Genomic DNA, 115,343 nt, shown 5'->3' with positions numbered 1-115,343 from the left:
AGCGTTTCACACGACCCTGTGGGGCGGGCGGGGGACCTGCGGCCCCAGTGGGCACGAGCTTTCGGCTTTGCTGGGGGAGGGACAGGGAGCTCACGCTCCCCACTTGCCTTTCGCACAAGCGAAACCAGCCACCAGGCCAGCGCATGCTCGCCTCCCAGGCGAGCGGGGAGCGTGAGCTCCCTGTCTTCCTGAAGCGAGGAAGCCTGGCCGACACGGCCGCCCCGCAGAGGCGTGCGGGACGTTCTCGGTGACCTGGGGCGAGCCGACGACTCGGGTGAACTACAAACCACCGCGCAGCAGCGAACACCGCGGACTTGGGAGTCGAGCCGCGGGCACTACGTCTCTTCAGATTTTAATTTACTAATATGGTCCAAGAGTTCCTCAAGGCTCGCCCAGCCTGCGAAGTACAGACAGATCATCTCGTAAGACCGGAGCGTCGGCTTGCGGCCCGTCCACAGGCTGATCAGCAGACACGCGATGATCGCGCAGTACGCCTGGATCTCGATCCCCTTGGGATGCGTACTCAGCAGGTGGCGACAGCCGAGCACGTGCTTGAAAAATCTAAAGAAGAGTTCAATTGTCCACCTGTGTCGGTAGATGTCAGCGATCACCTCGGCGGGAACATCCAGGAGGTTCGTGGCGATCCGCAGCACGCCGTCGCTGGGAGGACCGGCCGTGCCCCCTTTGCGGCCCCACGCTTGGTGTGGGGCGTCGTTTTCACCAGAATCACCCGCACCCGATGGGCCGGCCGCTCGTCGGGCTTCTTGGCGGCGCCGAGGTCCACGATGAAGTCGCGGAGGACGTCGGCAGCCGCGGCTGTCGCCGAGACCGGGCGCTCTTCGATGACCGCATTGAGGTTGCTGTTGTCGCGGATGCGGCAAACATAGCTGCTCCCCGCGGCCACGATGTCGTTCCAGAGGGTGAACTGGGCATACCAACGGTCCAGGACGTAGCAGTGGTCGGACTGCAAGGCGGCGCGGAGTCGGTTCTTCTCGTCGTTATGGCCACTGTTGGCAGCGGCGCTGACCTCGATCCGGGTGGGGACGTGGCGGTCGATGGCGAAGTGGGTGTGGAGTCGCCAGCCGCTGTGAGAGCCGCCGTTCTTGTCGTTCATGAAGGCGGCCTCGGCGATGGTCTTGAGCGTCTTGACCACGCTGCCATCGACGGCCGTCAGGGCATGGGCGAGGTGGCCGCCGCGCACGTCGCGGACGGGCTTCACTTCGGCGGCGAGGGACTCGATGATGCCGCGCAGCCGCTCGGGTTCGAAGACCTCGACGGCCTCGGAGAGCGACCCCAACGAGGCCCGGGCGCAGCCGAGCTTGCGCTGCACGTTGTTGAGTGTGCTCGCCTGTTGCAAGGAGCGCAAGGAACGGAGGACTGGGTTGAAGAGGAAGAGTAAGACGAGCATGCAATACTGATCGTAATGCAGGCTGCGATTACCGGACCTGTCGCGTTGGCAGCCGACATCGTGGAGTTGGTCGAGCAGCGGCAGTAACCGCTCGACGTACTTCAACCCCTGGATATCTCGGGGTTTCAGAGGTTTTGCTGAGCGTTTTGCCATTCCCAAGGCCCTGCCAAAATGACGGCAAGATGCACTTGAGTGGAGAAGGCGCAAATTCTGTGCCGAAAGTCCTTGCGAAATCCCCGTTTTCGGCCCTTGAGGGCAAGATTGGCCTGGGTGGAGATGGCGCAAATTTCGTGCCGAACACTATTGGGGACATTCGTCAAAATCGACGTTATCTGGGCAAAATCAGGCTATCCCTAAAGCTCCTGCTTCGAGGACGCCGTTGCGACGCGGAGGAGAGAAGAGGGTCACATAAGTAGTCTTATCCAGATTGCACAGACTTCCTCAAGATATAGGAATAACCCCATTGATTTCTCGTCGAGCTTGGGACCTCTGGATCGTGGGGCGGCCGATCCACCTCGAAGTCGTCAGCTCGCCGCACTCGGTCGGGTTGTCCGCCGCGTGCAACGACGCCCAGGACGACACGGTGCTTCGGCGACTCGCAGAGAGGCTGGCGGCGGTAAGCGGCGGGCTGGCCTCGGAACCAATCAAGCGATCCAGCCTCAGTCCTTCGCGGCCAGCGTGACTCCACAAGATCCCGGAAGGCCGTGTTGAGAAGTTCAATCATCCAAGGGCGATTCAAAATGTCAGACCGACTCGAACGAGGGCCCAGGTCGCGGTGGCCCCGCATCCGCTTGAGCGTGCGCGGGATGATGCTCGCCGTCCTGATCCTCGGCGGTGGGCTGGGCTGGACGGTCCACCGCGCCCATGTCCAGCGCGATGCCGTCGCGGCGATTCAACGCGGTGGAGGTCACGTCGAATTTGACTGGCAATATCTCAACGGGAAGTATCTCCGTAACGCGACGCCGCCCGGGCCACGCTGGCTCACCGCCGCGATCGGGCCCGACTTCTTGGGGCATCCCTATCGCGTCGTGATCGGGCCAGGCGATGCGAACCGCGTCATGGCCCAGATCGGACAATTCCGACGAATTCGCACCTTGACCCTTGGCCGCGACCCCTCGTTATCCGACGCCGACCTGGTTCATCTCAAGGGCATGGCCGACCTGGAAGCTCTCTTCTTTGAGAAGGGTAAGATCACCGGGGCTGGACTGGAGAATTTTACGGGTCTCCCAAAACTTGACACCCTGAGCCTTCAAGGAATCCCTCTCACGGATGGTGATCTGAGGCCTTTGGAGGCCCTGACGAACCCCGACGCGTTGACCCTCGATAGTCCGCGGATCACGGATGCGGGATTAGTTCACTTGAAGCGCCTGGCCTCCTTAAGATTCATCTCACTCAACGAAACGGGTGTGACCGGAGCCGGCCTGGGAAACCTGGCTGACATGTCCAATTTAGAAATTCTCTACCTCGTCAAAACCAACGTGTCCAGTCTGCAATCGCTCCAACACCTTCCTAAGCTTCGATGGCTGGACCTTACCGACACGCCCCTCGACGATGCCGGAGTCGCCACACTGGCAGATCCCGGCTCGTTCCCGATTCTTGCAATCTTCCAGGCGAGCAACACGCGGTTGACCGACACGGGGTTGAGATCCCTCCGAGGTCGGTCGAACCTGGAAAGAATCTTCCTGGACGGCACACGGATTACGGATTCCGGCTTGATCGCCCTTGGAGAGATGCCCTCGACCAGTATCCTCGGCGTCGGTCGAACCGCGCTCACCGACGCGGGCCTGGCTCACTTGAGCCAATTCGCCCCCAAGCTTGCCCGTCTCGATGTCTCCCAGACGGCAGTCACCGACGCCGGTCTCGCTCACCTGGCTCGGTCTCATGGGCTCGTCTCCCTCAACTTGTCTCAGACGGCAGTCACCGATGCCGGCTTGAAGTCTCTGGAAGGGCTGAAGCGCCTCAAGTTTTTGAAGGTCAGCAAGACGGGAGTGACCGCTGCTGGTGTCAACGCGCTGCGAGACGCCATTCCCAAGTTGAAGGTGACCCGATGAGGTCGCTCATCATGCCGGAGCGGCATTGAAGGTGCACCCCTAACATCAAAAGCATTTATTGAATTCAAGCAAGTCAAGCGAGAACGCTCGTACAACACCGAGCGAACCCCTTCTTGCAGTCCATGCCACGATCGCCGAATGGCCGAAAAGGGGGGGGGAAAACGCTTCCTCAGTTCACACCGGGGGTCGTCGGCTGCGGGCCGGCGCCTGGACCTGGGCCTGGTCCCGGCCCGTTCATCGCGGCGAGCAACGACGGAGCGCCCAGGGCCGTCAGAAGGTCGGCCTGGGACTGGGTGGCCTGCCAGAGGGCGTCGAGTTGGGCGTTCTCGAGCTGGATCAAGCGCTGGCGGGCCTGGAGCAGTTTGGTCAGGTCGGCCTGATTCGCGTCGAAAAGCTGTTCCAGGCGGTCGACCTGGACCTTGAGCGTGCTGGCCAGGCCGGACGTCTGGCTCACCAGTCGATTGGCGCCGTTCCACTTGGCGACGGCCGCCTTGACCTGGGTGGTCGTCCGCTGCTCGGCTTGCTGAAGGGCGACCAGGGCGCGACGGTAGTCGGCCTCGCGCTGGACGACCAAGGGCTTGCCGTTGTTGAGGATGGGCAGGGGGGTGATGTAGGTGAATCCAAAGAACTGGGTCCCGTCTTCGTTGCGCTGGTAGAGCGGACCGACCACGGGGGTCGGAATCCGGTCCCCCTTGGCCAGCTTGACCGCGGCGCAGGCGCCGGTGGCCGCCGCCCGAGCGGCGTGGATTTCAGGGCGGCTCTGGAGCGCGAGCCGGATCAGGCTCTGGTCGTCGATCGCGGGAATGTTGTTGGGCAAAATGAACTGCCCCAAGGGCTGGGCGGTCCCGGCCGTTTCGGGGGTCCCGATCTGGTTGTGGAGATCGGTCAGGGCGTTGGCATAATCCTGGCGGGCGACCTCGACCTGCTGGCGGGTCGCCTTGTTCTCGACCTCGGCCAGGACGACGTCGGCCGCCTGCACCTGGTTGGCCTCGAGCCGGCGGTTGAGCGACTGGAGCAGGCGATCGTTGAAGTCGGCCAGTTGTTCGGCAACCCGGAGCTTCTCGCGGCGATAGGCCGCCGTCTGGAAGAACCGGTAGGTCTGCACCATCGCCAGCATCTCGGCCTGAACCACGGTCCACTGCTGCTGGTTATACGCCGCCTTGGCGATATGATAGCGATGCGTCGTCTGATGCCCGAGCTCGAGCGGTTGGCGATAGGAAAAATACATGAACGCATCTTTTTGGTCCATGCCATGGCCCGGGTTCCGCGCGTAGACGAAGGGGCGGACGTCGATCCAGAGCGTGGGGTTGAGCGTGGTCGGGAATCGGCGGGCGACCTCGACCGACTCGGGGGTCGCGATGTTGCTGTTGCGCAACGTGACGACGTCGGGGTTGCCCGTGATCGTGCCGTAGAGGGCCGCCTCGAGGCTGATCGACCGGCCGGCATCGGCGATCGGAGGGGCCGGGGCGGGCATGATGGGCGCCGTCATGTCGAACTGCGCGGGGCGGACCGGAGTATCGCCGGGCGCGGTGGTCGGCCTCGGAAGGATCCGGGCGTGGGGACCGTTCGAAGCCGCGTTTCCGGCAGGCGCCTGATCGGCCTGGGCGGCGGCTCCGAGGACCAGGAGGGTAAGGGTGGTCAACGCGTGCATCGGTCTCGCATCCTGCGGGCAGACCCAGGGAATTGAAGCCCCGAGATCACCGTTCGCTTCCAGTCGCCTTCCTCGGCGACCGCTCGGACTTTTGGCTTTCGGACAGACAGTTAATCGGCGGCTCGCCTCTCTCGTGCGTGGTCATGAAGAAAAATTTAGGGAAGTCCACACCCTCATGACACGGCCGATTGAGTATCTTATCGAGATTGCAAGGCCGCGAACTTCGCTTCGATTGCGCCCACCAGGAAAATATTCCATGTACCCACGATGGTGGATGCCGCGGAACGCACGGCCAGTCTGGCTCGTGGCGGCGGCCATGATCCTGACCGTCCCCGGCTGCCAGCCCGCGGCGAGCAGCCCGACGGCCTCGGCGCCAAAGCCAGCTCCCCCGGTGTCGTTCAAGCCCCCGACCGAGGCTGAGCTAACGACCATCGTGCTGACCCCCGACGCCGAGACCCGGCTCGGAATCCGCCTGGCCGCCATCGAGCGGAAGTCAGTGCCGCGCACCACCGTCTACGGCGGCGAAGTCATTATCCCTCCAGGCCGATTGGTCAGCGTGACCTCCCCATTCACCGGGACCCTCAACGCTCCCCCTGGTTCCGGCTTCCCCACGCCGGGGAGCCGGGTCACGGAGGGGCAGCCGATCTTCGTCCTCGTGCCGATCCTCTCGCCCGAGGCCCGCGCCACGATGGCCCCGATGTTGATCGAGGCGGAAGGGCAGATCAAGCAGGGGAAGGAGTCGCTCAACATCGCCAAGGTGAACCTCAACCGGGCGGAGAACCTGGTGCGTGACAAGCTCGGCGGCACCGCGGCCCTGGTCGACGCCAAGGCCCAGTTCGACCTCGCCCAGGCCACGCTCAAGGCCGCCGAGGACCGCCGGGAAATCCTCGCCAAGGTGGCGGCCGACGCCGAGACCGGCACCATGAACACCCAGAAGATCAACGCGCCCGCCAGCGGCACGCTCCAGAACCTGCACGCCAGGCCCGGGCAGAAAGTGGCGGCCGGCGCGATTCTGTTCGACATCGCCAGCCTCGACCCGGTCTGGATCAAGGTCCCCGTCTACGTCGGCGACCTCGAACGGATCGCAACCGACAAGGCCGCGGAGGTCGGCGGACTCGCCGGCACCCCGGGCGGGGCCACCCGGCCCGCGACCCCGGTCACGGCCCCCCCTCGGGCGATCCCCTGGCGGCCACGGTCAACCTCTTCTACGAGGCTGTGAACCAGGAGGGCGCTCTGCGACCCGGCCAGCGGGTGGGCGTCACGCTTCCGCTCCGAGGCGAGGACGAAAGCTTGGTGATCCCCCTCGCGGCCCTGCTCCGCGACATCCACGGCAATACCTGGGTCTACGAGAACAGCGCCCCCCACGCGTACGCCCGTCGCCGCGTCTCGGTCGACCGCGTCGTCAACTCCATGGTCGCCCTGACCAGCGGGCCCAAGCCAGGCGCCCAGGTCGTCACCGACGGCGCGGCGGAACTCTTCGGCACCGAGTTTGGTGTGGGCAAGTAGACGTCGGACGGGTTCTAGACACACCTCCAGTGAATGCCTGAGTCAATGATCTCATGATGAACTGGCTTGTTTCGACTTCACTCCGGCTCCGCGTGCTCGTGCTGGCGCTGTCGGTCGTGCTGATGATCGTGGGGGTCCGCACCGCGCGGAAGGCCCCCCTGGACGTCTTTCCCGAGTTCGCCCCCCCTTTGGTCGAGGTCCAGACCGAGGCCCCCGGGCTCTCGACCGAAGAGGTGGAAAGCCTGGTCAGCGTCCCGTTGGAGAATGCGCTCAACGGCACGATCGGCCTGAAGACGATCCGCTCGAAATCGGTGCTCGGGCTCTCGTCGGTGGTCCTGATCCTCAAACAGGGGACCGACCTGATGGCCGCGCGGCAGGTGGTCCAGGAACGGCTCTCGGTCGAAGCGCCACGGCTGCCCGCCGCCGCGCGGCCACCGGTCATCCTGCCCCCGCTCTCGTCGACGAGCCGGTTGCTCAAGGTCGGGCTCTCGTCCAAGACGCTCTCGCAAATGGATATGACGATCCTGGCCAAGTGGACCATTCGGCCTCGCCTGATGTCGATCCCGGGGGTCGCCAACGTCGCCATCTGGGGTCAGCGCGACCTGCAATACCAGGTGCTCGTCGACCCTGACCGGCTCCGCGCCAACGCGGTGACGCTCGACACGGTCGTCAAGGCCGTGACCGACGCCTCGGCCGTCGGCGCCGGCGGGTTCGTCGACATGCCCAACCAGCGGATCGCCGTCCGCCACCGCTCGCCAATCGAAGCGCCCGGCGACCTCGCCCGCACCACGGTCGCCTTCCGCAACGGCGTTTCGCTCAAGCTCGGCGACGTCGCCGACGTCGGGATCGGCTATCCGCCGCCGATCGGCGACGCGGTCATCAACGACGGCCCCGGACTCCTGCTCATCGTCGAGAAGCAGCCGACGGGCAACACCCTCGAAGTCACCCACGAGGTGGAAAAAGCCCTCGACGCCCTCCGGCCGGCCCTGAAGGGGGTCGACATCGACCCCACCATCTTCCGCCCCGCAACCTTCATCGAGCAGTCGCTCGACAACCTCAAGGAAGCGATGGCCGTCGGCTGCGTCCTGGTCGTCCTGATCCTCGTCACCTTCCTGTTCGACTGGCGGACGGCCCTGATCAGCCTGACGGCGATCCCGCTCTCACTCATGGCGGCAACGATTGTTTTGGTCTGGATGGGGGCAACCATCAATACGATGGTCCTGGCCGGCCTGGTGATCGCCATGGGCGAGGTGGTCGACGACGCGATCATCGACGTCGAGAATATCGTCCGCCGGCTCCGGCTCAACCGCCTGGCAGGGTCCCCATTCTCCGCGTACCGGGTCGTCCTCGACGCCTCGCTCGAAGTCCGCAGCGCCGTCGTCTTCGCCAGCCTGATCGTGATCCTCGTCTTCGTCCCCGTCTTCTTCCTCGACGGCCTCTCCGGCTCGTTCTTCCGCCCGCTCGCCCTCGCCTACGTCCTCGCGATCGTGGCCTCGCTCTTCGTCGCCCTGACCGTAACGCCCGCGCTCTCGCTGATGCTCCTGACCGGGACGTCGGAGCGAAAGCGCGAGTCGCCCTTGGTCCGTGCCCTCAAGTGGGTCTACCGGGCGATCCTGCCCACGATCGCAAGGCGGCCGGCCTGGGCGGTCATCGTCCTGATCGTCGCCTTTGGCGGATCGCTGGTGGCCGTCGCGGGGCTGGGCGAAGAGTTCCTGCCCGACTTTCAGGAGAACGACTTCCTGATGCACTGGGTCGAGAAGCCCGGGACTTCACTGGAGGCGATGCGACGGATCACCGTGAGGGCGAGCAAGGAGCTCCGCACCGTCCCCGGCGTGCGCAACTTCGGCTCGCACATCGGCCGCGCTGAGGTGGCCGACGAAGTCGTCGGCCCGAACTTCACCGAGCTCTGGATCAGCGTCGATCCCAAGTTCAACCACGCCAAGGCGATGGCCAACGTCCAGACCGTGGTCGACGGCTACCCGGGGCTCACCCGCGACGTCCTCACCTACCTGAAAGAACGGATCAAGGAAGTCCTCACCGGGGTCGGCGCGACCGTCGTCGTTCGGATCTTCGGGCCGGACATCGCGGTGCTCCGCGACAAAGCGCAGGAAGTCTACAAGGCGATCGACGGGGTCAAGGGGGTCACCGCCCTCAAGGTCGAGCCCCAGGTCGTCGTCCCGCAGCTCGACGTCCGGCTCCGTCCCGAGGCCGCCGCGCGGCTCGGCCTGACCCCGGGCGACGTCCGGCGGTCGGCGACCACCTTGGTCAAAGGAGCGAAGGTCGGTGAGGTCTACCGCGACCAGAAGATCTTCGACGTCTTCGTCTGGGGCGTCGAGCGGCTGCGCAACGACGTCTCCGAGCTCCGCAACCTGCCGATCGAGACCCCGCTGGGAACCCACGTCCCCCTGGGCGACGTGGCCGAGGTCGCGATCGTGCCGGCGCCCAACGAGATCAAGCGCGAGGGGGCCTCGCGGCGGATCGACGTCACCTGCAACGTCGAAGGCCGCGACCTCGGCAGCGTCGCCCGCGAGATCGAGGAGCGTGTCAAAAAGCTCTCGTTCGAGCGTGAGTACCATCCCGAGTTCCTCGGCGAATACGCCGCGCGGGAAGAGTCGCGTCAGCGCTTGCTCGCTCTCTCGGCCCTCTCCCTCATCGGAGTCCTCTTGATCATCCACTCCGACTTCCGCACGATCCGGCTCACGGCCCTGGTCTTCCTGACCTTGCCGTTCGCCCTGATCGGCGGCGTCTTCGGCGCGGTGTTGGGCGGAGGCGTCCTCTCGCTCGGCTCACTCGTCGGCTTCGTGACCGTGCTGGGGATCGCCGCCCGCAACGGGATCATGCTCGTCAGCCACTACCGCCACCTCGAGGAAGAAGAGGGCGAACCGTTCGGCCTCGGCCTGGTCGTCCGCGGCTCGGAGGAGCGGCTCGCCCCGATCCTGATGACCGCCCTGGCCACCGGCTTAGCGCTTGTCCCGCTGGCCCTGGCCGGCAACAAGCCGGGGCACGAGATCGAGCACCCGATGGCCGTCGTCATCCTCGGCGGCCTGGTCACCTCGACCGTCCTCAACCTCTTCCTGATGCCGGCCCTCTACCTCGCCTTCGGCCACCAACGTCAGCCCAGTGAAGCCCGAACGAGCGAAGGCCAAGCCGCGGAGGCCGAAGCCAAGCCCGTTCCGGTTTGACTCAAGGTTCGGATTCTTCACGCGATCATCAATGGAATCGTATGCAAAGTCGCGGGAGAAGTGCGACGCCCCTCAAACGAGCGGGAGGTAGGAGTGCCACAGATTCCGCACTCACCTGCCAGTGGGTGAATGTTCTGGCTGACGAGTCATCGGTTCCGGGTACGGAGCCGATGGCAGTCAGTCACATCGTCAAGCCCAGCACAACCGATCACACGCACACAGCAACATTATCGACAAACCAAGTTATTCACAACCGGTGTCATCCCGAACGCCTGATGCAGAGCAACGGTAGGTCACGACGGGTGACGAATCCGAGCTTCTCGTAAGCGGCTCTCGCGCCCTTGTTTTCGCCGTCGACGTGGAGGAACGGCACTCGCCCTTCGCGGAAGATCGCGTCGACGAGCGTGGTGACGAGTCGGCGGGCATGGCCCTGGCCCCGGTGGTCGGGGTGGGTGCAGATGCCGCTGATTTCACAATGGCTGGCGAGACCCATCCGCTGGCCCGCCATCGCGATCAGCCGGCCTTCCCGCCGGACGCCGACATAGGTCCCCAACTCGATCGTCCGCGGCCGGAAGTATCCGGGGAACACCCGCGCCGTCAGGTCGAGCATGTCCGGCACGTCGTCCGGCCCGAGCACGGCGCAATCCTCGCCATCGTCCGCGGCGCCGAGGCGTCGTCCGCAGACCATCTGGGACACCAAGGAACGGCGTTCGACTTCCCAGCCGGATGGCAATGACAGCTCCGCACCGATCATGGAGAGCCGCTCGCCGGGCGTCGCCAGGTCGAGCATCTCCGCTTCCGCCTCCGCGTCGAGGCCGGTCTCAGCGACGGCAATGAACGGCGCGACGTCGGCGGGATACCGTTTGACACGCCCCCCACCCAGGGCAAATCGGGCCTGCCGGGTCACGAGGGCACTCCAGATCGGATTGTCGAGCATGGTTCGTCCAAGGTTCGCGAAATCCCAATTGGGCGGACGCTCAGACCAAGACGGGCCAACCGCCGGACGAGCGCTTTGACCTCCATGGGGTGTGAGGGTACCGATCCGGCGAAGCGATCCGAATCACCATCACCACAGCGGCAACAAACCTCGCGGTTCCAGCTTGATGGCAAAACTCCAGGCCCCCTCGCGACCGATCCAGGGCGACGCCGTCTGCGCCGAGGTCCGAAGATAGGCGTAGCTCGTCTGCCGACTCACCTCCGCGTCATTGTCGGTAATCGCAAGCGCGAAGTGAAGCAGGGAGCCGGCGGCGGCGGGAGCGTAGGCCGCGCCGTCCTTGGTGTCGATCAGCGCCAGCGGGATTTCCATCTCGACGAGATAACCGTCGTCGGTCTTCTTGGCGGTCGCCTTCCAGTCCACGTCGGTGAAATCCGACGCAATCGTTTTCCGGTGCCCGGCCGCGTTGACGAGTAGCTGGAACCCCTCGCTCGACCCTCTCACCGTCCCGTTGCCGGGGTCTGATATAAAGTCATTGGCAACCCGGTCCCCGTCGATGAAGACCTCCACGCCATCATTGTATTCCGGATTCGTCCGGTCGTTCTCATCGGCGTCGACGAATTGATCGCGCACCCGGAAGGCCAGGAACAGCGACTTGTCGGAATAGGCGGCGTAGACGACGAGGCTCAAGTCAGCGGGTGTCTTACTCTTCGTCGGGTCCACCACGATCGGAGCGGTTGACGAGTCCCCGGGAATCAGGCTCTTGGTCGGGTCGATGAGATGCTCCTGAAACGCGGCGAGCATACTATCCTCGGTCCAACTGATCGAAACAGGGGCACCATATTCGTTCTTGCCGATAACACCGTCGGCGATGGGCGATGGCTTCCCGTAAGCGGCCACGATCGTCAATCGGTCGTCCGGCTTCTGGATATACCTCTGGTAGACCACCAGGCCACCCGCAACCAGGGCCACCAAAACCATCATCCCCGGCACGCTCACCCGCAGCAACCAGCCTCGCCGCGCGGATCTGGGCTTGGATTCGGAAGAAGAAGGAGTTACGGCTTCTTCGGCGGACATAAGCACTTCTCCCCTTTGAGATTTCCCCGATCAAGGCCGTTCGGCTCGCTCGCCGGACGGCCCCATCAGTGCTGACATGAAGATCCAGCAGAAACCTAAAGCGGATGCGATGCAAGTCAAAACGAAAAAGATCATCCGACCCGGCCCCTTGACCTGGGGACAAATCGTCCCCGTCGGGTGCGCGGCCAGCCGGGCCTTCATCACGCATGCTCCGGACCACCCTCAACAGGTGGACTTGGCCTTCCTTGATGTTGAATCATGTGCAAGCCGCTGGACGCCAAGGGTTAGATTCAACCCGTGACGCCCAGCGGCCTTCGCATCGCTATGGTCGCCCATCAGTCAGAAAATCAATCAAGGAAAACCGAGACCAACCGCTCAGCGAAGCCCCGGTCTTTGCGAGAACCGAGCCGAGCGCAATCCAGAACGGGAATTGGAACGCCCATTGCGGCTGAACGGCGGGACAATCGACGGCGAATGGTGAAGCCCACTGCGCCGGGATTCGAATGGACCTCGCCGCACAAGGGGTTTTCTTGCGCGGTGAGGGAAGAGGAGGGGGTATAAGGCCGATTGGGGGGGACGGCTTTTTTTCAGACAGGCGCTTTACCGTTCAATAGAGACGGGTGACCTCCGGGGAGGACCGAATGATGTTGCCGTCGCTGTCGGCCGCCAAGAAAAAGCTTTGAATGATCTTGGAGGACGTGTATTCCTTGCCGACGACCACATTCACGCGGTAGCGATCGTCCCAAAGCGGTCGTACGTGGACCGCCAGCAAGTCGGCCGGGGAGCCGAGCGAGCGAACCACTTGTTTTCGGATGAGATCAAGAAGCCTGCCCTGCGTCGCGGAACTCAGTTCTTCGGCAGGCAACGATTGGGGCGTATTTGGCTTGGTCGGCCGCCGCGCGTCCGGAGTCGGGTCTGGGCCGCTCATCGGCGATCCTCACTTCATCGGGGTTCCACCACCGTTCCTCAGCACACTATCGAGCGATTATCGACTAAATTATAAAGTATGGCAACTTTTTATTTATCAGGTTTCTCGGACCTCGCCGAAAGCCGAACCGTAATTCCCGGTCGGCTCCTTCGCTTTTGGCTGGGAGCGAGCGAATGAAGGCGGGTGGACACGGCCCACGATTGAGGAGGAGGCTCGAGCAAAGGGCCTTTCCCTGGACGGCCTCAAAAAACGCGGTAGACCTGGCCGGTTTGCCGCCCCTCGACGCTCCTCGTGAACGCCAGGGCCGCACGGGCGGCCGGCACGGGCTCAAATCCGGGAAAAATCGCCCGGATTGCGGGAGACGCCTCGACGAGCACATTGGGACTGACGGCGTTGATCCGGAGGCCGCGCGGCAGTTCGATGGCCGCGGAGCGAACGAAGCCCTCAAGGGCGCCATTGACCATACTGGCCGACGATCCCCCGGCAATCGGATGCTCAAAAGTGATGCCCGTCGTCAACGTGATCGAGCCGCCGTCGCGCAACTGGTCGCGAGCGGCCAAGGCGAGATTGATCTGGCCAAGAAGTTTGCTCGTCAAGCCGAGCGTGTGCCGGGACTCACCGATCCCGGCCGGCTGAAAGTCGGCCAACGGGGCGAACTCAACATGCCCCGCGGCAGACACGACCGCATCGAGCTTGCCCACTTGCGCCAGCGCGTCGCAGATACTGGCCGCGTCACTCAGATCGAGGCGCAAATCGCCCGACGTTCGCCCCGCGCTGATGATCTCGTGCCGAGCACCCAGTTCGGCCGCCACAGCGCGGCCGAGGGTGCCGGTGGCCCCAACGACCAAGACACGCCAGCGAACCCCTTGCTTGTCGGCCATCGTGCCCTTTCTTCGCTTGAGTTGGAGTCGTCCGTTCAGAACGTTTAAAATCAAGGTCTGGGTCAAATGCTCTCGCCATGCGGCAAGGAACGCCATGAACCGTCCCAAATCCGCGATCGCCGTGCTGGTCGTTCTCTACAGCCTACTGGTCGCCCTGGTGATCGTATCCAATCCCTGGCTGCCCGAACGAGTCGCGACCCATTTCGGGTTCAACGGCGTGCCCAACGGCTGGATGTCACGCCCCACCCACGCGGCGTTCACCCTGGGGACGGCCGCCTTTACCGCCTTGGTCTGTGCCGGCTCAACCTATCTCTCACGGTTCCTCGCCGACTCCCTGATCAACATCCCGGATCGGGCCTACTGGCTGGCGCCCGAACGTCGGCGAGAGACCCAGGACAAGCTCTTCAGCCTCGGCCTCTGGATCGCCTGCCTCACCACGGCACTCTTCATCGCCCTGCACCTGCTGATCGTCCGGGCCAATCGAGCCGATCCCGTCCGCCTTCCGCCCGGAGAAGGGCTCGGCTTACTGGTGGCTTTCCTGATCGGGCTCGGTGGAATCATCGGATTCTCCGCGACCCGGTCATGGCGGATCCCGAGCCAGAATGAGAATTAATTAATAATCTTGTCATGCAGATACGACGACTCTCACGGAATCGAGCCTCACGGGATTCGGCTCCGCTTCAGTTCCGTTCAGAACGCGTTCAGAATTTCCAGGCCATACCTTGGGGCGGCCTCGATCAGCCTGGCGATGTCCTCCGGCGACAGTGGAATCGGCGCATCATCGCGACTCTGAAGCCGCGTGCCCACTTCGGCAAAGAACGCTTCCAAGCCGGCGGGCGTGATCGTGACGATCATCCTGCCGGGGGTTGAGCCGACGTTCGTGAAGTTGTGGGGGATGTCGCGGTGAGCGAAGAGGAATCCACCGGCAGTGACCCGGACCGGCTCGCCGGCCACGATGAACTCGAACTCGCCGTCGATGACGTAAAACGCCTCGTCTTCGCGACGATGGACGTGGGGCGGTGAGCCGCTCCCCGGCGGCACGTAGAAATCGAGGACGGAGTAAGCGCCCCCGGTCTGGGCACCCGTGAGCAGGAACGTGTAGCGGTCGCCGACCACCGAATAGACGACATGGTCGCCTGGAGCGTTCGTCGATTTCATCGTGGATTAACCATATCCGTGAGATGGGATATTGGAGGCGCCTCGAGCGACGGTTGAGGATACGAAGAGCAAACCTCGGGTTCAAGAGTGCCTACTTCTAACGCGGCCCCCACAACACACAAACAACCTTGCATTAATTGACAAAACGAGGGCTCTTCGCGGCGAAGAGCCCTCGTCCCTTTTCGGTCCTGGGACCACCGTCGGGCCCGGGCTCGGCCTCCCGTCAATTTCTGTCGTGACTGCCCAGGATCGAGAAGATGTCGTCCAGGCGGCGGTGAGAGGACCGATGGCCCCCCCGGTCGGCGAGCGAGTCGAACACGAAGTTCACCTCGGCATTGACAAAGTCCCGCAGGGCCGAATCGACCGCCAGCAGGTCTTGCCGGAGCTGCGCCTTCGATGCCCCGCTGCTGAGGTCCATGTTGAGGCTTTGCACGGCCAACTGGAACACGTCCTGGAAGGCCGTCACCCTTTGCTGCTCGGCGGGCCCTTCCGGGGTGCCCGGGGCCACCGGCGCCAGTGAGCCGAACAGGCCATGCGTCTCGTTGAAGAGACCGGCGGTGAAGTACACCGTGTTGGCGTTGCCGCCATTGCCGCCGTTGCCGACCTGCAGCGCCCACAGCCCATCGATCTGGATGGGCTCGCCGTCGGGGTCCTTCAGGTTGCCCATGAACTCGCCGGTCGTGGGGTTGAAGACATCGATGAAGCCGCTCCCAAAGTTGCCCACCAGCAGGTCACCGCTGAGGTCCCCGAAGCTTGAGGGCGCCAGCGCCAGGCCCCACGGCGAGTCGAGCGGGCCGCGCGAAACCAGGCGCTCGTTCCCGCCGGGCAGGCCCGGCGTTCCGTCCAGGTTGAACACGTCGACGAAGCCGTGGCCCTGGCCGCTCACGTCGTCGTGCTTGTTGGCGTCCTGCTTGGCGTAGGTGACATAGACCTTGCTGCCCAGGACCTGCACGTTGAACGGGGCGTAGCCGCCGGGGAGGTTCGTGTCGGCGAACGCGCCCGCCGCCAGCGTGACGGCCTTGAAGTTGGTGTCGTAGACCTCGACCTTGCCGGAGCGGAAGTTGGCGGCGTAGAGCACCGTCGTCGTATTGGAGTCGGACGCAAAGATCGGCGTGCCGGGCGTGGCGCTGCTGGCAATGGTTAGGCCCTTGTAGACCGCCCCAGTTTGCCTGGCGGGATCGGTCACCGTGAAGTTATTCCCGGAGTTGTCCGCGACGATGATGGCGTATTTGCCGGCCTTCGCCGGGTCAAATCCCGTGGGATTGACGGCAGGGTTCCAGCCGACGAGGGTACCGTCCTCGGTGGCGAACAGGAAGATCGCGGAGGCGGTGATCGGGTTTCCGTTCTTGTCGACCCCACTGACCTTGAATCCCCCCGTCGCGCCCCCGTTGATGTTGAACACGGTCCCGGTGGGAGTTCCGCCGGTGCCGAGCGGAGCGCCGGGCGCCGGGATGCTCACAACCAGCGGGTTGAGCGTGACCGGCGCGTTGGGGGCGCCCGGGGCGTTGTAGAGCGTGGACACGCCGGCGTTGTTGTCCGAGAGCCAGAAGGGGCTGCCGCTGCTTTCCGAGATACCCCACGGGTTGACCAGGTTGGGGTCCTGGAGCTGAGCGACGCCCGGTAGATCCGACACCAGGTTGGTCTGCAGGACGTTGCCGGACAACAGGCAACGGTCATCAAGGGCTTCCGGACAGGGGCTGGCCTGGAAACGGCGTGCGCGACGAATTCCGGTAAACAAGGTCGACCTCCGAGCAAGGACCAAGATGAAAATCGGGTTAATGAGGACGCTCCAGAAGAGCGGCTCGGCCGTGTCGTGCAGGCACAATCGGCCATGTCGCTCCCTTCTGGTCTTCGACACCAGTTATGGTGTATCGCCGGCGCAAGAGGGTGGGGCCGCTCAACAGGCCCTCGCCATCGGCGCAATCACGCCGACCCGCTCCGCTCACGGGGCCGGTAAAAGGGGTCGCTCTCCGGTTTCTTGGAGGGACTTGCAGCCTTTCTTATGCGATTCATGCGGGAGACTCGTCTCCGAGGTGAGCCCGCCCTGTCACGGCTCACCGCCACCCTGCCCCAATCGCCAAAGGTGGATCGCGGGGCAGCGCCAACCCGCGGCTCGACTGAACCCGTCCCTTTGGTAGTGCACCGAGGCGATGTCGCGGTTGGATTTTTCTTTCAAGATTTTCTCCGGGCAAGGCCGGCCCTCGGCCTGTTTACAAGCGCGGCGCTCGGCTCGGGGCATTCCCTGACGCGGCTGGCTCCTCATGCCTATCGCGGGTTAGAAATGTAATGTCCGGGGAAGTGGGAGTTCCGAAGTGTGGTCCAAGTTCCTCAAGAACACCTGATCGTCGCGGATCGTCTCCAGTTCAGCGATCACGCGACCATCTTTGAGTCGAGAGGGACCTCGCCCACCTTTGACGAAAGTCTTGAGGCTCGAGGAGGGGTGAAGGATGATCCAGGGAGCGCGGAAACGGATTCTGATCACAGGGGCCACCCGCGGGCTCGGCCGCGCGATGGCGGTGGAGTTCGCCGAGCTCGGTCACACCGTCGTCGGCTGCGGGCGAACGGCCGGCGCGATCGCGCGGCTACGCGAGGAGTTCGGTGCGTCCCATGACTTCACGGCGGTTGACGTCGCCGACGATGGCCAAGTCAGGGCCTGGGCGACTGACGTCCTCGATCGGCTCGGACCGCCTGATCTGCTGCTCAACAACGCGGCCCTGATCAACCGGAATGCGCCCTTGTGGAAGGTCGGGGCCGACGAGTTCGACCGGGTCGTCGACGTCAACCTCAAGGGGGTCGCCAACGTTCTCCGCGCCTTCGTCCCGGCGATGATCGAGCGCGAAACCGGGGTGATCGTCAACTTCAGCTCGGGCTGGGGCCGCTCCACCGCGCCCGAGGTCGCTCCCTACTGCGCGACCAAATGGGCCATTGAGGGTCTGACGCGTGCGCTGGCCCAGGAACTCCCGACGGGCCTGGCCGCCGTCCCGCTGAACCCCGGGATCATCGACACGGAGATGTTGCAGACCACCTTCGGAGGCCGAGCGAAGCATTTTCTCAGCCCCGAGGCCTGGGCCAAGGTCGCCGTACCGTTCCTGCTGACGCTCGGGCCGAAGGACAATGGCAAGCCACTCTCGGTGCCGGGGCAATGAAAGCGGCTTGGGACGATCGATGGATTGGCTTCAGGATCAGGAGCCGCGGCGCTTCGCCAGGCCGTCGTGGACGAACCGGGTGAACATGTCGCCGGTGAAGAACCCGCTGGCCCAGGTCGCGTCGAAATCCTTGGTCGGTTTGGCGGCGACGACCTCGTCGGCGGACTTGCCGGCGTCGAACAAGGGGGCGACTCGGTCGTAGACGGTGACGAGCATCTTGCGAAAAACGACGAGGTCCGCCCGGTTCGCGATCGGACCGTGTCCGGGGATGAACTTCGTGTTCGGTCCGGCAAGTTTCAAAAGGCGCTCGGCCGCAGCAATCATGCCGCCGATCCAGCCCCGGCTCGAGCCATCGATGTAGGGGTAGAGGCCGTTCGAGAACAGGTCGCCGGTGTGGATCAGGTCGCGTTGGGTGAAGTGGGCGATCAGATCGCCGTCGGTGTGCGCGGGGGGAACCGCGACCAGGTGGATCGTCTCGTCGCCGACGTGGAGTTCCCCCTCATCAAACGTCAGGATGGGCCACGCCGCGGGAGGCGAGGCCGGGATGGTCAGCTTCAAGAGTTCGATGGATTGCGCGGTCATGAGCCGCTTGCGCGTCGGGGCGCTTGCGACGATCGTCGCTCCGGCTCGGCCGAACGGTTCGTTGCCTCCCGCATGGTCGGGGTGCCAGTGGGTATTGATCAGCACGGAGACGGACTCGCCGGCTCCAACCCGCCTGGCGGTCTCGAGGATCTCCTGCCCCCGCGCGGAGACCCCCGAGTCGACCACAACCAGCCCGTCCGGCCCGCGCAGCACCACCACGTTGCCGCCGGGGCCTTGGATCAGGTCGAGGCGAGCCCCAAGATTGCGGACTTCGAGCGGGGCCTTGCCGAACTCAGCCCCGCTCTTGCCGACGGCCTCGGCCAGGCCGGAATCGCCGTGCGGGCCATCTCCCCGCGCCGGACCGGCGAGGAGCAGGCTTCCGACCGCCCCGAGACCGGATTGCAACAACGTACGTCGACGCATAGACACGTCCTCATTTTCCAATAAAGTCAAAAAGAGTTCGCCCCGCGTCGGTCACGCGACCAGGCCGCCGTCCACATTGATCCTTTTGCATTTCGATATTCATCGAAATAAACAGCTCGAAGGAACCACCGGGTGTCGGCAACCTCCGGCGGCGGCCTGGCCCGTCAGGAGTCCAGCGCCATCCGCTGCCCTAATTCTTTGCGGTACGCGTGCAACGTGGCACGACGGACGCTCAGGAACGCGCTCTGCGCCTCGCGGCGGACCTCGATCAGGCCCGCCTCGGTCAACTCTCGAAGGTGATGGGACACGGTCGCCTGGGAAACAGGCAACTCCTCCACCAACCGCTTGCAGGGCAACTCACCCGGCTCGGCCGCGATCCGCTCGAGAATCGCCAAACGTTGCGGATCCGCCAGCGCTTTCGCCACCTGAAGAAACTGCTTCGCGGTCATTGGTCATCACGTCAGTTGTGCTTGTTCGACGCTGGTCAATATAGACATCCATCAAACAAAGTCAAGGAGGGTGGCGGCGGGCTCGGGTTCCGTTGTTTCGGACCTGAGGGGCGGGCGGCCGAGGCAGGGGGGCCGTGATCGTTCGCGGGGTCATTCGGTGATCTCACGGATGACGCGGCAGGGGTTGCCGGCGGCGATTACGCCTGCGGGGATGTCCCGCGTGACCACGCTCCCCGCGCCGATGACGGAGCGTGAGCCGATCTTGACGCCTGGGCAAATGATCGCGGCGCCGCCGACCCAGACGTCGGAGCCGATCTCGATTGGCTTGGCGAACTCCTGGTTGCGCCGGAGCTCGTGGTTCAAGGGGTGGGTGGCGGTGTAGATCTGGACCGAGGGGCCGAACAGGGTGAAGTCGCCGATCCGCACCTGGGCGACGTCGAGCACGACGCAGTTGAAGTTGAAGAAGACCCGTTCCCCGAGCACGATGTTCACGCCGTAGTCGCAGAAGAAGGGGGGCTGCATCCAGACGCTCTCGCCCCCCGCGCCAAACAGCTCCCGGAGGATCCGCCGGCGCTCCTCCTGCTGGGCTTCTCGGGTGGCGTTCAGCTCCTGGCAGAGGTCCCGCGCACGGTCGCGTGCCGCGCAAAGCTCGGGGTCGTGAGGATCATACATTTCCCCGCTCAGCATTTTGTCTCGTTCGCTTCGCATCGAATCTCCCAAATATCAAATTTTTCCTGTCGCACCCAACGAGTACGGTTTCTCCCCCCAAGCAGTTTCCCTCATTCCAGCTCGGAATGAAATGAAGGGAATGCTCCCTGGCTTTTGGGATAGCAAACGCTGTTCCGCATCCTGAATCCGCCCACCCAACCCCCGGTCGCTCGTGGTTTCGAGCAAAAGAAAAGATGCAACTTCCGGAGAACCTGTTCCTGATTCGATTGTTTAACGATCTCAGCACGCGCGCCACCTGACGCTAGTGTCTTTCCCTTGTTTCATTCTGGGCCGATCTCGGTATGATAAACTTGAGAAACTCGATTTTGATTGCGGAGTGAATCCGTTTATGCATGCAGCACACCGTGGAGGCCCAGCGCAAGCAATCCAGGGGCGATCCCGGCGTGAATTCCTGCGCGCAGGGGGCCTGGGGCTGCTCGGGCTCGGGCTGCCCACTCTGCTGGCGGCTCAGAGCCTCTCGCCCTCGTTGCCGGCCGCGACGTTCGGCCGGGCCAAAGCATGCATCATTTTATTCATGTGGGGAGGACCGGCCCAGCAAGAGACCTGGGATCTGAAACCGGACGCTCCCGAGCAATTCCGCGGGGAGTTTCGGCCGATCGCCACGAACGTCCCCGGAATTTTCATCTCCGAGCACTTCCCCCACCTGGCCCGCCAGGCGCATCGGCTCGCGATCATCCGCTCGGTGCATCATGGCGATGTGAACCATACCACGGCCACGCACGAACTCCTGACGGGCAAGTCGATCTCGACCCCCGGCGGCGGCCCCACCAGCGACGACTGGCCCCACTACGGCGCCGTGCTGGCGCGACGAGGCCGCGGCCAGGAACGAACCAGCCTCCCGCCGTTCGTGCAGATGCGCCCGACCGTTCCCGACGGCGCCCCTCGTTTCGTCGAGTCGAGCCACGGTCAGGGGGCCGGCTGGCTGGGACCGACGCTCAACCCGTTCACGATCGATGACGACCCCAATCGCCCAGATTACCACGTCGGGGCAATCCGTCTTCCTGATGACGTTGGTTTGGGGCGGTTCGGCGATCGCCAGCGATTGCTCCAGGCCGTCGAGTTCCAAGCAAGGCACTTGGAGCAGTCGGCGCAAGTCCAGGCTCTTGACGCCCACTACAAGCGTGCCTACAACCTTCTTACCGCGAAGCGTGCACTCGAAGCGTTTGACCTGGAGCGTGAAGATCCCCGGATTCGCGCCCGGTACGGTTTCCACCCGCACGGCCAAGCAGTACTCCAGGCCCGTCGACTCGTGGAGGCGGGTGTATCCTTGACGACCGTATTTTGGCAAAATGATGGACTGACGAACGTGAGCGTGTACTGGGACACGCACAACCGTAACTTTATCGACTTGAAGACTCGTCTGATGCCAGCGAGCGACCAAACGTTCTCGGCCTTGCTCGACGACCTCGACACCCGTGGCCTCCTTGACGAAACACTCGTAATCTGGACGGGTGAATTCGGCCGTACACCTCGCGTGGGGCAGGGGGTGGTGGGTGGCGCCGGGGCGGGACGCGATGGCCGAGACCACTGGCCGCACTGTTTCACCACCGTTCTCGCCGGCGCGGGGATCCGCGGCGGTATCGTTTATGGCGCATCCGATCGCTGGGCCGCGCACCCGGCACGAGACCCTGTCACCCCCTCCGATATTGCCGCGACGGTCTACCACCTGCTCGGCGTCGACCCTGCGCTGGAGTTGGCGGACTCACTCGGCCGGCCGCTCCGCCTTTGCTCGGGCACGCCGATTCACGGCGTACTCGGCCGGGCTTAACCCCCCTTGCGGGGGAGCTGCACGCGAGAGATTGAGGAAGAGACTCGTTATATGACCCCATCCCTGGAACGGCTTGCTGAGTTGGTGCGGCAGGCCGAAGCGAAGAGCCGAGCCAAAAAACTCGGCGCAGAGACCCAACAGGCGGCCGAGCAGTTCCGCACGGCCGAGGTTCGCGCCAACCGCGCTGCACAGCGGCTCCGCGAAGTCCGGCCCGTTCGGTTACGTGAACTCGAGCAGGCCGAGATCGACGAGCAGCACCTCAAGGAGCTGGTCCGCAAGCTCGCCCAGTATAAGTCCGCCCTCGATTCCGACGCCGACCCCGAAAACCTGATCGCGGACGCCCAGACCGAGATCGAACGCAAAAAGCGCGAGGCGCAAGCGGAGATCGAGTCGGTCAGCCGCGAGTCGGACGAGGCCCGGCGCGAACTCCGCACGGCCATGGACCACTACCAGCAGCTCCGCCGCGAGCTCGACCGGCTCCAACCCCAGCTCGCCGATAAGTTCTCGAACGAGGACCGGCTGCTCTGGGACGCCGAGATGCACTTCCCCGGCGGCCAGTTCCAGACGCTGGCCCGCGAAGTCGAGGCCAGCCTGAACTACTTCGGGATGCTCGGTAAACTCGAGCAATACGCCCAACTGAAAATCTGGATCGGCCGCTTCCGGATGCACCAGGCCGCCAACGATGGCGAGATGACCGAGGACAACCAGGCCCTCTCGCAACGCACGTTCCACCAGCTCAAAACCCTCTCCAAGCAGTACGAGCCGGGTTACATCGAAGCGTTCCGGCACGACTTCCACACCGACTGGACCGCCTACGTCGCCGAGGCCCAGGAGCAATTGCTCCTGGCGACCGAAACGGCCCGCCGCTCGAAAGACTGGGAGCAGCAACGCCAGGAGAGCCAGGCCCGCGACCTGGAACGGCAGCAGTTGAACCGCGAGTCGGGCCTGGCGGCCCTCGAAGAGCTCAAGGCCCTGATGGCGCGGACCGCCTTGCCCGACGAAGGGGTCGAGGAGTTCCTCACCCAGTTGAAGCAGGTTGTCAGCGGTCTCGGCGCGTCCGACCCCGCGGTTCTGGAACTGGTGATGCCCTACCGCGAGGTGATCTCCGGAGGCAACGGCCTCCGAGCGCTGCGCCGGAATCTCGACCGGATCCGCCAGGAAGAGTCCAAGGACGACGACACCCTCCAGGAACGCTACGAAGACCTCATCTCGGCCACCCAGGGGTTACGCGTCCTGATGATCGGCGGCAGCGTTCGTGAAGACGTGCGCCGGACTTTGCAACGGCTCTTCGAATTCGACAAGCTTGACTGGGAGCCGTACGAGGACGCCAAGCCCGCGATGCTCGACTCGATCGAAAGGCGGGTCCGCAACCATGGGGTCGACCTCGTCTTAATTCTCAAGAGCTTCATCGGTCACCACGTCCCTGAGCGACTTCGTCCTCTCTGCGAACAACAAGGGATCCCTTGCCTCATGGTCGAGCGCGGCTACGGACCGACCCAGGTCGGCGAGACGCTCCGCCGTGGCCTCCTCAAGTCGGCCTGAATCGAACCCGGGTGCAAGTGGGTTCCGGACGGAAGGCCAGCCGGCCCGTTTCGCGGGTCGGCTGGGCATGGCCCACCCTCGCGCTAGCGCCTTCAACCTCGAAGTTCGATTCGGCAGATCGTCCGGTGGCGGGCCTACGATTCCGGGGCGGGCCACTTCAGGGACCGGAGCGAATCCGAAATGAGATTCGCGTGATTCAGCTCGTAGACCCGCCAGGGGTTGCCCTGCTTGTCCTGCCGTCGCCCCCGGTTCTGCGTGTTCGACAGGATCAGGCGGGCCGGCCCTTCCTCGTCGCTGGAGGCGAGTAGGTCCTGCCTCACCCGGGATGAAATAAACACAACATCGTCCGTCTCCCTCCCGATCACGCTCATGACCCGCTGCCCCCCGTTGATCCCTTCGCCGATGTAGTTCCAGTCGTTCCGGTCCAGGTCCCAGAAGCAATAGACGGGACCGACATGCACGCCCATGCGGAAGTGGATCTCCACTGAGAGCAGGCTCTTCGCCCCCAGCAACTCGATGAGCGCAGCGAGGTGGGCGGCGAAGTAGGTCCCGTGCGTGGCATCCTTGAAGACGAAGATATAGCCGTCGCCGATGCAGAGCATGGTTTCGAGGTCGGCCAGGGCGCGCTCCGCGAGCGGATCTCCTTTCCAAAAGTCGGGCCGCCGGGCGAGCCGGGCGAGCCCATTGACGATGAGGACCTGCTGTCCCGGCCGGAATCTCGAGAAGTCGGAGATATCGGTGTAGACGAAGACCCGACGGATGGGCCAATTGGACAGCCTGCGGACGTCGGAGGTCTCGTCGTCGAGTTCCTCAGTCAAAGTCCGATCGAGTTCCTCGGGGACCCAGAGGCTCGATTCCTCGCCGACGATGCCGTCGGACTCGCCCACCTCGCTCGATCCCGGCCGGGGCAAGACTGCGGTGAGCAGGCTGAAGATCCGTCCCGTGCCTCGCGGCGTCGCTCCGGACCGACCATGTCCGAGCGCAGCCCGACCGGACCTATCCTGCCGCACGATGGGTCTCGCAACATGCTCCTTGCAGTGCTGGACAACCTCGTCCCGGGTCTCGAACAGGACGTCGAACGGCGGGAGCCAGGGATTCCGCGTCACGAGGGGATGCTCCTGGGTCCTCCTGACCTCATCGGCAAACGCCATGAAGGATTCGTCTTGGGAATCGACCGGGCGCTCTTCCTGCCCGCGGAAACGCCGGATGGCCTGACCGGGACTCCCCGCATTCTGCTCGACCTTATACATGGCGTCGACTCCTTCTCCTCGGCTCCCGGGCCGGCCTACTCCACACCGATGTGCGTCCCCTTCTCGGTCACCGGGCGCGTCATGAGCGGGACCAGCAAGATGAACCCCAGGGCCAGGACGGCGAACAGCCAGGACACGTCGAAGTCGGCCAGGGAGGCCGCCTGCTGCTGGCGGAGGTCCGTCAGCGACGGCCAGGTCATCGTGCTGGGACGCACCCTTCTTTCCGCAACGTCTGGAGTTCATTATCGCCGAATTTCGCGTCGATCGCCTCCCTCGCGCACTGCGCGCACGCCAAAGAGCTCGGGTCATCCTGGCCCGACGTATGCAGACCGTGTGAGAAACACTCGAGGCGCTACCCGCCGGTCAAGTCGAGCGGGTTCCGCTCGCGGCCGGCGGTGTTCCTTGGGCCAACCCGCCACCCGCTCGATCAGATTCCGGCGATGGCCTGTCGGCTGATTGGATCTCCTCGCGCCGAGTCACCCGGTCGAGGAACTGGGCAAGGTGGGCCTTCGCCTCGTGTCGGCACCGACGGATCAAAGGGGATACCTGCACAACGAACGAGTCCCTATTAGTCAAGCTACTGATGAAGTCAATTTTGGCTGAAATTTCTATCAATTGAACTTACTTTCAAGTTATAACAACTTTTGACAATCGTTAGCGATCAGGATTCCGCTTTTTTTATCAAGTTTGAAACCGTCTTAAATAGGCTTCTATCCAAAAAACAAGTTTCGTTTTCAAAACTGCTTTTATCCAAGACGCTCGTAGCACCAGACGTGCACACTCACCGTTGCTTTGCGATCAAAACGCGACAATTCGATCCAGTCGTCTTCAGTGGCAACGTGACGATGAACGCCCCGAACACGCGTTCTGGCGATCACGGATCTTGCAAGCCATAACATCTTATTATTTTTAAACTTCCGAGCGACGACACTGGGTTTTCACCTCGACCAAGCCGACTCCGACCGGCCTGGCCAGGACGTCCTCTTTGTCTCTCGTGACCTCGCCCGAAGAACACGGTACAACCAATCAAAACAACCCATCTTTCCCTAAAAAAAATGTTTGCTTAATTTACCTGCCCGCCGTATATTGCCTCCACGGACGCTTACGTAGGCTTGACGTCAACGCTTACATAAGCTTGACAACCAGGAGATCGGCCAGGAGATTGGTGTGATGCGACCGCCTCGTTCGCCTAATCAAGCCACCCCCCAGCGTCATCATCGGGCGCTCGTCAGCCGGCGGCGGCGTGCCCTGCTGTTGTGCGAGGCCTTGGAGCCGCGAGAGTTGCTCTCGGGAACCTACTCCGGGTTGGTGTTCGAGGACTTCAACGCCAACGGCGCCTTCGACATCGGGGGCTCGATCCCCAACGCCAGCGGCAACGGCTCGGTTGGCACCGCGGCGGACCGCGGCCTCGCGGGCGTCACCGTGACCGCCTACGGTCCCACCGGCAACGTCGCCGGCACGGCCACGACGATCGCCAACGGCACCTACGCGCTGAACGCCAGCGGGACCGGGCCGTACCGGATCGAGTTCACGAACCTGCCGGCCGGGTTCTCCTCGGGCCCTCAAGGGCCGACCAACCGAGGCTCGGTCCAGTTCGCCGCGGACGGAGGGGCGACGAGCCTTAGCTTCGGAGCGGTCCAGCAGGGGGACTTTTCGGTCGATAACCCGTTCCTGGCGAGCCAGATCTATTCCTACGGGTCGCACACCGGGACGTTCGCGAACAGCCCGACGATCGTCGGCTTCCCGTATTCGGCAGGGTCGTCGTATACCGACCCGTCCCCATCCAACGACCCGACCACCTACGGGAACCCGGCCACCTCGACCCTCGCGACCTACGCCCAGGTGGGGACGACATGGGGGCTCACCTACAACCCGAAGACCAGCACGGTGTACGCGGCGGCCTTCTTCAAGAAGCACACCGACTTCGGCCCCGGAGGGGCGGGGGCGATCTATCAGATCCCGGTGACCTACAACCCGGCCACCGGCGCGTTCACCGCCACCGGCGTGCCGACCGTCCTCACGACCCTGGCCAGTGCCTCGGCCAACGCCCACAACACCGCCGACTTCAACACGGACAACGGCAACGCCGGCTGGGACGCGGTCGGGACGAGCTCGCTGGGTGGGACCGCCGTCTCCGCCGACGGGTCGACGCTGTACGTGATGAACCTGGCCGACAAGAGCCTATACGCCATCCCGCTCGCCAACCCGGGGGCCGCCACGGCATACCCGGTCCCCATCCCCGCCGACGCGACCGGGACCAACGGGGCAGACATCCGACCGTTCGCCGTGACCGTCCACAACGGGCAGGTCTACATCGGCATGGTCAACTCCGCCCAGTCGACGCAGAACGCGGCCGATCTGCACAGCTACGTGTACAGGTTCGACCCGTCCACCCATGCCTACACGCAGGTGCTCGAAATCCGCGACATGACGTATAACCGGGGGGTGGTCATCACCGCCCTGGCGACGTGGCACCCCTGGAGTGCAACGTTCCAGAACACTGGCGCTGCTAACCCCTTGTATACCTTCGGCGAGTACACTCAGCCGATGCTGACCGGGCTGTCGTTCGACGCGGCCGGGAACCTCGCCCTGGGCATCCGCGACCGCGGGGCCGACCAGTTCGGGGTTGGCACGTTCGATAACCCGGCCATGCCGGCCATGGAGTACTCAGGGGTCGGCGGGGGTGACACCCTGCGGGCGACGCCGAACGGGAATGGCACGTTCACGATCGAACAGGACATCTACACCGCGCCGCCGGGCACGGAGACCTCGTTCTACTCCGACCAGAACTATCTGACGTTTCACAGCGCCGTGACCGAAGGGGGCCTGGCCCAGGTGCCCGGGTTCCCGGACACGGTGGTGACGGCCATGGACGGGCCCAATACCGCCCCGTCGGTGACGGGCGGGATTCGGTGGTTCAATAACACTTCCGGCCACGCAGACAAGGCGTATCACACATATGGCCCTTCGCTCGCCTTTCAGGACCCGGCCGCGCCGGGCACTTTCGGCAAATCGAACGGCATGGGGGACGTGATCTACATGCCCGCGCCGGCCCCGATCGAGATCGGGAACCGGGTGTGGCGGGACGATAACAACAACGGCGCCCAGGACGCCAGCGAGCCGAGCCTCGCCGGCGTCGTGGTCCAACTCTTCGATCCCAGCACCAACGCCGTTATCGCCACCGCCACCACCGACGCGAACGGGAATTACTACTTCAGCAGCGACCCCCGCCGGACGTCGACGGCGAGCGCGCAGTACGGGCTGAACCTCCTGCCGAACCACAACTACCAGATCCGCATCGACCCCACTCAGGCCACGCTGAGCGGGATGAAACTGTCCCCGGCCAACAACGACCCGTCGGCCAACGGCGAGGCCCGCGACTCGAACGCCACGCTGAGCGGCGGCTTCGCCGTCATCCCGTACACCACCGGCGAACTCGGCCAGAACGACCACACGCTCGATGTCGGGTTCTTCACACCGCTGACCCTCGGCGACACGGTCTGGAACGACGCCAACAACGACGGCAAGCTGGACAACAACGAGACCGGCGTCCCGGGCGCCACCGTCACCCTGCTCGATGCCAACGGCAATCCAGTCGCGACGACGACCACCGACGCCAACGGTAAGTACCTGTTCACCGACCTGGTCCCCGGAACCTACTCCGTCCAGGTCACACCACCGCCGGGCTACGTCTCCAGCACGGGGACCAACGGCAGCCCGAACGGGCCGGCCGAGCCCGGCTCGACCGACTACACCAACGCCGGGAACAACGTCGACCACGGAACCCAGACCGGCACGACCGTGACGAGCACGCCGGTCACCTTGACGCGGCCGGGGACCAACCCGGACGCCGGCCCGGGCGGCCCCGGGACGGCCAACTCCAACGTCGACATCGGCCTCTTCCCAACGCTCTCGATCGGCAACCTGATCTGGAACGACGCCAACAACGACGGCAAGCTCGACAGCGGCGAGCAGGGCATCGCCGGGGTGGCGGTATCGCTGCTCGACGCCAACGGCAAAGTAGTCGCCACGACCACGACGAACGCGACGGGCAACTACCTGTTCACCAACCTGATCCCCGGCACCTACCAGGTGCGGGTGGACGCGTCCAACTTCGCCAACGGAGGCTCGCTGGCCGGCCGGATCAGCAGCACCGGGACGGTCGGCTCGGGCACCGGGCCCTACGAGCCGACGTCGCTCGGGTCGGGGTCCGACGGCCAGGACCATGGGACGACCTCGGGCACGCTGGGCAGCGGCGGCGTGGTGCTCGGCAGCCGGATCACGCTGGCGCCGGGGTCGGCACCGACCGGCGAGGGACCAACCCCGGGGATCAACGACCCGGCGATTGACGCCAACAGCGACACCACGCAGGACTTCGGATTCTTCACGCCCCTGACCCTCGGCGACACGGTCTGGAACGACGCCAACAACGACGGCAAGCTCGACAACGGCGAGACCGGCGTCCCGGGCGCCACCGTCACCCTGCTCGACGCCAACGGTAACCCGATCGCCACCACGACCACCGACGCCAACGGTAAGTACCAGTTCACCGACCTGGTCCCCGGCACCTACACCGTCCAGGTCACACCACCGCCGGGCTACGTCTCCAGCACGGGGACCAACGGCAGCACGAACGGGCCGGCCGAGCCCGGCTCGACCGACTACACCAACGCCGGGAACAACGTCGACCACGGGACCCAGACCGGCACGACCGTGACGAGCACGCCGGTCACCCTGACGCCGCCGGGAACCAACCCGGACGCCGGCCCGGGCGGCCCCGGGACGGCCAACTCCAACGTCGACATCGGCCTCTTCCCAACGCTCTCGATCGGCAACCTGATCTGGAACGACGCCAACAACGACGGCAAGCTCGACAGCGGCGAGCAGGGCATCGCCGGGGTGGCGGTATCGCTGCTCGACGCCAACGGCAAAGTAGTCGCCACGACCACGACGAACGCGACGGGCAACTACCTGTTCACCAACCTGATCCCCGGCACCTACCAGGTGCGGGTGGACGCGTCCAACTTCGCCAACGGAGGCTCGCTGGCCGGCCGGATCAGCAGCACCGGGACGGTCGGCTCGGGCACCGGGCCCTACGAGCCGACGTCGCTCGGGTCGGGGTCCGACGGCCAGGACCATGGGACAACCTCGGGCACGCTGGGCAGCGGCGGCGTGGTGCTCGGCAGCCGGATCACGCTGGCGCCGGGGTCGGCACCGACCGGCGAGGGACCAACCCCGGGGATCAACGACCCGGCGATTGACGCCAACAGCGACACCACGCAGGACTTCGGGTTCTTCACGCCCCTGACCCTCGGCGACACGGTCTGGAACGACGCCAACAACGACGGCAAGCTCGACAACGGCGAGACCGGCATCCCGGGCGCCACCGTCACCCTGCTCGACGCCAACGGCAATCCAGTCGCGACGACGACCACCGACGCCAACGGTAAGTACCAGTTCACCGACCTGGTCCCCGGCACCTACACCGTCCAGGTCACACCACCGCCGGGCTACGTCTCCAGCACGGGGACCAACGGCAGCACGAACGGGCCGGCCGAGCCCGGCTCGACCGACTACACCAACACAGGGAACAACGTCGACCACGGAACCCAGACCGGCACGACGGTGACGAGCACGCCGGTCACCTTGACGCCGCCGGGGACCAACCCGGACGCCGGCCCAGGCGGCCCCGGGACGGGCAACTCCAACGTCGACATCGGCCTCTTCCAGCCAGCCAGCGTCGGTGACCACGTCTTCATCGACACCAACGGCGACGGGAAGCAGGATCCGGGAGAGCCGGGGGTCCCTGGCGTCGTCGTCCGGCTCTACGACGCCGCCGGCAACGTGGTCGCCACCACGACCACCGACGCCAACGGCAACTATCTGTTCGACAACCTCATCCCCGGGACCTACTCCGTCGGCTTCGACCCGTCCACGCTGCCGTCGAACTACGCGTTCACCCAGCAAGGGCCGGTGGGGGCGGCCGACCCGAACGACAGCGACGCCAACCCGCAGAACGGCCGGACCGATCCGTTCACCCTGGTCTCGGGCCAGCACGATACGACCCGCGATGCCGGCATCCTGCCCCTGTCGAGCTTCAGCGGCCAGGTGTACGTCGACTTGAACAACGACGGTGTCCGCGAACCGGGCGAGCCCCCGATCCCCGGCACGATCGTGCACCTGACCGGTGTTGACGACCTGGGCAACCCGGTCGATCTGACGGCGGTCTCCGGCCCCGACGGTAGCTACAGCTTCACCGGGCTGCGGCCGGGCACCTACACAGTGACCGAGGTGCAGCCTTCCGACTACCTGGACGGCAAAGACCGCACCGGTTCGTCCGGCGGCCTGCCGGGCAACGACAACACCCGGCAGGTCGTCATCGGTCCCGGCACCGCGGCCGTGGCCTATGACTTCGGCGAGCTCCCGGTCAGCACCTGCCTCGAGGGTCGGGTATACTACGACCTGAACCACAACGGGCAGTTCGACAGCGGGGCCGACTTCGGCATCGCCGGCGTGACGGTGACCTTGACGGGAGTCGACGACTTGGGTCAGTCCGTGACGCGGACCACCACGACCGACGCCGAGGGGAATTACGAATTCGAAGGCCTGCGTCCCGGCACCTACACGCTGACCGAGACCCCGCCGGTGCACTTCCACCACTTTAAGGACGCGGTTGGGACTCTGGGCGGCACGGCCGGCAACGCTCGGGTCTCGAACATCGTCGTCGCGCCGGGGCAATGCGGCATGGGCTACGACTTCGGCGAGCTCCAGCCGCACGGGCCGAAGGGCCAGCTCCGGAACACGGCGATCCACATCGGCAATGCGATGGAGCGTCTCACCCGTCGCCGGGCCCTGGACCCGTCGCGGTTCGACAGCAACCATCCGAACTTCGGGCCGATCCTCGGCCAGGGTCAGGTGCCGTGGGGGATGGGGCCGTTCCCGGCGCCGCCTCACGTCCTGAGCCAGGTTCCGACGGTGGGGACCCGGCCGGTCCGGCTGCACCCGGCGATGCGACAGGCGGCGGCGGTGCCGCGCGGGCCGCTCGCCGGCCGGGCGGAACTGGCGCGGCTCCAGCAACACGCGGGCTCGGTGGGTGGTGCGGCCCATCGGGGCGCGGCCAAGGCCTCGGTCCACGCGCCCCGTGTCGCACGGCGGGGTCCGGGCCGCTAAGGCCTCGCCCCCAACCGCGGGCCTCGGCGTTCGGCGAACGCCGGGGCCCGCCCCGTTCGGCGTGCCGGCACCCTGAACGGCAATCACCTCCACGGAGGCCGAAAGGAAGAGGCAAACATGTCCGATCAACAATCATCACCAATGTTAGATCAAGAACTGACCCGCGCCGGCGACCCGTCATCGGCCGGGTCGGGCCTCGAGCGCCGCCTGGTGCATGACCCGGTCGGCGTGCTGCGGGACCGGGGAATCAACCTGCCCGACGAGCTGCCGCCCCGGATCGTCCAGGAGCTCGCCCGTGTCGTGTCCCTGCTCTGGGTCGACGGCCGGGTCGTGCCGCTCGATCGGTTCTACATCGACCCCTCGGACGAGGGGCTCCTCTTCGGCCGAGGGGCGTGGGAATCCACCCGGACGGTCGGTGGCGCCCCTTGGCTTTGGCCGCTGCACCTCGATCGGATCCGGAGCACGGCCGAAGTGCTGGGCATCCAGGTGACGCCGGAGCGACTGCCCGACCGCGAGCAGGTCGCCGCGTACGTCCGCTCCCTGACGTCCCAGGACGTGACCGTGCGGCTCAACGTGAGCGCCGGCCGGTCCGGTGCGCCGGGTCTGGTCTGGATGAGCGCCGCGCCGATGCCGTACCCACCCTCGTCGATCCGGCTGCGAACCCGCCCGAGCCCGGTCAGCAAGGGCCAAGCCTACCTGACCTTGAAGACGTTCCAGTACGCCACACGGCTGCGCATCGGCCAACAGGCGGCGCAGGACGGGTTCGACAGCGCCCTGCTGATCGACGCGGACGGGAACCTGCTGGAAGCTTCTCACGCAAACATTTTCATTCGCACGAGCGATGGCTGGTCGACGCCGACGGCGGACGGTGGAATGCTGCCCGGCACGGTCCGGCATTACCTGCTGACGAACTCGCCCGTGCCGATCCACGAGCAGGTGATCCCACTTGCGAGGCTGGGCGAGGCCCGGGAGGCATTCGTCACCAACAGCAATGTGGGCATCGTGCCGGTCACGCAGATCGACGGATATTCCTTGTCGATCGGCGAGGAGACGCTGGGTCTGATGCGTTGGTTGCAGCCCCCGACTGCGGCCGCGGGCGAATACCGACTCCGAGAGCGGGGGACCGCCCCGCGCTGAGGTACCGGTCCAATTCGGCGTGACCGGTCATCACCACGTCCGGTCGCCACCGTCGGACCTCGCCCACGTTGGCACTCAGGCTTAAGCGGCGGCATTCGGAATCCAGCAACCTCACCTCATGACCGGCGTCGATCAAGGAACCGCCGACCATGAGCAGACCGAGTGGGATCGGGTGACCGCCCCCTTTCCCACCCCTTTGAGGCCGATCCCGCGATCAAGGGCGACTTTCAGTGCCGGACCTTCGATGTTTCGATCGGCGACCCGATCCCTGGACCCGGCGTATCTCCCCCGGAGAGATCTCGACGAGGCGCGCCGGAAGCTCGATCCTCGCAAGGCTGACCCGCATTCGACCGGATGGTGCGGCGTCCCCGGAAGGATCCTGCGACGATTGAGTGAGTGGGGGGGCGTGCCCAGCCGCCAAGAAACTCTCTCCCGCGTTTCACGCGATTGTGGTAAGGTGCGCCACATCCGTGGAGTTATCAGGCAGTAGGGAGTTGTTTTTGAGAAGGTGGGTCGTCGCATGATGCCAAGGCTGGCAACGCGGCCGAAAGGTGAGATCCGGGGTCGGGCCGAAGTGCCGATCACCTCGGCGCGCCCCCTGGTGCGCCCCGCACCTCGGTCAGCGATGTTCTTTCCTTTGGTCGTGCTGGTGGCGGTCCTCCCGGGCCTCTACGCACTCAATAGCTGGGACCTCAACCCTCCCGGCCCCTGGTGGGGCCTGCGCGGACTGGCGGTGCTCGACGGCATGGTCGTCGACCAGGTTCCGGCGATCGCGGACGTGAAGCCGGTGCACGAGGCCCGTGCGTTCCGAGCGGTGGCTCTCCAGCCCCCCTTGTACGCCTGGCTCGAAGCGGTCGGCCTGGCGCTGAGCCCCGACCGAGATCCGCGTGCCACCGTGCTGCCCAGCTATGTGGGAGGGATCCTCGTCGTCGTCTTGATCTACCTCCACGGCCGGCTCTGGCATGGGCCCGGCCTGGGCCTGATCGCGGCGATCTTGATGGGGTTCAACCGAAACCTGCTGATCCAGATGCAGGAGGCGACCCCGACCACCCTGGGGCTGGCGGGCACGTTGGCGGCCTTGCTCTGCTACGGCTGGCATCTCCGGGCCGGGGCAGAGTCCGCGCCCCTCTGGGGATGGTCGGGCACGGCATCCGCGACGATTCTGGGGGGCCTGGCCCTGGGCCTGGCCCTGATGTCGCTCGGCGGGCTCGGCCTGATCAGCATTCCGGTCATCCTGCTGCACCAGGCCTATCTCCACACCGGGCCGCCCCCGGGCGGGCGGGCGTCGGGGCGTTGGTGGCTGTCGTGGCGCCACAACCCGAGCCTGGTTGCCAGCGCAGTGGCCCTGGCGATCGGGCTGGCGCTGGCGGCTCCCTGGAACATCCGGATGTACGCCACCTACGGCTCCCAGATCATCGCCGCGGCGTTGGCTCCGCTCGGCCCGCCGGGCCAGGGGAGCCCGAGCCTCCTGGGCCGCCTGATCGACCTGGCCCCCGCCACTCTGCCGCTCGGGATCTACGCCACGGTCCGGATGATCCGCCAGGGCCTGACCGACGAAAACGACGACCAGCAAGTCATCGGTGGGGTGTTCTGGGTGCTCTGGCTCGCCGTGGCCGCGCTGGTGCCCACCCTCTTGCCGAGCGGGCCCCGCCCCGCGCTCGGCCTCTTCCTGCTCGCCCCTTTGAACTTGCTGGCCGCGCGAGCGATCACCGACCTGGCCAACCGGCAAATCCCGATCCGGACCCTGACCTGGCTCGCCCCCGCCACGGCCGTCTCGATCGCCTGGTGGGCCAGCGCCAACCTCCGGGGGGCGATGGACGACCTCGCCCACGCCCGAGCCGACGCCGCCACCGCCCTCGGCCTGCACCTGGCACTCGACCTGCTGGTGATCGCCGTCGTGATCACACGAGGCCTCGACCGCTGGGCCAGGCGCCGCGACGACCGCCAGCGCCAGGTCCTTGGCGGGTTCCTCGCCACCGTCCTGATCGTGACCGCCGCGGGCGGGATCAAGGAAGTCTGCTTCCACCACAAGGAGACCGACGACCTCTTAATGCTCCGCGCCATGATCCTCCGCCGCAACCGCGAACAACCGTTCGACCTCGTGGCCGTGGTCAGCCCCGACCCCAACCGCCAGTCCGAAGAAGGCTCCGCCCCCGGCGGCCGACTTCGCTTCATCCTCCGCTCCGCGCTCCCCCACCTCAACCAGCTCGACCTGACCACCACCGACGAACTCCTCGCCTTGCCCAAAGGCCAGCGTCTGATCATCCTGGCCGGCACCGGCCAGCTCCTCTCCAATGCCGTCCGATCTCGCCTCGGCCTCGAAGCCATCCACCCCGGCCGTTCCGGCGTCCTCGACGCCTTTGCCACCGCCAGCGTGATTACCGAGAAACGCGCCCGGCAGTAACCACCACCACCGCGAGGAGTGCGCAGGCGGGCCGCGATCGTCGAAATGGACTTGAATGGGTCTCCGTGGAATCGGACGATAGACGATTCCCAATCAAGGCCAATGAATCGGCCTCAGGGTCTGCACTGAGAACCGACGAGTCCCCCCGTCCGGTGATGCGCCCTCGGCAAACCTAAGGGGTTGTTGCGCCCAAGGAGGATCGTGTGGCAAGATCCAAATCCCGGGAAGATGATCTGGAAAAAAAGGCCCACTCCTTTGCGGCCAAATGGGCCAAACTGACCTGGGACGACCTCGAGCGTTGGGCCGGAAGCCCAACCGTCACCCGCGGGCGGTCGTATCAGCGCGGCGGACAAGTCAAAGATTTGAAGATCACAAGTGATGGAGACCTGTTGGCGACGGTCGTGGGCGGCAATCGCTACGCAACCACGGTCGAGCTGACGCTCAGTCCGAAACGGAAACACCCGACCCTCGCATCATCCTGTAGCTGTCCCGTAGGCATCAGTTGCAAGCATGCCGTCGCCACCGTGGCCGAATACCTGCAAGCCGTCGCCAACGGGCGCGAACTCTCGATCGCCACCGAGGATGATCCACGCTGGGTCACGCTGGACGAAGCCGACTACGCGGACGAGGAAGACGACGACGAGGATTGGGAGGACGAGGATGACGAGGAATTCCCAATCAAGAAAATCCCCAGCGCCAAGCGGCCGGCGCGACGAGACGGCACCGCGGCAAGCTGGGACGACAAGATCGAACAGCATCTCCGCGCGAAGTCGAGGAGTGAGTTGGCCGACCTCGTCTGGTCCCTGACGCGCCGCTTTCCCGAGATCTACCAGGAGTTCCGCGAGCGGATTGCGCTCCAGGAAGGGGACGTCGAGCAATTGCTCGAGGAGGCCCGACACGAAATCCAGCAGGTGACATCGGAGCCGGCCTGGCGGAACCGTTGGAATGGTGAAGAGCAGGTCCCGGACTTCAGCCGCATCCAGCACCGGTTTGAGCGCCTCCTCGAGCTCGGTCATGCCGATGCGATTGTGTCGCTGGGGCGGGAGTTGATTGAGCAAGGATTACAACTGGTCGGTGAATCTGACGACGAGGGCGAGACGGCGATTGCGTTCGCCAGATGTCTCCCGATCGTCTTTCAGGCGTTGGCCTGCTCGAGCTTGTCCGGGCCGGAACGGATCCTGTTCGCGATTGACGCCGAGCTTCAGGACAAATATGACGCTCTCGACGATACGACTGACGCAATCCTCAACGGGTCCGCGAAGCCCGAGGACTGGTCGGTGGTGGCCGATACCTTGGCCAAGCGAAAGGACGGAATGAATGCAGAAGATGACAAATTTTCAAGCCAATACCAGCGTGACCGGGTCACCGACTGGATTGCCAGGGCACTCCGTGAAGCGGGCCGCGACGGGGACGTGCGGACACTCTACGAATCCGAAGCCGAGGTGACGGGGAGTTACAGACGGCTCGTCGATTACCTGCTGGAGACGCGTTGCTTCGTGGACGCCGAACGTTGGGCGAAAACAGGGATCGCCGCGACGCGCGACAAGTATCCGGGGACCGCCAAACATCTCGCCGCGAGCCTCTGCGAGCTGGCCCGAACGCGCAAGCAGTGGGATCTGGTCGCCGCGCACGCGGCCCGATCCTTCTTCGAGGCCCCCAGCCCGGCCAAATTCGACGAACTGGTGAAGGCCGCGTCAAAGGCCAAGGCCAAGGAGTCCGTCCGTGCAACGGCCTTGCGCTTCCTGGAGACCGGGGTCTTGCCATTTCAGATGATCTTCCCACCACCGGCGAAAATCACGCCCCCAACCCCCAAGTCGCAATCCGCCAAGACCAAGAGCCGGCCGCCCGCATTATCCCCGGAACCGAAAGCCGCCGCGCCCGGTCGCCTGAAGCTCGACCCCGCATGGCCGCTGCCGATGCCTGAGTACCTCATCCCTCGCTTGAACCGGCCGGGGCGGCACGACTCGGCACCGCGTCCCCGCCTCGAGGTCCTGCTGGAGATGGCCATCGCCGCCAAACGGCCGGAGGAGGTGCTCCGCTGGTTCGACAAAATGCGTTCCGAACCGCAACAGCCCGGGCTTTACATCCGTACCTTAACCTACGCCGATCGCGTCGCGGCCGCAGTGGCGGCCACCCACCCAGAACGATCGATCGAGATCTACCAGGCCGCCATCAAGGTCCAGCTCCCCAATGCTCAGCAATCCGCCTACGAGACGGTCGTCGGCTATTTAAAGAAGCTCCGTCCGATTTACGAGGCCCTCGGCCGCAAAAGCGAATGGACCGCCCAAATCGCCTCGATCCGAGAACAGTATCGGAATCGCCCGCGCTTCATGGAGCTTCTCGACCGACTCGATGGCCGAACGATCGCTCAGTCGATTCGGCCAAAGCGGAAGTAAACCCACCGCGAGGATCGACAAGTCGATCCTGGTGCCGAAAAGAATAGGATAAACCACTGAGACACGAAGGCACAGAGAAGAGGGGAGAGGGGGGAGGGGAGAGGGGAAAGTCATGAATGATCAAGATTTAACGGGTCGGGTGATCGGATCGGCAATTGAGGTTCATCGGGTGCTCGGGCCGGGATTGCTGGAGTCGGCGTACGAAGAATGTTTGTGTTATGAATTGCGGCAAAACAACATCTTGTTTCAGAGGCAGCAGAAGCTCCCTGTCCATTACAAGGACGTCCCGCTTGATTGTGGTTACATCATGGATATCGTCATCCCGAAATGCCTCGTCATCGAGCTGAAAACCGTCGAAAGACTGGCCCCGATCCACGAGGCTCAACTCTTGACGTACCTGAAACTCAGCAAGATCCGCCTCGGCCTCCTCCTGAACTTCAACGTCCCCGTCTTGAAGGAGGGAATCAAACGAATGATCCTCTAAATCAACTCTTCCCCCCTCTCTTCCCTGTGCCTCCGTGTCTCCGTGGTTCATCCTCCCATGCCCTCCACCCGCCACCACGCGGAAGAGCCAAGAACTCTCAGACGCTCGCCGCCGAGAACAAGGGGGCGATCACCTGGCCGCGGTTGAGCTGAAGCGGTCGAGCCAACTGGTCGGTCACGATGCTTTCGTGGTCGACGCCCAGGGCCTGGTAGATCGTCGCACCCAGATCCGACGGGAGGAATCCCTTCGAGGCGGGGTAGGCACCCATCTTGTCGGAGCGGCCGATGACCTGGCCACCCACGACGCCTCCGCCAGCGAACAAGGCGGAGAAAACGCCGGCCCAGTGGTCGCGGCCCGTCTTGTGCTGGGGCAACCCCTGGCTGTCCTGGCCAATTCGAGGGGTCCGGCCGAATTCACCGACCATGATCACCAGCGTCTCGTCGAGCATCCCCCGCGCCTCGAGGTCGTCGAGCAAGGCCGAGACCGCCTGATCGAGCGGCGGCAAGAGCCTCGTCTTGAGCTGGTTGCAGTTATCGGCGTGGGTGTCCCAATTGTTCATATGCCCCATGTTCGCCTGCACAATCGGCACCCCGGCGCCGATCAAGCGGCGGGCCAGGAGCAGCGATTGGCCGAACATGTGGTGGCCATAGCGATCGCGCGTCTTCGGATCTTCGCGGTCGATCTCGAAGGCCTGCTTCACCTTGCCCGAGGTCAAGAGCGAGAACGCCTTGTCCTGGAGCCCCGACCAGCCGCCCCGGCCCACCGTCGACAGGGCTTCGGCTTGCCCGTCGATCTCCGCCATCAAGGAACGGCGATTGTCAAGCTTCTGAGCGGTCAGGCCGACCGGGAGCGCAAACTCCTCAACGCGGAACTTGGGGTCGTTCGGGTCTTGCTTGATGTGCCAAGGGTCGAACTTCGGGCCGAGCACACCCGCATTCTGCCCTGAGAAGCCGTAGCCGTTGTTGAGGTAAGTCGGCAGCATGATGCCGTTGGGGATGCCGTCCTGGCGAGGACGAACGAAGTCGAGCCCCGAGGCGTAACTGGGCCAGTCCGACCGTGACGCCATGTGCGTGGCCCCCGGCGGCATCTTGTCGATCCCGGTGAGCATCATGTGGGTCGCATGCTCGTGGCTCGGCAAGCCGTGGGTCATCGAACGCACGATTGCGAACTTGTCGGCACGCGCGGCCAGACCGGGCAAATGCTCGCAGATCTGGATACCAGGGGTCTTGGTCGCGATCGGCTGGAACGTCCCCCGGATCTCCTCGGGGGCCTCGGGCTTGGGGTCGAACGTGTCAATCTGGCTCGGAGCGCCGGTCTGAAAGATCAAGAGTACTGACTTGGCCCGAGGACCACCGCCACCGCCCGCCGGCGCCCCCTGACTCGCCCGCGACCAGAGCGATGGCAGGCCGAAGCCGAGCAGCCCTGAATACCCGACCTGGATCAACTCACGACGGGTCAAACCGACCGCATGCTGATGGCGTCGTCCATTCCCCATACTCATAGCCCCCTCCGTTCGGTCGCTCGGTCGGTCGGTGCCGTCGTGCTCATCCACCAAATGTTACACCAACATCCATCAATTGGCCAGCCGGTTGCCGACCGCCCCCCTGGACCTGAACGATGACGCAAAAAATCGGGGCAGAAGTCGTGCTCCACTCACGATAAGCGGCCACGATCGGGGGATTTCCTTAGGACTGGGTTGACAACGATTCACCCTCAAGTCATCATCTCGATCGATTTGATCGAGAATAATCCATTGTGGGTTGTCTCACCGTCGATTTCCTCGGACTTTTCCCCCAAAGGACACGTTTCCCATGAACAACCGGCGCACATTTCTGTTGGCAGTTCTCTCCGGCGTTGTGGCTCTCGGTTTGGTCGCCGGGTCGGCGATTGCCGATGAGCTGTTCGGGGTGCTCACCAAGGTCGACGTCGAAGGCAAAAAGGTCACCGTCGTCGAGAAGGGGAGCGACAAAGAGGTTGAGGTGACCGTCAAGGGGGACACGGAATTCGTGAACGCCAAGGGCGCGGCCAACCCCATCGACCTCGAAAAGGTCACCAAGAACGTCGCCAAGGCTCAGGAAAAGGGACGCAAGGGGATCAATGTGGTCGTCAACCACGACAAAGCGGTCGCATCGAAGATCACGGTCTCGGTGAAGAAGAAGAGCGACTGACGCTCGAGAGCATCGCACCGATCGCGACGTTATTGAGGAGGCCCCCACTCAGCAAGAGCGGGCCTCCCATCTCATCGACCTGAGCTGAAACTCAATGGAAGAGCGGGCGGGACGCCCGCGGTCCCAGGGAAGCCAAAGGCAATGCAAAAGCGGGCGGGACGCCCGCGGTCCCAGGGAAGACCGTTGCTAGGATAGGCCATCTCTGACTCGGTCCACCCCCACTGGTCTCTTGTCTCCTCGCCTGGTGTTCAGTACACTTGTGAACGTAAAGGTCCTGAGCAAAGACACTCCTGGGGAGGTTCTTTTCCGCGCCGGCGGACGGATCGGCGGGCGCGGGGGGCCCTTCGCAAGTCAGACACGGAGGGGACCGGCGATGGCGATCCTGGTGGATGAGGTCCGGACAGAGCGGTGCGCGACCAGGCCCTCGGTACGCGAGGTTTGCCTGGTGGGGGTCTCTCGCTCGAACTCGAACTCGCATTCGGGTTGGGGGAAAGGGGACAGGGTGACGTTCGCGGGGCGCGCCTATCGGGTTGAGGCCACCCGCGTCCGATCGGGGCGAGTGGACGAACCGGTGCGTTACGTTCACCTGAGGGGCGTTGGGGAGACGGACTGACTCGTCCGCTCAACTTGCCGCATTGATCCTCGAAAACGCGTCCCAGCCCCAGGCCGACGATGCCCGCGCCCTTGGGAAGGAAGCCGACATCGCTGCGCGACCGTGACCCGTCGGACCCGTTCCGCCGTGTGGTCGAACTGGCGCAGCGGGCGCGGATGATCCTGGATGTCTCCACCGCCGACCTTGAGGCCGCCGAGACCACGCTCGGCCCGTTCGATCCCACCTCCTGGCATTTCCGGAACGCGTTGCACGAGGCCAAGCGGTCGTGGGACCGCCTCCGCGCCGAGTTCGGCAAAGCGACTCTTGAAGAGGCTCTGAGCGAGGCCCCCTTGACCGTCCTGACGTTGGGGGCCGAGGGCCGCGACACCCCACTGGCGATCCTGATTCCAATCGTCGGCCAAACGTATCGCGTCCAGCGGGTTGCGGGCACCGAGCTCGCCCCGGTCCAGTGGCGGATCACCCGGCTGACCCCTCCGCTCGACGACGGTCCCTACTACGCCTGCCGGCTCCAGGACCGGTCGACCCAGTGCGACTGCGCAGAGTGGACCTATCGGATTGCCGACGAAAACACCCGGGCAAGCTGCAAGCACCTGGCCGCCCTGACCGCCTTGGGCTGGATTTGAAAGGTTCGCGCCCAATAATAAGGGGGACGAGACGGATCGTCTTCCCCACCTGCCGGCTCTCGTGGACCCGACGGACAACCGATTCTCCGCGCTCATGAGGCGACGGAGTCGAAGCAACTCGACTTCAACGCGTCAATGCAAGCCATCCATCGATTCCTCCCGGCAAGCCGTTCGCCGGATGGAACCACGATCAACCGAAAATTGTAGTCTTCTTGATTTTTTAATTTCTTTAGGGTCCTCCGAAATGGATTGGTCGAAAATCTTCGCCGAGGCCTTGCCGTACACCGAGTTCCTCGACCGGTACGCAACCCCCGCGCAGCGGTCGCGATGGAACGCGATGCACCCGCAGTTCTCGCTGACCGCCGAGCAAACCGCATTGCTGACGGGGTTCGTGCGACGGATGCCGGTCCTCTGCCTGGCCGGTGCCTGGTGTGGCGACTGCATCAACCAGTGCCCCGCATTCGACCACTTCGCCCGCGTCTCCCCCGCGCTCGAGTTGCGGTTCCTCGACCGCGACGCGCTGACCGACGTCCGCGACGCGTTGGCGATCAACGGGGGCCAACGGGTCCCGGTCGTCGTCTTCCTGAGCGAGGATGGGCAAGAGGTCTCGCGCTACGGTGAGCGGACCCTCTCGACCTATCGCAGGCTCGCCATCGACCAGCTCGGCCCCGCCTGCCCGACGGGCCTCGTCCCCCCCTCCGCCGAGGCCACGGCCACGGTCACCGCCGAGTGGCTCGCCGAATTCGAGCGCGCCCAGCTCATCCTCCGCCTCTCCCCACGGCTCCGCCAGAAGTACAACGACTGATCGAACGGGCAAGCGAGGAGTGTGCCCACTCCCTGTCCGCGGCTTGGGGCGTTCGCCCCAATTCTTTCGCTCGCCTGGCATAAGGCGAGCGGGGAGCGGATCGCTTCCTGTCTTTGGGACTTCTCGCTGGCGCGAGTCAGAACGTGAACAGGCCCGACCTCGGCCAGAATTGCACTTTTAATCGCGTTATGAGATGATACGCCCCGGTCTATCGTCACAAATGACTTTGAGGAGCCGGCGCGCGTCATGATCATCATCTACAACCTGTCGGGCCTCCTCATCGGGCTCTTGGGAATCGTCGTCGGTTTCCTCGTGTTTGCAGTATCGGGCTGGCTCTCGGCGGGGCTCCTGGTGCTGGGAATGATCTGGATGGCCTTGGGGCGCGGTAAGCTGAACGCCGAGAGCGGGCTGAAGACGCCGGCTCCGTCACTCTTCTTCATCCCCCTGTTTGCTCTCGCGATCCCAATCCTCCTGCTCGCGATCCTCGCGGTGTCCGCCGACGTGCAGCGGAGCAAGAAGGTGCTCGACCCTCGATCGGCACTGCTCGACCAGGACGAGAAAACACTGAACCGGACGAAACTCACCGGCGACAGTGACCTTGCCCTTGCGGCGTACGACGCGTTGAAACCCGTGGCACTCGATGACAAGATGCACGTCTTCGCAGTGGTCAAGGACCAGCGAACGCTCGTCTTGGCGAAGATCCCGAGCCTGAAGGAAATCGACAAATCGGCCCGCGCGAGCATGGTCAAAGCGTTGGTCACGGCCCTCGAAACTCAGGAGGCGGTCAAGGACCTACCACTGTATTTGGGCATCAAGGGCCGATTCGCTTACGGTGTCGTCCATACTCCCGCTGGCACCACGATCGATTCGACCGTGTCTCCCGATCCCCTGCTGGGTTTCTACGGCCCGCCCGTACCCGCAAGGCCGACGGTTCGCTGACCAGGGTTGTCGTTCCTGATGGGCGAGTCGCTTGAACAACGTCAGCTTTCGTGGGTTTGCCTCGAAAGACAGGGAGCGAGCAACTCCCTGTCTGCAACTTGAGGTCTTCGCTTACCTCATCCCTTTAAGCATCCAAATTCACTTTTGTTCATAACCACGCCAGAGCCAGCGGAGCGAGTCGGGCAAGATCGCCCGGCCATGCTTGTTGCTGTGAAACCCCTGGCCATAGACAAATTCGTAATCATATCCAGCAAATTTCAACGATTTGGCCATCTGCTGATTGGCGAGCGGCCAGTTACCGTTGTTGTTATCCAGGTCATTGGAGCCATCCTGAAGGAGTACGCGGATCGGCTTCTTCTCCGTCTTGCGGATCATCGCCTCGTAGTTATGGCCCCCCTCACGTCCGGTCTTGCCGCTGGCGATGTTGGTGAAGCTGCCAACCCAGGAGAGGAATCCGGTATAACTAACGGCAGTCCTAGGCTCATCTGGATCGACTTCTTTGCCGCAAACACTTGCAGGTCAAGGGCTTTAAGAAGCTTCCTCTTATAATCAAATGTCACATTTTCCTCGTCGATAATCTCGCCACCGACTTGACAAGCCTCAGCCCAATGCTGCAGGGCATAAGCTTGATTCTTAACGGTGAACAATTTTGACTCGATATGCCGAACTTCTGATTGGTGTGCTTCAATGTTGCTGCGGAGTTCTGCCAGCCTACCCTGGAGAGGTGTCAGGATCTCCGGGTCGTCGCTGGAACCGAGCATCCTGATTAGCCGCTGAATAGATTCGCGGGCCTCGGAAATCTTCGACTGATGCGCGGCTTGGTCTCTCTCTAGGTCATCGCACTTATTCTCTTTCATGAACTCCCGGCATCTCGCCTCGATAGCGTCTTTGTCGCGCATGAGATTGACGACGGATGACCAAACTTGCTCGTCGAGCCACGCAATAGGCGTGACGGCGTTTCCACAATTGCATCCCATCTGCCGCGAGACACAACAGAAATAGAAGTAGGTCTTTCCGGCCGGATTTTTAGTCTTCCAGGGTGACATGCTACGGCCGCAGATTTTGCACTTCACCATCCCTCGTAGCAGGTGCGGATACTCGGCGGTACGGCCGTCGCGAGTTTTTCGGCGGGACCGCAGGGCCTCTTGTACGTGGTCGAACGTCTCTTTGTCGACGAGTGGCGGCGTTGGATCTTTGGCTTTCCACCATTCGGCTGGATTAGTCTTTTCGGTTCGCTTATGGCCCTTTCGGGACACCTCGGCCGTTGACCTCTTCTTGCCTGAGACCATCGGCGCGCCGGCGTAAGAGGCATCCTTTAAGATCGACCGGATGGTTGACGAATGCCACTGGGGAGATGCCCCTCTGGTTTTGACTCCACGGCCAACCGCTGGGCATAAGACTCCGAAGCGATTAAGCCTGGCGGCGATCACCATACTGCTGTCACCGCCGACACACCACTCGAAGATTTTCCGAACCCATTTCGCCTCATCTTCGACTATTTCCCTGGTCCGAGACTCCTTAATGTACCGGTATCCGTATCGCGCTTTGCCCTGGCAGATCGGAAGACAGCGACCCTTGAGCACAGCGATCCCGGCCTGAGACCGCTCAAGCGTCCTCTCGACCTCGAACTCAGCGATAGCGCCGAGGATCGACTCAAGCAGTCTCCCTTCGGGCGAATCGCTAATCTCCTCGGTGGCACTGATGTACTGGCATCCGTGGTCCCTTAGCTCTTGGACGCAGATCACTCGCTGTGCGAGCCGTCTACTAAACCGGTCCAGTTTCCAAACGAACACTGCCTGGATATGTCCCTGTCGGACGAGTTCGCGGAGCCTGGAAAGCTCTGGCCTCTCGTGCAGGTATTTGCCGCTGAAGTTATCCCGAAACACCTCGATAACTTCGTATCCTAGTTCGGCTGCCCTTGACCTGCATGCTGTCTCTTGAAACTCGTGGGAAACACCATTATTTCCCTCGTTTGTGTCGCTTACCCGCGTGTAGATCACTGCGCGCCTAGTTGGCACTATCGCTTCTTTTAGCTTGAACGTGGCTTTTCCGATTGGCATCGCGGCGTTCCATTTCCCTGAGTATTTCGGCCATAAAAAACGTCCAGAACTCCTCCCAATAGGCAAGTCTGGTCGCGTTGGCTGGGCCGTGAGTATAAACGATCTCGACTGATTCCTTTGGATCGTCGCACAATTGTAACGATTTCCTAGCCATATAGCCCCCTCTGATGTGGTAATTCAGCCGTAGCAATTTCAAGACGAGCCGAGGTCACAGAATCAGAAATGCAAACCAATTATTCGCCAGACCGAATTTGTCGGATGCCGACCCGTTGCCGCTTCGCGTATTCTTTGGCTTGAGCCTGCTGGGTCGCATAGGCCCGCATTAGTTCGACCTCCTCGGGCGAGAGCTTGTCGAGATCCTCAGGCTTGACGTAGAAGCTCGAATACTGGCTCAGGTTTGGCTGCTCGCCAAGGATCTCATTGAGGGCGTTTCTGGTGTCAATCGCCCGCTGTTTGTCCACGTCAACGTCGGTCACTCGCACGCCGGTTCCTAGGTTGATGAGCTTCTGGCCCCAGGTCTTCCGGGGGTCAGTCAGCTTGTCGGCGGACGTGAAGAACCGGGTTAACGGCGAGTTACTCATGATCTGCCCGAGCAACTGCGGGTTGTCGTCGCCGAACAAACGGCCGATCGCGCTGGCCGTCTGCGGAGCCTGCAAATCGCTCAACTTACGCTGGGTGTGGAACTGCGTATTGAAGAGCTGCTCCAAGGGAGCCTTGATCAGCGGGTTCAACTGGCCCATGTAATCGAGAGCCGTCCTCTTCACGTCTGGTAGGCCGTTCTTGAAGTGGATCTTCTCGAACGCCTCCTCAGCAGGCAGGCCCAACTTGCTCACAAATTGACGCTTGCCATCCACCTCAGGGCCGGTCGGAATCGAGACTCCGCTATCGAGGTACGCGGGGACGTAGGGCCGCTCTTCACCCGGAGTCGGCTGGCGGAATGGCTTGTACTGCGCGTTGATGACGCCGGGCGTGTGGACTGCCGTGTCGAGCTGCAGGGGCAGATTTCGTCGCGCAAACGTGTAGAACGGCATCGCTCGACGCATCACATTTTTCTCGAAGCCGGTGAGGGCGTCGTAGTCGAAGTGAAGCTTGTTGACAGCGTCAGCCGCGAACTCAGGAGAGGCACCGCCCTCGACCTGTTTGAGCCACTGAGAACCCCGGAAGAAGTCCTCGATATTCGTGCCTGCCATTCGGCCCGCCTTCACTGCCGGGAGTGTGTCCGCCGCCGCGCCGCCAACCCCCTTGATTCCGAGGTTCTCAGCGAATGACTGGCCCCACTTGCGGCTAGGGTCAAGTAAGCCCTTCACGGAGCCGCCGATCGCTCGGCCCGTGGCACCCAAGGAGCCGAGCAAGCCTTGGTTGATCACGAGATCAGCGGTATCGGCGGCAAGGTTTCCGTGCGCCCCGACACGATCAGAACCGGGCACGCTAGGAGTGAATCGCTTGCCGCTATCGATCGCCTGTTTGGCGTTCCCGGCGATCTCCTCGTTCATGCCGTGCCCGCCAAAAATGTTTCCGCTTCCGTACTGCATGCGGCGAATCGCCTCGATCTGCTGGTCGGGAGCGAGGCCGGCGAGAGACGGGTGGACGCCAGACAGGTCCGCTTTTCCTCGTCCCGTCATCACTTTTAATTGACGGAGGTACTGCGGGATTCCGACGCCTTCGCGTGCATTATTTGTCGCGGCGGTCATCGCGTTCCGCACGTGAGCCGGGATCCAGATCGGGTAGGCGAGGGCCTTGAAAGCGTTCGTTGCTGAATCAAACGCGCCGAGCGACGACTTGATTTGCTCGGGGGCCGTCCACTTACCGTAGGCTTTTGTGATCTGCTCGGCGTGCTCCGGAGTGACCCCGAATTGGGCCACCTGCTTACGAAGTTTTCGGGTTCCGCCCATCAGGTACGGGTCGACCTTGCCGACACCATGCGGAGCCAAACCCCGGAACAGGTTGACAAGCGCCCCCTCTATCGGGGTGCCCGCAACCTTGTCGGCTGGCGTGGTCCGGAGCCCAAGCTTTCGCGCCAGAACGTCGAGCGAAACCAGGGAGTCGCCGGCCGTTTTCCGTCTCGCGTTCTCGGCCAATATGCCGGTCGCAGCCTTCGCGTTCGCGATCGTGTTCGCGTGCTGCATGCCGCGCTGCGTAAAGTCGGAAGTGAGGTCAGGCGAGAAGAATGGCTTTCCCTGAATGGCGTCAGTGGTCGCGGTTGCAGATTGTGATCGGTAGGCGGGATTAGCGACAGCAAGCCGTTCGGCGAGCGCAGCGGCCTTGTCTCCGAACTGCTGTTCGATATTAGGAGTGAGCTGTCCGCCGCCTCGGGTCAGGTCGTCGATCATGTCGACTTTGATCGCGTTGGCAGTCGCCGCCTTCCGTTTCGGGACTCCCGCGAAGCGATCAAACCAGTCGTTCAGTCGGTTAGTTCCGCCAGGGATGTCGCGAAAAATCTCGTCGCGGCCGATATTTGCTCCGCTCGTCAGGGGCAACATATTGCTCGGGTTGCCACCGACTTGGAGGTTGGCCGGGTTCTCGGGAAACGCGGAACGGTGAACGTATTTCGCGTAGTCATCCGAAACATCCTTGAGGCCGGCACCAGCCGCACGAGCCTCAGCGAGTTGCGTTCCGTGGACGCTGCGGACATGCGCCGCAGCCGTCTTGGTGGCTGCAGTTAAAGCCGGATCGAAGCTATGCGGAACCTCTTCAGCGACCGCCCTGGCGGCATCATTAATAGCCCGCTCCGTGTGACCGCCTGCTGACACGAGCGGATCAAGCTCACGGATCAGGCCGAAACGTTCGTCACGCCCACGCTGTTTCAGCGTTTGCAGGGCAGGATCAAGGTACTTCGCCGCGCCCTTCTGGGTGATCTTGTCGACCGCCCCATGACGGGTGCTATCGAACAGCGAGCCAACCGCACGGCCGACCGGGTTCCCGAACTTCAGGTAATCGCCAGCCGTATCGAGGGCACCAGCGATATTTTGGGCGGTCTTGCCAGTCCCGAACGCAGTGCTGGGACCAAACGGAACGCCGATGCGGACGAGTCCTGAGAGGGGTTGATTCGCTTGGAGTGACCCAAGACCCGCTTTCGTCACCGCGTCAGCCGACTCCTGGCTGGCGAGCCGCCGGCCGAGATCGCCCATGTGCTGCAAGTCAGATGCAGTGCTGCCTGCCGCCTTTAAAGTAGGCTCAACGCCGTGAAAACCTTCGAGCATCTGCCGGCCCGTCCAGCCCCTCAGTGCTCCGGTTTTCTGGACCGCCTTTCCGGCCCCTGTCATCGCACTCTTCGCACCAAACGTCATGTACGTGAGCGGGTCGGTTGCGATGTCCGCCGCCAATCCGGCCCCCCACGCGCCCCAGCCCTTGTCATTCTTGCTGGTGAGCCCTGCCAAGTTTGTGAGGTCGCGGCCCGTCGTCTTGTCCGATTCGCCGGTGATGCCGAGCGAGTCCGAGAACGGGATCAGGTTCTTGAGCGCCGAAACCCCCTTGCCAGCCAGAGCACCACGAACCGCCTGCCCTGGCTTGTCGAGCGTGCCAAGTACATACGAGAGCCCGCTGGCTCCGGTGTCCAGGGCTTTCTGGCCGACCGACTTGAACTCCTCGGGTTTAAGCGGCTGCCTATAGGCTGCCGCCTGAGAGGATGAGCCACGCCTGCCACTCAGGCCGAATTCATTCGGCCCAAATGGGTCGCTGCCGCTGAACGGGTTGATGTCGAGATCCAGTCCAGCCATCTCACCTCTCCTCGGCGGGGAGCATGTTTCGCCCCATAAGTGCTGCTAGAATTGTACCATACAACTTTGAGTTCAAGTGCGATGATCCAGAGCTGTCATCGTTATTGATTTGTTTTCCAGAATCTAACGGCAGCTTCGCCCCGAACTGGTCGTATTGCGCCGGGCCTACATCATTAAATGCGGCCAAAATATCGTCGACGTTCGCCTGGTCGTACGAGAGCGGTGGCGTCAGTTTGGCGGTAGGCCCGGTCAGCGAATGAGCTATCGGCGTATGGCTAGCGCCAATGCCACCAGACAACCTGCGTTCTAAATCGGAAACCGAAGGCCAACCGCCGCCTACAGGGGTGTGCGATTGATTCAAGGCATCGATCATACTGAACGCAGTAGGAACCTCTTGCGACGATAACTTGCCGCCGTTCACGAAGCCGCTGACGCCCGGCAATCGGGTTGGACCTTGATCGGGAAGGTGCCCGTAGGTCGATAGAAAGTCGCGAAGGATCTTCTGGTCGGCGAAGATCGAAGCGAGATCCGTGCTGCCGACTGCCGCGACACCCTGGCCTTTCGATCCAGTGGCGATCCCACGCTCTAACGCTTCGCGAACAGCGTCGGTGCCACCCATTCTTGCCGCCTCAGACAAGGCTTCTGGCGTTGCCGGCGATGGAGAATAGCGACGAATAGGAGGCACACCCTGTCCGAACGAATTCACCATGCCGCCGTCGTGCCCAAGAGCGTTACCCTCGGCGGTGGTCGCGACGTTGTATCGGTGAAAATCCCACGGATTCAGGTTCGAGTGCTGCCTACGGATCGAGGCGGCAAGATCATCCCCGAGCCCGAGAGCAGACTTCTCTAGACTATAAAGAGCACGACTGGTTGGGTTCCGTAAACTCAGCGATCCTGCGGGATTGCCGGACTGATTGAGGCGATAGAGTAGGTCGCGAACCTTATCCTCGTCCTCCATTACGGGATTCACCCTAGGAAGATGCTCAACGATCCACGGCTGTATGTTCCTGGAGGAATCTCCGGGAATTTCGATAGACCGGAAAGGCTGAAGGATCTCTTGGATGTCCGCCCGGCCGGCGCTTCCGAAGTCCGAGACGTTTGGTGAAACCCGTATAACGTGACCCTGTGGCGACTTTAAGGCAATCGCCTCGGCCCCGTTTCCAAGAAACTTCGTACCCTCAGGAATCTCGTTGGCAATCTTCTCTAACCCAGGATGATCTTCGAGGCTCCTCGCTATCCACCGCCAATTGTCTTTGTGTCCCGAGATCGCATCAGCAAGCTTATCCCTGCCTCCAGGATACTGCGGCCCAGCCCACGCCGCTGCGTTGCGAACCTCGTCAGAAATGTCGGTTCGATCCGCCCAAGGTAGGTGTTTCAATAGCGAGTCGTTAACATGAAGGGAACCAGCCTCGTCTCCGACGAATGAGCCGAGCTTTTTAGCGCCAGCTCCAACGTGATCTAAGAGGTCGAGCCCTGTAACCGCTTTCGCTCCCTGGGTTATCCCTTTGGCGAGCGTAGGAGCAGCCCGGAACGCCCCGACACCCGACGCCAGGCTGAGCGGCGATGCGATCGTGTCAGCCAAAAACCCGGCCGCGTGCGACCCTAACGAATCGTCTCCCTTACGGGTGAGCCCGTAAGCGTCCGTGAGGTCGCGACCTGTAGTCTTATCTTTTTCGTTTGTCAGACCCATTGAGTCAGAAAAAGGCACGAACGACATGAGTTCGCGGGGCTTCCCGGCGAGCGCACCACGAAGGGCACGGCCACCTGTCACTTTATCTAGAGCCTCGCCAGCCGCTCCGACGGCTCCGAGTGTCGTGCTGAGTAGGTCGCTCATCGGATAGCCCCGCGATCATGTTCCAGTGTGAAACCTGTCATTTGTCAGTCTGACAAATCACTGCGTCAGACCCTGAGCCAACAGAACGGCGTTGATCGCGGCGACCTTCGCCTTCAGTTCAGTGCAGTAATCGAGTAGCTCGACCACCGTTGGAGTAGCCGCGTCGGCGACCGTTACTGTTCCATTCGCCGTGGGCAGAACCCCCGTGGTTGCGGTCACAGTGATAGCGGCGACCGCTGCGGAGGGCGCGGTCGGTGTTCCATTCGCCGCTGCGTCGACCGCGGTGACCAGTTCGACCGCGCCAGCCTTATCCGCGAGTGCGATGCCAAGCAGGTTTCTGAGTCGTGACGAGAGAGCCATCGTGAGAGTCCTTAAAGGCCAGCCATCATGCCCGTGCCGCCGAAGGGGTCGGGATCGACCCCGGAACTTCCGACGCCAGGACCACCGCCCACGCCGTTCTGGCCGAGCGCGAGGATTTGGAGGAGTTGCTGAAGACCCATGTTCGGGTCGCCGGTGCCCATGCCCTGGAAGCCTTGATCGGGCTCACCGGGAGCCACGCCGTAGGGGTCGCCACCGCCAGACAGAGCAGAGTGCAGGGCTTGAAGGAGGCCGCTGTCACCCATCGAGGGATCGCCGTCCATCGATGGCATCGAACCGCCGACCGGAAGACCCTCAGGTCCAACCGGCGGCCCCTGAGGCGGTGGCTGGGCGAACGGATCAGGCCCGAGCCCGGTCATCATGGCGGCTTGCGGGTCCATGCCTTGCCCTGGCTTGGGGCCACCCGGAGACATCATTCCCGTTGGAGGTGGGCCTCCCATCCCCCCAAAGGGGTCCATTCCTGGAGGTCCGCCCATGCCGGGAGGGCCAGGAGGAGGGGTGCCGCCGCCTCTGAACGGGTCAGGAGGCCCGCTGGGGCCTTTCGGCTTCGGAGGTCCGGATGATTTCTGAGGTGGGAACATGACTGCAACTCCTCACTTATCTACCAAAAAAAAGGGATCAGTATCCGCTGTACTCAAAACCAGGCGGTGGCTTGATTCCGAACTGCTCCAGCAACCCCTGTTGGGCCGTCCGGTCGTTGAAGTGCTGCGGCCATCCGAATCCGGTGCCAGCGGAATGTCCGGTTCCCGCCGCATCAAACAACCCCTGAGTCATCGCCGCAACCAAGCCAGCAGGCCGAGTTAAGAACGAAGGAGCCACAAAAGAATTGGGATCGGGCGGGATATAAGTATCCTCATTCCAGTTGTTGTTCTTGTTGCTGTAGTGGGCGTTGATCCAGTTTTGCAGATCGGCACGTGCAGGATGATTAGGGTCTTGGACTCCAGGTGTGGCCGCAAGTCTATTTACCCGATCAAACAGGTTGTCCTGTACCCCAGGCTCAAGATTGGCTTCCTGATTGCCTCCGTTCATCGCGTCGACCACCGAAGGGTCGATTTTTTTCAAAACCGCCAAGGCCCTCAGTCGGTCCGGATCAGCGTTAAGGGCATCAAGCTGTCCGATTTGGTCGGTCGCATTGACTTTAGCGACACTCTCGTCATGAGCTTGAAGAGCTTTCGCCCAATCCGCGTCACTGCCAACCAGTTGGCTCGCGGGAACCCCGTCAATGAGGGTTCTCCCGTTCATATTTCTAGCGTCCCTGGCTAATCTGCGATAATGCTGAAGTCCTTCGACAAGCGTCTCCCTGGCCAAGTCTCGGTTGCCACCAGGTTGACTCTGGCCATCAAGCTGAACTCCTGGTCGCGTATTGATTGATGGACTGCCGACCCCGCGATACGTAGCTGTCGAAGGGTTGACTCCGATCGGGGCGGACGTTGCTGAAGTTGGGCTTGGGGCGATCGAGCTTTGCCCGGATTGCGGCTGTCCAGCCCCCATAAATCCAGGGACTTCGACGCGAATCGGTTGTGCCCCTTCGTGCGTTCCGTCGCCGGGTTGCGTAGGCCGAACGCCAACCGGAGGCAATGGGGGCGTGTTCTGGATCTCTCGGAGTTGCGCCGGGGTTCGAGCACCCATAAGCTGACCGCCTTCGACGACAAACTTGCTTGGGTCGCCGCCGCCCCGCGACACATCTGCTCTCGCCCAATCCGGGAGTTGGGATCCACTAGGGCTTGATTCCGTCTTTGCCTGTGGAGAGGCCGATACAGAGCCAGGCATAGTGAGACTCTTGACCGCGTTTGCTCCAGCCGTCACTGCGGACCCAATCGCGGAGCCTGCCGCAGAGAACATGCTTCCGATTCCTGGCTGTCCGGCCGGGCCAGAGCGGAACAGGTTGGGAGCGCTTCCGGGCGCAGTCGAAGCAACTGGAGTCTGGATTCCAACCTTGGGAGCGGAAGCAGTCGGACCTCCTCCGAAGAACCCGCCGATCGCGGCATTCATGCCGCCGTTCCTCGAAGGAACCGAAGGGATATTAGGCATAACCGACTTCACGTCGTTTGCAATCAGGTCAACGTTTGACTGAGCCTTAGGCTTGAAGGGGTCCATCGAAGCGCTCCGTTACAGGGCTGATCCGACCATCGAGAAGACCGCATTAAGAACACCAACCTGGCGGGTCACGTTATTCCGCTCGACGTCGTTTAAGACCTGCTCCTGCTGAATAAACTGTTCCGAAACCGCCTTTTGACCCTGATACACGGCTTCGGCATTCACCTTTGCAGCCTCGATCTTGATCTGGCTTGAGGCTGTCAGCGTGGCCCGCAAGTTCTGGCCGGCAAGCCCTACTCGAAGGGCCGCGAGAATCGGCGAACTGGACGAGAACCCACGGCCAGCCATGTCGCCAGTCAACTTGCGAATCTCAGAGGCCACACGGGCATCACCCTTGGCAGCCGCCGCGTTGACCTGCTCCTGGATTTGAGCGGGACTAAGGACGCCTCCTGTCGAGATAAAAGGAAGGCGTGTCGCCGCCACTGTATTCGCAACCGGACCAACGGTTGCGGCGAACCCGATCCCTTGCGACTTAACGTCTCCGGCAGCCATGACTCTCGCCTCCGTTAGACGCTGTTAATAATGCTCTGGATCAATGGGAGAACCGCCTGAAACTTCGACTCGGCGAACGCTAACCTGGTCGCGAGCCGGGCGGACTCAGCAGACTCATGAAACTTGAGGCCCTCAAGATCCCTGTCTGCCTTATACTTGACACCAGCCAGGTCGTTCGCGGACACCGATACGCGAGCCGTCGAGTCGATGCTGGCCGCAGAAATCGTCGCATTCGCCGAAGTGGACGCGACCGATGTTCGGGCGCCCGCATCGATCTGAGCCGACGTGGTCGCAGCGGAAGCCTGAGTGGACGCGACCGAGGTTTGGGCCGCTGCTTGAGTCGACGCGGCAGCAGTTGTCGCATTAGCTTGCGCTTGCGCGGCAGCAACATGGGCTGCCGCTTGTTCCGCAGCGGCAGCAGTATTTGAGGCCGCTTGAACAGTCGCCGCGTTAACAGTCGCCTGAGCGTGGCTGTTGGCCGCTTCCACGGTTGCTTGAGCTTGAGTATTAGCTGACTCAGTCTGGGCACTCGCCTGTGTGTTGGCAACCTCGGTTTGGGCGTTCGCCTGTGTGTTGGCAACCTCGGTTTGGGCTTGAGCGTGCGTGGTTGCGACATCCCTCTGTGCGTCAGCAACCGACTTAGCCGAATCAGTTTGAGCTTGGGCCTGCGTTGTCGCCGACTCGATCTGGGCGTTCGCCTGGGTTGTCGTCGCCGTCGTATGTGCTGTTGCTTGTATAGTAGAGGATTGGACCTGCGCATTTGCGGCGGTAGTCGACGCCTGAGAAGCCGCAGCATACCGAGAAGCAGCTTCGATTTGGGCTATTGAAATTGCTGCGGCCAGTTCGTCTGACGCCATTTGTACGCCTCCAAAAAGGGTTCCTTAAAAGAGCCTACCCAATATCGCGGCCAGTACCAGGATCGAAACCATAATGAGCAGCGATCAAGGCAATCAGCGACTCCGCAGTAAGGTCGCTAGTCGTCCCTTCTATACTCACCGGATTAGGATCGGAACCCGACCAATTAAACGCGGAGACCGAGTGCTCCATCGAACTCAATGTGGCCGCGAAATGGACTGTCGTATCCGTGACCATGTACCCATTAATATCGTTGTTGCGAGTGGTTGTGAGACCTGCCGCCTGCGCCTCCGCCAACTGGCGAACCGTTGGCGGACCCGATCCACTGGCGGATGTGTCAAGCACGGCATCGATGTTCACGATGCAATAATTGAAGTCGTCGGGGTACGGCGCTTCAGTGACGTCCCAATACTGATCACCCGGATTATGGATCACGATGCCCGAGAACGTGAATTCGTAGGCCGGAACGATCTCCTTGACCGCGTCCAGATTTGTCGAGTAAAGCATCGCTCGGTAGCCGCGAAACTTCGGGATCGCGTCCTTGACCCGTTCCACCGAATTGCGATGCGCCGTGTCGGATGTGAGGTCTCCGAACGCAAATTTAACCAACCTGATGAACCCGGCCGTGTCCTCGATAATCGACCCCGCAAAGATGTGTAAAAAATCGCTGCCGAGGTATCCTGCGTTCGTTCCGAACGGACCCGAGCCGAGCGTAGGCGCCGAGAGATGCGGGAAATTACTGGACATCACGTACCCTCCGGTCCCCGTGTTGTCCGTGTCGAGCCAATCCACGACTTTAACCCACGTTCGGCCCGCCCGGATCGACTCGATGTGACTCTTCGCAGCCGCAAATGCCTCCTTCAGTCGTTCTCGCTCTGCCGCCTCGGGATGGGCGGCCCCGTGCGGCCCGTAGCCCTCGCCGGTCACGACGTAGCCGCAACCAGCGTTGTCGTAACGGTGAATCCCTAAACCGTAGCGTCGTTCCAGGAATGTGAAGTTATAGGCGTTGTTCCAGTATGGAAGACTGTATCCCAGCCAAACCACCTGGGGAACTCGCAGCAATGTACCAGCCAATGGCCATTCGCGCGGCGGCGTATAACGCCTGACAATATCTTCGGTTGGGATAGTTCCTGGTTGCCCTGGCCATTCGACGTCGTCGCCCATCCGCAGCCCGTAGCCAGGGGCGGCGTTCGGATCTTGACCGGGCCCCCAGTAGGTCCGTACGCGCGATTCGAGAAAGTCTGACCGCCGTAACGGGAACCCGGTCGCCGTGTTACCGTCCCAAGGCGGGTCACCCCCCGCAATCCGGGGGAGCATATTCTTCCGATTTGCACTCATGTTCAATCCATCCAAACAGTAGGTTGAGCGAAATAAATATCGTTGCCGTCGCTGTCAGAAAACTGAAAGATCCCGAACAACCACGTATTTGGGTCGATCTGCTCGTCAGGATCAATCGTTGGTATTTCTACAGAGACAGAGGGTGACTGCGGATCGCCGTTTGGTCCATTTGGATACAGGTTTACTTGATAAGTTTTTCCTGTTCCGGACTTAACCTTTCCAATAAAAACAGTTGTTCCGCCACCGCCGATCGGCCGAGCGTCAGGCGCATCCGGAATCTCGAATCCGGGAGGCTTGTAAATCTCCTGTTTGATCGGATCATAAGTCTGAGGTGGCTGTTGAAATTTCGGCGGCTCCGGTCCAGTAATCTCGGCTAGAGAAGGGAACTGAACCGGCGATAGGAACTGGTAAGGTGCCGGGATTACTTGCGGCGGCAATGGCTGCGCCACGTCCGTCATCTTGGGGAGCGGTGGCTGTGGAGGAAGCGGCGCTTGAACCGGAAGCGTCGAATGAGAAAGTGTTACGGGAGGGACAACTCGACCGTTTAAGTCGTTTTCTTGGGGCGGTGTCATTGGGCGAATTGGCCCGGAAGACCGATCGGGTTTCGTGGCCTCAGTAGGCAGTACCGACGGCAATGGCGTTGGCCTTGCCCTGAGCGTGGTTCTCGTGGCCGGAATAGGATTATCGGTGCGGTTCGCCGGCTTCAGCGAGTCTTGGTTCGGCTCCGACTTCGTCGCAGGCGTAACGGACGGCTGGGTATCTGGCCCTTTTCGTGTGAACATCGCGTACAGTTCTTCTGAGAACTGCGTGAGGTTCTTCCAGGGGCGAAGAAGGCTTTGCGGATTATTAAGCTCGAACATCGATTAAACCTCCACCCCAAGTAGCACTACTTGGGACACGCGAACAGGCTCGCCGCTCTGGACTCCTGAAAGCTCAACCGCAACAAAATGATACCCGAAGGAATAGACGTCGCCGTGCCCGGCGAGACGCTGTCTTGCCCATCCATAGGTCGCATTGAGCTCCACGGTAATAAAAGGTTCGCCCTCGATCGTCCGAACACCGTCTTGCTTGATCGTGCGGCCCCAGGTATTCGGCATCAGAGAGTGGTCAAAGTAAAGCTGGATGTCCAGCGTGGAAGGTTCAATCAAGGGCCTGAATACCACTTCAACGTCTCGGTTTTTTTCGTCCTCGTCCTCGATGTAGCGGAACCACCCAGACCTCCACTGCCAAGACACGCCGCCGATCTGATAGACGCTAGTCTCGTCGGGAACCACGTCCCAAGGCTGAGAAATCTCGATCTCGGTGGCCGTGTTGGCAGCAACGATTCGATGCTGGCCTCGGCCAAGACCTTCCACGATCGAGATCGGTCCACCTTCTAGGGCCTCGAATTCGGCGGACGAGTCCACAATGGTCGTCTCGGTGGCTGATGTCGGATTGCCCCGGAGAGTGCCGGTCCCGGAGACCCCGTCATAGGAGCCTTCCGACAAGCAAACGATCCGCCGAGCGTCAGTTCCAGCCAGGCTTCGCCGCGCCCCGATTGTCGCGCTCGTCGAGGCGGTCATCGCCGTTGGGTACTGCTCGATCCACCATCGGTCAGTTCGGTAGTTATAGCTGATCGCGTGGTACGGCAAGTCGAATCCGGACATCGTCACGAACCAGCGAATCGTATCCCGAACCGGGTCGTGGGCGGCATGCCAGAGGGACTGATCCGAATCCCAATCCACCTGGACGGTAGTTGTGCCGTCGCTCTGGAAAAGGTTCTGAATCGACATCGAGATGGGCTCGCTTTCCTGCCCGTCAAACTTATGAATGCCGATCTCGTCAAGAAAGAACATGCCAACTTCCGTGGCGACGTAGGTCCGATTATTGAGGCTGCCGCGTTGCGCAGACAGGAACACGACACCATCGGCGGGATCGGCCTGGAAGGTGAAGCGGTGGATGTGCCGGCGCTCGATCACGTAGAGATACTGTCCGAGCGAGACTAGGCCAGTGATTTGATCGTTACATTCGGGGATGGCGAAAGCGTTATAGGCGGGCCAAGACTCCGGAGTGCCCGGTTCGGAATAGTAAACGAGTCGCCGCTCTCCGGGTTCGGGCTTGATCGAGTAGAGCGCGTAAGGCCGAGGAGCATCTTGGAACAACGTGGTCAATTCGAGCGTCTGCGTTTCCTCGTCAACCGATTCAATCTGATAGGACACGGTCGACCCGCCGATGTAGATCAGCCGACCCGCGAAGCAAGACCTCCAGTTTGTCCCGACCCCAACGACATGGGTGTTGTTGAACGAAGTCTCAACGTGCCCGTCCGTATAATCTACGTCAGACGCGGCAAAAATTCGGCCCTTGTGCGAGCAGATCACAGCCTTGTGGCTTGGAGGCAACCCGTTACTGTTCGCGAATGGCAGATCGCTCTCGCCGTAGTTTAACGGAACGCCTTCGCCTGAAGAGAGAACCTCGTCCTGGGTTGCCGAGGAGAACACGGTAGATGCTAAGTCGGTCGTGTCGATGTCCACATAGAGAGTGTCGGCGTTCCCGGCGAGGTTACGAAGGATCTGCCGCCGCACAACCTTGCCTTCGGTTGGGATCGGCACCGCTCCGTAGAACACAGTGGCGACCCCAAGAGTCCAATGCCCACCCTGTTCGTACATACCGTCCGTAACAGTAAGAGACTGGACTGTCAAAGTGTCTTTGTCGGCAACGACAACCGTCCTTAAGCCGTTGACGAGCGACAACCCCTCGACGTCGGCGATCAGCAAGGTCTCCGTTCCGGTGAGCCCGTGGTTGCTTGACTTGATCGTGACGACGCCAGTAGACCTGTCGTAGTCAACGTCCTCAATCAAGCCGTCTACCCCTGCGTCCATCGCGTTCGACACAGGAGAGAGATCTGAGACATTACCGAGAGCGTCGATGAACCGCTGGTAGGCGATAAGTCGGCCGGTAATCAGCCCGTAGCCGGTTCCACCTAGTTCCAGTGCGGTCGCCGGAGAAGAAACGCCAGCGGGATCCGCACGCACCGAGAGGCCGTTCCAGGCCAACATCGGGTCGATCCCGTTTGCCAACAACAGGAGGCCACCAGGGGTCTCCGCGTAGGAGAACGGGTATTTACCCGAAATCCGGTTCGCCAACACCGTTTGAACGCCGAGTCCTCGTTCACCAGCCATGATCGCCTCGCATCTTAAGAGTGTGGTAGACCGCCACCAGGAGGCAGGGTCAAAGTGGTTCGTCGCCAAGGGAATTCGACGCTCGCGAAGGCGAAGCTTGCTAGGGCCAAACGGTTTTCTGCGAGTTCTCCGGTCGTGATGGCCGTGGTCGAAGCGAAAAACTCGGCGGTACTTGAAGCGTCAAGCTGATAGAAGTTGTTCGATCCAGGTAGCGACTGGAGCGAGAAAGCCGTAGCCGCTCCCGCGTAAACGTCTCTTGTTTGACTAGAGGTAGCCGCCATCACGAAGCCGCTCGACGCCGAAGCGTTCATTTCCAGCACACTTGAGGCGGCCGACCCCAAGGCGAAGTTGCTCGCTGCTGATACGTTGTGGATCGCGTAATTGAGGCACGACGCGGCTGGCGACATCCGGAAACTGTTCGCCGCGGAGACTCGGTAGACGTGTAGGTGTTTCAGTGCCAGAGTGTCAAAGAGCTTGAATGAGTTGGACGCCGAAACGTAGATCGGCCCCTTCGTCGATGTGTTCGTTGAGAGGGCGAAGCTGTTGGAAGCCGAAACCCGGATCGGACTCGTATAGCTGCCGGTTGTTCCCACAAGAATGATCGAGTTGCGAGCCGCGACAAAGTATTCCATCGGGGATCTCGCAGTCGACTTGAATGAAACGTTATTGAACGCGGAAACCGCATAAGTGAATCCGCCGCCTAATGCAATCTGAGCCTTGAGGTTGACCCTGTTTGAAGCCGACGCAAACCTGTCGGCTGACCCCATAATCGACGGGCTAATCATTAAGAAATTGGCGGCGGAAACGCGATAGACGCCTTGCTCGCCAAGGATATCGAGAACAAAAGATGACGCTGCGTCAACAAGGTAGACTGTTGGGGCGAGAGCGCGAGAATATAGGCTAAAGATACTCCCTGCGACCGATTTGAATTCTGTGTTGTATGACAGGGAGGACGAGAGAGCCATAGAATTCGACGAGGCGATCCTATATGCACATCGAGCCGATGATCCAACAAAGAGATCGATGGAGTTCTCTGCACTCGCAAACACCCCGGAAGGCTCCGAGGAGATGGCGTCGAGAATAAAATAGCTTGAGGCGGATACGTAAATATACGATGGGCCTAAGATTTCAGGGTGGCCACCTAATAGGAGTTTTCCGAGCGAGGATCCCAGCTTGCCGAGTGATCCAATGGAAGGCATTTAATCCTCGCTTCCATCAGGTGAGTTCAAAGCTGGAACAAAGTATGCCGCAATCTCCTCCGCTGGACCCACAAGCTGCCCAAAATCCAACCGCGTCGGCCGTAAAATGCGTCGTGCGCGATACCGAAAAGATTCGATGAAAATTGTATCCATCTAATGAAATATAATAATTACGATTGGTTCCGTCGTCCTCAAGCCGATACCAGTTTACGACAGTCCCAGGGTTATAAGTGAGAAAATAATCGTTTGTTCCCGAGTAGCTTGTGGAAGTGTCCCAATAGTAGCCACGCCACTGGCCTGGGTTATCGAAGTGAGTAGCGATCCCGCTAACTGCACCGTTTGAAGATTTGCAGAAGCATGGACCCGCTGAACTACTACCACCAAAGACGTAGGTAGCAAGTCGAAAGGTCGCCTTCCAAGGCGGCGATGGAACCGATACGACAAGGATGCGCATATCTACGGCACCTGGACCAACAAACGGCGTCCGCAGATAAACTCCATTAGGATTGTCTACGGCGGTCCCGGCACCCTGATTAATCCAGGTAAAATCGGCGACACGAGGGCGGACGAACGGGGCTGAGATCGGGGGGCCGGCGATCAAGGCCGACACGTCAACCTTCTTATTTGTGGGATCGTCGTTAAGATTCCAGGTAACACCGCCGCCGTCAACGAAATTCAGCTCACGGCGTGCCGACACGTTAGTCCCGTTAAGCGACTGGCGAGACAAACCAAGCAGGGCATCCCGAGTGAGCGGGTTACTCACTGTGGCTCCATCCGTATGGCTCGCGGCCGTAGTCCCTTCGACGCCTCTCACGACTGTCCAAACCGCTCCGCTTACAGTCGTGACAAGCAGAAGTTCGTCGTCGATAAGCGCACGAAACTGTCCGGAAGTCGGGAAGCCTATAGATGAAGCCACAGTCAACGAGGTTGTCGAACCGTTTATGTTTCCAACAAGAACAGTAGTCTGTTGGTTCGAGTAGTTCTCTTGAGCCATCTCAGTTGTCCTATAAAAAAGACGGAGAACCCGATCGGATCTCCGTCTTGCTGGTGTTCCTGGGACGAGTCACGAGGACGATGTGGCCCCAACTGTGTAGGTTACTTTAAGCGTGTCGCCGCTGCTAACCGACTTCGTTCCTCCTGAGAACGAGGCGGTAGCGAAGAGGGTTCCAGTGGTACCGCCCTTTGTGTTGTTCGAGCAAAGAGCCACGCCTTTGATCGTCAACGCCGTCGAGTTTGTCATACTGAAGTCAACGGTGCTGGCGTTGACAACAGCTCCACCAGAAGGAGCTCCGGGAGTCCAAGCCGGCCGAGTAGACTGGCTGTAGTTGGCACCGCCAGCTTCAGACCATCCGGCGTGGGACGCCATCGTGTCTGATGCGCTGTATCCCGTCCATCCAGCGTTATCAATCAGAAGCAGATACCAGTCGGTAATCTGGGTCTGAGCTTGCAGGTAAACGCCGAGTACGCTGGCAATACCCGAGTCGGTTACGCCGTTTTTTAGGTCGTCGATCCATTTCCGCTCGCCATCCGGGCCGATACACTCGACGACGAAGAACCCGCCGACCGAGAAGCTGGCGGGAGCTAAGTTGGAGAAATCGAGATGGATTCCTTGAGGAACCTCTTCGCCGAACCCGCGATCCACGTAGGCGTCGGCGGCGATACCGACACTCATTCCAGAGCCAACGATATCCATTGGATTACCCTCACAGCCGGGGATTCCTCCCCTGCAAAATCAATCCGCTTGTCAGTTGGGCCACCACGTATCGAGCTTCGGGCCGATCGTAGGCGTACAAGCTGATGACTCTGCCTCCCGGATCTCCACCAGGGATAACCGTGAAGGTGTCGCTTGCGCTCCCAGAAAACGCTCCCGACTGATACGAGTACGTCACGGTATATGTACCCAAGGAATAGTTGATCCCAAGGAACACACCCAACGCGAAAGCAGTGGAATTGCCGTTCATGGCAAGCTTGAGGGAAGCCACTACACTGTCGTCCGCATCGGTGATCACAGCGGTCGGTGCTGTGATCGGGGAAGCGGGGTCGCCGTTGGCGTCCACGACGGCCAGGCCGATCGTCACTGTCTGACCTTGCTGATATCGACCGAGGTTCATCGTGGACCGCCTCTCAGTTGGTGTCGAAGTGGACAACCGCGTAGCCGAGCCGGACCCGCAGTTCGCCGGGCCTTTGACTCATTGCGTTGATCTGAGTGACCGCGACACCCGGCGGAATGTCGTGGGGGTCAAGGTTTGGCGAGTAGCCAGGGAAGTCCTTGATGACGACCCGGCCCGACTGACTATGAGGGTCCGATTGCCGTGCCATCGCTGGTTTCCTCGGGAGGTTCGGGCATCTCCATCCAGTGCGTCACGGAAGGGCCTCCGAGATGCACGTCCGCGTACATGTAGCTCCATGTCGCCAGCGGAACGCCGTTCGGATGACAGGCGTGCGATTTGGGATTACAGATACAATCTGTGTAGCGACCGATTCCTTTGCGCCAGACATCAACCTTTCTGGGAGGGTCAATCGGAAGCCTGTCTTTCACGGAAATCCACATAAATCACCTCAGAAGGGAATCCACTCGTCGCCGCATTTTTGCGAGCAGACCCAGGAATCTGCGCCCTTTCGCCACGACCTGTATCGCTTGCCGCAATGGGCGCACTTCGGGATGACTGTCAATAGGTGTCGGATCTTCCAGGGCCACGCAAAAAACCAGTCGAGCTGGCCGCGATCGAAGAATCCCTCGTAGATATCTACCCCGCATCTCTCGCAGTAACCGTGTTCGTTGGAGGTGCAACCAAACAGGTCACACCTCCAACGCTTCCAGTCGATCTTTGGGACTCTCATTCGTTCCTCGCGATTGCGGCGTTCGCCCAAAACACGACCTCTTCGAGCTTCGTCAGGGCGAGAGAAAGCTCTCGGGATGGCGGACAATGGTCGACGAGCCTCGCTGCCAAGGTAAGAGCGTGGGCGCGATTCCGTTCGTACCGTTGCGCCTGATCTTTCTTCGGAGCGTGGTGAAGGAATCGGTTTTCGAGTTCCTCGATAGATCCTTGTGGAAACTTAGGCACGGTACACCTCATGGTTCATCTGGACCTATTGGCATGTCACGGAGGCGACGACGAATCGTCCCCGTGTCGCCTACCGACCGACCCATGAAGGAGCGGCTGTCGGCGGCTTTCGCTTCGTTGAGGGCGACGAGATACTGCTTCGCCGCCGATGGCTTGTCCTTAAGAGTTCGATTCATGCCAAGGTGCATCTCGACGCCCCGGTGGTAGGCGTTTAGCATCGCACCCGGCTCGACGTCGATCGAATCGCTGATCACATACCCCACCGCCGTATAGCTCGCGTCGAGCGGATCTTGAAGCGCGACCGAAGTCGGAGACACATACGATGCGACGATCGACTCGAAGGCAGATTGCGGATCGGCAGGTCCGGCCATGATCAGCGAGAGCGGCGGCTTGGCGGTCGCCGAGATTCTGATGACTGATCCCACGTGCTTGGGCGAGAACACCGTCCCTATCCCCGTCACGACGTTTCTGCCTTGGGTGACGGTAATCTTGCCTGTCGCCTCCCGCATCGTCAGCAGGGGCCGAGGACGACGCTTGTATATGAAATCAATCGACTTCGCCTCGGAAGGCCAAGGGAAGACCCGCATGACCAGACGACCAGGATAGGCTCGATCTCCGGTGATCGTGAAGAAGCTCGGTTCCCCCTGTGAGATCACGTAGCGGGTGTCGAACAGCCACTCTCGCGGGTGCCGATAGCACATGCTCGCGAAGTTCCGCTCATAAAGCGCCTGGTCTTGAGCGACGTAGTCGTCGGGCAGCAGGTACGTGTCCCGGTAGATCATGAACCGCGTGCCAGCCGGGAGATCGTCGCCTGGATTCAGAGTGTCAGTGAGCGTAACCACGGTCGCACTCTTCCGCTCTTCGACGCGGTATGCGGCCTCGCCGATCCGAAGGAATCCGTTCGACGCCCAATCGGGCCAGATAGCCCCAGAGAGCGTTACCATCCGGTCGTAAGTCCCGCCGGAATGCGTGTACGTGATGGTTGCTTCGTCCGTGTCGCCAGTGAACGCAGCAGAGGTCACGATCCGGCCCTGCGTGTACAGGTAGGTCCAGTTGTGCACGTTTACCAAATCGCGGTACTGCTCCAGGGCCGCACGGATGCAGTCCCGCTTAACCTGATCACTCGGGTTGCCACCGAGGTAGTCGATGCCGTGGTCAATGATGTCTTGAAACGTTGTGTAAGAGATGGTCATCGACGGCTCCGGTGCATTCCGAGGAGTTGCTCAATGGTCCCTAGGACCAGCGGCGAGAGCATTGTTAGAAAGTAGATGGCCCATGCGGCAGTCAACGCCTGCCAGAGAGCCGTCTGCACGTATGGGCCAAGCATGGTTCAGTCCTGAACAAGAAGAGGATGGTCGTCAACGGCCCCGGTTCGGAGCTTGTATACCTCGTCGCGAACCGCTTCTGCATCGGCGAACGGGTTCGATTCGAGGATGTCATTGACCTCGTCCGCGATGATGTCGTCGGCGATCGGCATGTCACTGCCGGGGTCTACCTCGTGTGCTTTATGGGTAACATACCCATCAACGGTCAGGTTCTTTTCGCGTGCGATCCGGAGAACGTCGCCCCGGTCGCCCACCCACGCGGTCGGGTCGCCAGGGAAAGAGGCCAACCCGGAGCAGTACCATTTGCCGGAGGTGGAGACTCCGGCTGCCTCAGCCTGCTGTCGTAGCCAGGCCCCGCGTGGATCGCATTCGCCGGTGGATTGCCCGCTGAACTTGCCCTCGTTGAAGATGGCATCGGTCTTTATCCCTGGGAACGAGCGGAGCGCGAGCATCTCGGCCATGTTGTGCGACTCGCCAGCCTTCCGCATTCGCCAGTAGGCTACCTGCTGGTCGAAGTTGTCGCTGATCTTGTTCCTGTGGGAATCTAAAGAGACGAATACGATCCTTTCCCAGTCTTGGAACGGTTTGATCGGGAAGCTCGCGACTTTATATGCGGCGTGTGAGAACGCCTCGTCGTGCGTCTTTCCTGCAAGCCGAGCGCCTGCGTAGTGGCTTTGGCCGCGAGCGTTTTCCGTGATGACCGGGAATTCGATTAGCTCAAGCGGCACGTCGTCGTTGACGAAGCGGGCACCGTCTCGATCAAGGCGTCCATCGGGCAGGATCACGGCGATTTGCGGAGTCATCAGTGGTGTCCTATGGATTGTTCAGACTGACAAATTGGAAATCACACGGCCTGTTGTTGATCGCCAGACCCACCCTCTTCGCCGGGAGCCGCGTGAGGAGCCGGCGGCGGCAACGGCTGGGAGAGTTGGTAACGAGCGGGATCGAGGTCGAGGCTCTTGGCGAAATCGCTCAAGAGGTTGTTGAGCGGGGACATGTCCATCGTTTGCTGGCTGTATGTCTGGAGAAGCGGAGCCAGACTGGTGAACGCGGTGTTCATCGTCTGGATTTCAAGCTCCTTGTTCGGCCGTTGCGTGCTGCCGGCCTCGATGCGATATTCAAGCTGGCGTGATGCCTTGTTGATGTCGCGGGTCGACACGAACTGGCCCCAAGCCCATGCCGCCATGCCGCCGAGAACCGGCTGGACGTCCTGGGGGATCAGGTGGTAGCGGGCGCACATCGCCTCCTTGAGAGCCACCCGAGCCATCCACGCGACGACACACTTACGCATGTCATCAGGGCGCACATTCATGTTGGCGTTGCGAAGCTGGGCTTCTTGGGCACTACGGATCTGCGTAGCACCCTGTTGGCCGTACATAAGTTCGGTGAGGCCGACCCTCTTGTCGAAGTTCGACTCGACAGCCTCGATCATCTTCCAGATATCGCCGTTGACCTCGGGATGCTGGAGGAACTGAACGAGTTCGGCGATTGATCCGTGGCCCGAATCAAGCTCCAGGAACGTAAGATCCTTGCCTTCGAGAATGTTCGTCTTGATCTCCTCGCCGGCCGACTTCATGATCGCGATGAAATCACGCGTCGTGTTACGGACCTTGCCCATTAAGAACGACATGCACCAGTTGAGGAACTTAAGTTCACCCATGCCGGCCTTGAGATGCGGCATCGGCCAAGTGCTGTTGGGAATCTTGTGGAAGTCCAGCTCGGTGACTGGCCACTCGTCGGCCCCCCAGAACGGGGTAGGCCAGGCGACCTTAGCGAAGACGGCGTTGGGGTCCGAGGCGAACGCTGGATCGTTGGTAGAATCAGGGCTGAGGTTAAGCGGATACGGGATACCATCGGCGACCACCAGATAGACGTAATCGCCGAACATCTCCAGGGGCTCACGGAGAGACTTCGTAAGACCTTGAAGTCGTCCGCCGATGCCCATCTTGGAGTAGATTTTGTAGTAGACGAGAAGGTCGTTTGTGAACCCGCGTTTGCGGTCGTACTCCTGGTCTTCGTCAGTCGCGATGTCCGCCTGTTTGGCTTGGCTCTCCATGTTGCCTTTGATTGAGCCGGGACGAAGTCCGCAGTCTCGCTCAACCTGCCAGACCGGGTGGATACACTTGCGAGCGATCCACGTCGCATCCTTGAATCCTTGGGCATCGGGGTCGCAAAACAGGTGATCGACGCTATCGAAGCTGGACTTCGGCACCTTCATGTCGGTGCCTGGCGGCGAGTAAAGCTCGGTCCAGAGACAGCCTCGCCCCTTAATCAGAGCCTCGTCGATAGCTTGTCGCGACTCTTGTTCAAGCTGAAACTCGGCCGGAGTCCAGTTGAGGTAGGACTCGATCAAGACGGAGGTGAGCCCCTCGGTTTGGACGCGAAGGTTCTCCTCCTGCAAGATTGACTGGTAGAGCAACACATTCCCGCCAAAGAACTGCGGCGGTACGATAACCGGCATGCGCGGCTTGACGGTCCTGACAGGGTTCTCGTAGTAGAGGGCGGGGCCGAAGATTGTGACGAACTCGAAAGTCTTGTTCACGGAGACTTGAAAGGTTGTGTCGATCATGTCGTCGCGGCGATTCAGCCCCGACACACCCCCCATCACGTCCTCCCACGATCGAGGGCCGTTAAAAAAAGACATACACTCGTTGGCCGCGTCCTGGAACACCTTGCGCTTGTGATCCCTGGCGTGGATGATTTTCGTCATCCAGTGGTTCACGATCGTTCGCAGGACGGGGTCGATCTCGTCCTCTTGGTAACGGCCATCCATCGGAGGTGCCCTCGATCAGCGGAGGTAAGAGGCGAGGATCACGGAAGCTTCCTGGGCAAGCGGCTGAACGTTGCCGTCCAGTCCAGGGATCTTGCTCGCGGCGAGCGCGCGGATCAGCTTGGTTTCGTCGGTGTAATCCCAGACTCCGGAATCAGCGTTGATGCCGTGCTGTTTATTCCAGGGGTCGCCAACGTGACGGACGCCGTCTTTAGGGACGCCGACACGCGACTCGGGCGGGAAGAGCATCACGCTGATTGCGTGTCGCCCAACCTGGGTGACGATGGCCGGATACGCATCGCCACCGGGTGCGTTCCGCCACAACACGACGGCGGGAGGCCGGGGCGAGACGTACTTCGGAGGCTCGGCTGCGACTCCAGGTGCCGGCTTGGCAGTCTTCTCGGAAGGCATGTGAATGGTCCTTTGGATTCAGACAGAAGGCAAAGCTTGGCGTAGCCACGCCCTGTTCAGGCCGGGTCAATTTCAAGTTATTAGCCGATTTTCACGGCACCCGCCTGTAAGCCTTTTTATGGAAAAGCGAGGTCAGGACTTCGACTTCTCTGCCACCACCGCGCCAAGGCTGTCCGTGGGCGGCGTGACCGAGATCACGCCGCGACAATAGGGACAAGCCACCGTGAACGGTCGAGCCGGGACGCGACGCGGGCACGAGTTTCCGGGGCACGACGAGGCAGGGGAGGGGGCCGGCGTGAACGGGGGAGCGGGCGGCTGGACCGGAGGATGTGTCTGCTTCGGATACAGAGCCAAAACCGCAACTAAGGCCAGTAGGCCGAAAACCACGAGAAGCACGCGGTCAATTTGCTTGGGTTCCACGGCTGAGACTCCGCTGGGCTAGGATATAGAGACGTTAGGCGTCTCGTATATCTACCCAACTTTGTAGGAGCCGCCGCCGTAGAGCTTTTGGTCCCGGTGTTTCGCCCTGAGCTTTTTTTGCTCCAAGTAGAGTGTCGTGTACCCCTTGGTCGCTTTACGTTGCCGGGGTTTGACGTACTTGAGGTTCGCCATGAAGGCGTATCTCAGGCAGTCGCAGGCGTGGTCGTTCAGCTTGATCGGCTCGTCAGTGACGACGCCGCTCGGGAGCTTCTTGTAGGAGTACCGCTCCATCTCCCAGAGAAGCTTGTGGCACTTGTCGCGGAAGACCAGCAGTTCAGACTTGCCATCGATAATGTGGAGCGCGTTCTGGACGGCCTGAATCCCGCCTTTAACATCATCTGAGGCCCACTGGAACGATGTGCCACCGCGCTCGAACTTGAAGCCCTCTTCCTTTAAAGCTTTAGTGTACTGATTCTCGGCGGATTCGCCCGAGCCGATGTCTGTGATCCGTCCGCCGCGATGGTCGATGATCCCGATTTCGATTGGCCTGCCGTTGACGCGTTTCACGAACTCCTTGGCGAAAATTTTTGCATTGCACTTCTGGATATACAGCATGTCATAAACGATTTTTTGCCCGGCGAATTGGGAGTTTCGCGGCGGGATTGCGAAGAACAGCACGGCACAGACCTGGCGTCCAGGGTCGACGATCGCATAGCTCGTCCAATCTTCGGGGACCGGGAACGAGTCGATTCCGTGGACGCCCTTTGGAGTGAAGTCGCCATAGACGCGGGTTCCGTACAAGGCGAAATCACCCTCGATACGCACCTTGTATTCAGCCTCGTTGTTTGCGTACTTCTTCTTTAGGGCATCCTTCGCGTGCTCGGCGATAAACGGGTTAGTGTCAATCCCGAACAGAAACACGTCGATTGTGAGAGGTTCCGGTGTCTCGCCCCGCTCCAGTGACGCTTCACGCCCCTCCCGCTCCTCAATCGCGCGAGAGTAAAGCTCAAAGAGTTGAGCGGTGCCTGATTGCGGGGTAGCTGACCAAATGAATTTGCCCGATTTCACCTTGCCAGTGGTCGAGTTCTTTTCGCGGCGGTCTGCGAGACGGGCGGACATTTCGGCGTACCAGCCATCCCGCTCCAACTCCTCGTCGAACGCAACGCCGTCGACATCGACACCCTGCGGCCACTCAGAACCGGACGAGTAAAACCAAAGCTCCCAGCCATTCTTGAGCCTGACCGTCTTAGGAATAAGGTCTTTTTTGTTCTCCCAACTGGTTGCCTCCACGAACCTGGGAGGAATCAGAGGGGGAGCCTTCCGCGCATCCTCGATCCGATCCGAGTCGGTCTCGGGGTTGAACGTTCGCCACTTCCCGGTTGCAAGATCCTTGATAACCTTGAACGCACCTGGAAGGAAAAGCTTCCGGTAAAAGACTTTAGCGCATTTCGACAGATCGATTGCCACTAATATGAAAACGCCGTCTCGCTTCGGATACTTATCATAAGGGTCTTGCCCGGTCACAGCCCTGGCGATCTCGACCATCGTCGTTGTCGTTTTACCGCCACGGTTGCCGCCGATCGCCAGCCGCTCGTCGCAGTCCGACGCGAAGAACCGTTCCTGCTCAGGGAGCGGATTGAACAGCTTGAGCGCCTCTCTGGAGCGTGCCGCGATCTCATAGAGGACGCCCTTGAATTCTTCGTTCTCCAGGACGCTAAGCCGAGTCGGATCGATCTCAGCCTTGGGTGCCTCAGCGATCGGCGGGAGAGTACGCTCGTAGGCTTCTGGGTCCGTGAGACGGAGGATGTCTTCAGGGGTCAACGGCGATGGAAGTGGCGGCACGGAGCCGACCGTTGTCCTGCGGCCCCTTCCTCGCTTTGGGCTGTCAGGCGGCGGGGGGAGCGGTGCCATTGCTGCCTCCCGATAGTTGGCCATTGCTGCCGGCCGAGAGTCGGTCGACGTATGTCATAGCCAGCGAATCGAGTTCGGCATCGTCCATGTCGGAAGGCTTAATGTTCTTGCCGATCTCGTGCGTCGTGTTGGTTAACACGAGCCGCTGGATCATTTCGAGGATACGCTGGCGAGTCATGCCGCCGACCTGCGCCTTCTGGAACTCGTTGTGCAAGTCCAGGGCAAGCTGTCGGGTTCCACCCCAAACCTCAATGAGATCCGTCAACAGAGCTTCCGAGTCCGCCGAGGCTTTACGCTCCCCGAGCGCCCTCGCAAGACCCTTCGGCATCTCAGCTCTCTGTTTGGACGTAGGTTTCTTGGCCATGACTCACCTCCTGCTATGATCATAGCCAAGACAATTCGCATACCGGCGGACGTGTCAGGGTTGGGATGCGTCATGTCGCGAGTTCATGTCGCGATGATGCTCGCGTTCCCGAGCGATTCTCTCCTGCTTGATCCGGAATCCCTTTGCTGTCCATTGGTTAGATTGCGTCTGACCGCGGTCGATTTCTTGCTTCTGTTCGCGAATCAATTGACGCAACTCTTTGCTTCGCATCATGATACGTCCTTTCTCGTCCGGTCATGTCTTAAATCGTCCGGTCTTTTCCGGTTTCCCGTCTCACACACCATCGCTTCGCTCGGGTCCGCTTCGCTCCCTCCCATCCGGTCGGGCAGTTCGGAAGGTGATGGCGTAGTGGTCCCATCCCCCCCTATATAGTCCCCTTCCCGTCGCATCAGCCACTACTGATTTATACGGGGACCGTGTGGCGTTGGCCGAAGCACGTTGCCACCGAGGCCGGTTGATTTGCGAGCCGCTCTGCACCGGAGACCGTTGCGTTTTAGAGGGGCTTGGGTGGGCGCTGCCGGTTAAGGCTCTCGGACACCAGGAGCCGTGTCCCCCCACCTTATGCGGGACGCGGCTTACACTGTTATAGATATACAAAAGCTTTAATTTATCGCAATGCACTTTCTCTTAAATTCGGAAAATTCCTATTTGTCAGACTGACAAATGGCCCGTCGCGTTGCGTTGGCGCAACGTTTCACGAATTTCCCAAAACTCATGGGCCGCTTTTTCCGCTTCAACTCGATTACCCATAGATGTGCGACGAGAGAAAGGTTGGGTAACTCTGAGAGTGAACATGCCCAACTTATTTCAACCTTAAGGCGAACACGAATGCCAGTCGAACTAGCACCACATCAGCTTGCTTTCTGGCGGGAACTGCTCGCTCCATTTGACGAAAGCCAGCTCAGCTTCACCAGTCGTGGCGGCAAGAAGCTTACCTACGTCGACAAGCGTGCGATCACGAATCGACTCGACTCCGTGGTCGGCCCTCACGGTTGGTATCCCGAGTACGAAGCGACGGCTCGCGGCTACAAGTGCCGTCTCTACATCTCGGTGCCAATGGCGACACCGGGAACCTCGGTCTTCATGCACAAGGAAGATGGCGCCGGTTTTGAGGAGATGGGTTCCACGAACAAGCAGACCGGCGAGTTCGAGTACGACGTCGACAACGACGAAAAGTCCGGCTACACCAACGCCTTGCGTCGCGCCGCCCAAGACGCCTGGGGCATCGGCCGCTACTTATACGGCAAGGGAATCCCAAGCTTCCTCGATCCCAAAGCCAAATCTCTCCAGCCGCTCGTCGCTCCTAGCGCCGCAGCCGCCGCTCTAGCCGCAGACAAAGCCCGCAACGCCGATTCTGACGCTCACGGCCGGGCACACGAAACGATGTCTGAGCATGGCCGCACTTCGGCAGCCGCACCTCCGCAGACGCAGACGCCTCCGCAACGGCAGTTCGACAACTTCAGGATCCCGCGTCCCGGCAAGTCGGTTTTTGCGTGGTCGAAGGAGATGGAAAAAACCTTCGAGACCAGCGTCACCAGCGGCATGATCCGCGAGGGCGAAGAACGCGGATGGGGTTCGCAGATGGCCACCTGGAGCGAGCAGCAGGTGACAGAGATCGCGATGGGCGCGATCCGATTCATCACTACGCTCCCGACCTACAAGGGCCAGTTCGATCAGCTTCTCGCCAATACGGAGCCAGCGAAACCCGCTGTTGCCCCAGCGGCATCCGGCGTCAATCTCGCCGACATGCGGAAGGGCCTGCTGACCAAGATGCAGCAGCTCTACCTCAAACAGACCGGGCAGCCCGCCGACAACGTGGGGCTCAAAAAGGTCTTTGAGGCGATTGCGTCCACGGCCGCGAACGCGGATGGCCACACGGGCGAGATCCCCGAGAGCTTGTCCAAGCTGACCGACGTGACGTGGCTCACGAACATGATCAAGCTTGTCGATCAGCATCTCGCCGCTCCGGCCAGCGCCTCGGCCCCGGTCGAGACCATCGATGAGGAAGACATCCCTTTCTGATGCTCCGGGGGCCGGCTGCGGCGTCTTGGCGTCCGCAGCCCGTCGATCGCCCGGACATCGCAGAGCTTGAGCTTCTTTTCCCTGGTCTGAAGTGCGTTTACGTGGAGAAGAAATTGTGGTGAACGCCGACTTTGCTCACACGAAAGCCTGCGTGAACCACTACCGGAAAGTGGGGCTTTGCCCACTCCCATCACGTATGGATATCAAAGGCCCGATGCTCGAAACCTACGCCGAACACTACGACGCAAAGCCGGTACCGGAGGAGATTTACAGCGATTGGGCAACCACGAATGTCCAGATTATCACGGGAACACAAAGCCCTTCCCCCACGAAGATCCTCGTCGTCGACCTCGACGGACCCGAGGCTCTCGAAGCATGGCAGAAGATCACCTGGCAGAAAAACCACAAGGATGACCCCACCTGGCACTCAGTCACCGGAAGCGGTGGGCATCACATCTACTTCTTACTTCCGGATGGTTTGACGGAGTGCCCGAGCGGCATTGTCTGGGGCCTGTACGACACCTGGGGAAAGACCGGCAAAGGCCAGTGGGTCAAGCATAAAGAGATTCGGATTCTCGGCGATCGCGCACTCGTCGTTGCCCCGCCATCGAAGCACGTCGAGACGGGGAAGCGGTATGAATTCATGATGCCGCATACGCCGAAAATCAACCGCCTGCCTGCTATTGCTCCCGACTGGCTGCTGAGTATGCCGAGGCTTTCGACGCCGAGATTCACTGAACCGCCGGCTCCGCGCAAACCCGTCGCCTACACGCGGCAGTCTGACCGCTACTACACAAGAGAGGAAGTTTTAGATGCAGTCGCAGACCAGAAGTTCGACATCGCGTGCCGGGAATGGGGACTGGTTTCGGCGTGCTCTGGACCTAATCCCGCTGGCTGGTGCTCTTGTTTTGTGCCTGGCCGGGAAGACGCAAGATATGCCAAACCGTCCGGTTCCTTTCATTTCCGCGACGGAACCTTTCAGGATCTCAAGGACAAAACGGCGATCTCGATGTTCGACCTAGCGGTCGTGCTTGGAGTGTTCGCGACCTGGCAAGAGGCTCGCGACTCACTTGGAGACCGCTTTATCGGTAAGCGTGTCGCGGAACCAAAGTACAAGTTCGCGTACTGATTTTTTCTGTGATCTAGGCTCGCACGAGCCTTCAATACCCATGAGAGACTTCAACGATGGATGCGCAGATTATCGAATGCCGACTGATCGACGTCCCTAAGGCCAAGCCCGAGGATCGCACGTTCTCGAAAGAGTTCGCGATCAAGCTCGCCGACTCCATCAAGATCGATGGTCAGCTTCAGCCGATCGTCGTCCGACCGAACCCGAATTCCCCAGGACGTTACATCCTGATCGCGGGTCGGCACCGCTTATATGCGAAGAAAAACGCTCTTAAAGAGCAGTTCATCAACGCGACCATCATCGCGGACATGGACGAGACCGAGGCTGACATGGCCTCGATCACCGAGAACCTCTGGCGGAATCCGCTCTCCAAGGCGCAGCACGCTCTCGCGATCAAGAAATGGCACGACCATTGGGTCATCAAGATGACCCCGGCCGAGAAGACGGCTCAGCCGATCGTCGCGGCGACCGAAAAAGAGTCGGCTGACCCGATTCTTCAGTCTGACAAATCCTCTATCGATCCGACCACCGTGGCGGACGAGACGGAGAAGGTTGTCCGGTCTGCGGATTCGGCGGACAGCGAAACCAAGTTCGACGAGACGGTCGCGGCGGCTACCGGCCAGTCGGTTTCCGGGGTCCAGCGTGCGAAGCGGATCGCCAACGCTTTCACTGAGGATCAGCTTCAAGTGTTCACCCAAATGGAGGTGAACCAGACCGACATGCTTCGGGTCGCCAAGATCAAGGACGAGGCCCATCGCGGCGAGGTTGTGAACCTGATCGCCACCGGAATGACCGTGGATGAGGCGATCAAAGAGGTCGTCAAAGACAAGGCCCCGGCCCGTGATAACGGCACCTCGAAGGCCGAGAAGGAAGCCAAGGAAGCGGCTAAGGTCGAGAAGGAACCCGAGATGACGGATGGCGAGTGGCTCGCGAAGTATTGCGGCGAGAAGGCCGCGATGCTCAAGAGTCCCGCCAAATACTACGCCGACGCACTCCTCTTCCGTGTGGTCTGCGATGCCCGTCACGCCTTCCGCTGTAAGTCCAAGAAGTCGATCGCGACCACCAAGAAGGGCAGCGTCACCGGGGCATTCTGGAACCTCGTCAACCGCTTCGTCTCGGTTTCCCACCCTAAGGACTGGCTAATCTGCCCCGAGTGCAAAGGGCAGGGAGACCACCCGAGCGTTCCGCCGAGTGCCGCCGTGAAGTGCCCCAAGTGCTTCGGCGGGGGCTACCTCCTCAAGACGGAGGAGTACCTATGAAACCCCAGGATAACAAGACCCCCGACGCCAATCCTGGCGTCGGGGGCAAGGGGTCGAATAAGCGGAAGCCGCCCCGAAGAACTGTCCGAGAATGGCGAGGGCCATCTCAAGAGCGGTGCGACCGGCGATGGAATGGCGAGCCGATGAGAGGTTACACGGGGAGTTCCAGTAACGATGAGTAGCGGACATGGAATTAGCTACCGCGACTACCAGCGAGAGGCCAGGGACGCAGCGTTCGGCGAATTCGACGCCGGACGCAAGTCCACTCTGATCGTGATGCCGACTGGCAGCGGCAAGACCGTTTTGGCTGGAATGTGCTTTGAGCAGGCAATCGAACATAGCCGTAAGTGCCTGTTCTTGGCTCACCGCGAGGTCTTGATCACGCAGGCTTACAAGACCTTCGACCGATTCGGCTTCGATGTCGCGATCGAGATGGCCGCGAACGACGCCCACGAGCACACCGCCCACTTCGGCCAACCCGATGTCGTCGTGGGGTCGATTCAAAGTCTCCAAGCTGATCGCCTCATGCGGTGGAGTCCTAGTTCCTTTAACCTCATTATTGTCGACGAATGCCACCGCGCGTTGACTGACTCATACACTCGGATCTTCAACTGGTTCGATGGATACGACCTACTCGGGATCACGGCGACCCCTCGGCGCGGCGACGAGCGGAATCTGGGGGCGAGATTCGAGACCAAGGCATACGAGTACACGCTAAGGCGTGCGATCAGGGAACAATGGCTGGTCCCTATCCGTACCCGCGAATGCCCGGTTGCGATCGACCTAAAGGGGATTACGTTCGCCGGCTCCGACTTCTCGATCGGCGAGCTTGAGGAACGGATTGGGCCGAAGATCGAGCAGCTTGCCCGAGGGTTTATCAAAGAAGCAGGTCGCCGCCCCTCTGTCGTCTTTACGCCGGATGTCGGCTCCGCGATGGCTTTCGCCCAAGTGTGCAGCGAACTAGGTGTCCCGGCACGCTACGTCGCCGGGACTAGCGGCAACTTTGGTATGGGGAAAACCGAGAAGAACGCGAACCTCGAAGTGTTCAATGCCGGCGAATTCCAAATCATCGTCTGCTGCGAACTTCTGATCGAGGGTTGGGATTGTCCGAGAGTTGAAGCGGTGGGAATCCTTCGCCCCACCCTCCAGCAATACCGTTACGCCCAAATGGCCGGACGCGGCACAAGGCCATCACCAGACACCGGCAAGACCGACCTCCTCATTATCGACTTCGACTGGCAGACGGACAAGGAATGCAAGGATCTCTGTAGCACTGTTGACTTGTTTAATGATGGCTCGGTCGACGAGGAAGTCTTTGTTGAAGCCCGCAAGCTCATGTCGGAGCGATCCATTGAGGACGACACCGACCCGATGGAAGTGCTTGAAGAGGCTGAGAAGATCGTGCGGACACGGAAGATTTACCGGGTCCACCTCACCGGGAAAGAGGCGCAGTACGCCGCGATCGAGTATGACCCGGTCGGCGTCTCGAAGCTTCTCGACGTCAAGCTGAACCGGAAGTACGACCTCGACAAGCGAGGCACCAATCCAGCATCGTCCGCCCAACTCGGCCTGCTTCGTAGCAAAGGAGTCACGGTTCCGGAGGGGTTGAGCAAGTGGGGCGCATCGAAGCTGATCAGCAAGATCATGAAGCGTGAGGAGGCTGGGGCCTCAACGCACAATCAAATCAAAGCTCTGGCGTCCGCTGGAGTTGATATCGACCTCGCTCGTGCTATGTCGCGAGACCAAGCGAAGGCTGCGATTACCGACCTCGATTCGATCAAGCCTAAATCCCAAGGGAAGCTTTTCGTATGAAAATCCACAAGTGCTCTGATGCCGTGATTCAGGTCGTGACTCGCCAGTTTTTCGGTTGTGACATCACAGCCGTACAGACTTCAGATGGACGGATTTGGGTCAGCCTACGGAGTGTGTGCGAGGCCCTCGGAATCGCGACACAGAACCAGATTACTAAACTTCGCAGCTCGGACTACGACTGGGCTCGCGCAATGATGATCATAGCGCACGACGCAAGTGGTCGCCAGCAAGAACTTGCGATGATCGACCTTGAGTCACTGCCGATGTGGCTCGTGACGATCAAGCCGTCAAAGGTCGCTATCGATGCCCGCGAGAAGCTGAAAGTTTTCAAGAAGGAAGCCAAGGCGGTCCTTGCGGCTTGGTTCACGGGCAACACAAAGCCTCTGTTTGAAATTGTTTCGACAGACAAGCATGCCGAGGAACGCCTTGGTCGCATGCAGGAATCCGTCGAGGAGCTTCAAGCTCAAGTCAGGCTTCTCGGGCACGAGGTTAAAGCTGTTGGGCTCAGAAACGACTCGATCGAGAAGCGTCTGACGTCCACGCTCTTTCCATCAGACAAATCCAGCGAATACATGACAATTAAGGAGTACCACGACGAGTACCCCTTCAGAGATATGGCTGGACGGCCTTTCCAGGAATTCATGATTCCGGCTATTGCGAGGAGTGTTTCAGCGTTCTCTCGACATATTAATGTTCCTGTCAGGAAACGCGAGGACGACGGGAGGACAATCAACACGTACTCGTTCGGCGTAATTCACGGTTGGAGACTCGAGCAAGACAAGCTGAACAACGAGTTGTTCCAGTCCTACAAGAAAAAGAGAACTAAACAATATTCCTGAGAAATACGGAACTGATTATCGGTCGATGGCAAAAAGGTTGGGTACATATCAGGTAACAGCGGTTCGAGATAACTGCAACTTTACTTTAGCATGCGAGCCAGCCATGAACCTCGATCAGTACCCAGCGACCATCACCAAGAAAGAACAGTACACGGCCGGTGACGTGGCCATCCTCTTCGGTGTCAGCCACCGCACCGCCTGCAAGATGATCGACCGGGGCGACCTATCCGGTTTCACCATCCCTGGCTCGAAAGAGCGCCGTGTTCTCCACGCCGAGATCGTGAAGTACGTGTCTGCGAACCCGCAGTACACCCACATCCTCGCCAAGATCGTGACCCCGGAGCCGAAATGATCGCGAAGCCGACCCACCAAGACGACCTCGCCCGAATGCTCCGCATCCTGTCTGACGCCCCAACCGAGGGCATGAGTATCGAGGAAATCCAGGATCTCACGGCAACAACCGACGATCCCTGGAGCCAACGAACCATCAACAGCCTTTTGTGTGACCTGGGACGGCAGGTCAGCAACGAAAAGGTCCGGTCCAAGAGCGGAAAAGCCACCAAGTATTCCATCCGGAGAGCTTCCTGATGCACGTCGATGATCACGAGATTCACCGCTTTGAAGACGACGGCGCGCCGGTCCCAACGGTTCGGATTGGGATCGCTCCGAACACGCAGCCGGACCCTGCTCCCAAGTTCACCGTCGCTTATGACGGTAAGCCGGCCATCGATCCGAGGGCCGCGAGCACGCTCAAGCTGGTCGGCCTGGCCGAGGATGAGGTTGAGGCTGAGCATTCCGGAGGAAGGACTCCAGGCGGCATTGTCCTGAAGGATGTGCGTCCGGCGAGACTGAGGCACGAGCGGCAGGATCGCGTCCAGATTCCGGCGGACGACAATGGTCCGGCTCGATCGGTCCGTATCGGCGGTGGACATGGCCCGGTGTCAGGCCCCTCGATGTTGGTTGGAGCCAGCGGTCAGCCCATCTCGGCGGCTCCAGAGCCCGTCGAACTGATCAACACGGCCGGCGAGACCCTGAACGCTTTGGCTTGGCCAGACTACCTGGCCTGGCGGAAGACGAAGTGTCGGCCCTTCGACTACGAAAGAGGCCCGAGGTTGGCCACCGTCGTCGATAACGAGAATCTAACCGAGGACGAGCGGTACCAGAAGCAGCACGGTGGCCGGATGCGCGGCCAAGAGGAGATCGACCAGGCGATCACCGAATTCATCGGGGAAGTGGCGGAACTCGGCGAACTCTTCATCCAGCACGGCCCTACCACCTTCTTCGGCGATGCCCGCACCAAGCTGATCGACGAGTGCGGCGACATCCTGTTCTGCGGTGCCTGGGCGCTCGACGCCTGGGGACTGAACCCGCTGTCCGAGATCACTGAAGACCTGGAGTTGATCCGCGTCACTGATGGTGACGAGCTTGCCGCGCTGGCGAACATCCTCGCGAGCAACGACCCTCAGGTCGTGCTTGGCAACCCCCGGATCACGTCCTATCTCGGCGGGCTGATCTTCAACACTCTGCTCTCTGCTCAGACCAATGCCGGCCTTCTGGCAAACGCCTACAAGAAGCTTCGGTATCAGCGCCGCGAGCAGCCCGTCGAGAAGCAGGTTGAGCGGATCATCAGCGTGCTCTTCGCGGTGAACAAGATCCTCATCGTCGCCAACTCCAGCGTGGAGGAGGCCATCAAGACCAACATGCGGAAGCTGGACGCCCGCTATCCCAACGGCTATCAGCCAGGGCAGGGCGGGGGAATCCGAACCGGCGAAGGAGCCTGATTCGTGATATATGTTGTGTTTCTTGCCGGAGAAAACGAAGGCGATACGGTCACGGTTAACGGGGATGTGTTCGCCTCTGTGAATCAGAACGGCGACCTTCTGTTTCTCACCAAGCCGCGTGATATTGAAAGCGGTCACGTCATGGCGGCGTTTAGCGTTGGGTCGTGGACTCGGTTCGTTACCGGAAATATCACCACTGAGTCTTCAGGAGCTTGAGCCGTGGAAACGAACAGTCGGACAGCCGTTCTTGAATCACTCCAGCAACTTCGGTTGATGGAGTTCGATTGGGACGGCGTCCAAGGACTCCCGCTCCGGGGCGACGTCGCCGACAACGTGTCTGACGTTTATGAGGGCGGGGTCGACTTGCTTCTCGAAGACCTGGCCGAGCACCTGCCGATGCCGGTCGTGTCGCTGAACCCTAACGGAACCATCGAGGTGCTTTACAAAGACCCGGATTCCAACCGGGAACTTGTTATCACCTTCCAGGCTGAAGGCGTCCTCACTTATGTCAAGCTGTTTGACGACGGCCAGACGATGGTTGAAGGCGTCATTAGGGTCAACCTCTTAAGCGGCCCCTACGAAGTCGACTTGAGTGAGCTTAAGGATCTCTTCGACTGGCTTGCATCGGAGTAATGCAATGTTTAGCGTTGTCGCGGAACTGCCCAAGCCTGGACAGGAAGACAAAATCAAGGAAGCAAAATCGTCCAAAGATTGGTCTGGAGTCGAGTACGAGGAGTTCATCAGTAAGCACAAGATCGCAACTCTTTATGAGGCAGAGGATCTTGCTGAGGCTCTAACCAATGCAATCGTCGCATCTAACGTGCGCGTTCTGATTCTTGATGACAACAAAACAAGGTGAGCCGCGATGGCAAAGCCCACGAAGACCTGGAAAGCCATTGAGCGGAGGGTTGCGGCCCGATTCGGAAGCCTCCGGCAGCGGCTTTCCGGGTCTTCAGGGCGGGCCGACGAGACAGCTTCGGACACGAAACATCCGAAGCTGTTCATCGAGATCAAATACCGCGAAAAACACGCGATTTTCACCCTGTACGACGCAACAGTGAAGCTCGCCAAGGCCGAAGGGAAGATTCCCTTGGTCTGCATCGCCGAAAAGGGCAAAAAGGGCTTCCTTTTGTGCCTTCATGTCGACGACCTCGCCACTATCAACGCCGAACTGGTCAAGTCGGACACGGAAATTGACGCAACCGAGGGCTTTTATGAGCAAGAGTGAGCGGCTTCGCGATCGACGGCCCCTCTTCTACGCCTACGGGGCCGAACATGAGTTTCTGAGCACCGAAAAGGCGGCTTCGGCGACCCCCGAGGAGCGGATCCGGTCGATCTGGCCTTTCCTCGTCCGCAAGGTCAACGAATTCGCCAAGACCCTGAAGCCTCGTGAGCTAGTCAACTTCGACCACGAGGACATCTTGTCGGAACTCTGGGCTGCGGTCGCGAAGCGTGATCATAAGTGGACCCCAGAGCGAGGCAAGTACATCACTTTTGCCGCCGTGATCGTCGATCGCGAACTGTGTTCGATCCGCGACCGAGCCCGCACTGTCCAGTCGCCACGGAATAGCTCGTGCCGGATCAAAGAATACCAGGCTGAGGCCGAAAATGGGGCGATTTCGGCCCGTCGACTGAAGACGATGGGCGACATCATGCGGACTGGTGACGGCACGACGCAAATCGGCCCCGGAAGCCAGGGCGATGCCCCGGTCTGCGAAGAGCGGTGGGTTGATCCGGCTCAAGTCCTGATCGGCGAAGAGTCTTCCGCATCATACAGAGAGGCGATCCGCTCGGCCTTCCGAAGCCTGTCCGCGATCGAGTGCCTCGTGATGAGTCGCCTGAACGGCCTTGGCGGACGACCCAAGCAAAGCGTCTGGAAATTTGCCTGGATGAACTCGATGGACGAATCCGAGGTTCGGTCGATCCGCTCTAACGCCACTCAGAAGATCCGCCAGCATCTCACGGCGATCCGCCACCCCGTAGCCGAGTGTGCATAACCCGATTCTTCAGACTGACAATTTTGCTTTTCCACACCTTGAGGTACGACAGATGTCAGATTCAAAGAAGATCGCCGACTCGAATTTCGACACCGGGGCCGTTCGCAGCGCCGACGTGGCTCACTTGGATTTCTGCTCCGCGCCGCTCATGGGGCTTATGGGAATGCTCCGAGTGGCCGGGGGCGGCGGAACGAAGTACGGCCGGCTCAATTACATGCTCGGAATGCCGCAACACGAAACGCTTAATCATGTCGCGTTCCACTTGATGCGTTATATCCTCGGCGACCGGACTGAACCTCATCTTGAGAAGGTCGCCTGGGGTGCGCTCGTTGCCGCACAGAACGCTGTGCTCAAGCCGGAACTTTGTGAGCCGCACATGCTTGGGCCGGGAGCCACGATGACTCCAGCCGTGATCGCCGAACTGGAGCGTGGCAAACCGGAGCGGGACGCCAAACGCCAGGCTGGCGAGTTTGAACAACTGTTCAACTGGACGCTGGCGGACATGCCGGAGGTTCAGGCGATCCTCAATAACCGCGAACATCCCAAGTTCGTGGTCGTCAAGGATATGACGGATGAGGCCCGCGAGTCCTTAAGGAAGGCGATCATCGAATCAAAGCCAGACATGATCGCCACTGATTGCCAGTTTAACATCGTGGAAGGTCGCTGCGAAACGTGCAGTATTACGTCGCTCGGGGCCGCTTGCGGGTCCAAATGTAGGCTTGCCGATCCTGCTGAGTCGCTCGCTACCGCCTGGGGCACGTTCAAGATCAAGGGCCGGGGCGAGGTCGAAGTCGACAGTGAGGGGTTTATCGTCATTTCGCAGGAGACCGGCCCGGCTCACTACGTCGACCCGACTGGAAGTCATCCCCTCGATCATCAGCACCGAACGCAGTACGACCACCTGCCGGTTGATTGGCGACCCGGATCGACGAACGCGAATGTCTACGGAGTTCCGACCCGAGTCGAGCCGGACGCAGGCAAACCCACGCCAGCCAAAGACGAAATCTGGACCGTGTTCAACGACGGCGAGCGAGTCTACTTCAAGAGGAATCGCGGGCCGCGTACCGAGAGCCACATCCCCGTCGACCCCTACGGCAACAAATCCCCCGTCAACTAACCACGAACGACGACCCGGTCTTGTGACCGGGCCGTCGCAACTTCACCAAGGAATCCACTGATGTTTTTTATTAATCGCACCGAACGCCAGATCAACGATTTCAATCGCAGGAAAGCGCTCTCCGAGATAGCTGCGTCCGATGCCGAGAAGGCGGAAGCCGCCCACACCGAGTTCATTGAAGACTCTGGGAAGCCCGCAGTCTACGGTGCCGTCAACGTCGATCCTTGGGGCCAGAAGCGGATCGGCGACTGGATTCAGACGCGAACCGGCGTCAAGTTCCACCTGCTCGATCCGAGGCCGGAAGACTTCAGGATCGAGGACATCGCCCACGCTCTCGCGCACATGTGCCGCTTCAATGGGCACGTCTCTGAGTTCTACTCGGTTGCTGAGCACTCAGTCAGGGTGGCTCGGCGAGTGGCTGAGACCCACCCGGCTCAGGATCGATCGGAACATTGGTTTGGCTTAAAGAGGGTGCTTTACGGCGAATTTTGGAGCGAGGAGCTTCAATACCACGCGCTGATGCACGACACGACCGAGGCGTTCATCTGCGATCTGGCCCGGCCGTTCAAACAGCTACCCGAGTTCGCTTTCTACCGCGAGATCGAGCACAAGCTGATGGTTCACATCGCAAATGCTTTCGGGTTCCCCGATGGCTACCCGTTCCACCCGGCGATCAAGAATGCGGACGAGGTGCTATTGGGCACTGAGGCTCGCGACCTGATGGACCCCGTGGTTGACGGTTGGCACTTCCGCTACAAGCATCTCCCCGAGCGGATCAAGCCCTGGTCGCCGCGTAAGGCGAAGCGTGAATTCCTCAAGCTCTTCTACGAACTCAACCCTCTCGGCATCAAGAAGCCGAGCCGATGGGCCTCACTTAAGGAGCGGCTATGCAGCGCTTTCCGATTCCCAAGACTGTGCGTCTTTCTGGCCGCAGAGTGAGGCTTGTCGTTGAGAAGTCGGCCGTGCTGAACCGGGACACGATGGGGCTGCACTCACCCTGGAACGGCACGATCACTCTCGACTCGGCTCTCGCTCCCGACCAACAGAAAGCGACCGCAGTCCACGAGATCCTCCATGACCTGGACACGCTGGTCGGGACCGGGCTTTCAGAGAAGGATGTCACCGCATTGGCTTCAGTTCTGTTTGCGGCGATCCGCGACAACCCGGCCCTGATGAAGTGGTTGATGGGTTAGATGATTTGCACATAACTTGATCCCCCTGATGGAGTAGGGGGCTGCTTTATTGGGTAAATCTAGGCGGGAGACAACGATGAGCCAAGACCTAATGAACGCAATGTGGGGCTCGCTCCCACAACTGATGCAGACCGAGGGCTTTGCGGCCGAGTTTGGCAGGCTAGCCTCTCTGGTTAACGCGGCCATCAGTCTCGCATACCGCCGTGGACTGCTCGACGGGTTCATCATGGGGTTCATCGTGACCGTCCTGCTTATGCCGTCCCCTAAGGCCCGCGTGGTTGTGATTAAAGGAGAGTCTGATGCCACACCTCAGTAAACGGACTTTCCTGAGAAGCATCGCCGCGATCACGATGGGCAGTCCAGCGTTCGGCCAGATTCTCAAGCCGGCCCCCAAGCGAATCATCGACGGCCGGATCATCTATGGTGACTTTGTTTATGGGGCTGATGGTGCCGTTGTTGACGGCCCGATCCACAACGGGGTTGAGATCCAGATCGACCTGCCGGTTCCTCAGCACATCAAGAACTTTGGTGCGCCGGCCGATGGCCTTGGGCTGTGCGTCTTCGCCTCGATGTCGATGGCTGCTCGCTGGCACCATGTCCGCGAACTTCAGAATGTCATCCACAAAATCCAAGAGGGCGGTGGCTACCCGGAGAAGGTCGACCGGGTCTTCAAGCAGTTCGCCCCCAAGCTGGATTATGTCCAGTATGAGGGAACCGACCCGTCGATTCTCGACAAAGCCCTCTCTGAAGGCCGCATGCCGGGCGTGACGTTAGGGTACGGCGAACGATACCAGATGCAGACCATTCACCATATGGTCGACCTTGTGCATCTGGACGCCAATTGGGCCGCAGTTCTCGACAACAACTTCCCCGGCACCTACGAGTGGATGTCGCGGAAAGAGTTCCTTAAGCGATGGATTCACCCGAGCGGAAAGGGATGGGCATACGTCATGCTCGTGCCTGGTCCGCCGCCGATCCCCCACAACTGAAACGGGAGGCCAGACCGATGTACGCTGTGATTCTGTTTCTCTCGACCTTGGGCCAGTGCGGACCACAAGGTTGCCCGATTCCTTCTTCTGGGTATGGGCCGATCTTCTCGCCGCTGCCGAGCATGCCGATGCCGCAGGTGATTCCGTCTAACGACCTGGCCCGGCCTCACCGCGTCATCAGGACGATCAACGTCACGGACAACGGGCTCAAGTTTGACGTGCGTGGTTACTGGAATGAACGCGGCACGGTCACGTGGGATACGAAGGACGAGTTTAACCGCCGATCCTACGCAGCAGCAGTCGCCGCCTCAAAAGCAGCCAAAACCAATCCTGTTGTCGTCCGCCCGAGAACGCCAGCCGTGGACCCAAGGTTGAGCGGTGCCATCACGGACCCGTTCCCTGGTGGAGTTGTCGCCGAGAAGCTTCACCGGCAAACCAAGTACACCACACCAACCGAGGAAGCTAAGCGATTTGTCGCGGAAGCGGTTGCCGACGAGAAGAGCGTCGGCAAGCTACACGTGACAGTGATCGGCTCCGACGACGATCGCGCTCCGGTTGTGAATGACATAAACAATCATCCGGCGTTTGCCTCGATCAAGGGCGACCTGATGATCCAGGATTACGCTCCTGACGAATGGCAGGTTGACCCAAAGCTCGGCTACGTCGTCAACGGCAAGCCGACCATCCTCGTCCAGACCCCAAAAGGGCCGAACGACCCAAAAGGCGGACGAGTAGTCTACAGGGCGTTGGACTACTCGATGGGACCGGAAGCCCTCGCGGAAGCGATCCGAAAGGCCGATTCGAGCTACAAACCGGCCAACGACCCCGGACCGGCGACTGGACTCGCAGGACTTTGCCCTCTGGGATTCACCAAGGAGCATCGGCCAATCATTGGCGTGACAGCGGTTGGCTTGATTCTCCTTCTCAAACTCCCTCGAAAGGAGGGTTGATCCATGATGCCGTACCTTGTTCTCGCCGGTATCGCCGTTTGCGTGCTGTACCTGAAGGGATACCTGAAGGTTCCCGCGAACCTGAATCTCAGCGGCCCCAATCAAAGGTACTCGCCCCCGTATCCCGTCCAAAGCTCCACCGTCGCCTCGGCCCCCGCCGCCGCTAATGGCGTCTCCAGAACCGTCTACGGCAATTGCTCGGCTTCGGAAGCGTTCATTTTAGAGAGGCTGGACAGCCATACTCTGGGGGTCTACTTCGCACTCGCTAAACGGCGAGAAACCGAGGCGAACCTCGCGCATAAGTTCGCATCTCAGGCCGGCGACTCGCTGGAAGCTACCTTTTCGGCCCCTTTCTCGCCTCAGCCCGCACCTGCCGGGCCGAGCGACCCAAACGTAGCAGGCCCCCTGTCGTAAGGGGAGTCGGACCTTCTACGATCCATTTCGAGCCTTGTGGTAATGAGGTGCAAGGATGTCTGCTGCAGAGGAGATCGAAATGCCCAAGTCTGTCTTCGTTCTCGGACCCTACCTGACGAACGTCTTCGAGCCCTTTCCTGTCGCAATCCCCGACGTGCCGGCTACTCCCGGCCGGCGACAGGTCGTTTTCGGTTCCCCTGCTACTGAGCCAGGGGGAACCGTCAACCTCGTTCTCTTGTCGCCGATTAATCCCGGCGATGTGCCCCCGACTAACGTCTACGCCTTCTATGTTCAGCCGGCCGATAGCGTGCCCGCCGAGAGCGAACGTACGCACCAATGGTTTTTCAAGTCGAAGGCCCCGAGCGGCTCAGTCCACGTCAATGCCGCCGACGAAGACGGCAAGTTCGCGGCATCGGTCCCTGGCGTCAAGCCGAGCCTCGATCCCTACTTCGTCCAACTTGTGCTCGAGTACAGCCTGTGACCCGGCTGTGCATCGCCCCGCATTTCTTCTATGGAGAGCGCCTCAAGTGATTATCACTAACCACACAGAGCACGCCGAACTGGGTCAGCCGTTCTGGAGGCTGCTCTGCTCTGACTTCCACCTTGGGTCGGCCTGCTCCGATCATGACGCGATCGTGCGGCAGTTACAGCGAGCCAAGGATGTCGGGGCGAGAGTGCTCATTAACGGCGACATGTTCGACGCGATCGGGCCGAAAGACCGCCGGTTCGACCTGTCCGTGCTCCACCCACTGGTCGCACGCAAGAAGGATCTCGCGAAGGCGATCGTCGACATGGCGATGGAGATTCTGATGCCCTTCAAGGACATCATCGACATCATCGGGATCGGCAATCACGAAGAGACGTGGATCAACTACGGGTACAACGACCCCGTGCGGCGCGTGCTGGAAGAGCTTGCCCGAGAGGGCGGCAAGGCCAAGCATGGGTCGTTCTGGGGTTACATTAAGACGAGCTTCGTCGTGCCGGGCCACCGCAAGCGGCCGAAGCATAAACTCTTGTACCTTCACGGCACCGGAGGCGACTCGCCGGTCACGAAAGGCACGATCGATTTCAACCGGAAGGGCCGCAATTGGGTCTACGACTGCTTAACGTTCGGCCACAAACACAACATGGTCTGCGCGGCGGACCAGATTGCGGACGTGTCGGATAAAGGTAGGTACGTGGAACGGCGGCAACTCAACTTGCAGACCGCGAGCTACTACCGCAACTACCGGCAACTAAAGGACGACGAAGTCCTGGACCAGTCGTATGCGGCCCGTTCAGCCCATCCGCCCAAGCCGATCGGCGGTGTGTTCCTTTGCCTCCGTCCCGACTCCGACCCTGACACCGGAGAGCTTGTGATCCGCCAGGACTTCATGAGCGACGTCATCTTCCCGATGCCGAAGCGGCGAAAGACGAAACCAATCGACCCTCAACTCCAAGAGAAGGACCAAGCTGCGTGATACAAGTCCTGAAGGGGCCATTGGCGAGCCGGGTCGCACTTCGTCGTGTGTCCCGGCTCGCGGCGTTTCCGTGGCCTCTTATGCGACCCTATGAACCTTTAGTGCGGGCTCTTCTGCTGACTTCTTGTATCCGAGACTCAAAAGAACCCGGAACACTTCAGCCCACGTTGGGAACTTGCGGCCCGTCACACGCTTAAAATCTTCGATCGCACGCATGAACTCCCACTCATCCCCAGAATACTCGATGACCCCCGTCGTCGGGTGCCCCTTGCCTTTAGCTCGGTTCTTTCCGGCGCGTGCCGCTGCGGCGCGGCTCGCCCGCGCTGAGTCCATCACTGGCATCGTGATTGCCCTAGCTTAAGAAGTATGAGTGTCGACATGTGGCGTTATAACCACACACGATCACCATAGTTCGCATGCAATTAGACGACCGAATTAATAAGCGGTTTACACTCCGGCTTATTTCGGTTTGAAGTCAACTTCCAAAAAACGAAAGCAGGGGAGAGAAGCTAATGCATCTCTCCCCTGCTTAGATCGATCTCGCGGCGAAAAACACTTACTTTCCGAAGCGGTGGATCACTCCCGAAAACTTGGCGTTCACGGTCGAAGCCTGGACGGCTCCAGAGTAACCCACAGAGTTCTGAATGTTATTCGCCAGCGTGGCGGCAGCTCCGGTGACATCCTGTTTGGCTACCCGGCCAGCGTCGTCGTTCGTCGCGCTAGTCCCGGCCCCTGGCACGAGTCGGTCCCCGATCACCAGGTTTGCGGCCGACGCAGAAAGCTGAGTGAACTGCGTCGGGCCGTCGATGACAAGCCAGAACAGGTCGTTATTGGGCACGCCGGCCGAAGGAAGGTACTCGTCAATGATACCGGCGGGCCGGTCGCCAACCGCGAATGTGTACCCGTCAACGCGAGACTCATACGGGTCTTCCGCCTTGAAACGGGCTAGACGGCCCCCCTTAAGGTTGCCGCCGCTCACGTTGCGGGTGATACGCGCCGTAACCGAACGGCCTGAACCAACTGACTGCGAGGTCGACCTTGGGTCATTGTCGGTGAAGGTCCACTCCATGCCTTCGTAGTTGACGCCACCGAGGTCGGTCGTGTCGATGGGCCCGCCATTATAGAAGGTCTCGCCGCGCTGAAACGGAGGTGCGTCGCCAGTAGTAACCATCTGTCAATCTCCGATGCGGGTCGTCTCTGGATTAAAACGTTAGGCTGTATAAGTGAGCGGGCGTTCGTCTCGCCCACGTGGTTCACGTCCGCCCCAGATCGAATTAGACTTCGTCGGGGTTAGTGATGTTGATGAACTTGCAGAAGAACTTGGGGTTCCAGACGCAGTTGCCGAAGAAGTCGACCGAGAACCGCCACGACTTGCTGACGATGTCCTGGTCCGGACCTTCCGGCACGAAGAGCTGGGCCTGCTGCGACTTGATTTCCATCATGTCGCAGTTGAAACCGTAGCCGGCCCCACCAGGAATCCCGTACTCCCACGTGATGTCCGTACCGTCCAGGTTTGTGACATCATTGAAGCCAAGGGCGATGAGCTGACTCTTCTCGTTGGTAACGTTGATGCGCTCCTTGCCCCGGATCTGGTTGATGAAGGTCCGGTACATCTCGTCATCGACCATGATCACGTCCAGTTGTCCCTTGATGGACTTGGACTTCTTGGTCTTGATGATCCCGAAGGCGAGCGACTCGATGCAGTTGTTCTTCCACGTGTGGATCGTGGTGTCGAACAGACTGTCTCCCACGTCAACGATCAGCGGCGACCAGAAGTCGTACTGCGCGTCACCGCGCCCGTTGGGCCAGCCGGGCAGGTTGCCCGAGTCCCACGAGCCGCCGTAGTAGCCGGGCGCGCACTGAAGACCGGCGAATTGCCCGGTCGGGGTTGCGGCTCCGTTACCGGCGTTCGCGGTCGCCTGCAGGAAGCTCTCGATGCCGTGGATGCGCTTCGAGTTGCCGGGAGCGTAGCCGTTTACGTACAGCTCTTCGCCGAAGGCGTCTTCCATGTCGTCCGTGAGGTCGCTCGCGATCTCGGAGTAGAGCTTGACGATGGCCTCGGTATTGCGGTTCATCAAGAACTCGCCCTTGGTCATCGAGTCAGTGGCCGCATACCCACGCCAATCGAGTTCGGCCGTTTTGTTGCGATCCTTCCGGCTGAACTCTTGGGTATCTCCATCGGCAAACGGGGTCATCCGTACCCGCTTGTACTTGATTTTCCAGTCCATCTTCGTACCGCTGTGATTGAAGGAAATCCTTCCCTTCTTCTTCAGCAGCGCGGTCAGCTTGCGGTTGCGGAGAATGTTAATCTCACGCTCGCGCACAAACTTTTTGATGGTCGAATTGACCACCCGGCTCCAGGGTGCGCCCACTGTAGTAACCTCCGAGGTGTGGGGCCTAGTTATGGCCCAACCTGTTTCAGCATCGGGGCTACTCGGCCCCCTTCCACTGATATGTACCCAACAAAACGTGGTCCTTTATCAATAAAAAAAGGGCGACCAAGATTTCTCATGGACGCCCCAAGGATCGACAATAAAGGATTTGTGTTCCTAGTAAGTCGGATGCCCGTTCTCAGAGAAAATCTCAACGCCCTCGGCGGTGAGATTGGCCATAATTTCGCCGCGAAGCTTCAGGCTGTCCTGAATTCGTCGCGTGGCCCTGCATAGAGTCCGGGTCTCCGGCTTTACCAGAATCCGATAGGCGCGAGCCATAAGCCCTTCGCACTCGGAATCGGCGACGTTCCAGAGCCACCACCGATGGAGAGAGTCAGTGGCCCTCTCCATGAATCGTCCGCGCACAGGATGATAGAACCGAGCCTCAAGCTTGAACTTGATTCGCTCCAGAAACGGCATTTTGGCTACGGTCTCTCGGTAGAGTTCCATGGCCCGGCTGGTGCTGGCTGCGTTCGAGAGATGGCCGGCGCGGTATCGCGGAGACACGTAGCCGGTCAGTGCCCACGGACTCTTCCATTGGTCTTGGTTGGCAGACATAGCTGATTAACCCTCAGCAGATTGTCGGATGTCTTCGTCAGTGACGCCGTTTGCCTTAAGGTCGCGCATGATCCGCTCCGACAGGCTGAGTCCAGCCTCATTAGGATCAGTCGCGGCAGGGTTGACTCGTCGTTGGGCTGAAGGGAGAGCCTGAAGCGGATTCCGGTTCGGCTGCGCAACCGCCTGCTGCGTTGCTTGGTTTGCCGCCTGCGCTTGCTGTTGTCCCTGCTGCTGGTATTGGGCGGCGGCGAGTTGCCCGCGCACGAGATCCTTGGCGAGCTTGTCCTGGTGTCGCGGATCAGTGACACCCATTTGGCGGACGACCTTGAGTTGCTCGAGGTAAGCGGCCCCGAGCGGTGAAAGGATCGGTTGGCCGTTGTAGTCGAATGCTCGCTGGCCCGAAGCGTCAGCCTGGAACAGCCACCTGCTGTTGTCGGCCATGATCGACTGGACGGTTTGTTCTCGCTGCTGCGACGCGAATTGCTCTTGGAACTCAGACTTCGCGATCTCTTTCGCCTTCGCCTCCACCATTCCGTTGATCACGGCGGCGGGATTGCGGTCGTAATTCTTCTTCCAGGCGACGAATTCGTTGACCTTCTGGGCGATCTCGTGCTGAACGCCCTGCTTGGCGACAAAGAGTCCAGTCGCCTGGTCCTGTTCGACGAGGCTAACCCAACGCTCGTCGAACTCAGGGGCCTCCCACGGATTGCGCTGAGGCTGAGCCGGTTGTGCCTGCTGCTGTTGGTGTTGGAGGTAGTTCTGGATCTGCGGAGCCTGGGGAGCAAGCTGCCGGCCCAACTGCGCGTAGAAGTCCGCCTGGCGGTTCTGGTCGGCGCGGCGAAGCAGATATTCCAGGGCCGACTGGTCGTCAGTGACGGTGTGATCGAACCGGAATCCGCGATCCTGGGCAACGTCCCGGATACCACGCCACTGGCTTGCAGACGTAGCCTGGGTAGCACCAGCGGCGTTGTTCGGATCGGCTGGAGTGAGTGGTGCGACCGTGCTGGCAGGAGTAGCCGGCGTGTCATTAGGGACGTCGATCGTGGCGTTGGCGAGCGAATCGTAAGACCGATCGGGTCCACCATTAACCGGGGGGACATCGGGTTCGACCGCCGGACCATCGGGGGTTAAGGTTCCGCCGCCGAGACCATCGAGGCCGTTGTCGCGGAACCGCCAGCGGAGCAGATTCGACTCACCGAACAAGGAACGCTTACGTTTTCGCATCGGACCCTCTGCTTAGGTTTCTCGGAGCGTATCCCTACAATTCTGCATACACCTAATAGATACCCAATATTTGATGGCATACACTCAGGTTTTCACCCAAAACATAAGCAAGCACCCCCAGGCCCCCGTTTATCACTGACAGGTGATAAATGCTATTGCTTTTATGCAAATCGGACGACTATCAAAAGGGTTGCACTTGGTAGACCTTGCGGGATAGGCTGGATAATGGCAGTTGCCCGCCTGTGATTTCGGGCTCCCCTTGAGACGCATGGCGGACGTGAAATAATGAGGGGTTGAGCCGTGGCACCGCAGAGAGCGAAGGTGTTCTGGACGAGCCGGGAGAAAGAGAAAATCGTCAGCCGTGCGGTCGATATCCAGTCTGATCGACCGGACCTGGCGGGGCTTCCCTTGTTACGCGCCGCGATGACGGCGATCCCTGCGGAGCGTCGTCGGAAGCTGATTGCGGTGACACAGGCTCCGTGGTTCGAGGAGGGAGTTGCACGCGAGATCCGCTCCCGGAAATCGCGGTCGAGAGCAGAAGCTGGGGCGGACGTGAAGACGAGGCTGACGCAGATCGAATACCGTCAGGATGCGGCGATCAACCTGCTCTCTGAGATGCTCCGGGAATTGCGATCGCTGAACGAGAAATTCACCGGCGACTGCTCATCTAGAAAGTGCTACCGCACCACGTAAGCCGATCTAATCCTTATCACGTCCGGACGTATCAATCCGGTCATCCGTTACGGGTGCGATCAGCCCGATTTGTCAGTCTGAAGAATGGCGTCCAGCGAGCACCCAATTTGTCAGACTGACAAATGACTCTTCACATCCAGGCAATTCATGAGAGGGTGTTAGAAATGGTAAATTACCCCAGGGTTGAAAAATTCCGGGGTGGGAAGGTTATCTATAAAGACGATCGCGTGGGGGGCCGGCGGACACATGCCATAAGGTGTTGGCGGGCAACGGGTTAGGGCTGTCATAGACGAACATCTGACTGACAGGCACCCCAATCTTGCATGATTGCTCGCATGAATCCCCGCACTCACGCACACAATCCTCACTCACTCCTGCTACTCACTCACGCTCACGCTCACACCTCAATCCACGCACGCATCCACTCACCTGTTCCAGCACCACTCCACACTCCCTACTAGCTATGGGCGCATAGGTACACACGCTCATTCACTACCCTCCCCATGCACTCACTCACCCTTGCTTTCATCCCCTCTCTCATCACTCCCTTTATGAACCTACGGTTGGTTGGATGCACTCACTCCCGCTCTTTCGATGCGATGATGCGATGGCTGCATCCACGCATTCCCTGGTCTTCTGGCGAGCATGTCCGGACGTCTTTCAGCAGGGCCTAGATTGAATCGCGCGCGTTCCTATATGGCTTCACGTGAGATGATGTTTTTTCTCCACACGTGTCACGACCCCCGTCACGTCCCGTCTTGAGAGTGTCGGGACGAGTGATCCCGACAACCACCCTACGAACCACGGAGTGTGATCCTGGAAGCATGAAAATCTGAAAACTTGCGTCACACGTCGACGCGACCAACGTAAAGATTGCGGCGGGACGAGACCGCCGGACTCACACCACCGAGAAGGCCGCGACGATGCGGTGAGGATCGCGGTGTGAAGTGAGACGGCTAAACATTCTGAATGTTTCGGGCCGACAAGAAAACGCGAAAGCGGCTGTCACAAGCGACTGAGGTGAGCGTATAAGAGTGACAAGAAGCGAGGAATGGTGTCTGCCGAGTGGGTTCGATTCCCACTCCCTCGACTTGCGTTATGTGAACGCAAACGGGCCGGAAGGATGCTGGAAACATCCCCCGGCCCTAGACAGTGCCCCTACGTTACTAGGAGACTGCCCTGTGGCTACCATAGCCAAATCTGCGGGTCGCGTCAACGGAACGCCAGCCTAAACTCGACGTCTGTTCAGCGGTACGGTGCCGGGTCAATGGTCGCGGGGTTCGATTCCCTGTGTCCAGATCCTCCCTCGAACGTACTCGGCCATTTCGGTCGGGACGGGAAAGGGCCAACCCGAAAGGGCTGCACCATGTCCGCCGACACCAACACCAGCACGAACGGCATCGTCAGCGACAATCGGGCCTCCGTTCATGAGACGGCGGTTGCGGAAATCGTCGAGATGATTACCGCCAAGTACACCGAAGAGGGTGCCCGGAATTTCGCCATCGGCAAGCGTGCTTTCGAGCACGCCCAATGGCAGAAGGGTTCCATCAACGACTACGGAAGCGGTGATTTCGACAAGCTGATGAGCCGGATTCGCGATGAGGTTCGCATCTACGTCTCGATCAAGGCTGAGTCGATCAGGGTTTCGGATTGGACGCGGTGCCACGTGCTCCGCGAACTCGTCCGGGCTGAGATTGCCGACGCCGCTGACTCGCTCTCGATGTTCGAGTACCTGGCCATCGTCGGGAAGGCTCTGCACTTCACGTCGAAGGACTTGGAAGGCTCGATCAACGAAGGTTGGTTGGACATGATCCGGGGTGTCGCGGCGGAACGATCGCAAGGCACCAGGGTTACTCGCGAGGACTTCACGAATCGTATTCAGGCGACAGTGAAGAGGATCGCGGATGCCAAGGCGGCTCTGAATCCGGCGAAAGCGGCTCTTGAAGCGGCAGCTACCGCCGTCAAGAAGCAGGCTCGCGATGCCGCCAAGGCGACGGAGGATATCACGACTTCTCTGAGTGACGGTCTCGCTAAGGGTGCCGTTACCCCGGAAGCCGCTCTGTCGATCTTGGAGAACGTCGCCAAGGCCCACGGTAAGCCGTTGCCCGCGAACGCTGTCGGGTTCGATCCGGCCTCTTGCACCCTCAAGGATTGCGAGTTGCTGGCGCTCGCCATGTTCTCTTCGGGCAAGTACACCGAAATGGTCGCCTTGCGTGACAAGCTGGACAAGATGGTCTCGGCCATTGACAAGGCCCGTGCCGCTGGTCGTGCTTCTGAACCCGCCAAAGTCGCGGTTGCCGCTTGAATTGTGAGCTATAGCTCACGGTCGAAGGGATGCCTTGCCGGGCGGGTTCGATTCCCGCCCCGACCTTTCTATGTCTGATCCGAAGCCCTTTTTGGAGGCAATTGCATGGAAGACGCTGGGATTCCTCCTGGTGGAAGACCGCAAACCCGTCAACCGGCCAAGAACGAGCCTTGTAACCGAAAGGCGTGTAGAGCCGTGCCGGCCCGCTACTGGAATTGCAGCACTGAGGCGTTATATTGCGGAGTCTGCGCTCGGAAAATCAACATGCACAGTCCCGGATTATGCCAACTGAGCGATCCGTTAGTCGGCTCGTAATCCGTCCAAGCCGAAACGGGGCAGGGGTGCTCCGTCCGTGGGTTAGGCCCACGCTGATGAGGCTCCGTGGTCGAACCCCTCCGTTCGCGGTCCGGGATGTTCCACGTCTGTCACGTCCGCATCGTAGCCATCGATAGGCGTCTATCTGCCCACTGGGGCGGATAGTGGGTTCGTTAGGCTTGGTAGTGGGAACGCTGCCGAGGGGGATTAATCCCCGCCTTGAACCCGCCAAACATTCTGAATGTTTCGACACGCTAACGACAAGGGAGGACGCTTGTACCTGAGACATGACGACACCGGAACGCCAGTCTTCGTGCCTGAAGACGGCCCTAACCTTCGCCTCTCTGACATGTCCGGATCGGTGCGACACCTGGACCCGCCTAAACGATTGGGTTGGATCCGCAGGCTACCGCCACACAAGGCCGCGACCATGCTCTTGCGTGAGTACCTCGTGACTCGCGTCGGATGCAAGAACAAGGCCGAGTCGGCTTGCTGTCGGTCGTTCCTCAAGACGCTCACGACAATGCAGGCGGACGGCAATGAGATGGGGATCGAACTCGCAATCTTGCCTGGCTCGCGCCCCAATACCATCGAAATCTACTTCCACATCCTCGGAGTCGGCAAGGTACGCTGGCTCCCTACCCTAAGTATGCAGAATAACGAGCGCCTGACCCAAATCAGACGCGAGACGGGCCTTTGTCGGGTCGCCGTTGACTCGCAGCCCAAAGCAAGGACGCAGAATGACGACTCGGAACCGAAGCGCCGTTGCATGCCGCCGAAGGCCGAGACGAAACTAATCCAAGGACAACGGATATAATCTATGGCAGGAAAATCGCAGTCACCTCTTTGCGAGGATCGGCCACATATTGAGCGTGTAACGCGGATCGCCCACGACCACATTCTCTACGCCAACGGCCATCCCTCTGATCTTCAAATCATCGCAGACCGGCTCGGAATCTCTCCCGAATCGGCCCTCGCGTATGCCATCGCTGAACAAGTCACTGAGGAGTTCTTCCTCACCCCCCAGCCTGTGTAATGACAGGCCAACGGGCGGACTCCGTATCACAACTCGGAGCCGCTCGCGATTTCCACGCCCAATTACCCTATGAACACTCTTTACGTGGAGAATCCATGCGGTTCGGGTGCTTTACGCTCCCACGGATGCGTCGTTCTGAATTTTACGCTGCTCTTTCGGTAATTGTGATCTATGGGTTGCTGGTCATCGACCAGTGGCTAACCAACTGAGGGCACCAATGAGTGACACGCTCTACACGTTGAGCGACGAGGAGGCTGCGCTTCTCGCTCGCTACAGGTTCGCCGACATCATCGCAGCAGGGCCTTGGCGCAAAGGAGAATGCTCACTACCTCACCGCGTTGTGCTCCGCGAATGGAGTGGCAAGGAGTATGTCGTCCACACCCAGGTTCTCAACGCGGGTTTCACTGATGGCCACTACGTTCCTAACGACAATCCGGGAGCTTTAGCCCGAGCTTGGGAATACTTCGATCAGAGAGTACGTAGACATCACGGATTAGACAAACCTTAACAACATCGGGGACAAGATTCATGATCGAATTCGTGACGAAGCCGCAACTTGACATCGTTTCTGAGGCCAGGAACAACTTCCGGAAATGGTGCCTAGGGGCCGACCTTACCGCGCTCTACCGCCTGGTTGGCAACGACGTGAGGATCGAGCTTGGTGCGGTTGAGCAGGAGCAAATCTTCCTGGTTCGTGAGCTTGTCCCAGGTGAATCCTCTCCCGAAGACGTCCGCGATGTCTGCTCCCGAATCATGTCTACGCTTGCCGTGAGTATCACGAATTACTTCACAACGGCAAAGAGGAGCAGCGACGGTGACGGTTGCGTCGGTATCTGAAGGCCGAAAGCCGCATCGGCGGCTTGCACCGTAAGGCGGTGCCTGATGAGGCCATCTAATGGAGATGCGACGAATGAACGCCTACGAGAAGATGTGTGCGATCCAGCAGCTTTCCGGCCTCGGCTCGGAGTTCCAGGAATTACAAGCCGGCATCATCAATTTGATTCGCACGGTGGTTGGACCCGAACCAGCCCCACCGCAGGCGACCATCAGAGAGGTGGTCGCGTCGGCTGAGCCGAATCTGAGCGAGCTTTTGACGGCTCGCAATGGCGGAAAGATCGACGCCATCAAGGCGCACCGTAACCGAACCGGGCTTGGGCTCAGAGAATCCAAGGAAGCGATCGAGAAGGCTGGCCGCAATCTCGGTTTCTACAACGCTGAGGGTACGTTGATCGTGCTGATTCCTACCGAGAAGGCCACCTAGGACGCCGAGCAAGAGCCTGTTCGGAGAAACGAGCTTTACTGAGGCCGAAACGCCCGCTGGGCGTTAACGGGTAAAGCCCGTTCTGATGAGGCCAACCATTTACGCACCGAGGAATCACATGAGTGTTATGACTAATCTGTATCGCGGCAAGGTTCAGCGGTTCCGCGTCGACTACCGTGGAAATCGGTATTACGTAGTGGCGTCAAACGCGTCTTCGGCGGTGGCTCAAGTTTATCGAAAGCTCGTTCCGGCTGAGGCGGCACGTTCGCAGCAAACCGACTACATCCCCAATGAGTCTTTGACGTCTCTCAGGGCGTTCGATCAGGTGGCAATCGCGCAGCCATCGCTTCGCTACTGAGGCCGAAACCGCTCAAGGACGAGCGGTCTGCGGGTTGGTTCCCGCACTGATGAGGCTCTTCTTTGGCATGACGAGGTGAACATGAGCACTGCAACCTTAAGTGCCGGCGATGTGACTGTCGGCGTGATCGAGCAGATGCCCACCGAGGACGCATTCCGGGTGCGTTCCCGAACGCTGGCCGAAGCAATTCAAGAATCCAACGATTCTCATGAGTCAAGAAAGATTCGCGATGCAGCGAACATCGCAAAACATTATGAGGCGTGCGAGAAACTCGAAAAGGCTGGGTTGAAGATGACCTGGCTTTACACAGACTCAGCGGACGCGAGACTGGACGCGAACGAGATCCCGGATTACGTCCGAGTTTTGGGTGCTTTTGAGAACTGCGGAAAGGACACAGTTAATGGAGATGACTCGGTAATACTCGTGTCTCTCCGATCGAAAGAGTACCCGTCGATCACCATATCTTATCGACGCAAGATCAATCCTACCGACAAATGCAAGGTTGTGACCGAGCACCACACCACAACCACACGAAGCGTCGTCTGCTCGATCTGAAGGCCGAAAGCCCTACGGGGCTTGTGGCGTGATGCGTCACCTAATGAGGCTAACATTCTTTAATGAGGTGCGAGATGCCCCGTCCATTCGTGCTGATCCAAATCGAAGACCACGACGAGCCTAACACCATGATTGTCGGCGACACCCAGATCATTACGATCTTGGTGAATTGGGCCGACGCCAATCAAGACCCGTACTTGGCGGACGAGTTGATTGATGAGATCAAGGGTCGCTACCACGAAAACGAGGAGCCGGACGGCGTAGTCCAGGAGGTGCTCAACAAGCTCAAGGAGGCCGCTCGCGACGAAGATGAGGACGAAGAGGATGAGGACGACTTCGACGAGGATGAAGACGAAGAAGAGGACGACGAGGATCTGGTCGACGAACTGGAGGACGAAGAAGCGGTCGACGTTCTCACGCCTGACCGAGACGACTCCGAAGGTCTCGATCTTTGAGGCCGAAACGCCTTCGGGCGTCTGCCGGTGCGTGCCGGTACTGATGAGGCCACGACGCTTGGAGTTAGTTCGATGAAAGTCACCCTGAAAGACGGTGCCCCGCGTAAGAGCGGGCAGGCTGAGATCAACGTGAGCAAGAACGGCAATATCCTGGAGATTGGCGCGGCAGGTGTCGAGCCGGCCCCAATCGTGATCGAGTTCTACGAGGACGCGCTGACGATCCGCGTCTATGAGGGCGACCCCGACAAGGGCGGGAAACAACTCTTCAAGGGCGCGTTGGCCCTGAAGCCCACCGCTCCGACCCAAACCGAAGACACATCCACCAAGAAGTCGTCCGCGAAGTCCGAGCCCACCCCAGCCCCGGCCCCGGAACCTGCGCCCGAACCGGCCACCGGCACGCTTCCCTCGGATGACGAACTGGCCGCTTTCGACGCCGCGTAGTACGTCTCGGAAACGCTCCCGGCGATAGCTAGGGAGCGTTCTTAGCGTTCTAAATGCAAGGGCAGCCTTCCCGCAGAACGAAGCAATGCGAACTGATCTATCTGACCCAATGTTTTCTTAACTCGGAGAGTGCAAAAGTGGAAACGAATATCGAGCAGCAGGAAGTTAAACCCGAAGTGCCGTCGTGGGTTCTTAACCGCCACCCTGGCACGAAATCCTCTGACTGGAGCCGACTTTCAACCGGAGGATGGGTTCATATTGAGGCCAGCGTCGGTGAAGGGGCCCGCGTCGGTGATCGGGCCAGCGTCGGTGAAGGGGCCCGCGTCGGTGCATGGGCCCGCGTCGGTGAAGGGGCCCGCGTCGGTGATCGGGCCCGCGTCGGTGAAGGGGCCCGCGTCGGCGAAGGGGCCCGCGTCGGTGAAGGGGCCAGCGTCGGTGCATGGGCCCGCGTCGGTGAAGGGGCCCGCGTCGGTGATCGGGCCAGCGTCGGTGCATGGGCCCGCGTCGGTGAAGGGGCCCGCGTCGGCGAAGGGGCCCGCGTCGGTGAAGGGGCCAGCGTCGGTGCATGGGCCCGCGTCGGTGAAGGGGCCCGCGTCGGTGATCGGGCCAGCGTCGGTGATCGGGCCAGCGTCGGTGAAGGGGCTGTTTTCGAGAAATCTCCCCTTTTTATCCAGGGCTCACGACATGCCGTCTGCCATTATTCGGCTGGAATGATGTCGATCGGATGCCAGTTCCACAGTATCGCACACTGGAAGGAACACATTCGCGCGATCGGCCGTTCTAACGGATACACAGCAAAAGAGGTCACTGAGTACCGGATGTACCTCGATCTCGTAACGGCTCGTGACGCTATCGTCTTCCCGCCGGCCAAACCAAAGAAGAAGCCGGCGGCGAAGCCGAAGCTCGCCTCGGAAAAGAAGGCGACGAAGCAGGTCGCTGGAGCCGCGTAGGCCGAAACCGCTCAAGGACGAGCGGTCGTGGAGTATTCTTCCACCTGATGAGGCCACCTTGGAGTTGACGAATGCTTTCGTTTATCGGTTCTGCACGCAACCTGTCCGGATTGATCCTTGACGGCATCGCCGAGCCGGTCCCCTGCGTTGAGGTTGTCTTGATCTGCAGTAAGCCTTTCTACGGAATCGGAAGGGAAGACAAGCTTTCAAAAGCTGCCGAGATTTGCGATCTGCGATTCACGTCGAGCCCGAAGGGCCTGAGGGAGCTTGCGACGCGGCTCGCCGCCTACGCAGATGAGGCTGAGGAGTGCTTTGGGGTGGAACCTGAAGACGATGAGGTCCGCGAGGCTCCCGGCAATCTTCCTGAGCAGTTGCAGCCAGAGTCGGCGGAGACGGTCGCCGGAAACTGAGGTTAAAACCACTTTATGAAGCGAGTCGTCCCTTCGACACCTGGCGAGCTGGCGATCTGCCTGCATCGCCAGGTGGGCAACATTCACCTCCCGAAGCGGTTCGCTAAGTTCGTGTCAATTCGCGAGGCGATCAACGCCGCGATCAGCGAATGGGACACACAGGACAATCCCGTTATCAACGTGTGTATCAACTTCAAGATCAAGGGAGCCAGACAAAGCCAATGAAAACTTGGGTCAAGGTAGGCCACGTTCACGTCAACATGACGGCGTGTAACGCGATCATAGAACTCGGACAGCAGGGAATCGAGGGGTACATTTTCTGCCACGGCAGCGTTTCCCACGAACTCCACATTCCGCGTGACCCTCGCAAAATCCCAAACATGCTCGCAGACACCGGGCTGAAGCATTTTATTGACGAGTACGAACGCGCAGTCGCGACGGCCACCGTAGTCCGTAAGTTCCTGTACGACAACGGGTTCCAGGTGATTCCTGGAGCCGCTTATCGTGGACGAGAGGAAGGTCAGTAGCATGCCAAACCGAATCCCGATCCTGGCGGCGAGCGACATCGCTAAGGCTCATGGATGTAGTCAAGTTATCGTCCTGGCGTGGGACGGCAAGAAGACCCATGTCGTCACATATGGAGAATCGGTAGAAGACTGCGACCAGGCCGCGCAGGGCGGCAACCGTGTCAAGGTGGCACTCGGCTGGCCCGAATCGCTCTGCAACGAGGAGCCGTCACGGGTCAAGAAGCTCAAGGACGAAAACTACGATCTCAAGGTGAAGATCAAGGAGCTTGAGGGACGCCTGAGGAACGGGGACGGCGTAGCCCGAATGGTTAATCAGCAACTCAGTCACAAGGTGAAGTCGCTGGAGGCTCTGCTTGTGGATCGTAACTCGGGACACGGGCAGCATATAGCGGCGATGACTGCGGATTACAAACCTCACGCGGATTACCAGCCTCACTACGAGCCAGGCAGCGGAAGCGATCCTGGTGACGACCCAGACCAAGCGGGGTACTGATGTCTTTCGTGGCTCGCAGGATGAAGCGGTCCAAGGAGGCCACACCGCCCACGCTTAGCTGGAGCGTCTTCGAGAAGCAAGACGGAAAAGGATTCGTTCGTGCGGTTGCGTGGACCGCAAGCGAATCCGACGCAAAATTCATCGCGAAATCGCTCAACCAATCAAGCCGAGTAGCGAAGTAGCTCAATTCTTCAGACTGACAAATCCAAACCCGGAGAACTGACTTTGAGAACAAAAGAAGAGCGTCGTCGACGCGCATTCGCCTATCGTGGCAATGCTTATATCATCGAGTGCAGTATTGCTCCAGTGAGCGTCATGCTGCACTTGAACCGTGTCCTCCAGCAGTTCCGATCCAGCAACCGAGCGAGGAGAGCAGCATGAGCCGCGATCGTAAACCCTGGGAAATCCCGATCATCTACAACGAGGATCGCTTCGTCGAGTCAGCGAAATCCTCTCGGCACTTCAGCGAGGAAGAGCAGGAGGAGCGCGATCATCGGGATATCGACGAGCTTCTGAGCCGTCCGGACACCCGAGACGAGCGATCCTACGAGTGTAACGACACGACGCCCATCGACTACAGCCGGGGGCCGAGCAATGAGGAGTTTGGTGTCGACGAGGACGAAATGGACAGCCTCGACGAAACACCTCTCGACTACACTCGCGGCCCCGCCTCTGCGGAAGAGTTCGGAGTCGACGAAGATGACGACCTGGAGCCCCTGGACGACGACGACGAAGACATCTGATAGGGAGTTCTGATGGATCGTCTGACTGAAGAAAAGAAAGCTCTCGCAGAAAAGTCAGTCAGCCGGGCGGAACACATCGCCAGGCGGTACGCACGTATCTACCCGCTTCATGAGGACGAACTCAAGAGTCGGGCAACCTTAGGTGTCGTGCGTGCCGCTGCGAGTTTCGAGCCTAATAAGAACGGAGTCTGGAAGCGATGGGCAGGGCTGCAGATTCGCGGAGAGATTAAGGATTACCTTAGAAAGCTCGGCCCGGAACGCTGCGAGCTGGCAACGCCCGAGGAGTTATCTGAGATCGTGGACACGAGCAACGAGACGCTCGATCGCGAGTCCGACGATCACTTCGCGAGTCTCTTGAAAGTTCTCCCAAAGAAGCAGCGAGAGATTTGCTCGTTGGTCTACAAGATGAACATGTCGCCGAGCGAGGCGGGTGTGGCGCTCGGGCATGGTGCCAGGCACGGCCGCAAGATCCATGACGCGGCCCTCAAGGCTCTCAGAGGGAAACTAGAGGCAACCGGATCGGGGTGACAAACATTAAGCTTGGGTATGCTCTCCTGAACGCCTTTTAGGCATAGGAGAGCCCTCATGGCTAAGCGTGTTAAACCCCGCTTCTACTTCGAGCCTTGGACTGCAAAAAAGGATCCGTTTCTCGGACCCCATCCTTTCCCTGATGGCATGCCTACGAATTATCCCGAGGGCGTTGCTGAGTCCATCGTGGATAGCTGGCAGAGGCTTGACCAGGGAGCCGATTGGGTGATCTGGGGCTCAAGGATGGCTGACGAGCCCCTGGTGATTAAGCGTTGCCGGAATGGCGAGACCAGGGTTTGGACAGACCAGCGGATCATCACCATCAACCGCGCTCTTGGACTTCCTGAAGGCTCTCCCAACCAAGAGCAAATCTCCAAGAGGATTGTGGACTGCGTGAACGCGCTGGCCGGCGTTGCTGATCCGGTTGCGTTCATGGAGTCCGTGCGTTCCTTACTGATGGGCTACGCACGCGGTGAGTTCGACGATCCTCGTGAAGACTCAAAGGTGTTCCTATTGTTAGGCCAATGTATTCCTCCTGCGGAGTTGGAGAAACTCAAAGATGGCAACAGCAACGAACTCCAAGACTAAGATGGCGTATTACGTTCGGTACGTGATTGAGCCGTGGGACCATGCTCGCGGCCGGCAAGGCGAGAGGCGGCAAGTCACATCACGCCCGATCTACGTCGACTGGAAGGCAGAGCAGTACATGCTCAGGCTGATGCAGCATCCGGACGTCATCTCAGGAACCGTCGAGCTGATCGAGAAGCTGGAACGCCGCGTACCTCCTACCCCAAAACCTCGTGACCAACAGTCGCATCGCATCGAATTCAATGGGCAGTCGAAGACTTACACCGAGTGGGCAGCCCACTCCGGGGTCAGCTTCAAGACCATCTGGAATAGGCTCCATATTCTTGGGTGGAGCGTTGAGAAAACCCTGTCGCAGCCATCAAGGAAACGGAGGGCTTATGTTTAAGAATCCACCTTTGAGCGACGAAGAAATCTGCCGCAAGTTCGAGATCACGACCAACCACATCGGCTTCGCGACAGCCAAGGCCCTCTCGCTCAATCGTCCCGACCGGGGCATCAGTGATTGGCCGAGCCTCCGATGTCCTCACTGCTACTACGAGTTTCGCATCTTCAAATGGCACGTCGACATGATCGCTATCAAATCCGACGACGCCATCGTTTGCAACGGCTGCGAACGCCTCATCTACGTCGAGCACGTCGAGTGGGGCGACGACCATGAAACCCACCAGTCACTCACGCTCTGCACTCATCCCCAGGAGTAGGCATGCCTCTATTCTTCGTGACAGTCGAGCGAGACATTGACCGCACTTTCAGTGTCACCCAGGAGTCAAGGATCTGGGTGGAGGCTGAAACTATCGAGGCAGCAGAGGATGCTGTCGAGAAGCTCAGCCACGAGGGCGACGCGATTGACGCATACTGCCGCTGGGAGGACATGGAAGACAAAACGCAGCAGACCTCTTCCGATGAGGACAGCGTTCAGCCGACCGGCCTTCGGATCACTGACAGCAGCAAATGCAGCCCCAAGAAGGACCGCATCCTGCGGGCCAGCGATCTCCAAGAGGATAGCGACTAATGATACCGGCTGAATGGATTCAACTGCTGGACAATCTCGCCACGGGCTCATTCATGACGTGGTTCGTGGCGTCTCTCTGCTTCGTCTGTAGGAGGAAACCATGAGGCTTGCTGCTCAAGCGAAGGCTGGTTTCTACCCAGCCCATACGATGGCGATCGCCGAGCTTTCTAAGCACCTGTATTGCCGATCGCTGGACCCCGCGAAGAAGTACGACACCATCAATATTATCGACCCTTGCGCCGGCAAGGGCCTAGCGATCAAGCAGTTGGCTGATGCCCTGGCCGTCCCCGAGGAACACGTCTACTCGATCGAGCTGGACTCGGAGCGGTCGAAGGACATCCTGAAGCTGATGCCGATGTCGAATCACATCGGGCCGGCGAGCTTCACCGGGGTTCAGATCACTGGTTTCTCGTTCGGCCTCGCCTACGTCAACCCGCCGTTTGACAGTGAACTCGGGGGCGGGAAACGCGAAGAGCAGGGCTTCACAGAGAAGGCGACTCGGCTCCTTGGGCAAAAGGGCATTCTCGTTCTCGTCTGCCCGTTCACCGCCTTGTGTGGCAACGGCAACTTCGTTGAGTACATCGACGCCCACTACGAGGACGTGGCGGTCTACAAGTTCCCTGATGGCGAAGACGAGGCCGGCAACCTGATCCGGCCGTACCGCGAGATCGTCGTCATTGGCCGGAAGCGCAAAGATGTGCTTCCGAGTGAAGCGGCCCAGAACCACGGCAAGCTCCACCAGATGGAGATGAGATGGCGTGGCTACCTCTCGATCGAGTCATTGCCGGCGCTCGGCATGGTGCAGCCGAAAGGATGGAACGGTAGCCATCCGAGCTATGACCGCGAAGAGGATATCCGGACCTGGGAGATCCCGCTCTCGTGGAAGCCGAACGTCTTCAGGAAGACGATGTTCACTGATGACGAGCTTCGCGAGGCGGTTGCTGACAGCCCGCTCAACAAGCAATTGAAAGAGGTTAAGATACCGCCTCCGAACTCCCCGCCGCTGCCGCTCGACAAGGGACACCTAGGTCTGATTCTCGCCTCCGGAATGCTGGACGGCCCGGTTGAGGGGCCGTATGGCGTCCACGTCGTTCGCGGATCGTCGCACAAGGTTGAGTACCACAACAAGGAACAGTCGAAAAGCGAGTCGAACCCCGACACTGGGGCTGTTACCACGAAGGATGTCTACAGCGAGCGGATGATCACGGTCATCCGCGTGGTCGAACAGAACGGAGTCATCCAGACGTTCAGTAACGAGCCGCAGGACAAGGTCGCGGACGGCACAGAGGAGGTGGACGAGTGAGTTACAGGTTGCGACTTTACCCATACTCAGGCGGGCGCGACGACCTGATCGGCGAGGGCACGATGGAAGTGTGCCGGGCGAGGGCATCGCGCAAAATCCGACGGCACAGAAACGTTATGGAGTATCCCGTCGCTGTGCTTGAGAAGGGGCGAAAGTGGGAGCTTGAGACAGGCGAGGACGCCTTCATGATTGGGGACAACGAAGGAGTTCTGGTGATTGAGGAACTCCCCGAAGAAGAGAATTACGAGAACGAAGAGGAGGATTCATGAGCGCGAAGCTTAGTACGCCGCTTTCGAGACACCACCGCCAAGGCCCCGTGGTTTGGCAAACCGTCGAAAAGAACGGGAGGAAGTACACACTCCAGGTTTATATTGACCAACACAGCCTTAACGAGAAGGTGGCCGAGGTGATTGACGGGATGGAGGAATTCTGTGCTTCCGTCCGCTCCCTGAAGACCCCCGAACTCAAGATCGATATCACGAGAATGCTATGATCACGATCAAACCCGAGTGTGTAGACAACGCGATTGGCATGCTTCAATCGAAGCATGCTAAATTCATCGGCTGGATCGCAGATGTGCGCTACTACATCGTTGACGGCAAAGCGTGGTCTTGGACGTTCGGCGGGCATGTCGCCAGGAGCGATGACGCCGAGGAGTCTGAGTCGCTTCGTAAGCAGGTGGCATTTCTTGACGTCGGTTATCAAACAACAAGGAGAGAGAATTATGAGCGAGCGAGCGCCTCGGTGTTTCGGGTACGCGAGGGCCTCCACGAAGAAGCAGATCGACTCGCCGGACACCCAGAAGGAGAACTTGCGAAAGTATGCGAATCTCCTGAATCTCGGCGATGTCACATTCTTCGTGGACGCCGCGACCTCGGGTAAGATTTGCTGGGATCAGCGAGACGCCGGGAGGGAGCTTTTCAAGCAACTTAGGGCCGGCGACCACGTCATCTTGCCTAAGCTCGACCGGGCATTCCGTAAGCTCTCCGACTGCGTGCTTGTCCTGGAGAAGTTCGAGCGAATGGGCATCCGGCTGCACATCGTTAACCTGATGGGCGGGGCGATTGACCTATCTTCATCGATGGGTCGGTTCTTGATCCATATCCTCGCTGCGTTCGCCGAACTGGAGCGGGCCTTCATCTCTGAGAGGACGAAGGATGGGCTGGCTAAGCGTAAGGCCCGAAATATTATCCACACCCGGCACCCCGGCTACGGATTCCGCTGGAAGAAAGTGCAGATCGACGGCAAGTGGACCAAGGTCCGCGAGCGCGACGACGACGAGCGTAACGTTATGCGTTCGATCGTGTCCTGGCGAATGCAGGATCAACCGCTGAGTTGGGATGAGATCAGAAACCATCTCATGTACAACCTTAAGATCAAGACGAAAGATGGGGGACCATGGAATCTGGAACGGATCAGGCGAGCGTGCAAAGCGGAGTTGATGCTCCAGCTTCAGGAACAACGCGGGAACAGGTGAAAGCGCAGCCGACCCTGGAGTTACTGGCTGCGTTTATCGAGGGGTACTACTTCGCTCACAGCCTCGGCCGCACCGAGTTCATTTTGATGGCCGAAGAGAAAGGGAAACTGCCGGCAGAACTATTTGGCGAGCTTCTGGCTGTCGCGCTTCACCGGAAATTTCAACTGAACACAAGAGGGATCAATGAGTAGCGAAAGGCTGTTCGGCGACATCGAGTTCGTCGGAAAGGAAATCGGAATCCCGGCGCAGCCGTTCGACAAGCTCGCGATCAGCGGCCGAGGGGAGCTTCTTCTCCTCTCGGTTTTCTGTGACGCGATGCGGGTCAAGCAGATCCGGGCCATCCTCTGCGGAGGAGCCAAGGCTGTCGCCAACGCATCCGGGATTAAGGTGGGCCAGCCGAACGCCAACGAGTGGAACCGGCACACGCCGGGGCGGCTGACGCCATCCAGCGAGGGCTACCAAGTCTCCACCCACAAGCTTGGGTATGGTTTGGTACACGCGATGTTTATCACACGTATGCAGGGCTTCATGCCGGTCGTCTCTGAGGAGTCTCTCTGGCAGGAGTTGACCGATGTCCGGTACACGACGCCGCTGCTACGCGAGTGGGTGCCTCACATCGAGAAGACTCTGCGGCAACGCGAATTGCTTGAAGACGCTCACGCCTTCGGTTGCCACTGCGGCATCCTCTCTGCGTCAACAAAACACCTGGACGAAGTCGTAAGCCAGGGCCTCCAGCAGTACGAATTGATCATCCCTCGGCCGATGGCCGTCTGAATTCTTCAGACTGACGAATGGAGACATCGAATGTTCATGTGGCTCATGGGCGAATCGAAGCGGGTGTTGCGTTCGCGGATCGCGGACCTGGAAGACGAGGTTGACCAGATGGCGACCGTTGTTCAACGATCCGATAACGAGAACGCGATTCTTCATAGATCGCATAAGACGATCGCGAGAGAAGCGGAGCACTGGCACAATACGGCCGCAAGAAGGCTTAGACTTAACCGGATCCTTAACCGTCAATTGGCCGAGATGAGCAAGAAGGCATCTGTTCTCGCCCGAGAACGGGATAGCTTGATTCGTTTCAACGTCGATGGCTCGGCCCGGCATTGCGCTAAAGTGGTCGAACTAAACAACGACATCTTGCACCTGAAGGCCACGATCGACGAGCGAGATGAGACGATCAGGAATTCTCAGGAGTCGGATCATGTCGCAGAGCAGATGATCGCGGGTCTTCGCGAAGACATCGAGATGCTCGGGGTCGCCAATATCCGTCAAAGCGAATACGAGGAGGAGAACCGTCTTCGTATCGCAGCCGAAGCACAGATCACTGCTCTCAGTAAAGCATTGCAAGACGTGCTCGCGCTGCGATACATGGCCAAGTTGCCGCTGGATACCGCTATCTACAAGCTTTGGCTGGCCTCCGAGGGGACGCCATCCATGTATCCCGCGATCGTCGTGCCAACAGCTAGCCTTCCGACACTGGACGACATCGCAGAACTCCGTGAGAAGCTGAAGGAGGCTGAGGCGGACGTAAAAGAAGAGATCGCTGTCATGAACAATATTGACGGCACCGTGTACGACGCCCTGAAGGAACTCGGTCTGCGGACGCTTGAAGGAGACGGTTTCGCTTTTCGCGTCGACGAACTGATCGCTGGCGCAAAGCGATTTAAGGCTGGTTCGGAAGCGTTCCCTGAGTGTCGCTGCCCATCTTGCGGAAGAAATCACGGGCTCGCTGAATCAAACGCGGAGCCAGGCCGGTATATGTGCTTGCATTGTGCTGCCGACTTCGATTACGACGGGCCACCATCAACCAATAAGGATCCTCAGCAGGATCACGAGGCTATGAACCTTGTCCGCCAGGGAAACGGCGATGTCAGCCTGTCATTTGTCGTAGTCGGCGGCGGACTCGATAACCCTCCGACGCATGGTTTCGAGTGCAATCTCTACCAGGGTAAGGCGATCTGCTTCGACAGTGATCCCGCCAAAGCGATCATCGACGCCCACAAAATGAAGGACTCCCATGAAGCGTTTAACGAACAGACTTAGGTCTATGCGACACGATGTTCGCTGGGCTATCTGTGACCTTCGGAATAGCCACTGGCACTATGGATTCCAGTGGCCCCCGAAGTTCGCTATCGGCCGGATGTACTACGACGGATGGTGGTACTACCTTCACCTCGGCCCATTCTGGGTCAATGCGGCCCCTTATCCAGATAAGTAAACAGAACAAGGACTGACACCGATGGAAGACCGAGCAGGTATTGTCGAGATGGAAATGACCGCGATCCACGATGCGGTCATGGCTCCCGTGACCGAGCCGACCCAGGAGCGAATCCCGCCGCTCTGCGACATTGACTCGATGGAGTCGTATCTCAAGAATTACGGCGCGATCCTTGGCCGCAAAGCGATCCACGCTTTGACCCCGCTGCACGTGCCAGGACGAGACGAACTCCTCGACTTCGACGACGTTCTTCGTGAACCGTTTCCCGCCCAAGCCCACGCGATCACCGCCGCCGTCAAGATGCTCAACACGGTCGGCAACGGCATGATCGTCGGCGAGATGGGCACAGGCAAGACGATTATGGGTCAGCTTGCAGCCCACAAACACGCCTGTCAGAGCCGCCGAAAAGGAGGCAGCGGCGGCAACTATCGCGCTATCGTTCTCTGCCCAGACCACCTGATTGGCAAGTGGTGCCGTGAGATCGAAGAGACGATCCCAGACGCGACTATCTCTCGGTTTGGGCCTCAGGGCATCGACGAGGATAAACCCGCCAGGCGGCCGAGGGGGGCCGAAAAACCCGAATCGAACAGCAAGGCTACCCTGCGGGACGTGGTCGCATTGTTCGGTAAATCGGGCGGCTCGCGGTGGCGGAAGCCTGAAGGTGCCGAGTGGTTTATCCTCGGCCGAAACCAGGCCAAGTGGCTCTCGGATTGGTCCGGCATTGCGGACCTGGACGGCGGATTCAGAGCGATCCAAGGGGCACTGACCCAGATCGCCGAGACCTCCTTGGTTGGACGTGACGCTGATGGCAACCCCGTCACTGAGACCCTGCACGTCCTCCCAATGCCGATGCCGCCGACGCCAAAACTGCACGCCGTTTCGAGCAAAAACCGGGTCGTCGACAAGTCGCCTGTTCTGAACGAGTTTGGCCAGCAGACCTACGATCGGCTTGGTCGGCCCATCACGAAGAACGTCACCGCTCGCGTCCATTACTGCCCGTCTTGCGGCCAGGTTGTCCGCGACAAGAAGGGCGTTCCAGTGAGCGAGAAGGATCTCACGTCGAAGAAAAACGTGACCCAAAAGGTGTGCAAAGGCGTCTTCCTTCAGATGCTCCCAGCTCCCGCCGACCGCAAGTCTCACGGCCTGGTTCGCATCGCTCTTCCCGCCGAGCTTGCCTCGATCGCCAACCGTCCGGGTCATGAAGTGAAGCACGCCGGGTTCAAGTGGGTTGTCCGCGAGTGCAAGGAACCGCTGTACAACTACACGACTCGACCTTATCGCTGGTCGCCTGCCAGGATCATCCAAAAGAAGTGCAAACGGATGTTCCGCTACCTCCTGATTGACGAGGTGCATGAGCAGAAAAGCGACGAGTCGGCGCAGTCAATGGCTTGCGGAAAACTGATCGCGTCAGTCAATCACGTCATCGCTCTGACCGGCACGATCATCGGCGGCTACGCGAACCACCTATATCCGCTCATGATGCGGATCACGCCAAAGTCGCTCCGCGACGAAGGTTTTGAGTGGGGCAAAGACATGGCTTTCGTCGAGCGGTACGGCAAGATAGACCGGATCGTAACGACCAAAGAGGACGATAGCAGCCCGAGCGTCAAGGGCAACGTCAAGTCGATGCGGCGGGCCAAGAGTGGCAACGCGACCCAACGGAAGGCGGTTCGCCCCGGCGTAATGCCGACCATGTTTGGCCGGCACATGATCGGTTCAAGCCTCTTCGTCACGCTCGACGAAATGGCCGATGAGTTGCCGGATTTGTTCGAGTACGTCGGCGGCCCCAAGCCTATGCCGGCCGGGGATGTCGATGGCGACCACGCGGAACGGATGGTCGACGGCTGGTTCGACTGCGCGGTTGACATGGATCTGGAGCAGGAGGACGAGTACCGGCGGATCATGGCGACCCTGGAGTTCGCGAACCGGGAATTGCTTCAACGCGGAAGCATGAAACTCCTGGGAACGTACCTCTGGACCGGCCTCGATTACCCCGATCGGCCGTTCGGTTGGGAACACGATTCTGAGATCAAAAAGGCGATCAGCCAGTCCAGTGAAGGCCAAGCTCCAGGGCTACTCGGCCAGTCGTTCATTCGGAATTTCAATCACCAATTCGACGCCGCGACCGAGACTTTAGTGCTCACTAGAGTCGATTCTGGTGAAGCCGAAACGGATCGCATCCCGCTGAAAAAGGACGGCGGCGTCTACTGGTTGGACGTGTCTTTCAACGGAAAAACGAAGTCGCTGGTCTACGACACTGGCGCGTCGAGCATCTCGATTTCATTGGCGATGGCTGCCGAGATCGGGCTTAAGCCTCGCAAGGGCGACGAGGATGTGTCGTGCCAGGTGGCGGACGGTTCGATTGTGAGTGCCAGAAAAACGACGGTTGCCTCTGTGAAAGTTGGCAAGTTTGCGGTCACAAACGTCGAGTGTGTCGTCGTGCCGCCAAGTAATCTACCCCACACGGTCGGCTATTGGGATCAGCCTGGCATCCGCACGATCGACAACTTTGTCGGTGTCGTCACCCCGAGGGATCTTCCTGAGGACACGATCTATCCCAAGGAACAGCGGCTCATTGACATCTGTAAGAAGCAGAAGGAGGACGGCCGTCAGACCTGGGTCTACGTGCAGATGAGCGGCAAGCGGAACATCCAGCCGCGTCTCGCTAAGCTCCTCGAAGCCGAGGGACTCAAGGTCGGAATCCTTCGGTCAGATGATGTGGAGCCGATCGAGCGCGAGGAGTGGATCGCCAAGAACGGCCGCAACTACGACGTGATGATCAGCCATCCACAACTCGTCAGCACGGGCCTGGACTTGTTCTCGAAGAAGCAGGGCGGCCACAACTACTCGACGCTCGTCTTTTACGAGACCGGCTACAACCTGTTCACGATGACGCAGGCGGCTCGCCGAGCCTGGCGTATCGGGCAGCCGCTCGACTGCCGTGTTTACTACCTCTACTACAAGGACACGATGCAGCACAAGGCGATGCAGGTCATATCCAAGAAGAAGGCCGCGCTGGACGCGATCAACGGTGACTTCTCGGCCGATGGCCTGGCGGCGATGGCCGGCGAAGACAATCTCCAGATGGCCTTGGCCAAGAACCTCTCTGAGCGGATCAACGAATCCGACATGCAGCGGTCCTGGAACAAGGTCAAGAGTGGCCCAAAGAAGGTCAAGCGACCCACGACGGCCATCGCTGATATCACGCCTAAGTCGGCCAAGCCAGGACCGCTGGACGATCTCCCGATCGAGCTACAAATGGCGGGCGAGTCTCTCGTCGAAGCGCAGGCCAAACCGATCCCGCCCGAGGCTCTGGCTGAGTTTCCGAAGCTGCACGAGAAGCTGTCTACGCACAACCATGGCTTCGACGCCAAGTCCACGAACCAAGAGTTCGAGGAGCACGAGGCGGATATCGAGGATGCGGTGGACGAGGAAGAAGGGTTTGGTGAATACGCTTGGGAGCCGGCCGCGATGGATAAGCCTCGTGATCTTGGCGACACTGAGCCGGATGAGGCCGAGAGCGAGTTCGACACCACCTTCGACGATGAGGTGGACGACTCTGATGTACCCGAGTTGACCGAGGAGATCCTCGCGAAGATGTTCGCCAACATGATGGCCCACGGACTCGAAGTCTGACTAATCCGGCCCCAAGGATGGGGCCTTCTGGATCAGCTCTTAAGTAAATCGCTTTTTGACTTGCATCCACTCAATGTCGGGCTTAGTCTTTCTTGGATTTCAGAAAAAATAGGCCCAACCGAGAGGTTTAGATGACAAACACAAAGAGCCGAATAACCGCCGTGGAATTAGTGATTACTATCATCTTGGCACTGATCACTTGTATCGCGATATGGTCGACGATCAAAGAAAGATACCGCCCTGAAATCGGACATCCGGTCGACACTAGGGCTGGCTGCTGAGAAGAGGATTCGCGGTTTCCCGGAATTCATCCTGCCCGGTTTCCGCTATAATGGCGGCATCCGGGCTTTTCTGTTTGGAGGCCAAAATGCAAATCGAGCTACTGATCGCGAAGCTTAAACTGATCGCGGCACGGTCGCCGGGGTATGAGGTCTACGTCACGATGGGTGGCGTCTGCCGCGACCTTAAATATGGCTGCCAGATTTACGAGTACCACCAAGAAAAGGCCGTGATGATTGATCCTGAGGAATCATTCCTCGTGGAACTTAGGCGGGGCAATCCTCCGCTCACGGTAGGCGGCCGAGACGACTATTGACTTTAGATCGAGAGATCGAGCCTCAGTCTGTGTTTGTTATGATCGCCTACTCCCTCAGGAGAGAACCTTGCGGAACTCGTCGGGCCGTTCCCAGGCGACCGTCCAGGCGCAGATGCCGCCGCTGCTGGCCCCGGAGATGGCGCGGCTGTCGGGATCGTGGCGGAGCTTGACCGTCTTTTCGACCTCGGGGAGGATCTCCTCGAGGAGGTATCGCGCGTACCGGTCGGAGAGGGTGTCGTATTCGACGCTTCGCTGACCGCGGCCTTGCTCGCCCGGTCCGTTGCCTGGGTTGATGAGAATGGCGACGGTAACCGGCATCTCGCCGCTGGCGATCAGGTTGTCGAAGACGGTCGGGACGAAGTCCTTATAACCCCCGCCATCCTGGAAGACCATCACGCAGGCTGGGGTGTCGTCCTTGTATTGCGCCGGGACGTAGACCCACCAGTCGCGGCTTGTGCCGTCGTAGATCTTGCTCTTCCAGGGGGGCTGCTGGGTGAGCTTGCCCTTGGGCACGTCGGACCGGGGCACGCTGTCGGGATGCGTGGCGTAGACCTCAAGCTGGTCAGCGCCGCGCTGGTTGGGCTTGAGGACCCGCTCGACCCGCTTCCCGGAGACCTCGTACGCCCAGCGCATCGCGGCCCCGTCCGGCAGCGGGATGGTGGCCGCATAGACGTCGGTCGTGCCGATCCGGACCAAGGGCAAGTTGAACGAGCCTTCCAGAGCGACCACCCGAGGCGCCACGCCCTCGCCCGGCACTTCGATCGCCCAGGCCACCTCGAGCCCGTCAACCTTGGGACTCGCCCCCTTGAGCAGGTTGTCCTTGCCGAACCAGGCGCGAATTTCCTTCGCGAGCCGCTCCGCATCCTCGCCCTTGGGCGCGGTCGCCAGCCGCTCACTCAGCGCCTTGGGCGTCAGCGCCTCCGCGGCTTGCAGATCCGCCGACGCAGTCCCCGCCAGCCCGAGCATCAAGAAAAAGCCGCCCCTCAGCACACTCCGCAAACTCATTGTCGTGTCCTCCCCATGGCTCAAAAGCGGGAGGTTCACCCTGTTATCCCCCCGCCGTGATGTTTCACAAGACGGTTGTCAGCCGGGGGAGTGGGGAAGTCAAGAGGGCAGGGCATACCATAAACGAAACCGCATTTTATACATCACCGCAATTCATCAAGCAACCGCTTCTTTTTTTCTTGAAATAAGCAACATAGTTATAATCGTTCTGATTCTCCGTCAGCAACCGTCTCCATCCTGACGGATCGACTTCAGCCTGCCCGACAAGTCAAGGGAGTGGGAGTGGGACCACCACGCCGAATCGGACAAGCTCAAGGCCTATCGAATCCAACGGATCAAGCGACCCGCCGAGAGACTCAAAAGGAACCCCCAGATCGGTGAGCCGGCGGGCGATCTTGCGCAAAGCATCCTGGATGGCGCTCTTCTCCTCGAAGTGCCGGCT

110 protein-coding genes and 2 pseudogenes (1 of these 112 cut by a window edge) are annotated in these 115,343 nt (G+C 60.5%); 67 read left to right on the top strand and 45 right to left on the bottom strand.

Going from position 1 to position 115,343, the window contains the following annotated elements; translation table 11 throughout:
- Positions 1-335 precede the first annotated feature (335 nt).
- Complete coding sequence (locus tag BUS42_RS46585) at positions 336-881, bottom strand: transposase (RefSeq protein ID WP_410001690.1); 546 nt, start codon at positions 879-881, stop codon at positions 336-338.
- A pseudogene (locus BUS42_RS46580) lies at positions 845-1,408 on the bottom strand (transposase); the annotation flags it as partial. The gene BUS42_RS46585 and the pseudogene BUS42_RS46580, both read right to left, overlap by 37 nt.
- 740 nt (positions 1,409-2,148) lie before the next feature.
- Between BUS42_RS46580 and BUS42_RS44425 the strand changes: the two are divergent.
- Complete coding sequence (locus BUS42_RS44425; RefSeq protein ID WP_143206415.1) at positions 2,149-3,459, top strand: leucine-rich repeat domain-containing protein; 1,311 nt, start codon at positions 2,149-2,151, stop codon at positions 3,457-3,459.
- 169 nt (positions 3,460-3,628) lie between these two features.
- Here BUS42_RS44425 and BUS42_RS20795 read toward each other — a convergent pair whose 3' ends face one another.
- Positions 3,629-5,110 carry a TolC family protein gene (locus BUS42_RS20795; protein WP_074309361.1) on the bottom strand — a complete coding sequence of 494 codons (1,482 nt, stop codon included), beginning with the start codon at positions 5,108-5,110 and terminating at the stop codon, positions 3,629-3,631.
- Between the two features lie 256 nt (positions 5,111-5,366).
- On the opposite strand from BUS42_RS20795, the gene BUS42_RS20790 reads away from it, so the two are divergent.
- From BUS42_RS20790 to BUS42_RS20785, 3 genes are read left to right on the top strand one after another with little or no spacing between them, the layout of a single operon-like run.
- Entirely contained in the window at positions 5,367-6,329 is a 963-nt protein-coding gene (locus BUS42_RS20790; protein ID WP_254053636.1) for an efflux RND transporter periplasmic adaptor subunit, read from the top strand.
- Positions 6,326-6,616, top strand: coding sequence for a permuted SH3 domain-containing protein (locus BUS42_RS45245; RefSeq protein ID WP_254053635.1), 291 nt, complete (start codon positions 6,326-6,328; stop codon positions 6,614-6,616). Before BUS42_RS20790 ends, BUS42_RS45245 begins: the two co-directional genes overlap by 4 nt.
- 56 nt (positions 6,617-6,672) lie before the next feature.
- The gene (locus BUS42_RS20785; RefSeq protein ID WP_074309359.1) at positions 6,673-9,798 is read left to right on the top strand and encodes an efflux RND transporter permease subunit; all 3,126 of its coding nucleotides are present in this window, start codon (positions 6,673-6,675) and stop codon (positions 9,796-9,798) included.
- A gap of 259 nt (positions 9,799-10,057) precedes the next feature.
- Here BUS42_RS20785 and BUS42_RS20780 read toward each other — a convergent pair whose 3' ends face one another.
- The 4 genes from BUS42_RS20780 to BUS42_RS20765 all read right to left on the bottom strand — a co-directional run bounded on the left by BUS42_RS20780 (position 10,058) and on the right by BUS42_RS20765 (position 13,618).
- Positions 10,058-10,735, bottom strand: a complete 678-nt coding sequence (locus BUS42_RS20780; RefSeq protein WP_074309357.1) for a GNAT family N-acetyltransferase — start codon at positions 10,733-10,735, stop codon at positions 10,058-10,060.
- A 129-nt stretch (positions 10,736-10,864) separates the two neighbouring features.
- Positions 10,865-11,716: a sugar-binding protein gene (locus BUS42_RS20775; protein WP_074309355.1), complete on the bottom strand. Its 852-nt coding sequence runs from the start codon at positions 11,714-11,716 to the stop codon at positions 10,865-10,867.
- Positions 11,717-12,416: 700 nt separating this feature from the next.
- The gene (locus BUS42_RS20770; RefSeq protein WP_074309353.1) at positions 12,417-12,737 is read right to left on the bottom strand and encodes a tautomerase family protein; all 321 of its coding nucleotides are present in this window, start codon (positions 12,735-12,737) and stop codon (positions 12,417-12,419) included.
- A gap of 242 nt (positions 12,738-12,979) precedes the next feature.
- The gene (locus BUS42_RS20765; protein WP_074311284.1) at positions 12,980-13,618 is read right to left on the bottom strand and encodes a short chain dehydrogenase; all 639 of its coding nucleotides are present in this window, start codon (positions 13,616-13,618) and stop codon (positions 12,980-12,982) included.
- 94 nt (positions 13,619-13,712) lie between these two features.
- Between BUS42_RS20765 and BUS42_RS20760 the strand changes: the two genes are divergently transcribed.
- A complete protein-coding gene (locus BUS42_RS20760; RefSeq protein WP_074309351.1) occupies positions 13,713-14,231 on the top strand; it encodes a DUF1648 domain-containing protein in 519 nt (172 codons plus the stop codon).
- 77 nt (positions 14,232-14,308) lie between these two features.
- Here BUS42_RS20760 and BUS42_RS20755 read toward each other — a convergent pair whose 3' ends face one another.
- Together BUS42_RS20755 and BUS42_RS20750 are read right to left on the bottom strand one after the other, a co-directional pair.
- Positions 14,309-14,776, bottom strand: a complete 468-nt coding sequence (locus tag BUS42_RS20755; RefSeq protein WP_074309350.1) for a cupin domain-containing protein — start codon at positions 14,774-14,776, stop codon at positions 14,309-14,311.
- 223 nt (positions 14,777-14,999) lie between these two features.
- Positions 15,000-16,601: a TIGR03118 family protein gene (locus BUS42_RS20750; protein WP_074309348.1), complete on the bottom strand. Its 1,602-nt coding sequence runs from the start codon at positions 16,599-16,601 to the stop codon at positions 15,000-15,002.
- A 622-nt stretch (positions 16,602-17,223) separates the two neighbouring features.
- Between BUS42_RS20750 and BUS42_RS20745 the strand changes: the two genes are divergently transcribed.
- Positions 17,224-17,922: an SDR family oxidoreductase gene (locus tag BUS42_RS20745; protein ID WP_074309346.1), complete on the top strand. Its 699-nt coding sequence runs from the start codon at positions 17,224-17,226 to the stop codon at positions 17,920-17,922.
- Between the two features lie 36 nt (positions 17,923-17,958).
- Here BUS42_RS20745 and BUS42_RS20740 read toward each other — a convergent pair whose 3' ends face one another.
- From BUS42_RS20740 to BUS42_RS20730, 3 genes are all read right to left on the bottom strand, one after another.
- Positions 17,959-18,927 (bottom strand): MBL fold metallo-hydrolase, encoded by a 969-nt coding sequence (locus BUS42_RS20740; protein ID WP_083670384.1) that lies wholly within the window; start codon positions 18,925-18,927, stop codon positions 17,959-17,961.
- 164 nt (positions 18,928-19,091) lie between these two features.
- The gene (locus tag BUS42_RS20735) at positions 19,092-19,376 is read right to left on the bottom strand and encodes an ArsR/SmtB family transcription factor (RefSeq protein WP_074309344.1); all 285 of its coding nucleotides are present in this window, start codon (positions 19,374-19,376) and stop codon (positions 19,092-19,094) included.
- 150 nt (positions 19,377-19,526) lie between these two features.
- Complete coding sequence (locus BUS42_RS20730; protein ID WP_074309340.1) at positions 19,527-20,084, bottom strand: sugar O-acetyltransferase; 558 nt, start codon at positions 20,082-20,084, stop codon at positions 19,527-19,529.
- A gap of 349 nt (positions 20,085-20,433) precedes the next feature.
- Here BUS42_RS20730 and BUS42_RS20725 point away from each other — a divergent pair, with 349 nt between their 5' ends.
- Together BUS42_RS20725 and BUS42_RS20720 are read left to right on the top strand one after the other, a co-directional pair.
- Positions 20,434-21,873: a DUF1501 domain-containing protein gene (locus BUS42_RS20725; protein ID WP_074309339.1), complete on the top strand. Its 1,440-nt coding sequence runs from the start codon at positions 20,434-20,436 to the stop codon at positions 21,871-21,873.
- A 51-nt stretch (positions 21,874-21,924) separates the two neighbouring features.
- On the top strand, positions 21,925-23,415 hold the full coding sequence (locus BUS42_RS20720; RefSeq protein ID WP_074309337.1) for a coiled-coil domain-containing protein: 1,491 nt from the start codon (positions 21,925-21,927) through the stop codon (positions 23,413-23,415).
- Between the two features lie 134 nt (positions 23,416-23,549).
- Here BUS42_RS20720 and BUS42_RS20715 read toward each other — a convergent pair whose 3' ends face one another.
- Together BUS42_RS20715 and BUS42_RS42910 are read right to left on the bottom strand one after the other, a co-directional pair.
- On the bottom strand, positions 23,550-24,665 hold the full coding sequence (locus BUS42_RS20715) for a nucleotidyl cyclase domain-containing protein (protein ID WP_074309335.1): 1,116 nt from the start codon (positions 24,663-24,665) through the stop codon (positions 23,550-23,552).
- A gap of 35 nt (positions 24,666-24,700) precedes the next feature.
- Entirely contained in the window at positions 24,701-24,880 is a 180-nt protein-coding gene (locus tag BUS42_RS42910; RefSeq protein WP_143206414.1) for a hypothetical protein, read from the bottom strand.
- A 955-nt stretch (positions 24,881-25,835) separates the two neighbouring features.
- Between BUS42_RS42910 and BUS42_RS20710 the strand changes: the two genes are divergently transcribed.
- The 5 genes from BUS42_RS20710 to BUS42_RS20690 all read left to right on the top strand — a co-directional run bounded on the left by BUS42_RS20710 (position 25,836) and on the right by BUS42_RS20690 (position 38,256).
- Positions 25,836-31,835 (top strand): SdrD B-like domain-containing protein, encoded by a 6,000-nt coding sequence (locus tag BUS42_RS20710; protein WP_083670382.1) that lies wholly within the window; start codon positions 25,836-25,838, stop codon positions 31,833-31,835.
- Positions 31,836-31,976: 141 nt separating this feature from the next.
- Complete coding sequence (locus BUS42_RS20705; RefSeq protein WP_074309332.1) at positions 31,977-32,972, top strand: aminotransferase class IV; 996 nt, start codon at positions 31,977-31,979, stop codon at positions 32,970-32,972.
- Between the two features lie 520 nt (positions 32,973-33,492).
- Positions 33,493-35,376, top strand: a complete 1,884-nt coding sequence (locus BUS42_RS20700; RefSeq protein WP_074309330.1) for an ArnT family glycosyltransferase — start codon at positions 33,493-33,495, stop codon at positions 35,374-35,376.
- 203 nt (positions 35,377-35,579) lie between these two features.
- On the top strand, positions 35,580-37,772 hold the full coding sequence (locus BUS42_RS20695) for an SWIM zinc finger family protein (protein WP_074309329.1): 2,193 nt from the start codon (positions 35,580-35,582) through the stop codon (positions 37,770-37,772).
- Positions 37,773-37,884: 112 nt separating this feature from the next.
- Complete coding sequence (locus BUS42_RS20690) at positions 37,885-38,256, top strand: GxxExxY protein (protein ID WP_074309327.1); 372 nt, start codon at positions 37,885-37,887, stop codon at positions 38,254-38,256.
- Between the two features lie 97 nt (positions 38,257-38,353).
- Here BUS42_RS20690 and BUS42_RS20685 read toward each other — a convergent pair whose 3' ends face one another.
- A complete protein-coding gene (locus tag BUS42_RS20685) occupies positions 38,354-39,751 on the bottom strand; it encodes a DUF1501 domain-containing protein (protein WP_074309326.1) in 1,398 nt (465 codons plus the stop codon).
- A 316-nt stretch (positions 39,752-40,067) separates the two neighbouring features.
- On the opposite strand from BUS42_RS20685, the gene BUS42_RS20680 reads away from it, so the two are divergent.
- The 4 genes from BUS42_RS20680 to BUS42_RS20660 all read left to right on the top strand — a co-directional run bounded on the left by BUS42_RS20680 (position 40,068) and on the right by BUS42_RS20660 (position 43,404).
- Positions 40,068-40,424: a hypothetical protein gene (locus BUS42_RS20680; RefSeq protein WP_074309324.1), complete on the top strand. Its 357-nt coding sequence runs from the start codon at positions 40,068-40,070 to the stop codon at positions 40,422-40,424.
- A gap of 684 nt (positions 40,425-41,108) precedes the next feature.
- Entirely contained in the window at positions 41,109-41,660 is a 552-nt protein-coding gene (locus tag BUS42_RS20670) for a hypothetical protein (protein ID WP_254053633.1), read from the top strand.
- A 244-nt stretch (positions 41,661-41,904) separates the two neighbouring features.
- On the top strand, positions 41,905-42,465 hold the full coding sequence (locus tag BUS42_RS20665) for a thioredoxin family protein (protein WP_074309319.1): 561 nt from the start codon (positions 41,905-41,907) through the stop codon (positions 42,463-42,465).
- A gap of 246 nt (positions 42,466-42,711) precedes the next feature.
- Complete coding sequence (locus BUS42_RS20660) at positions 42,712-43,404, top strand: hypothetical protein (RefSeq protein ID WP_074309317.1); 693 nt, start codon at positions 42,712-42,714, stop codon at positions 43,402-43,404.
- Positions 43,405-43,542: 138 nt separating this feature from the next.
- Here the strand turns inward: BUS42_RS20660 and BUS42_RS20655 are convergent.
- From BUS42_RS20655 to BUS42_RS20540, 24 genes and pseudogenes are all read right to left on the bottom strand, one after another.
- Positions 43,543-43,869, bottom strand: a pseudogene (locus BUS42_RS20655) (enterochelin esterase); the annotation flags it as partial.
- Positions 43,776-45,464, bottom strand: a complete 1,689-nt coding sequence (locus BUS42_RS20645) for a recombinase family protein (RefSeq protein WP_254053632.1) — start codon at positions 45,462-45,464, stop codon at positions 43,776-43,778. The gene BUS42_RS20645 and the pseudogene BUS42_RS20655, both read right to left, overlap by 94 nt.
- A 233-nt stretch (positions 45,465-45,697) precedes the next feature.
- The gene (locus BUS42_RS20640) at positions 45,698-49,180 is read right to left on the bottom strand and encodes a hypothetical protein (RefSeq protein WP_074309314.1); all 3,483 of its coding nucleotides are present in this window, start codon (positions 49,178-49,180) and stop codon (positions 45,698-45,700) included.
- Between the two features lies 1 nt (position 49,181).
- Positions 49,182-51,014 (bottom strand): hypothetical protein, encoded by a 1,833-nt coding sequence (locus BUS42_RS20635; RefSeq protein WP_074309312.1) that lies wholly within the window; start codon positions 51,012-51,014, stop codon positions 49,182-49,184.
- Positions 51,015-51,071: 57 nt separating this feature from the next.
- Complete coding sequence (locus BUS42_RS20630; RefSeq protein WP_074309310.1) at positions 51,072-51,374, bottom strand: hypothetical protein; 303 nt, start codon at positions 51,372-51,374, stop codon at positions 51,072-51,074.
- Positions 51,375-51,385: 11 nt separating this feature from the next.
- The gene (locus BUS42_RS20625) at positions 51,386-51,772 is read right to left on the bottom strand and encodes a hypothetical protein (RefSeq protein ID WP_074309308.1); all 387 of its coding nucleotides are present in this window, start codon (positions 51,770-51,772) and stop codon (positions 51,386-51,388) included.
- Positions 51,773-52,010: 238 nt separating this feature from the next.
- Positions 52,011-52,634, bottom strand: coding sequence for a hypothetical protein (locus tag BUS42_RS20620; protein ID WP_074309306.1), 624 nt, complete (start codon positions 52,632-52,634; stop codon positions 52,011-52,013).
- Positions 52,635-53,501: 867 nt separating this feature from the next.
- Entirely contained in the window at positions 53,502-53,981 is a 480-nt protein-coding gene (locus BUS42_RS20615) for a hypothetical protein (protein ID WP_074309304.1), read from the bottom strand.
- 14 nt (positions 53,982-53,995) lie between these two features.
- Positions 53,996-54,838: a hypothetical protein gene (locus tag BUS42_RS20610; protein ID WP_074309303.1), complete on the bottom strand. Its 843-nt coding sequence runs from the start codon at positions 54,836-54,838 to the stop codon at positions 53,996-53,998.
- Between the two features lie 34 nt (positions 54,839-54,872).
- Entirely contained in the window at positions 54,873-56,000 is a 1,128-nt protein-coding gene (locus BUS42_RS20605) for a hypothetical protein (RefSeq protein WP_143206412.1), read from the bottom strand.
- Positions 56,001-56,176: 176 nt separating this feature from the next.
- Positions 56,177-57,034 (bottom strand): hypothetical protein, encoded by an 858-nt coding sequence (locus BUS42_RS42905; protein ID WP_143206411.1) that lies wholly within the window; start codon positions 57,032-57,034, stop codon positions 56,177-56,179.
- A 3-nt stretch (positions 57,035-57,037) separates the two neighbouring features.
- Positions 57,038-59,332 (bottom strand): hypothetical protein, encoded by a 2,295-nt coding sequence (locus BUS42_RS20600; RefSeq protein WP_074309299.1) that lies wholly within the window; start codon positions 59,330-59,332, stop codon positions 57,038-57,040.
- Positions 59,333-59,346: 14 nt separating this feature from the next.
- Positions 59,347-60,531 (bottom strand): hypothetical protein, encoded by a 1,185-nt coding sequence (locus BUS42_RS20595; protein ID WP_143206410.1) that lies wholly within the window; start codon positions 60,529-60,531, stop codon positions 59,347-59,349.
- Between the two features lie 16 nt (positions 60,532-60,547).
- The gene (locus BUS42_RS42900; protein ID WP_143206409.1) at positions 60,548-61,525 is read right to left on the bottom strand and encodes a hypothetical protein; all 978 of its coding nucleotides are present in this window, start codon (positions 61,523-61,525) and stop codon (positions 60,548-60,550) included.
- A gap of 69 nt (positions 61,526-61,594) precedes the next feature.
- The gene (locus BUS42_RS20590) at positions 61,595-62,224 is read right to left on the bottom strand and encodes a hypothetical protein (protein WP_074309296.1); all 630 of its coding nucleotides are present in this window, start codon (positions 62,222-62,224) and stop codon (positions 61,595-61,597) included.
- A 10-nt stretch (positions 62,225-62,234) separates the two neighbouring features.
- Positions 62,235-62,642: a hypothetical protein gene (locus tag BUS42_RS20585; protein WP_074309295.1), complete on the bottom strand. Its 408-nt coding sequence runs from the start codon at positions 62,640-62,642 to the stop codon at positions 62,235-62,237.
- A gap of 13 nt (positions 62,643-62,655) precedes the next feature.
- Positions 62,656-62,850, bottom strand: coding sequence for a hypothetical protein (locus BUS42_RS20580; RefSeq protein ID WP_074309293.1), 195 nt, complete (start codon positions 62,848-62,850; stop codon positions 62,656-62,658).
- Positions 62,825-63,082 carry a DUF551 domain-containing protein gene (locus tag BUS42_RS46575; protein ID WP_074309291.1) on the bottom strand — a complete coding sequence of 86 codons (258 nt, stop codon included), beginning with the start codon at positions 63,080-63,082 and terminating at the stop codon, positions 62,825-62,827. The genes BUS42_RS20580 and BUS42_RS46575 overlap by 26 nt, the downstream gene beginning before the upstream one ends.
- Positions 63,083-63,604: 522 nt before the next feature.
- On the bottom strand, positions 63,605-64,789 hold the full coding sequence (locus tag BUS42_RS20565) for a hypothetical protein (RefSeq protein ID WP_074309288.1): 1,185 nt from the start codon (positions 64,787-64,789) through the stop codon (positions 63,605-63,607).
- A 137-nt stretch (positions 64,790-64,926) separates the two neighbouring features.
- Positions 64,927-65,724, bottom strand: coding sequence for a hypothetical protein (locus BUS42_RS20560; RefSeq protein ID WP_074309286.1), 798 nt, complete (start codon positions 65,722-65,724; stop codon positions 64,927-64,929).
- Between the two features lie 41 nt (positions 65,725-65,765).
- Positions 65,766-67,694, bottom strand: coding sequence for a hypothetical protein (locus BUS42_RS20555; protein WP_074309285.1), 1,929 nt, complete (start codon positions 67,692-67,694; stop codon positions 65,766-65,768).
- Between the two features lie 15 nt (positions 67,695-67,709).
- Entirely contained in the window at positions 67,710-68,102 is a 393-nt protein-coding gene (locus tag BUS42_RS20550) for a hypothetical protein (RefSeq protein ID WP_074309283.1), read from the bottom strand.
- Positions 68,103-68,573: 471 nt separating this feature from the next.
- A complete protein-coding gene (locus BUS42_RS20545) occupies positions 68,574-70,433 on the bottom strand; it encodes a hypothetical protein (protein WP_159452266.1) in 1,860 nt (619 codons plus the stop codon).
- Positions 70,408-70,761 (bottom strand): hypothetical protein, encoded by a 354-nt coding sequence (locus tag BUS42_RS20540; RefSeq protein ID WP_143206407.1) that lies wholly within the window; start codon positions 70,759-70,761, stop codon positions 70,408-70,410. Before BUS42_RS20540 ends, BUS42_RS20545 begins: the two co-directional genes overlap by 26 nt.
- 720 nt (positions 70,762-71,481) lie before the next feature.
- On the opposite strand from BUS42_RS20540, the gene BUS42_RS20530 reads away from it, so the two are divergent.
- The 22 genes from BUS42_RS20530 (at position 71,482) to BUS42_RS20425 (ending at position 87,780) form a co-directional block, all read left to right on the top strand.
- Positions 71,482-72,840, top strand: a complete 1,359-nt coding sequence (locus BUS42_RS20530; RefSeq protein ID WP_143206406.1) for a Rad52/Rad22 family DNA repair protein — start codon at positions 71,482-71,484, stop codon at positions 72,838-72,840.
- Between the two features lie 115 nt (positions 72,841-72,955).
- Positions 72,956-73,969: a bifunctional DNA primase/polymerase gene (locus BUS42_RS20525; protein WP_143206405.1), complete on the top strand. Its 1,014-nt coding sequence runs from the start codon at positions 72,956-72,958 to the stop codon at positions 73,967-73,969.
- A 56-nt stretch (positions 73,970-74,025) separates the two neighbouring features.
- On the top strand, positions 74,026-75,228 hold the full coding sequence (locus BUS42_RS20520; protein ID WP_074309272.1) for a ParB/RepB/Spo0J family partition protein: 1,203 nt from the start codon (positions 74,026-74,028) through the stop codon (positions 75,226-75,228).
- A gap of 174 nt (positions 75,229-75,402) precedes the next feature.
- Positions 75,403-77,040: a DEAD/DEAH box helicase gene (locus BUS42_RS20515; protein WP_074309270.1), complete on the top strand. Its 1,638-nt coding sequence runs from the start codon at positions 75,403-75,405 to the stop codon at positions 77,038-77,040.
- Entirely contained in the window at positions 77,037-77,879 is an 843-nt protein-coding gene (locus BUS42_RS42020; protein ID WP_083670380.1) for a phage antirepressor N-terminal domain-containing protein, read from the top strand. Before BUS42_RS20515 ends, BUS42_RS42020 begins: the two co-directional genes overlap by 4 nt.
- Positions 77,880-77,982: 103 nt before the next feature.
- Positions 77,983-78,231, top strand: a complete 249-nt coding sequence (locus BUS42_RS20505; RefSeq protein ID WP_074309268.1) for a MerR family transcriptional regulator — start codon at positions 77,983-77,985, stop codon at positions 78,229-78,231.
- Positions 78,228-78,467, top strand: coding sequence for a hypothetical protein (locus BUS42_RS20500; protein WP_074309266.1), 240 nt, complete (start codon positions 78,228-78,230; stop codon positions 78,465-78,467). Before BUS42_RS20505 ends, BUS42_RS20500 begins: the two co-directional genes overlap by 4 nt.
- Positions 78,467-79,660, top strand: a complete 1,194-nt coding sequence (locus BUS42_RS20495) for a hypothetical protein (RefSeq protein WP_074309264.1) — start codon at positions 78,467-78,469, stop codon at positions 79,658-79,660. The genes BUS42_RS20500 and BUS42_RS20495 overlap by 1 nt, the downstream gene beginning before the upstream one ends.
- Positions 79,661-79,663: 3 nt before the next feature.
- Entirely contained in the window at positions 79,664-79,876 is a 213-nt protein-coding gene (locus BUS42_RS20490) for a hypothetical protein (RefSeq protein ID WP_074309262.1), read from the top strand.
- A 3-nt stretch (positions 79,877-79,879) separates the two neighbouring features.
- Positions 79,880-80,293, top strand: coding sequence for a hypothetical protein (locus BUS42_RS20485; protein ID WP_074309260.1), 414 nt, complete (start codon positions 79,880-79,882; stop codon positions 80,291-80,293).
- A gap of 4 nt (positions 80,294-80,297) precedes the next feature.
- Positions 80,298-80,519: a hypothetical protein gene (locus BUS42_RS20480; protein WP_074309258.1), complete on the top strand. Its 222-nt coding sequence runs from the start codon at positions 80,298-80,300 to the stop codon at positions 80,517-80,519.
- Between the two features lie 6 nt (positions 80,520-80,525).
- On the top strand, positions 80,526-80,888 hold the full coding sequence (locus tag BUS42_RS20475; protein ID WP_074309256.1) for a hypothetical protein: 363 nt from the start codon (positions 80,526-80,528) through the stop codon (positions 80,886-80,888).
- A complete protein-coding gene (locus tag BUS42_RS20470) occupies positions 80,875-81,657 on the top strand; it encodes a hypothetical protein (protein WP_074309254.1) in 783 nt (260 codons plus the stop codon). The genes BUS42_RS20475 and BUS42_RS20470 overlap by 14 nt, the downstream gene beginning before the upstream one ends.
- Positions 81,658-81,709: 52 nt before the next feature.
- Positions 81,710-82,774: a dATP/dGTP diphosphohydrolase domain-containing protein gene (locus BUS42_RS20465; protein WP_074309252.1), complete on the top strand. Its 1,065-nt coding sequence runs from the start codon at positions 81,710-81,712 to the stop codon at positions 82,772-82,774.
- Between the two features lie 60 nt (positions 82,775-82,834).
- On the top strand, positions 82,835-83,713 hold the full coding sequence (locus tag BUS42_RS20460) for a hypothetical protein (RefSeq protein ID WP_074309250.1): 879 nt from the start codon (positions 82,835-82,837) through the stop codon (positions 83,711-83,713).
- 23 nt (positions 83,714-83,736) lie between these two features.
- Entirely contained in the window at positions 83,737-83,967 is a 231-nt protein-coding gene (locus BUS42_RS20455; RefSeq protein WP_143206403.1) for a hypothetical protein, read from the top strand.
- Positions 83,968-84,043: 76 nt separating this feature from the next.
- Positions 84,044-84,283, top strand: a complete 240-nt coding sequence (locus BUS42_RS20450) for a hypothetical protein (RefSeq protein ID WP_074309246.1) — start codon at positions 84,044-84,046, stop codon at positions 84,281-84,283.
- On the top strand, positions 84,267-84,956 hold the full coding sequence (locus tag BUS42_RS20445; protein ID WP_074309244.1) for a hypothetical protein: 690 nt from the start codon (positions 84,267-84,269) through the stop codon (positions 84,954-84,956). The genes BUS42_RS20450 and BUS42_RS20445 overlap by 17 nt, the downstream gene beginning before the upstream one ends.
- Positions 84,957-84,973: 17 nt before the next feature.
- On the top strand, positions 84,974-85,906 hold the full coding sequence (locus BUS42_RS20440) for a hypothetical protein (protein ID WP_143206402.1): 933 nt from the start codon (positions 84,974-84,976) through the stop codon (positions 85,904-85,906).
- 3 nt (positions 85,907-85,909) lie between these two features.
- On the top strand, positions 85,910-86,320 hold the full coding sequence (locus BUS42_RS20435; RefSeq protein WP_074309240.1) for a hypothetical protein: 411 nt from the start codon (positions 85,910-85,912) through the stop codon (positions 86,318-86,320).
- 79 nt (positions 86,321-86,399) lie between these two features.
- Positions 86,400-86,801, top strand: coding sequence for a hypothetical protein (locus BUS42_RS20430; RefSeq protein ID WP_074309238.1), 402 nt, complete (start codon positions 86,400-86,402; stop codon positions 86,799-86,801).
- A 46-nt stretch (positions 86,802-86,847) separates the two neighbouring features.
- On the top strand, positions 86,848-87,780 hold the full coding sequence (locus tag BUS42_RS20425) for a hypothetical protein (RefSeq protein WP_074309236.1): 933 nt from the start codon (positions 86,848-86,850) through the stop codon (positions 87,778-87,780).
- Between the two features lie 556 nt (positions 87,781-88,336).
- Here BUS42_RS20425 and BUS42_RS20415 read toward each other — a convergent pair.
- From BUS42_RS20415 to BUS42_RS20400, 4 genes are all read right to left on the bottom strand, one after another.
- The gene (locus BUS42_RS20415; protein WP_074309233.1) at positions 88,337-88,951 is read right to left on the bottom strand and encodes a hypothetical protein; all 615 of its coding nucleotides are present in this window, start codon (positions 88,949-88,951) and stop codon (positions 88,337-88,339) included.
- A 103-nt stretch (positions 88,952-89,054) separates the two neighbouring features.
- Positions 89,055-90,152 carry a hypothetical protein gene (locus tag BUS42_RS20410; RefSeq protein WP_143206401.1) on the bottom strand — a complete coding sequence of 366 codons (1,098 nt, stop codon included), beginning with the start codon at positions 90,150-90,152 and terminating at the stop codon, positions 89,055-89,057.
- Between the two features lie 177 nt (positions 90,153-90,329).
- Positions 90,330-90,770 (bottom strand): hypothetical protein, encoded by a 441-nt coding sequence (locus tag BUS42_RS20405; RefSeq protein ID WP_074309229.1) that lies wholly within the window; start codon positions 90,768-90,770, stop codon positions 90,330-90,332.
- Positions 90,771-90,776: 6 nt separating this feature from the next.
- The gene (locus BUS42_RS20400) at positions 90,777-91,994 is read right to left on the bottom strand and encodes a hypothetical protein (RefSeq protein ID WP_074309227.1); all 1,218 of its coding nucleotides are present in this window, start codon (positions 91,992-91,994) and stop codon (positions 90,777-90,779) included.
- Between the two features lie 321 nt (positions 91,995-92,315).
- On the opposite strand from BUS42_RS20400, the gene BUS42_RS20395 reads away from it, so the two are divergent.
- The 28 genes from BUS42_RS20395 to BUS42_RS20245 all read left to right on the top strand — a co-directional run bounded on the left by BUS42_RS20395 (position 92,316) and on the right by BUS42_RS20245 (position 113,896).
- Positions 92,316-92,687 (top strand): hypothetical protein, encoded by a 372-nt coding sequence (locus BUS42_RS20395; protein ID WP_143206400.1) that lies wholly within the window; start codon positions 92,316-92,318, stop codon positions 92,685-92,687.
- A 1,366-nt stretch (positions 92,688-94,053) separates the two neighbouring features.
- Complete coding sequence (locus BUS42_RS20390) at positions 94,054-94,992, top strand: hypothetical protein (RefSeq protein ID WP_074309222.1); 939 nt, start codon at positions 94,054-94,056, stop codon at positions 94,990-94,992.
- Positions 94,993-95,737: 745 nt separating this feature from the next.
- The gene (locus BUS42_RS20385) at positions 95,738-96,124 is read left to right on the top strand and encodes a hypothetical protein (RefSeq protein ID WP_074309220.1); all 387 of its coding nucleotides are present in this window, start codon (positions 95,738-95,740) and stop codon (positions 96,122-96,124) included.
- A gap of 747 nt (positions 96,125-96,871) precedes the next feature.
- Complete coding sequence (locus BUS42_RS20375) at positions 96,872-97,180, top strand: hypothetical protein (RefSeq protein ID WP_074309217.1); 309 nt, start codon at positions 96,872-96,874, stop codon at positions 97,178-97,180.
- Between the two features lie 73 nt (positions 97,181-97,253).
- The gene (locus BUS42_RS20370; protein WP_159452265.1) at positions 97,254-97,604 is read left to right on the top strand and encodes a hypothetical protein; all 351 of its coding nucleotides are present in this window, start codon (positions 97,254-97,256) and stop codon (positions 97,602-97,604) included.
- A 118-nt stretch (positions 97,605-97,722) separates the two neighbouring features.
- Complete coding sequence (locus BUS42_RS20365; RefSeq protein ID WP_143206399.1) at positions 97,723-97,962, top strand: hypothetical protein; 240 nt, start codon at positions 97,723-97,725, stop codon at positions 97,960-97,962.
- Between the two features lie 81 nt (positions 97,963-98,043).
- Positions 98,044-98,517: a hypothetical protein gene (locus BUS42_RS20360; RefSeq protein WP_074309212.1), complete on the top strand. Its 474-nt coding sequence runs from the start codon at positions 98,044-98,046 to the stop codon at positions 98,515-98,517.
- A gap of 74 nt (positions 98,518-98,591) precedes the next feature.
- Entirely contained in the window at positions 98,592-98,972 is a 381-nt protein-coding gene (locus BUS42_RS43750) for a hypothetical protein (protein WP_159452264.1), read from the top strand.
- Positions 98,973-99,044: 72 nt separating this feature from the next.
- The gene (locus BUS42_RS20350; protein ID WP_074309210.1) at positions 99,045-99,413 is read left to right on the top strand and encodes a hypothetical protein; all 369 of its coding nucleotides are present in this window, start codon (positions 99,045-99,047) and stop codon (positions 99,411-99,413) included.
- A 137-nt stretch (positions 99,414-99,550) separates the two neighbouring features.
- Positions 99,551-100,363 carry a hypothetical protein gene (locus BUS42_RS20345; RefSeq protein ID WP_074309208.1) on the top strand — a complete coding sequence of 271 codons (813 nt, stop codon included), beginning with the start codon at positions 99,551-99,553 and terminating at the stop codon, positions 100,361-100,363.
- 71 nt (positions 100,364-100,434) lie between these two features.
- Positions 100,435-100,773, top strand: a complete 339-nt coding sequence (locus tag BUS42_RS20340; protein ID WP_074309207.1) for a hypothetical protein — start codon at positions 100,435-100,437, stop codon at positions 100,771-100,773.
- A 15-nt stretch (positions 100,774-100,788) separates the two neighbouring features.
- On the top strand, positions 100,789-100,998 hold the full coding sequence (locus BUS42_RS20335; RefSeq protein ID WP_074309206.1) for a hypothetical protein: 210 nt from the start codon (positions 100,789-100,791) through the stop codon (positions 100,996-100,998).
- 279 nt (positions 100,999-101,277) lie between these two features.
- Entirely contained in the window at positions 101,278-101,793 is a 516-nt protein-coding gene (locus BUS42_RS20325) for a hypothetical protein (RefSeq protein ID WP_143206398.1), read from the top strand.
- Positions 101,794-102,170: 377 nt separating this feature from the next.
- On the top strand, positions 102,171-102,536 hold the full coding sequence (locus BUS42_RS20315; protein WP_074309196.1) for a hypothetical protein: 366 nt from the start codon (positions 102,171-102,173) through the stop codon (positions 102,534-102,536).
- 12 nt (positions 102,537-102,548) lie between these two features.
- The gene (locus BUS42_RS20310; protein WP_074309195.1) at positions 102,549-103,064 is read left to right on the top strand and encodes a sigma-70 family RNA polymerase sigma factor; all 516 of its coding nucleotides are present in this window, start codon (positions 102,549-102,551) and stop codon (positions 103,062-103,064) included.
- Positions 103,065-103,121: 57 nt separating this feature from the next.
- Positions 103,122-103,652 (top strand): hypothetical protein, encoded by a 531-nt coding sequence (locus BUS42_RS20305; RefSeq protein ID WP_074309193.1) that lies wholly within the window; start codon positions 103,122-103,124, stop codon positions 103,650-103,652.
- Positions 103,624-104,037: a hypothetical protein gene (locus BUS42_RS20300; RefSeq protein ID WP_143206397.1), complete on the top strand. Its 414-nt coding sequence runs from the start codon at positions 103,624-103,626 to the stop codon at positions 104,035-104,037. Before BUS42_RS20305 ends, BUS42_RS20300 begins: the two co-directional genes overlap by 29 nt.
- Positions 104,030-104,353, top strand: coding sequence for a hypothetical protein (locus tag BUS42_RS20295; protein ID WP_074309190.1), 324 nt, complete (start codon positions 104,030-104,032; stop codon positions 104,351-104,353). The genes BUS42_RS20300 and BUS42_RS20295 overlap by 8 nt, the downstream gene beginning before the upstream one ends.
- Positions 104,354-104,355: 2 nt before the next feature.
- Complete coding sequence (locus BUS42_RS20290; protein ID WP_074309188.1) at positions 104,356-104,664, top strand: hypothetical protein; 309 nt, start codon at positions 104,356-104,358, stop codon at positions 104,662-104,664.
- A gap of 100 nt (positions 104,665-104,764) precedes the next feature.
- On the top strand, positions 104,765-105,967 hold the full coding sequence (locus BUS42_RS20285; protein ID WP_143206396.1) for a DUF6094 domain-containing protein: 1,203 nt from the start codon (positions 104,765-104,767) through the stop codon (positions 105,965-105,967).
- The gene (locus BUS42_RS20280) at positions 105,964-106,236 is read left to right on the top strand and encodes a hypothetical protein (RefSeq protein WP_074309184.1); all 273 of its coding nucleotides are present in this window, start codon (positions 105,964-105,966) and stop codon (positions 106,234-106,236) included. Before BUS42_RS20285 ends, BUS42_RS20280 begins: the two co-directional genes overlap by 4 nt.
- Entirely contained in the window at positions 106,233-106,460 is a 228-nt protein-coding gene (locus tag BUS42_RS20275; RefSeq protein WP_074309183.1) for a hypothetical protein, read from the top strand. The genes BUS42_RS20280 and BUS42_RS20275 overlap by 4 nt, the downstream gene beginning before the upstream one ends.
- A 231-nt stretch (positions 106,461-106,691) precedes the next feature.
- Positions 106,692-107,444 carry a recombinase family protein gene (locus tag BUS42_RS20270; RefSeq protein ID WP_074309182.1) on the top strand — a complete coding sequence of 251 codons (753 nt, stop codon included), beginning with the start codon at positions 106,692-106,694 and terminating at the stop codon, positions 107,442-107,444.
- Positions 107,441-107,635, top strand: a complete 195-nt coding sequence (locus BUS42_RS20265; RefSeq protein ID WP_074309181.1) for a hypothetical protein — start codon at positions 107,441-107,443, stop codon at positions 107,633-107,635. The genes BUS42_RS20270 and BUS42_RS20265 overlap by 4 nt, the downstream gene beginning before the upstream one ends.
- Positions 107,628-108,218: a hypothetical protein gene (locus tag BUS42_RS20260; RefSeq protein WP_074309180.1), complete on the top strand. Its 591-nt coding sequence runs from the start codon at positions 107,628-107,630 to the stop codon at positions 108,216-108,218. The genes BUS42_RS20265 and BUS42_RS20260 overlap by 8 nt, the downstream gene beginning before the upstream one ends.
- Before the next feature lie 30 nt (positions 108,219-108,248).
- The gene (locus BUS42_RS20255) at positions 108,249-109,490 is read left to right on the top strand and encodes a hypothetical protein (RefSeq protein ID WP_074309177.1); all 1,242 of its coding nucleotides are present in this window, start codon (positions 108,249-108,251) and stop codon (positions 109,488-109,490) included.
- Between the two features lie 196 nt (positions 109,491-109,686).
- Entirely contained in the window at positions 109,687-113,301 is a 3,615-nt protein-coding gene (locus BUS42_RS20250; protein ID WP_074309175.1) for an aspartyl protease family protein, read from the top strand.
- A gap of 367 nt (positions 113,302-113,668) precedes the next feature.
- Complete coding sequence (locus BUS42_RS20245; RefSeq protein WP_074309171.1) at positions 113,669-113,896, top strand: hypothetical protein; 228 nt, start codon at positions 113,669-113,671, stop codon at positions 113,894-113,896.
- A 54-nt stretch (positions 113,897-113,950) separates the two neighbouring features.
- On the opposite strand, the gene BUS42_RS20240 is transcribed toward BUS42_RS20245, so the two are convergent.
- Both BUS42_RS20240 and BUS42_RS20235 read right to left on the bottom strand, forming a co-directional pair.
- Positions 113,951-114,901, bottom strand: a complete 951-nt coding sequence (locus BUS42_RS20240; protein ID WP_254053631.1) for an alpha/beta hydrolase — start codon at positions 114,899-114,901, stop codon at positions 113,951-113,953.
- A gap of 268 nt (positions 114,902-115,169) precedes the next feature.
- A protein-coding gene (locus BUS42_RS20235) for a hypothetical protein (protein ID WP_074309170.1) crosses the window boundary here: on the bottom strand, positions 115,170-115,343 show its 3' portion. Its footprint extends 57 nt past the window's final position; only the last 174 of its 231 coding nucleotides appear in the window; its start codon lies beyond the right edge, outside the window — the gene reads right to left on this strand; the stop codon is at positions 115,170-115,172.

This window comes from Singulisphaera sp. GP187, assembly GCF_900129635.1.
GTDB lineage: Bacteria > Planctomycetota > Planctomycetia > Isosphaerales > Isosphaeraceae > Singulisphaera.
Note: the sequence above shows the minus strand (reverse complement) of the source record. Positions and strands in the feature narration are given on the sequence as shown.

Coding starts and splice junctions, on each gene's coding strand:
- BUS42_RS42900 (WP_143206409.1), bottom strand. CDS start 61,525: ATGGCTCAAGAGAACTACTCGAACCAACAGACTACTGTTCTTGTTGGA.
- BUS42_RS20565 (WP_074309288.1), bottom strand. CDS start 64,789: ATGACCATCTCTTACACAACGTTTCAAGACATCATTGACCACGGCATC.
- BUS42_RS20450 (WP_074309246.1), top strand. CDS start 84,044: ATGAGCCAAGACCTAATGAACGCAATGTGGGGCTCGCTCCCACAACTG.
- BUS42_RS43750 (WP_159452264.1), top strand. CDS start 98,592: ATGCCCCGTCCATTCGTGCTGATCCAAATCGAAGACCACGACGAGCCT.
- BUS42_RS20255 (WP_074309177.1), top strand. CDS start 108,249: ATGTTCATGTGGCTCATGGGCGAATCGAAGCGGGTGTTGCGTTCGCGG.
- BUS42_RS20405 (WP_074309229.1), bottom strand. CDS start 90,770: ATGTCTGCCAACCAAGACCAATGGAAGAGTCCGTGGGCACTGACCGGC.
- BUS42_RS20710 (WP_083670382.1), top strand. CDS start 25,836: ATGCGACCGCCTCGTTCGCCTAATCAAGCCACCCCCCAGCGTCATCAT.
- BUS42_RS20400 (WP_074309227.1), bottom strand. CDS start 91,994: ATGCGAAAACGTAAGCGTTCCTTGTTCGGTGAGTCGAATCTGCTCCGC.
- BUS42_RS20440 (WP_143206402.1), top strand. CDS start 84,974: ATGTACGCTGTGATTCTGTTTCTCTCGACCTTGGGCCAGTGCGGACCA.
- BUS42_RS20475 (WP_074309256.1), top strand. CDS start 80,526: ATGGCAAAGCCCACGAAGACCTGGAAAGCCATTGAGCGGAGGGTTGCG.
- BUS42_RS20640 (WP_074309314.1), bottom strand. CDS start 49,180: ATGGCTGGACTGGATCTCGACATCAACCCGTTCAGCGGCAGCGACCCA.
- BUS42_RS20240 (WP_254053631.1), bottom strand. CDS start 114,901: ATGAGTTTGCGGAGTGTGCTGAGGGGCGGCTTTTTCTTGATGCTCGGG.
- BUS42_RS20290 (WP_074309188.1), top strand. CDS start 104,356: ATGCCTCTATTCTTCGTGACAGTCGAGCGAGACATTGACCGCACTTTC.
- BUS42_RS42020 (WP_083670380.1), top strand. CDS start 77,037: ATGAAAATCCACAAGTGCTCTGATGCCGTGATTCAGGTCGTGACTCGC.
- BUS42_RS44425 (WP_143206415.1), top strand. CDS start 2,149: ATGTCAGACCGACTCGAACGAGGGCCCAGGTCGCGGTGGCCCCGCATC.
- BUS42_RS20505 (WP_074309268.1), top strand. CDS start 77,983: ATGAACCTCGATCAGTACCCAGCGACCATCACCAAGAAAGAACAGTAC.
- BUS42_RS20755 (WP_074309350.1), bottom strand. CDS start 14,776: ATGAAATCGACGAACGCTCCAGGCGACCATGTCGTCTATTCGGTGGTC.
- BUS42_RS20785 (WP_074309359.1), top strand. CDS start 6,673: ATGAACTGGCTTGTTTCGACTTCACTCCGGCTCCGCGTGCTCGTGCTG.
- BUS42_RS20390 (WP_074309222.1), top strand. CDS start 94,054: ATGTCCGCCGACACCAACACCAGCACGAACGGCATCGTCAGCGACAAT.
- BUS42_RS20765 (WP_074311284.1), bottom strand. CDS start 13,618: ATGGCCGACAAGCAAGGGGTTCGCTGGCGTGTCTTGGTCGTTGGGGCC.
- BUS42_RS20740 (WP_083670384.1), bottom strand. CDS start 18,927: ATGCGTCGACGTACGTTGTTGCAATCCGGTCTCGGGGCGGTCGGAAGC.
- BUS42_RS20735 (WP_074309344.1), bottom strand. CDS start 19,376: ATGACCGCGAAGCAGTTTCTTCAGGTGGCGAAAGCGCTGGCGGATCCG.
- BUS42_RS20620 (WP_074309306.1), bottom strand. CDS start 52,634: ATGAACGGGAGAACCCTCATTGACGGGGTTCCCGCGAGCCAACTGGTT.
- BUS42_RS20725 (WP_074309339.1), top strand. CDS start 20,434: ATGCATGCAGCACACCGTGGAGGCCCAGCGCAAGCAATCCAGGGGCGA.
- BUS42_RS20560 (WP_074309286.1), bottom strand. CDS start 65,724: ATGACTCCGCAAATCGCCGTGATCCTGCCCGATGGACGCCTTGATCGA.
- BUS42_RS20745 (WP_074309346.1), top strand. CDS start 17,224: ATGATCCAGGGAGCGCGGAAACGGATTCTGATCACAGGGGCCACCCGC.
- BUS42_RS20415 (WP_074309233.1), bottom strand. CDS start 88,951: ATGGTTACTACTGGCGACGCACCTCCGTTTCAGCGCGGCGAGACCTTC.
- BUS42_RS20730 (WP_074309340.1), bottom strand. CDS start 20,084: ATGCGAAGCGAACGAGACAAAATGCTGAGCGGGGAAATGTATGATCCT.
- BUS42_RS20685 (WP_074309326.1), bottom strand. CDS start 39,751: ATGGGGAATGGACGACGCCATCAGCATGCGGTCGGTTTGACCCGTCGT.
- BUS42_RS20365 (WP_143206399.1), top strand. CDS start 97,723: ATGAGTGTTATGACTAATCTGTATCGCGGCAAGGTTCAGCGGTTCCGC.
- BUS42_RS20315 (WP_074309196.1), top strand. CDS start 102,171: ATGAGCCGCGATCGTAAACCCTGGGAAATCCCGATCATCTACAACGAG.
- BUS42_RS20715 (WP_074309335.1), bottom strand. CDS start 24,665: ATGTATAAGGTCGAGCAGAATGCGGGGAGTCCCGGTCAGGCCATCCGG.
- BUS42_RS20500 (WP_074309266.1), top strand. CDS start 78,228: ATGATCGCGAAGCCGACCCACCAAGACGACCTCGCCCGAATGCTCCGC.
- BUS42_RS20615 (WP_074309304.1), bottom strand. CDS start 53,981: ATGGCTGCCGGAGACGTTAAGTCGCAAGGGATCGGGTTCGCCGCAACC.
- BUS42_RS20530 (WP_143206406.1), top strand. CDS start 71,482: ATGGCCCGTCGCGTTGCGTTGGCGCAACGTTTCACGAATTTCCCAAAA.
- BUS42_RS20385 (WP_074309220.1), top strand. CDS start 95,738: ATGCTCTTGCGTGAGTACCTCGTGACTCGCGTCGGATGCAAGAACAAG.
- BUS42_RS20360 (WP_074309212.1), top strand. CDS start 98,044: ATGAGCACTGCAACCTTAAGTGCCGGCGATGTGACTGTCGGCGTGATC.
- BUS42_RS20495 (WP_074309264.1), top strand. CDS start 78,467: ATGCACGTCGATGATCACGAGATTCACCGCTTTGAAGACGACGGCGCG.
- BUS42_RS20630 (WP_074309310.1), bottom strand. CDS start 51,374: ATGGCTCTCTCGTCACGACTCAGAAACCTGCTTGGCATCGCACTCGCG.
- BUS42_RS46575 (WP_074309291.1), bottom strand. CDS start 63,082: ATGTGGATTTCCGTGAAAGACAGGCTTCCGATTGACCCTCCCAGAAAG.
- BUS42_RS20550 (WP_074309283.1), bottom strand. CDS start 68,102: ATGCCTTCCGAGAAGACTGCCAAGCCGGCACCTGGAGTCGCAGCCGAG.
- BUS42_RS20790 (WP_254053636.1), top strand. CDS start 5,367: ATGTACCCACGATGGTGGATGCCGCGGAACGCACGGCCAGTCTGGCTC.
- BUS42_RS20435 (WP_074309240.1), top strand. CDS start 85,910: ATGATGCCGTACCTTGTTCTCGCCGGTATCGCCGTTTGCGTGCTGTAC.
- BUS42_RS20275 (WP_074309183.1), top strand. CDS start 106,233: ATGAGCGCGAAGCTTAGTACGCCGCTTTCGAGACACCACCGCCAAGGC.
- BUS42_RS20610 (WP_074309303.1), bottom strand. CDS start 54,838: ATGGCGTCAGACGAACTGGCCGCAGCAATTTCAATAGCCCAAATCGAA.
- BUS42_RS20340 (WP_074309207.1), top strand. CDS start 100,435: ATGCTTTCGTTTATCGGTTCTGCACGCAACCTGTCCGGATTGATCCTT.
- BUS42_RS20545 (WP_159452266.1), bottom strand. CDS start 70,433: ATGGCACCGCTCCCCCCGCCGCCTGACAGCCCAAAGCGAGGAAGGGGC.
- BUS42_RS20270 (WP_074309182.1), top strand. CDS start 106,692: ATGAGCGAGCGAGCGCCTCGGTGTTTCGGGTACGCGAGGGCCTCCACG.
- BUS42_RS20660 (WP_074309317.1), top strand. CDS start 42,712: ATGATCATCATCTACAACCTGTCGGGCCTCCTCATCGGGCTCTTGGGA.
- BUS42_RS20540 (WP_143206407.1), bottom strand. CDS start 70,761: ATGCCGAAGGGTCTTGCGAGGGCGCTCGGGGAGCGTAAAGCCTCGGCG.
- BUS42_RS20690 (WP_074309327.1), top strand. CDS start 37,885: ATGAATGATCAAGATTTAACGGGTCGGGTGATCGGATCGGCAATTGAG.
- BUS42_RS20770 (WP_074309353.1), bottom strand. CDS start 12,737: ATGAGCGGCCCAGACCCGACTCCGGACGCGCGGCGGCCGACCAAGCCA.
- BUS42_RS20600 (WP_074309299.1), bottom strand. CDS start 59,332: ATGGCTGGTGAACGAGGACTCGGCGTTCAAACGGTGTTGGCGAACCGG.
- BUS42_RS20250 (WP_074309175.1), top strand. CDS start 109,687: ATGGAAGACCGAGCAGGTATTGTCGAGATGGAAATGACCGCGATCCAC.
- BUS42_RS20760 (WP_074309351.1), top strand. CDS start 13,713: ATGAACCGTCCCAAATCCGCGATCGCCGTGCTGGTCGTTCTCTACAGC.
- BUS42_RS20465 (WP_074309252.1), top strand. CDS start 81,710: ATGTCAGATTCAAAGAAGATCGCCGACTCGAATTTCGACACCGGGGCC.
- BUS42_RS20645 (WP_254053632.1), bottom strand. CDS start 45,464: ATGCCAATCGGAAAAGCCACGTTCAAGCTAAAAGAAGCGATAGTGCCA.
- BUS42_RS20590 (WP_074309296.1), bottom strand. CDS start 62,224: ATGGATATCGTTGGCTCTGGAATGAGTGTCGGTATCGCCGCCGACGCC.
- BUS42_RS20285 (WP_143206396.1), top strand. CDS start 104,765: ATGAGGCTTGCTGCTCAAGCGAAGGCTGGTTTCTACCCAGCCCATACG.
- BUS42_RS20625 (WP_074309308.1), bottom strand. CDS start 51,772: ATGGACCCGCAAGCCGCCATGATGACCGGGCTCGGGCCTGATCCGTTC.
- BUS42_RS20520 (WP_074309272.1), top strand. CDS start 74,026: ATGGATGCGCAGATTATCGAATGCCGACTGATCGACGTCCCTAAGGCC.
- BUS42_RS20795 (WP_074309361.1), bottom strand. CDS start 5,110: ATGCACGCGTTGACCACCCTTACCCTCCTGGTCCTCGGAGCCGCCGCC.
- BUS42_RS20335 (WP_074309206.1), top strand. CDS start 100,789: ATGAAGCGAGTCGTCCCTTCGACACCTGGCGAGCTGGCGATCTGCCTG.
- BUS42_RS20370 (WP_159452265.1), top strand. CDS start 97,254: ATGAACGCCTACGAGAAGATGTGTGCGATCCAGCAGCTTTCCGGCCTC.
- BUS42_RS20460 (WP_074309250.1), top strand. CDS start 82,835: ATGTTTTTTATTAATCGCACCGAACGCCAGATCAACGATTTCAATCGC.
- BUS42_RS20780 (WP_074309357.1), bottom strand. CDS start 10,735: ATGCTCGACAATCCGATCTGGAGTGCCCTCGTGACCCGGCAGGCCCGA.
- BUS42_RS20585 (WP_074309295.1), bottom strand. CDS start 62,642: ATGAACCTCGGTCGATATCAGCAAGGTCAGACAGTGACGATCGGCCTG.
- BUS42_RS20775 (WP_074309355.1), bottom strand. CDS start 11,716: ATGATGGTTTTGGTGGCCCTGGTTGCGGGTGGCCTGGTGGTCTACCAG.
- BUS42_RS20350 (WP_074309210.1), top strand. CDS start 99,045: ATGAAAGTCACCCTGAAAGACGGTGCCCCGCGTAAGAGCGGGCAGGCT.
- BUS42_RS20680 (WP_074309324.1), top strand. CDS start 40,068: ATGAACAACCGGCGCACATTTCTGTTGGCAGTTCTCTCCGGCGTTGTG.
- BUS42_RS20245 (WP_074309171.1), top strand. CDS start 113,669: ATGCAAATCGAGCTACTGATCGCGAAGCTTAAACTGATCGCGGCACGG.
- BUS42_RS20705 (WP_074309332.1), top strand. CDS start 31,977: ATGTTAGATCAAGAACTGACCCGCGCCGGCGACCCGTCATCGGCCGGG.
- BUS42_RS20305 (WP_074309193.1), top strand. CDS start 103,122: ATGGCTAAGCGTGTTAAACCCCGCTTCTACTTCGAGCCTTGGACTGCA.
- BUS42_RS20480 (WP_074309258.1), top strand. CDS start 80,298: ATGTTTAGCGTTGTCGCGGAACTGCCCAAGCCTGGACAGGAAGACAAA.
- BUS42_RS42905 (WP_143206411.1), bottom strand. CDS start 57,034: ATGTTCGAGCTTAATAATCCGCAAAGCCTTCTTCGCCCCTGGAAGAAC.
- BUS42_RS20700 (WP_074309330.1), top strand. CDS start 33,493: ATGATGCCAAGGCTGGCAACGCGGCCGAAAGGTGAGATCCGGGGTCGG.
- BUS42_RS20310 (WP_074309195.1), top strand. CDS start 102,549: ATGGATCGTCTGACTGAAGAAAAGAAAGCTCTCGCAGAAAAGTCAGTC.
- BUS42_RS20375 (WP_074309217.1), top strand. CDS start 96,872: ATGATCGAATTCGTGACGAAGCCGCAACTTGACATCGTTTCTGAGGCC.
- BUS42_RS20445 (WP_074309244.1), top strand. CDS start 84,267: ATGCCACACCTCAGTAAACGGACTTTCCTGAGAAGCATCGCCGCGATC.
- BUS42_RS20470 (WP_074309254.1), top strand. CDS start 80,875: ATGAGCAAGAGTGAGCGGCTTCGCGATCGACGGCCCCTCTTCTACGCC.
- BUS42_RS20720 (WP_074309337.1), top strand. CDS start 21,925: ATGACCCCATCCCTGGAACGGCTTGCTGAGTTGGTGCGGCAGGCCGAA.
- BUS42_RS20580 (WP_074309293.1), bottom strand. CDS start 62,850: ATGGCACGGCAATCGGACCCTCATAGTCAGTCGGGCCGGGTCGTCATC.
- BUS42_RS20515 (WP_074309270.1), top strand. CDS start 75,403: ATGAGTAGCGGACATGGAATTAGCTACCGCGACTACCAGCGAGAGGCC.
- BUS42_RS20605 (WP_143206412.1), bottom strand. CDS start 56,000: ATGGGCGACGACGTCGAATGGCCAGGGCAACCAGGAACTATCCCAACC.
- BUS42_RS20295 (WP_074309190.1), top strand. CDS start 104,030: ATGTTTAAGAATCCACCTTTGAGCGACGAAGAAATCTGCCGCAAGTTC.
- BUS42_RS20300 (WP_143206397.1), top strand. CDS start 103,624: ATGGCAACAGCAACGAACTCCAAGACTAAGATGGCGTATTACGTTCGG.
- BUS42_RS20665 (WP_074309319.1), top strand. CDS start 41,905: ATGGATTGGTCGAAAATCTTCGCCGAGGCCTTGCCGTACACCGAGTTC.
- BUS42_RS20555 (WP_074309285.1), bottom strand. CDS start 67,694: ATGGATGGCCGTTACCAAGAGGACGAGATCGACCCCGTCCTGCGAACG.
- BUS42_RS20595 (WP_143206410.1), bottom strand. CDS start 60,531: ATGCCTTCCATTGGATCACTCGGCAAGCTGGGATCCTCGCTCGGAAAA.
- BUS42_RS20260 (WP_074309180.1), top strand. CDS start 107,628: ATGAGTAGCGAAAGGCTGTTCGGCGACATCGAGTTCGTCGGAAAGGAA.
- BUS42_RS20430 (WP_074309238.1), top strand. CDS start 86,400: ATGCCCAAGTCTGTCTTCGTTCTCGGACCCTACCTGACGAACGTCTTC.
- BUS42_RS20635 (WP_074309312.1), bottom strand. CDS start 51,014: ATGAGCGACCTACTCAGCACGACACTCGGAGCCGTCGGAGCGGCTGGC.